Annotated in this window: 101 protein-coding genes, 2 tRNA genes, 10 pseudogenes and 1 riboswitch (1 of these 114 only partly in view); of the genes and pseudogenes, 49 read left to right on the top strand and 64 right to left on the bottom strand. The window is 58.4% G+C overall.

All coding sequences use genetic code 11. The annotated features are described in order from the left end of the window. Positions 1 to 95: the 5' end (the start) of a class I SAM-dependent methyltransferase gene (locus AB4N76_RS21155; protein ID WP_109787413.1), read on the bottom strand. The gene continues 616 nt to the left of window position 1, outside the view; 95 of the gene's 711 nt are visible here — the first part of the coding sequence; its start codon is at positions 93 to 95; its stop codon lies beyond the left edge, outside the window. Positions 96 to 98: 3 nt separating this feature from the next. After that, positions 99 to 1,112, bottom strand: coding sequence for a glycosyltransferase family 2 protein (locus AB4N76_RS21150; protein ID WP_223522403.1), 1,014 nt, complete (start codon positions 1,110 to 1,112; stop codon positions 99 to 101). Positions 1,113 to 1,343: 231 nt separating this feature from the next. Here AB4N76_RS21150 and AB4N76_RS21145 point away from each other — a divergent pair, with 231 nt between their 5' ends. Further along, positions 1,344 to 1,535, top strand: a complete 192-nt coding sequence (locus AB4N76_RS21145) for a YegP family protein (RefSeq protein ID WP_046029596.1) — start codon at positions 1,344 to 1,346, stop codon at positions 1,533 to 1,535. A 185-nt stretch (positions 1,536 to 1,720) separates the two neighbouring features. Here the strand turns inward: AB4N76_RS21145 and AB4N76_RS21140 are convergent, their stop codons facing one another. From AB4N76_RS21140 to AB4N76_RS21075, 14 genes are all read right to left on the bottom strand, one after another. Next, on the bottom strand, positions 1,721 to 2,425 hold the full coding sequence (locus AB4N76_RS21140; protein WP_046029594.1) for an NAD(P)H-dependent oxidoreductase: 705 nt from the start codon (positions 2,423 to 2,425) through the stop codon (positions 1,721 to 1,723). A 65-nt stretch (positions 2,426 to 2,490) separates the two neighbouring features. Then, positions 2,491 to 3,906 carry an aldehyde dehydrogenase family protein gene (locus AB4N76_RS21135; RefSeq protein ID WP_460163478.1) on the bottom strand — a complete coding sequence of 472 codons (1,416 nt, stop codon included), beginning with the start codon at positions 3,904 to 3,906 and terminating at the stop codon, positions 2,491 to 2,493. Continuing rightward, positions 3,899 to 5,089, bottom strand: a complete 1,191-nt coding sequence (locus AB4N76_RS21130) for a pyridoxal phosphate-dependent aminotransferase (protein WP_460163477.1) — start codon at positions 5,087 to 5,089, stop codon at positions 3,899 to 3,901. Before AB4N76_RS21130 ends, AB4N76_RS21135 begins: the two co-directional genes overlap by 8 nt. 27 nt (positions 5,090 to 5,116) lie before the next feature. Beyond that, positions 5,117 to 6,724 carry a 5-guanidino-2-oxopentanoate decarboxylase gene (locus AB4N76_RS21125; protein ID WP_460163476.1) on the bottom strand — a complete coding sequence of 536 codons (1,608 nt, stop codon included), beginning with the start codon at positions 6,722 to 6,724 and terminating at the stop codon, positions 5,117 to 5,119. 10 nt (positions 6,725 to 6,734) lie between these two features. Beyond that, complete coding sequence (locus AB4N76_RS21120) at positions 6,735 to 8,834, bottom strand: acetate--CoA ligase family protein (RefSeq protein WP_077430716.1); 2,100 nt, start codon at positions 8,832 to 8,834, stop codon at positions 6,735 to 6,737. An 18-nt stretch (positions 8,835 to 8,852) separates the two neighbouring features. Beyond that, on the bottom strand, positions 8,853 to 10,013 hold the full coding sequence (locus AB4N76_RS21115) for an acyl-CoA dehydrogenase family protein (protein ID WP_046029583.1): 1,161 nt from the start codon (positions 10,011 to 10,013) through the stop codon (positions 8,853 to 8,855). A 41-nt stretch (positions 10,014 to 10,054) separates the two neighbouring features. Continuing rightward, positions 10,055 to 10,846: an enoyl-CoA hydratase/isomerase family protein gene (locus AB4N76_RS21110; protein WP_046029579.1), complete on the bottom strand. Its 792-nt coding sequence runs from the start codon at positions 10,844 to 10,846 to the stop codon at positions 10,055 to 10,057. A 348-nt stretch (positions 10,847 to 11,194) separates the two neighbouring features. After that, complete coding sequence (locus AB4N76_RS21105) at positions 11,195 to 12,607, bottom strand: amino acid permease (protein WP_460163475.1); 1,413 nt, start codon at positions 12,605 to 12,607, stop codon at positions 11,195 to 11,197. A 193-nt stretch (positions 12,608 to 12,800) separates the two neighbouring features. Continuing rightward, on the bottom strand, positions 12,801 to 15,062 hold the full coding sequence (locus AB4N76_RS21100; RefSeq protein ID WP_460163474.1) for an ATP-binding protein: 2,262 nt from the start codon (positions 15,060 to 15,062) through the stop codon (positions 12,801 to 12,803). Further along, entirely contained in the window at positions 15,059 to 15,832 is a 774-nt protein-coding gene (locus AB4N76_RS21095; RefSeq protein ID WP_077430721.1) for a substrate-binding periplasmic protein, read from the bottom strand. Before AB4N76_RS21095 ends, AB4N76_RS21100 begins: the two co-directional genes overlap by 4 nt. 5 nt (positions 15,833 to 15,837) lie before the next feature. Beyond that, positions 15,838 to 16,554, bottom strand: a complete 717-nt coding sequence (locus AB4N76_RS21090) for a response regulator (protein WP_046029569.1) — start codon at positions 16,552 to 16,554, stop codon at positions 15,838 to 15,840. Positions 16,555 to 16,646: 92 nt separating this feature from the next. Beyond that, the gene (locus tag AB4N76_RS21085; protein WP_046029566.1) at positions 16,647 to 17,294 is read right to left on the bottom strand and encodes a TetR family transcriptional regulator C-terminal domain-containing protein; all 648 of its coding nucleotides are present in this window, start codon (positions 17,292 to 17,294) and stop codon (positions 16,647 to 16,649) included. Between the two features lie 247 nt (positions 17,295 to 17,541). After that, entirely contained in the window at positions 17,542 to 18,324 is a 783-nt protein-coding gene (locus tag AB4N76_RS21080) for a class II aldolase/adducin family protein (RefSeq protein ID WP_046029563.1), read from the bottom strand. Positions 18,325 to 18,397: 73 nt separating this feature from the next. Further along, complete coding sequence (locus AB4N76_RS21075; protein ID WP_460163473.1) at positions 18,398 to 19,447, bottom strand: ABC transporter substrate-binding protein; 1,050 nt, start codon at positions 19,445 to 19,447, stop codon at positions 18,398 to 18,400. Between the two features lie 216 nt (positions 19,448 to 19,663). Here AB4N76_RS21075 and AB4N76_RS21070 point away from each other — a divergent pair, with 216 nt between their 5' ends. Beyond that, positions 19,664 to 21,625 (top strand): oxidoreductase, encoded by a 1,962-nt coding sequence (locus AB4N76_RS21070; RefSeq protein ID WP_046029559.1) that lies wholly within the window; start codon positions 19,664 to 19,666, stop codon positions 21,623 to 21,625. A 66-nt stretch (positions 21,626 to 21,691) separates the two neighbouring features. Beyond that, positions 21,692 to 22,291: a cupin domain-containing protein gene (locus tag AB4N76_RS21065; protein ID WP_109787420.1), complete on the top strand. Its 600-nt coding sequence runs from the start codon at positions 21,692 to 21,694 to the stop codon at positions 22,289 to 22,291. 21 nt (positions 22,292 to 22,312) lie between these two features. Here the strand turns inward: AB4N76_RS21065 and AB4N76_RS21060 are convergent, their stop codons facing one another. From AB4N76_RS21060 to AB4N76_RS21050, 3 genes are all read right to left on the bottom strand, one after another. Continuing rightward, positions 22,313 to 22,519, bottom strand: coding sequence for a hypothetical protein (locus AB4N76_RS21060; RefSeq protein WP_460163472.1), 207 nt, complete (start codon positions 22,517 to 22,519; stop codon positions 22,313 to 22,315). A 507-nt stretch (positions 22,520 to 23,026) separates the two neighbouring features. Further along, entirely contained in the window at positions 23,027 to 24,616 is a 1,590-nt protein-coding gene (locus AB4N76_RS21055; RefSeq protein WP_109787403.1) for a methyl-accepting chemotaxis protein, read from the bottom strand. A 45-nt stretch (positions 24,617 to 24,661) separates the two neighbouring features. Then, the gene (locus AB4N76_RS21050; protein WP_046029547.1) at positions 24,662 to 26,881 is read right to left on the bottom strand and encodes an EAL domain-containing protein; all 2,220 of its coding nucleotides are present in this window, start codon (positions 26,879 to 26,881) and stop codon (positions 24,662 to 24,664) included. 860 nt (positions 26,882 to 27,741) lie between these two features. Here AB4N76_RS21050 and AB4N76_RS21045 point away from each other — a divergent pair. The 4 genes from AB4N76_RS21045 (at position 27,742) to AB4N76_RS21030 (ending at position 31,315) form a co-directional block, all read left to right on the top strand. Beyond that, a complete protein-coding gene (locus AB4N76_RS21045) occupies positions 27,742 to 29,208 on the top strand; it encodes a tyrosine-type recombinase/integrase (RefSeq protein ID WP_460163471.1) in 1,467 nt (488 codons plus the stop codon). 60 nt (positions 29,209 to 29,268) lie between these two features. After that, positions 29,269 to 30,204, top strand: a complete 936-nt coding sequence (locus tag AB4N76_RS21040; RefSeq protein ID WP_460163470.1) for a hypothetical protein — start codon at positions 29,269 to 29,271, stop codon at positions 30,202 to 30,204. A gap of 87 nt (positions 30,205 to 30,291) precedes the next feature. Then, the gene (locus AB4N76_RS21035) at positions 30,292 to 30,684 is read left to right on the top strand and encodes a hypothetical protein (RefSeq protein WP_460163469.1); all 393 of its coding nucleotides are present in this window, start codon (positions 30,292 to 30,294) and stop codon (positions 30,682 to 30,684) included. Positions 30,685 to 30,805: 121 nt separating this feature from the next. Then, positions 30,806 to 31,315 (top strand): hypothetical protein, encoded by a 510-nt coding sequence (locus tag AB4N76_RS21030; protein WP_460163468.1) that lies wholly within the window; start codon positions 30,806 to 30,808, stop codon positions 31,313 to 31,315. A gap of 117 nt (positions 31,316 to 31,432) precedes the next feature. Here AB4N76_RS21030 and AB4N76_RS21025 read toward each other — a convergent pair whose 3' ends face one another. From AB4N76_RS21025 to AB4N76_RS21015, 3 genes are all read right to left on the bottom strand, one after another. Then, entirely contained in the window at positions 31,433 to 32,008 is a 576-nt protein-coding gene (locus AB4N76_RS21025) for a recombinase family protein (protein ID WP_460163467.1), read from the bottom strand. A gap of 129 nt (positions 32,009 to 32,137) precedes the next feature. Beyond that, entirely contained in the window at positions 32,138 to 32,356 is a 219-nt protein-coding gene (locus tag AB4N76_RS21020; protein WP_460163466.1) for a hypothetical protein, read from the bottom strand. 466 nt (positions 32,357 to 32,822) lie between these two features. Next, a complete protein-coding gene (locus tag AB4N76_RS21015; RefSeq protein WP_460163465.1) occupies positions 32,823 to 33,665 on the bottom strand; it encodes a DUF4393 domain-containing protein in 843 nt (280 codons plus the stop codon). Positions 33,666 to 34,081: 416 nt separating this feature from the next. Between AB4N76_RS21015 and AB4N76_RS21010 the strand changes: the two genes are divergently transcribed. Then, complete coding sequence (locus tag AB4N76_RS21010) at positions 34,082 to 34,975, top strand: AbiJ-NTD4 domain-containing protein (RefSeq protein WP_460163464.1); 894 nt, start codon at positions 34,082 to 34,084, stop codon at positions 34,973 to 34,975. 49 nt (positions 34,976 to 35,024) lie between these two features. On the opposite strand, the gene AB4N76_RS21005 is transcribed toward AB4N76_RS21010, so the two are convergent. Next, positions 35,025 to 35,663 (bottom strand): helix-turn-helix domain-containing protein, encoded by a 639-nt coding sequence (locus AB4N76_RS21005; protein WP_460163463.1) that lies wholly within the window; start codon positions 35,661 to 35,663, stop codon positions 35,025 to 35,027. Between the two features lie 20 nt (positions 35,664 to 35,683). Further along, positions 35,684 to 35,851, bottom strand: coding sequence for a hypothetical protein (locus AB4N76_RS21000; RefSeq protein ID WP_408986293.1), 168 nt, complete (start codon positions 35,849 to 35,851; stop codon positions 35,684 to 35,686). Between the two features lie 616 nt (positions 35,852 to 36,467). On the opposite strand from AB4N76_RS21000, the gene AB4N76_RS20995 reads away from it, so the two are divergent. Continuing rightward, positions 36,468 to 37,013: a hypothetical protein gene (locus tag AB4N76_RS20995; protein WP_460163462.1), complete on the top strand. Its 546-nt coding sequence runs from the start codon at positions 36,468 to 36,470 to the stop codon at positions 37,011 to 37,013. A gap of 822 nt (positions 37,014 to 37,835) precedes the next feature. Here AB4N76_RS20995 and AB4N76_RS20990 read toward each other — a convergent pair. From AB4N76_RS20990 to dapA, 7 genes and pseudogenes are all read right to left on the bottom strand, one after another. Then, positions 37,836 to 38,099, bottom strand: a complete 264-nt coding sequence (locus AB4N76_RS20990) for a hypothetical protein (RefSeq protein WP_460163461.1) — start codon at positions 38,097 to 38,099, stop codon at positions 37,836 to 37,838. Continuing rightward, positions 38,096 to 38,614, bottom strand: a complete 519-nt coding sequence (locus AB4N76_RS20985; RefSeq protein WP_460163460.1) for a hypothetical protein — start codon at positions 38,612 to 38,614, stop codon at positions 38,096 to 38,098. Before AB4N76_RS20985 ends, AB4N76_RS20990 begins: the two co-directional genes overlap by 4 nt. Before the next feature lie 1,087 nt (positions 38,615 to 39,701). Further along, positions 39,702 to 39,791 (bottom strand) — tRNA-Ser (locus tag AB4N76_RS20980). Positions 39,792 to 39,874: 83 nt separating this feature from the next. Then, positions 39,875 to 40,588 (bottom strand): phosphoribosylaminoimidazolesuccinocarboxamide synthase, encoded by a 714-nt coding sequence (gene purC, locus AB4N76_RS20975; RefSeq protein WP_007944067.1) that lies wholly within the window; start codon positions 40,586 to 40,588, stop codon positions 39,875 to 39,877. 28 nt (positions 40,589 to 40,616) lie between these two features. Further along, positions 40,617 to 41,375 carry an MBL fold metallo-hydrolase gene (locus AB4N76_RS20970; RefSeq protein ID WP_046029535.1) on the bottom strand — a complete coding sequence of 253 codons (759 nt, stop codon included), beginning with the start codon at positions 41,373 to 41,375 and terminating at the stop codon, positions 40,617 to 40,619. A gap of 4 nt (positions 41,376 to 41,379) precedes the next feature. Then, positions 41,380 to 42,496 (bottom strand): annotated as a pseudogene (bamC, locus tag AB4N76_RS20965) (outer membrane protein assembly factor BamC). A 17-nt stretch (positions 42,497 to 42,513) separates the two neighbouring features. Continuing rightward, entirely contained in the window at positions 42,514 to 43,392 is an 879-nt protein-coding gene (dapA, locus tag AB4N76_RS20960) for a 4-hydroxy-tetrahydrodipicolinate synthase (RefSeq protein ID WP_007979774.1), read from the bottom strand. Positions 43,393 to 43,720: 328 nt separating this feature from the next. Between dapA and AB4N76_RS20955 the strand changes: the two are divergent. Together AB4N76_RS20955 and AB4N76_RS20950 are read left to right on the top strand one after the other, a co-directional pair. Next, positions 43,721 to 44,269: pseudogene (locus AB4N76_RS20955) on the top strand (glycine cleavage system transcriptional repressor); the annotation flags it as partial. Between the two features lie 21 nt (positions 44,270 to 44,290). Then, the gene (locus AB4N76_RS20950) at positions 44,291 to 44,764 is read left to right on the top strand and encodes a peroxiredoxin (RefSeq protein WP_046029517.1); all 474 of its coding nucleotides are present in this window, start codon (positions 44,291 to 44,293) and stop codon (positions 44,762 to 44,764) included. Positions 44,765 to 44,896: 132 nt separating this feature from the next. Here the strand turns inward: AB4N76_RS20950 and AB4N76_RS20945 are convergent. Together AB4N76_RS20945 and AB4N76_RS20940 are read right to left on the bottom strand one after the other, a co-directional pair. Beyond that, a pseudogene (locus AB4N76_RS20945) lies at positions 44,897 to 45,969 on the bottom strand (AI-2E family transporter). Positions 45,970 to 46,000: 31 nt separating this feature from the next. After that, the gene (locus tag AB4N76_RS20940) at positions 46,001 to 46,240 is read right to left on the bottom strand and encodes a sulfurtransferase TusA family protein (RefSeq protein WP_046029515.1); all 240 of its coding nucleotides are present in this window, start codon (positions 46,238 to 46,240) and stop codon (positions 46,001 to 46,003) included. Between the two features lie 98 nt (positions 46,241 to 46,338). Here AB4N76_RS20940 and AB4N76_RS20935 point away from each other — a divergent pair, with 98 nt between their 5' ends. Further along, positions 46,339 to 47,772, top strand: coding sequence for a M48 family metalloprotease (locus tag AB4N76_RS20935; RefSeq protein WP_046029514.1), 1,434 nt, complete (start codon positions 46,339 to 46,341; stop codon positions 47,770 to 47,772). Positions 47,773 to 47,842: 70 nt separating this feature from the next. Here the strand turns inward: AB4N76_RS20935 and AB4N76_RS20930 are convergent, their stop codons facing one another. The 4 genes from AB4N76_RS20930 to rpoE all read right to left on the bottom strand — a co-directional run bounded on the left by AB4N76_RS20930 (position 47,843) and on the right by rpoE (position 51,614). Continuing rightward, entirely contained in the window at positions 47,843 to 49,267 is a 1,425-nt protein-coding gene (locus tag AB4N76_RS20930; protein WP_460163459.1) for a DegQ family serine endoprotease, read from the bottom strand. A 182-nt stretch (positions 49,268 to 49,449) separates the two neighbouring features. After that, positions 49,450 to 50,406, bottom strand: a complete 957-nt coding sequence (locus tag AB4N76_RS20925) for a MucB/RseB C-terminal domain-containing protein (RefSeq protein WP_046029511.1) — start codon at positions 50,404 to 50,406, stop codon at positions 49,450 to 49,452. 8 nt (positions 50,407 to 50,414) lie between these two features. Further along, a complete protein-coding gene (locus AB4N76_RS20920) occupies positions 50,415 to 51,002 on the bottom strand; it encodes a sigma-E factor negative regulatory protein (protein ID WP_046029509.1) in 588 nt (195 codons plus the stop codon). Between the two features lie 30 nt (positions 51,003 to 51,032). Next, a complete protein-coding gene (rpoE, locus tag AB4N76_RS20915) occupies positions 51,033 to 51,614 on the bottom strand; it encodes an RNA polymerase sigma factor RpoE (RefSeq protein ID WP_007944079.1) in 582 nt (193 codons plus the stop codon). Positions 51,615 to 52,175: 561 nt separating this feature from the next. Between rpoE and nadB the strand changes: the two genes are divergently transcribed. Next, entirely contained in the window at positions 52,176 to 53,792 is a 1,617-nt protein-coding gene (gene nadB / locus AB4N76_RS20910; RefSeq protein WP_046029507.1) for an L-aspartate oxidase, read from the top strand. Here nadB and AB4N76_RS20905 read toward each other — a convergent pair. Together AB4N76_RS20905 and AB4N76_RS20900 are read right to left on the bottom strand one after the other, a co-directional pair. Continuing rightward, the gene (locus AB4N76_RS20905) at positions 53,761 to 54,213 is read right to left on the bottom strand and encodes a protein YgfX (protein WP_460163458.1); all 453 of its coding nucleotides are present in this window, start codon (positions 54,211 to 54,213) and stop codon (positions 53,761 to 53,763) included. The genes nadB and AB4N76_RS20905 overlap by 32 nt on opposite strands. Further along, complete coding sequence (locus tag AB4N76_RS20900; protein WP_046029504.1) at positions 54,197 to 54,451, bottom strand: FAD assembly factor SdhE; 255 nt, start codon at positions 54,449 to 54,451, stop codon at positions 54,197 to 54,199. The genes AB4N76_RS20905 and AB4N76_RS20900 overlap by 17 nt, the downstream gene beginning before the upstream one ends. A 148-nt stretch (positions 54,452 to 54,599) precedes the next feature. On the opposite strand from AB4N76_RS20900, the gene ygfZ reads away from it, so the two are divergent. Then, a complete protein-coding gene (ygfZ, locus tag AB4N76_RS20895; RefSeq protein ID WP_046029503.1) occupies positions 54,600 to 55,541 on the top strand; it encodes a CAF17-like 4Fe-4S cluster assembly/insertion protein YgfZ in 942 nt (313 codons plus the stop codon). A 34-nt stretch (positions 55,542 to 55,575) separates the two neighbouring features. Beyond that, positions 55,576 to 56,397: an HDOD domain-containing protein gene (locus AB4N76_RS20890; protein ID WP_046029500.1), complete on the top strand. Its 822-nt coding sequence runs from the start codon at positions 55,576 to 55,578 to the stop codon at positions 56,395 to 56,397. 56 nt (positions 56,398 to 56,453) lie between these two features. On the opposite strand, the gene AB4N76_RS20885 is transcribed toward AB4N76_RS20890, so the two are convergent. Together AB4N76_RS20885 and AB4N76_RS20880 are read right to left on the bottom strand one after the other, a co-directional pair. Continuing rightward, positions 56,454 to 57,842 carry a sensor histidine kinase gene (locus AB4N76_RS20885; protein WP_109787395.1) on the bottom strand — a complete coding sequence of 463 codons (1,389 nt, stop codon included), beginning with the start codon at positions 57,840 to 57,842 and terminating at the stop codon, positions 56,454 to 56,456. Next, complete coding sequence (locus tag AB4N76_RS20880) at positions 57,835 to 58,506, bottom strand: response regulator (RefSeq protein ID WP_007944085.1); 672 nt, start codon at positions 58,504 to 58,506, stop codon at positions 57,835 to 57,837. Before AB4N76_RS20880 ends, AB4N76_RS20885 begins: the two co-directional genes overlap by 8 nt. 237 nt (positions 58,507 to 58,743) lie before the next feature. Here AB4N76_RS20880 and AB4N76_RS20875 point away from each other — a divergent pair, with 237 nt between their 5' ends. The 7 genes from AB4N76_RS20875 to AB4N76_RS20845 all read left to right on the top strand — a co-directional run bounded on the left by AB4N76_RS20875 (position 58,744) and on the right by AB4N76_RS20845 (position 66,415). Then, a complete protein-coding gene (locus AB4N76_RS20875; protein ID WP_460163457.1) occupies positions 58,744 to 60,033 on the top strand; it encodes an OprD family porin in 1,290 nt (429 codons plus the stop codon). 39 nt (positions 60,034 to 60,072) lie between these two features. Continuing rightward, positions 60,073 to 61,050: a Bug family tripartite tricarboxylate transporter substrate binding protein gene (locus AB4N76_RS20870; RefSeq protein WP_046029492.1), complete on the top strand. Its 978-nt coding sequence runs from the start codon at positions 60,073 to 60,075 to the stop codon at positions 61,048 to 61,050. Positions 61,051 to 61,108: 58 nt separating this feature from the next. Further along, complete coding sequence (locus AB4N76_RS20865) at positions 61,109 to 61,567, top strand: tripartite tricarboxylate transporter TctB family protein (RefSeq protein WP_460163456.1); 459 nt, start codon at positions 61,109 to 61,111, stop codon at positions 61,565 to 61,567. 1 nt (position 61,568) lies between these two features. Beyond that, the gene (locus tag AB4N76_RS20860) at positions 61,569 to 63,083 is read left to right on the top strand and encodes a tripartite tricarboxylate transporter permease (protein ID WP_046029488.1); all 1,515 of its coding nucleotides are present in this window, start codon (positions 61,569 to 61,571) and stop codon (positions 63,081 to 63,083) included. Beyond that, the gene (locus AB4N76_RS20855) at positions 63,076 to 64,113 is read left to right on the top strand and encodes an AbrB family transcriptional regulator (protein WP_046029486.1); all 1,038 of its coding nucleotides are present in this window, start codon (positions 63,076 to 63,078) and stop codon (positions 64,111 to 64,113) included. Before AB4N76_RS20860 ends, AB4N76_RS20855 begins: the two co-directional genes overlap by 8 nt. A gap of 65 nt (positions 64,114 to 64,178) precedes the next feature. Continuing rightward, positions 64,179 to 65,555 carry an AAA family ATPase gene (locus AB4N76_RS20850; RefSeq protein ID WP_052961881.1) on the top strand — a complete coding sequence of 459 codons (1,377 nt, stop codon included), beginning with the start codon at positions 64,179 to 64,181 and terminating at the stop codon, positions 65,553 to 65,555. After that, complete coding sequence (locus tag AB4N76_RS20845) at positions 65,552 to 66,415, top strand: hypothetical protein (protein WP_460163455.1); 864 nt, start codon at positions 65,552 to 65,554, stop codon at positions 66,413 to 66,415. The genes AB4N76_RS20850 and AB4N76_RS20845 overlap by 4 nt, the downstream gene beginning before the upstream one ends. A 51-nt stretch (positions 66,416 to 66,466) precedes the next feature. Here AB4N76_RS20845 and ung read toward each other — a convergent pair whose 3' ends face one another. Beyond that, positions 66,467 to 67,159, bottom strand: a complete 693-nt coding sequence (gene ung / locus AB4N76_RS20840) for a uracil-DNA glycosylase (RefSeq protein ID WP_046029483.1) — start codon at positions 67,157 to 67,159, stop codon at positions 66,467 to 66,469. 132 nt (positions 67,160 to 67,291) lie between these two features. Between ung and AB4N76_RS20835 the strand changes: the two genes are divergently transcribed. After that, a complete protein-coding gene (locus AB4N76_RS20835) occupies positions 67,292 to 68,404 on the top strand; it encodes an enoyl-CoA hydratase/isomerase family protein (RefSeq protein WP_077430738.1) in 1,113 nt (370 codons plus the stop codon). Between the two features lie 51 nt (positions 68,405 to 68,455). On the opposite strand, the pseudogene AB4N76_RS20830 reads toward AB4N76_RS20835, so the two are convergent. Beyond that, positions 68,456 to 68,943: pseudogene (locus AB4N76_RS20830) on the bottom strand (hypothetical protein). 168 nt (positions 68,944 to 69,111) lie between these two features. Then, positions 69,112 to 69,378 (bottom strand): hypothetical protein, encoded by a 267-nt coding sequence (locus AB4N76_RS20825; RefSeq protein WP_460163454.1) that lies wholly within the window; start codon positions 69,376 to 69,378, stop codon positions 69,112 to 69,114. Positions 69,379 to 69,661: 283 nt separating this feature from the next. After that, a riboswitch (guanidine-I (ykkC/yxkD leader) is annotated at positions 69,662 to 69,762 on the top strand. 61 nt (positions 69,763 to 69,823) lie between these two features. On the opposite strand from AB4N76_RS20825, the gene AB4N76_RS20820 reads away from it, so the two are divergent. From AB4N76_RS20820 to AB4N76_RS20740, 17 genes and pseudogenes are all read left to right on the top strand, one after another. Then, positions 69,824 to 70,891, top strand: coding sequence for a putative urea ABC transporter substrate-binding protein (locus tag AB4N76_RS20820; RefSeq protein WP_460163453.1), 1,068 nt, complete (start codon positions 69,824 to 69,826; stop codon positions 70,889 to 70,891). 16 nt (positions 70,892 to 70,907) lie between these two features. Then, a complete protein-coding gene (locus tag AB4N76_RS20815; protein ID WP_460163452.1) occupies positions 70,908 to 71,723 on the top strand; it encodes an ABC transporter permease in 816 nt (271 codons plus the stop codon). Then, the gene (locus AB4N76_RS20810; protein WP_460163451.1) at positions 71,720 to 72,508 is read left to right on the top strand and encodes an ABC transporter ATP-binding protein; all 789 of its coding nucleotides are present in this window, start codon (positions 71,720 to 71,722) and stop codon (positions 72,506 to 72,508) included. The genes AB4N76_RS20815 and AB4N76_RS20810 overlap by 4 nt, the downstream gene beginning before the upstream one ends. A gap of 12 nt (positions 72,509 to 72,520) precedes the next feature. Further along, positions 72,521 to 73,246 (top strand): urea amidolyase associated protein UAAP1, encoded by a 726-nt coding sequence (locus AB4N76_RS20805; protein WP_109787387.1) that lies wholly within the window; start codon positions 72,521 to 72,523, stop codon positions 73,244 to 73,246. A gap of 11 nt (positions 73,247 to 73,257) precedes the next feature. Further along, a complete protein-coding gene (locus tag AB4N76_RS20800; RefSeq protein WP_460163450.1) occupies positions 73,258 to 73,899 on the top strand; it encodes an urea amidolyase associated protein UAAP2 in 642 nt (213 codons plus the stop codon). A 302-nt stretch (positions 73,900 to 74,201) separates the two neighbouring features. Next, complete coding sequence (gene uca / locus AB4N76_RS20795; protein ID WP_460163449.1) at positions 74,202 to 77,828, top strand: urea carboxylase; 3,627 nt, start codon at positions 74,202 to 74,204, stop codon at positions 77,826 to 77,828. Between the two features lie 25 nt (positions 77,829 to 77,853). Beyond that, a complete protein-coding gene (gene atzF, locus AB4N76_RS20790) occupies positions 77,854 to 79,626 on the top strand; it encodes an allophanate hydrolase (RefSeq protein WP_460163448.1) in 1,773 nt (590 codons plus the stop codon). Positions 79,627 to 79,839: 213 nt separating this feature from the next. After that, complete coding sequence (locus AB4N76_RS20785; RefSeq protein ID WP_460163447.1) at positions 79,840 to 81,327, top strand: sensor domain-containing diguanylate cyclase; 1,488 nt, start codon at positions 79,840 to 79,842, stop codon at positions 81,325 to 81,327. Between the two features lie 5 nt (positions 81,328 to 81,332). After that, positions 81,333 to 81,527, top strand: coding sequence for a cysteine-rich CWC family protein (locus AB4N76_RS20780; protein WP_046029463.1), 195 nt, complete (start codon positions 81,333 to 81,335; stop codon positions 81,525 to 81,527). A gap of 57 nt (positions 81,528 to 81,584) precedes the next feature. Then, entirely contained in the window at positions 81,585 to 82,277 is a 693-nt protein-coding gene (locus AB4N76_RS20775) for a pseudouridine synthase (protein ID WP_046029461.1), read from the top strand. A gap of 311 nt (positions 82,278 to 82,588) precedes the next feature. Next, positions 82,589 to 83,473 carry an alpha/beta fold hydrolase gene (locus AB4N76_RS20770; RefSeq protein ID WP_046029459.1) on the top strand — a complete coding sequence of 295 codons (885 nt, stop codon included), beginning with the start codon at positions 82,589 to 82,591 and terminating at the stop codon, positions 83,471 to 83,473. A gap of 169 nt (positions 83,474 to 83,642) precedes the next feature. After that, positions 83,643 to 83,716, top strand: a tRNA-Gly gene (locus AB4N76_RS20765). A 293-nt stretch (positions 83,717 to 84,009) separates the two neighbouring features. Continuing rightward, positions 84,010 to 84,556, top strand: a pseudogene (locus tag AB4N76_RS20760) (PAAR domain-containing protein). A 10-nt stretch (positions 84,557 to 84,566) separates the two neighbouring features. Then, positions 84,567 to 85,348: pseudogene (locus tag AB4N76_RS20755) on the top strand (hypothetical protein). Then, positions 85,333 to 85,698, top strand: coding sequence for a DUF7079 family protein (locus tag AB4N76_RS20750; protein WP_046029456.1), 366 nt, complete (start codon positions 85,333 to 85,335; stop codon positions 85,696 to 85,698). Before AB4N76_RS20755 ends, AB4N76_RS20750 begins: the two are co-directional and overlap by 16 nt. Positions 85,699 to 86,239: 541 nt before the next feature. After that, the gene (locus tag AB4N76_RS20745) at positions 86,240 to 86,509 is read left to right on the top strand and encodes a hypothetical protein (RefSeq protein WP_046029454.1); all 270 of its coding nucleotides are present in this window, start codon (positions 86,240 to 86,242) and stop codon (positions 86,507 to 86,509) included. 74 nt (positions 86,510 to 86,583) lie between these two features. After that, positions 86,584 to 86,862, top strand: a pseudogene (locus tag AB4N76_RS20740) (type II toxin-antitoxin system HicB family antitoxin); the annotation flags it as partial. A gap of 91 nt (positions 86,863 to 86,953) precedes the next feature. Here AB4N76_RS20740 and tam read toward each other — a convergent pair. Then, positions 86,954 to 87,724 carry a trans-aconitate 2-methyltransferase gene (gene tam / locus AB4N76_RS20735; RefSeq protein ID WP_046029452.1) on the bottom strand — a complete coding sequence of 257 codons (771 nt, stop codon included), beginning with the start codon at positions 87,722 to 87,724 and terminating at the stop codon, positions 86,954 to 86,956. A 351-nt stretch (positions 87,725 to 88,075) separates the two neighbouring features. On the opposite strand from tam, the gene AB4N76_RS20730 reads away from it, so the two are divergent. Then, positions 88,076 to 88,579, top strand: a complete 504-nt coding sequence (locus AB4N76_RS20730; protein ID WP_046029450.1) for an inclusion body family protein — start codon at positions 88,076 to 88,078, stop codon at positions 88,577 to 88,579. A 125-nt stretch (positions 88,580 to 88,704) separates the two neighbouring features. Next, positions 88,705 to 89,220 carry an AidA/PixA family protein gene (locus tag AB4N76_RS20725; protein WP_046029448.1) on the top strand — a complete coding sequence of 172 codons (516 nt, stop codon included), beginning with the start codon at positions 88,705 to 88,707 and terminating at the stop codon, positions 89,218 to 89,220. Positions 89,221 to 89,449: 229 nt separating this feature from the next. On the opposite strand, the gene AB4N76_RS20720 is transcribed toward AB4N76_RS20725, so the two are convergent. Continuing rightward, the gene (locus tag AB4N76_RS20720) at positions 89,450 to 90,535 is read right to left on the bottom strand and encodes a type I restriction endonuclease (protein ID WP_077430747.1); all 1,086 of its coding nucleotides are present in this window, start codon (positions 90,533 to 90,535) and stop codon (positions 89,450 to 89,452) included. Between the two features lie 239 nt (positions 90,536 to 90,774). On the opposite strand from AB4N76_RS20720, the gene AB4N76_RS20715 reads away from it, so the two are divergent. Beyond that, complete coding sequence (locus AB4N76_RS20715) at positions 90,775 to 91,185, top strand: low affinity iron permease family protein (RefSeq protein ID WP_046029446.1); 411 nt, start codon at positions 90,775 to 90,777, stop codon at positions 91,183 to 91,185. A gap of 66 nt (positions 91,186 to 91,251) precedes the next feature. Here AB4N76_RS20715 and AB4N76_RS20710 read toward each other — a convergent pair whose 3' ends face one another. The 6 genes from AB4N76_RS20710 to AB4N76_RS20685 form a co-directional block, all read right to left on the bottom strand. Beyond that, the gene (locus AB4N76_RS20710) at positions 91,252 to 91,755 is read right to left on the bottom strand and encodes a DUF4142 domain-containing protein (RefSeq protein WP_046029444.1); all 504 of its coding nucleotides are present in this window, start codon (positions 91,753 to 91,755) and stop codon (positions 91,252 to 91,254) included. Between the two features lie 73 nt (positions 91,756 to 91,828). Next, a complete protein-coding gene (locus AB4N76_RS20705; RefSeq protein WP_077430748.1) occupies positions 91,829 to 91,987 on the bottom strand; it encodes a KGG domain-containing protein in 159 nt (52 codons plus the stop codon). Positions 91,988 to 92,104: 117 nt separating this feature from the next. Continuing rightward, positions 92,105 to 93,454, bottom strand: coding sequence for a sensor domain-containing protein (locus AB4N76_RS20700; protein WP_046029647.1), 1,350 nt, complete (start codon positions 93,452 to 93,454; stop codon positions 92,105 to 92,107). Positions 93,455 to 93,472: 18 nt separating this feature from the next. Further along, on the bottom strand, positions 93,473 to 94,111 hold the full coding sequence (locus tag AB4N76_RS20695; protein WP_077430749.1) for a LysE family translocator: 639 nt from the start codon (positions 94,109 to 94,111) through the stop codon (positions 93,473 to 93,475). A gap of 65 nt (positions 94,112 to 94,176) precedes the next feature. Next, positions 94,177 to 94,593 carry a fosfomycin resistance glutathione transferase gene (gene fos, locus AB4N76_RS20690; RefSeq protein WP_046029439.1) on the bottom strand — a complete coding sequence of 139 codons (417 nt, stop codon included), beginning with the start codon at positions 94,591 to 94,593 and terminating at the stop codon, positions 94,177 to 94,179. A 10-nt stretch (positions 94,594 to 94,603) separates the two neighbouring features. After that, positions 94,604 to 95,545 (bottom strand): LysR family transcriptional regulator, encoded by a 942-nt coding sequence (locus AB4N76_RS20685; protein WP_077430751.1) that lies wholly within the window; start codon positions 95,543 to 95,545, stop codon positions 94,604 to 94,606. A 78-nt stretch (positions 95,546 to 95,623) separates the two neighbouring features. Here AB4N76_RS20685 and AB4N76_RS20680 point away from each other — a divergent pair. Continuing rightward, positions 95,624 to 96,113, top strand: a pseudogene (locus tag AB4N76_RS20680) (DMT family transporter). 74 nt (positions 96,114 to 96,187) lie between these two features. On the opposite strand, the pseudogene AB4N76_RS20675 reads toward AB4N76_RS20680, so the two are convergent. From AB4N76_RS20675 to AB4N76_RS20660, 4 genes and pseudogenes are all read right to left on the bottom strand, one after another. Then, positions 96,188 to 97,521 (bottom strand): annotated as a pseudogene (locus tag AB4N76_RS20675) (MFS transporter). A gap of 173 nt (positions 97,522 to 97,694) precedes the next feature. Then, entirely contained in the window at positions 97,695 to 98,621 is a 927-nt protein-coding gene (locus tag AB4N76_RS20670; protein ID WP_046029435.1) for a hydroxymethylglutaryl-CoA lyase, read from the bottom strand. Then, complete coding sequence (locus AB4N76_RS20665; RefSeq protein WP_109787373.1) at positions 98,618 to 99,811, bottom strand: CaiB/BaiF CoA transferase family protein; 1,194 nt, start codon at positions 99,809 to 99,811, stop codon at positions 98,618 to 98,620. Before AB4N76_RS20665 ends, AB4N76_RS20670 begins: the two co-directional genes overlap by 4 nt. Before the next feature lie 239 nt (positions 99,812 to 100,050). After that, entirely contained in the window at positions 100,051 to 100,959 is a 909-nt protein-coding gene (locus AB4N76_RS20660) for a LysR family transcriptional regulator (protein WP_223523960.1), read from the bottom strand. Between the two features lie 200 nt (positions 100,960 to 101,159). Here AB4N76_RS20660 and AB4N76_RS20655 point away from each other — a divergent pair, with 200 nt between their 5' ends. Further along, a complete protein-coding gene (locus AB4N76_RS20655; RefSeq protein ID WP_460163446.1) occupies positions 101,160 to 102,395 on the top strand; it encodes an aminotransferase class I/II-fold pyridoxal phosphate-dependent enzyme in 1,236 nt (411 codons plus the stop codon). A 17-nt stretch (positions 102,396 to 102,412) separates the two neighbouring features. After that, positions 102,413 to 103,579, top strand: coding sequence for an MFS transporter (locus AB4N76_RS20650; RefSeq protein ID WP_046029430.1), 1,167 nt, complete (start codon positions 102,413 to 102,415; stop codon positions 103,577 to 103,579). Here the strand turns inward: AB4N76_RS20650 and yiaY are convergent. Further along, positions 103,576 to 104,724 (bottom strand): L-threonine dehydrogenase, encoded by a 1,149-nt coding sequence (yiaY, locus tag AB4N76_RS20645; protein WP_077430755.1) that lies wholly within the window; start codon positions 104,722 to 104,724, stop codon positions 103,576 to 103,578. The genes AB4N76_RS20650 and yiaY overlap by 4 nt on opposite strands. A 156-nt stretch (positions 104,725 to 104,880) precedes the next feature. On the opposite strand from yiaY, the gene AB4N76_RS20640 reads away from it, so the two are divergent. Then, positions 104,881 to 105,900 carry a DUF4917 family protein gene (locus AB4N76_RS20640; RefSeq protein WP_046029427.1) on the top strand — a complete coding sequence of 340 codons (1,020 nt, stop codon included), beginning with the start codon at positions 104,881 to 104,883 and terminating at the stop codon, positions 105,898 to 105,900. 101 nt (positions 105,901 to 106,001) lie between these two features. Here the strand turns inward: AB4N76_RS20640 and AB4N76_RS20635 are convergent, their stop codons facing one another. The 3 genes from AB4N76_RS20635 to AB4N76_RS20625 form a co-directional block, all read right to left on the bottom strand. Continuing rightward, positions 106,002 to 106,346 (bottom strand): YegP family protein, encoded by a 345-nt coding sequence (locus AB4N76_RS20635; RefSeq protein WP_046029425.1) that lies wholly within the window; start codon positions 106,344 to 106,346, stop codon positions 106,002 to 106,004. A 165-nt stretch (positions 106,347 to 106,511) separates the two neighbouring features. Continuing rightward, a complete protein-coding gene (locus AB4N76_RS20630; protein ID WP_046029423.1) occupies positions 106,512 to 106,817 on the bottom strand; it encodes a ribbon-helix-helix domain-containing protein in 306 nt (101 codons plus the stop codon). A gap of 14 nt (positions 106,818 to 106,831) precedes the next feature. Then, on the bottom strand, positions 106,832 to 107,413 hold the full coding sequence (locus tag AB4N76_RS20625; protein WP_046029422.1) for a DJ-1/PfpI family protein: 582 nt from the start codon (positions 107,411 to 107,413) through the stop codon (positions 106,832 to 106,834). 295 nt (positions 107,414 to 107,708) lie between these two features. Between AB4N76_RS20625 and AB4N76_RS20620 the strand changes: the two genes are divergently transcribed. Beyond that, a complete protein-coding gene (locus AB4N76_RS20620; RefSeq protein ID WP_460163445.1) occupies positions 107,709 to 108,599 on the top strand; it encodes a DMT family transporter in 891 nt (296 codons plus the stop codon). A gap of 83 nt (positions 108,600 to 108,682) precedes the next feature. Here the strand turns inward: AB4N76_RS20620 and AB4N76_RS20615 are convergent, their stop codons facing one another. The 4 genes from AB4N76_RS20615 to AB4N76_RS20600 all read right to left on the bottom strand — a co-directional run bounded on the left by AB4N76_RS20615 (position 108,683) and on the right by AB4N76_RS20600 (position 112,220). Continuing rightward, positions 108,683 to 109,897 (bottom strand): class I SAM-dependent methyltransferase, encoded by a 1,215-nt coding sequence (locus AB4N76_RS20615; RefSeq protein ID WP_460163444.1) that lies wholly within the window; start codon positions 109,895 to 109,897, stop codon positions 108,683 to 108,685. Between the two features lie 262 nt (positions 109,898 to 110,159). Further along, positions 110,160 to 110,777: a TPM domain-containing protein gene (locus tag AB4N76_RS20610; RefSeq protein ID WP_460163443.1), complete on the bottom strand. Its 618-nt coding sequence runs from the start codon at positions 110,775 to 110,777 to the stop codon at positions 110,160 to 110,162. Positions 110,778 to 110,805: 28 nt separating this feature from the next. Beyond that, the gene (locus tag AB4N76_RS20605; RefSeq protein WP_046029415.1) at positions 110,806 to 111,561 is read right to left on the bottom strand and encodes a TPM domain-containing protein; all 756 of its coding nucleotides are present in this window, start codon (positions 111,559 to 111,561) and stop codon (positions 110,806 to 110,808) included. Between the two features lie 50 nt (positions 111,562 to 111,611). Continuing rightward, positions 111,612 to 112,220, bottom strand: coding sequence for a LemA family protein (locus tag AB4N76_RS20600; RefSeq protein ID WP_046029414.1), 609 nt, complete (start codon positions 112,218 to 112,220; stop codon positions 111,612 to 111,614). A 236-nt stretch (positions 112,221 to 112,456) separates the two neighbouring features. Here AB4N76_RS20600 and bglX point away from each other — a divergent pair. Further along, positions 112,457 to 114,747, top strand: a pseudogene (gene bglX, locus AB4N76_RS20595) (beta-glucosidase BglX). Positions 114,748 to 114,783 lie beyond the last annotated feature (36 nt).

Here is a 114,783-nt window from a genome sequence, read left to right as displayed (position 1 = left end):
TTCCCCAACAAGCGCATGGTCGCCGCCGCTTTGGAGGCGTAATACCAATGCTGGTCAATGCTCGAACCGAGGATGTCGGTTTCCTTGAGGTCCATGCTTCAGTCCTTGGGGTCGTAGACACGACGCACCAAGAAAACCGGGCGGCGCTTGGATTCGATGTAGGTCCGGCCCAGGTATTCACCCAGCACGCCGATGCCGATCAATTGCAAGCCACCCAGAAAAGTCACGGCGACCATCAGCGAGGCGTAACCCGGCAGATCAATTCCGGAAATCAAGGTGCGCAGGATGATGAAAATGGCGAACGCGAAAGAAATCAGCGAAACAACCAGACCAAGGTAGGTCCAGACCCGCAGCGGTTCAGTGCTGAAACTGGTGATGCCTTCCAGGGCGAAATTCCACAAGCGCCAGCCGTTGAACTTGGTCGCCCCCGCCACCCGTTCGGGGCGCTCGTAGTTCACGTAAGTGGTGCGAAATCCGACCCAGGCGAACAGGCCTTTCATGAAGCGTCGCGACTCGGGCAGTGTCTGCAAGGCATCGACCACGCAACGGTCCATGAGCCGGAAATCACCGACGTTTTCCGGCAGGTGTTGTTCGGCAATCTTGTTGTGCAGGCGGTAGAACCAGTTGGCCGAGGTCTGTTTGACCCAAGAGTCGGTGTTGCGACTCAGACGATGGCCCAGCACCACTTCATAGCCTTCACGCCAGCGGGCGATCATTTCAAGAATGACTTCAGGCGGGTCCTGCAAATCGACATCGATCGGCACCACGACCTGTCCGGTAGCCGTCTGTAAACCCGCAGTCAGCGCCGCTTCCTTGCCGAAATTACGACTCAGGTCGACGATGCGCAGGCGTGGATCTGTCTGCTGGCGTTCCAGCAGCAGGTCCAGTGTGGCGTCGGTGCTGCCGTCGTTGACGAAAACCAGCTCCAGACCAATCAGCGTCTCTTGGTTGAAGACGTCATTGATCCGCGCGATGAACAAATCGACGGTCGCTGCTTCATTGAACACCGGGATGACGAGCGACAACGCCAGAGGCCCGGTCAGATGCGTTCCGTGCTGATGAGTCAATTGATTGCTCTTTTTTATAGTGGTTTTACGACAATCCGGGGGCATCGACAGGTGCTCGACGCATGAACCGAATCGTATTAAGCAGGACCGAGGAAGGTGATGCAAGGGCGAATCCGAGGGGGAATTGGCCATTCCCACCGGCCCGCTGGCGCCGGCAGAAATATTTTCAAATGCCTGGAAACAAATGCTGGATGGCCAAAAAAGCCAGCTCCGCTAGGCTTGCCCCCGATGCGTCACACAGGTTGTCGCTATAACCCATCGCATGGAGCGAGCAGTATGTATTTCGAGATCTACAGGCAGTCCAAAGGCACCCCGAGCACCGGCAAAGGACAATGGCGCTGGCGGTTGAGGGCGGGGAATCACGAGACGATTGCCAGTGGTGAGTCGTATGTGAACAAAGCCGATTGCCTGCACGTCATCGGGTTGATCAAAGGGGTCGAGGGTGAAACGCCGGTGAAGGAAATCTAGGCCTGGTAGCCAGTGCCCGAGGCAGATAGCTGATTCTTGGGCTGATTTCACTGGCCTCATCGCGGGTAAGCCCGCTCCCACAGTGGATTGCATTCGTTCAGGAAGAATGCGGTCTACTGTGGGAGCGGGCTTGCCCGCGATGGAGCCCGAAAATGCACCATCAAATTCCTGGGTAACAATCCGCGTCAAACAGGCAACGGATTCAGCGCCTCATCAAACTGCGACAAGCGCGGAAACTGCATCGGCAGGTCATCGCTCAAGTGTTCCAGACGCTGCTGATAACCCTGCAGGAACTCCTTGCGCGCTTCATCGCTGATGTACGGCACATGCCAGGCCACGAACGGTTCCAGCACCTCGAAGCCGACATACGCCAGCGTGCCGCGCAGAATCGGTCGCAGCATGTCTTCCAGCGGACCGTGAATCGCGCCGTCACCGAACATGTGCTCGCGCCCGCCCAGGGTAACGGTCACCAGCGCTTTCTTGCCGCTCAAGCCACCCTGGTCGTAAAAGCGTTTGCCGCCGTAGCAGATCCCCGACACCAGCACCCGGTCAATCCAGCCCTTGAGCATGGCCGGGGCCGAGAACCAGAAAATCGGGAAATTGAGGATCAGCAGGTCAGCCCACAGCAGTTTGTCGAGTTCTTGCTGGATGTCCGGCGCCAATGACTGGCTCTTCACCCCAAGACGTTGCTCCAGCGCATACACCAGATACTCCGGATTCTCTCGCGAAGAAAAGTCATCGGCGCTTGCCACCGGGTTCCAGTTCATCGCGTACAAATCGCTGACCTGAACTTCATGCCCCTGGGCTTGCAGGGTTGCGACGGCCTGGTCACGCAACGCGGCGGTGAAGGACTTCGGCTCCGGGTGGGCGTGGACGATCAGTACTTTCATGGCAATTCCTTAAACGTTTACACACGTTGAATTTGAAGGCGGTAACGCGCGGGGTCATTGGACGATTACACCTGAATCGCCTTCACTTCAACGAACTCGTTGAGCCCTTCCTCGCCCCATTCCCGGCCATTGCCCGATTGTTTGTAGCCACCGAACGGCGCCTGATAATTGAAGGCGGCGCCGTTGAGGAAGCACTGCCCGGCACGCAGTTGCCGCCCAAGCTGCAAGGCGCGCTCGGCGCTGCCGGCCCAGACGCCGCTGGACAGGCCGAACGGCGAATCGTTGGCGATCTGGATTGCCTGCGCTTCATCGGCGTAGGGAATCAGGCACAGCACCGGGCCGAAGATTTCTTCCTGAGCGATGCGCATACGGTTGTCGACATTGGCGAACAGCGTCGGGGTGACGTAGAAACCACGCTCGAACTCGCCCGCCGTGTCCCCGCCATACACCAACCGTGCGCCCTCCTGCTGGCCGACCTTAATGTAATCAAGCACGGTACGACGTTGCGCCGCCGAGCACATGGGCCCGAGGAAACTGTTCGGGTCCAGAGGATCGCCCATGCGCAGGTTCCGGGTTTCGGCGATGGCCAGTTCCACGGCTTCAGCGTAACGACTGGCCGGCAGCAACATGCGGGTCAACGCGGTGCAGGTCTGGCCGGAGTTGATCATCACGTCCTGCACGCCGTAACGCACGGCGGCGGCGAGGTCCGCGTCTTCGGCAATCAGCAGCGGCGACTTGCCGCCGAGTTCCAGGCACACGCGCTTCACCGAAGGCGCCGCCGCTTGCGCCACACGAACCCCGGCGCCGGTGGAGCCGGTGAACGACACCATGTCGACGTCCGGGTGTTTGGCCAGGGCTTCACCGACCTTCGAGCCGGGCCCGCTGACCAGGTTGAACACCCCCGGCGGCAAGCCGATGGCTTCGATCATCTGCGCCAGCAAAAAGGCGTGCAGCGGGGTTTCCTGACTTGGCTTGACCACCACCGTACAGCCAGCGGCCAGCGCCGGGGCGAGCTTGCCGATCAGTTGATGCAGCGGGTAATTCCAGGGATTGATGAAGGCGCACACGCCGACCGCTTCACGCATCACCAGCGAGTTGCCGACCTCACGCACTTCGTCCATCAGGCCTGCGAGTTCGACGTAGTGCTCCAGCCCGATGATCGGCCCGTCGACTTGCACCGAGCGGCACCATTGCACCGGCATGCCCAGTTCAGCGGTAATGACCGAAGCCATCTCGTCAGCCCGCGCGCGCAACTGCTCGGCGAGGGCGCGGACGTAACCGGCACGCACGCTCGACGGCGTGCGTGACCATGAATTGAACGCCTTGCGTGCGGCGGCCACCGCGTTGTCGACATCGCGCTCATCGCCCAGCGGCACCGAGCCTGCGACTTCTTCTGTGGCCGGGTTGATCACTTCGGCAATGCCCCGCCCCGACGGGGTTTGCCAGCGACCATCGATAAACAGCGTGGTGTGGTTATGCATGAATGGGGGACTCCAGCAGTTCAATGGCGCAGCGGGTAATGCGCTGGCAGGCGTCACGCAACGGCTCCGCACCCAACACCAGGCCCAGTCGAATGTGCCCTGCGGCGCTCGGACCGAAGGCTTCACCGGCCAAAACTGATACGCCATGGCGGTCGAGCAAGCAGTCGGCAAACGCCTGGGCACTGAGGCCTGTGTCACGAATGTCGACCATCACGAACATGCCGCCATCGGGTTTCAAGGCGCGCACGCCGGGGCAATCAGCCAGGCATTCGCAGACCAGATCACGGCGTTGGCGATAGGCTTCGCGCATCGCGTCCAGTTCCGGCAAATGGCTTTCGAGGGCGACGACGGCGGCGTCCTGCACGAAGTCCGGCAAGCCGTACAGCATGCACAGCGCAAGGTTTTCCAGATGTGCCGCCAGGGCCGGTGGTACGACAGCCCAGCCGATTCGCCAACCGGTCATGGCGTGGGATTTCGACAAACTGTTGAGTGTCGCGGTGCGCTCGGCCATGCCCGGCAAACTGGCCGGGCTCACATGCTCGCCGTCGAACAACAATTCGCTGTAGACCTCATCGGAAATCAGCCACAGGTCGTGGGCGATGCACAGGTCTGCCAGCGCTTGCCAGGTGGCCCGCGATAAACTGGCCCCGGACGGATTGTGCGGGCTGTTCAGTGCCAAGGCCCGAGTGCGCGGCGTGATGCGGGCGGCGACGTCTTCAGGCAACACGCGAAAACCGTTTTCGGAACGCACCGGCACCGGCACCACCACCGCGCCACACGCACCAAACACGGCTTCATACGTCACGTACATCGGTTCGGCGACAATCACTTCATCACCGGGGTTGAGCACGCATTGGGCAACGCTGAACAACGCGCATTGCGCGCCGGCCAGCACGATGACTTGATCGGCCGAAACCTGTTGGCCGCTGCGGCGCCCGTAGTGCCGGGCGATGCTTTCACGCAGGGCACGCTTGCCACGCACGTCGGCGTAGTGAGTATGGCCGGACAACAGGCTGTCGATGGCGGCTTGCACAATCGGCGCCGGCGTATCGAAATCCGGGTCGCCGACCGACAGCAGCAGGATATCTTCACCCTGCTCCTGCAGCGCCAGCGCGCGGTAATGAATGTCCCAGGCGGCAGCGCCGTCTCCGGCGATGCGTTGTGTCAGATCAGAAAAGCGCATGGCGATACCTCTGCCAAAAAATGAAAATCAGTGCGCGCACGCATGCTTGAGTTCGATCAGGGTCACGCCGTTGCGCTTGAAGCCGTGGCGCAAATCGGTTTGCAGCTCGGCCAGGCTTTGCGGCTGGCTCACTGTGCAGCCGAACGCGCGACCGAGGGCGGCGAAGTCCGGGTTGCGCGGCAGTACGCCAATCGGTTCGATGTCGAGCCCGAGCATGTCGTCGCGAATCTGCCCCAGCGCGTCGTTGTTCCACAGCAACACCACCAGCGGGCTGTCGAGTTCTTCGACGGCGGTCGCCAGTTCTTGCGCGGTGTAGAGGAAACCGCCGTCGCCGACCAGCACCAGACCCGGCCGCTGCGGCGCGCCGAACTTGGCGCCGATGCCCGCCGGCAAGCCATACCCCAACGTGCCGTAGCCGGTCGGGTGCAACCAGCTGCGGGTTGCCAGGCTGTTGAAGGCGTAGTTGCCGGTGTAGGCCAGCTGGGTCATGTCGGTGCTGATGAACGCGTCGTCCGGCAGCTCGGCGGCGATACGTTCGAGTATCGCCTGGTGAATCGACTGCAACGGGCCGTGGCCCTGCTTCACCGCTTCACGCATTGCCGCGACGGCGGCAATCGCCGCGCTGGCATCGCGCGTGGCGGGCGACAGGCGTTCCAGCAACGCTGCAAGGGTTTGTTGCGCGTCACCGTGCAACGCCACCGCACAAGGGTAAAAGTCGTTGAACTTGCGCGGGTCGATGTCCACGCGCAGCAGTTCGGCATTCAGCGGCAGACGCTCGCGCCAAAAGTCGGTGTCGGCCATTTCGGTGCCGACCGCCAACACCACGTCGGCCTCGGCGATCAGGTTCCAGCCAGGCTCCACGCACAAGGTCGAGCCCGCATTGAGCGGCGCATCCGGCGGCAACAAGCCTTTGCCGGCGACGCTGGTGAACAGCGGCGCAGCAAGGCGGGTGCTGATGTCGTGCAGTGCTTGCTGCGCATTCAGCGCGCCGCCACCGGCAATGATCATCGGCCGCTTGGCGTTTTGCAGTTTGGCTACGGCCTCCTCCAATGCTGTAGTTGACGCGGCGCCGCGACCCGGACGGCGCACGACGTCGTTGCTCCAGTCACGGCTGATTTTTGCCGAGAGCACGTCCAGCGGCACCGAGATGTGCACCGGGCGCGGACGCTCGCTGTCGAACACCGCGTAGGCGCGGGCGATCAGTTCAGGCAGGTCCTCGGCGCTTAATGCGACCGCCGAGAACGCGGTGATCGGTGCGGTGATCGAGCGTTGGTCCTGGGTTTCGTGCAGGCAACCCCATCCCTTGCCGAGGCTGGCGGTGTGGTTGACGCTGGAAATCACCAACATCGGAATCGAGTCGGCATACGCCTGGCCGATGCCGGTGGCGGCATTGGTCACGCCCGGCCCGGTGATGATGAAGCACACGCCCGGTTTGCCACTGACCCGGGCGTAGCCGTCGGCCATGAAACTGGCGCCTTGCTCGTGGCGGGTCAGCACATGGCGAATGCCACTGCCGGGCAAGCCGCGATACAACTCCAGCGTGTGCACGCCGGGAATCCCGAACACGGTGTCGACGCCGTAGTTGGCCAGCAATCGCACCAGTGCCTGGCCGCCCGTCAATGTTGTGGTTTGCATGTTCACATCCTCACTCGTGGCCAAGGCGAATCAACGCATCGACCGCAGTCGTGCCAGCGGCACCGACCAACAATGGGTTCACATCGAGTTCCAGCAGTTGACCGGCGTTCTCACAGGCGTAATCGGCCACCGCGCGGATCGCCGCGACCAGCGAGTCCAGGTCCGCTGTTTCGCGCCCGCGAAACCCTTGCAGCAATGCAGCACTGCGCAGGCTCGACACGGCCTTGCGAATGGCGCCGTCGGTGGTCGGCAGCAGCAGGCTGCGACTGTCCTTGAGCAACTCCACCAGTATCCCGCCCGCGCCGATGACCAAGGCGAGGCCGAAGTCGTTTTCGCGTTTGATGCCGACGATCAATTCGGCCAACGGTGGCTTGGCCATTGGTTCCAGCAGCACCTGATCGAACGGCACGTGCGGCGCATAATCGGCAATGCTCGCACGCATTTTTTCCAGCGCGGCGCTCAGGGCCGCGGCGTCCTTGAGGTTCAGTGCCACGGCCCCGGCTTCGGTTTTGTGGGGCAGTTGCGCGCTGACCGCTTTGAGCACCAAGGGGTAACCCAGTGCATTGGCATCCGTCAGAGCGTTGGCTGGCGTGCTCAAGACACCGTTGGGCGTCGGCAGGCCAAAGGCGCGCAATGCCGTTTTGGATTCCCACTCGTTGAGCAGGTGACCATCACTTTCTAGCGCCTGTGGGCACAGCGGCACCAGCGCCGATTCACCGAGCGCCAGCAGTGCCTGACGATTGCGCTGATAACCGGCAATGCGCCCCCACGCGGCCAAGCCGTCTTCCACGCCTTGCAACGCTGCCACACCTTGCGCATGCAGGCGTTCACGAGCGTGGGCCGGTAGCAATTCGGGAAACGCCGAGGTGACAAAACCGGTCTTGCCGTGGCGCACCAGTGCGGCGCAAAACAGCTCCAGCAGCAGGTCGCATTCTTTGCGTTCGCCGGTGGATTCAGACGGGTAATCCAGCACCAGCATCGCCGCGTCCGCTTCGGTGCGCAGGGCGCTGTCGAGCATGCGGTTCAACGCTTCGCCGTCACCCCAAATTGCAGTGGTGAAATCCAGCGGATTGACCAGGTTGGCGTAGCTGGGCAGCACCTGCGCCAGTTCGTTGATTTGACCGGCATCGAGCTTGGGCAAGCTCAGGTCATTGCGTTCGGCATAGTCAGCAATCAGCCCGGCATCGCCGCCAGAACAGGCGAGCGCGATCAGGCTGTTGCCTGCTGGTAGCTTGCCGCACGCAGCAGCCTTGAGGGTTTCGACAAAACTCACCGGGCCACTGACGCGGATCACGCCCAGACGCGCAAACAGGCTGTCATACAGCGCATCGGAACCGGACAGCGAACTGGTGTGGCTGAGCGCCAGTTCGGCGCCGATCTGCGACACGCCGGTTTTCAGGGCGATGATCGGAATGCCCTTCTCCAACGCCTTGTGCGCGGCGCGGGCGAAACCCGGCACGTTTTTCAGGCCTTCGAGGTGCAAGCCGATGGCGGTGACGCGCGGTTCATCGAGCAGCACGTCCATCAATTCGGCGATGCCCAATTGCGCCTGATTACCGACCGACGCCATGTAGGCCACCGGCAGCGAGCGGTCGCTCATCGACAGGTTGTAGGCGAAGTTGCCGCTCTGGGTCAGGACGGCGACGCCCTTCTCCACCGGTTTGCCGCCATGGGCCACCGGCCACAACGCGGAGCTGTGCAGGTAATCGAGCAAGCCGTAGCAGTTAGGGCCGAGCAACGCCATGCTGCCGGCCGTTTTCAGCAACTGTTGCTGCAAGGCCTGGCCTTCGGCGCCGGTTTCGGCAAACCCGGAGGCGTAGCAGATCGCGCCGCCCGCGCCTTTGGCGGCCAGTTCGGCCACGCAGGTCAGGGTCAGTTCACGGTTGGTGGCGATGAACACCGCGTCCGGGCCGCACGGCAGTTCGGCGATGCTGCGCACACACGGCACACCTTCAAGGCTTTCATGCTGCGGGTTCACCAGCCACATCTGCCCCTGGTAGCCACCTTCGGCGCAACGCTTGAGCGCGCGGGCCATGCTGCGGCCACCGACAAACGCCAGATGACGCGGCGCGAGCAGGCGTTTGAGGTTGTCACGAATCGTCTGCGACATAGAAATTCTCCGGGGCGATCAGCGCAGCAGCGGCCGCAGTAATTCGCGGGAAATGATGTGCCGCTGGATCTCCGAGGTGCCTTCCCAGACGCGCTCGATCCGGGCGTTACGCCAGATGCGTTCCACCGGGCATTCATCCATCAGGCCCATGCCGCCGAAAATCTGCACCGCTTCATCGGCGACTTTGCCGAGCACCTCACTGGCGAACAGCTTGGCCATGCCGGCCTCGCCATCGGTCATGGTGCCCTGGTCCATTTTCCAGGCGGTGTGCAGGGTCAGCAGTTCGGCCGCGCGGATCTGCGTGACCATGTCCGCGAGCTTGAACGAGATGCCCTGATAGGTGCCGATCGGCTGGCCGAACTGCTTGCGATCCGCCGCCCATTGCAGCGACACATCCAGCGCGCGTTGCGCCTGACCGACGCAGTTGGCGGCGACCATCACCCGCCCGGCGGTGAGCCAGGCGTTGGCCACGTCCCAGCCCTTGCCGACTTCGCCCAACACTTTGGAAGCCGGTACGCGGCAGTCGTCGAAGAACATTTCGTAGGTGTGATATCCGCGGTTGCTCACGCACTTCGGACCACGGCGGATGGTCATGCCCGGCGTGTTGCGATCGACCAGGAACGAGGTCACGGCGTTACGCTTTTTGCCGTTGTGTTCGTAGGTGTCAGTGACGGCGAAGACGATGGCGAAATCGGCGTGGCCGGCGTGGCTGATGAAGTGCTTGCTGCCGTTGAGAATGAAGTCATCGCCCTCGCGCACGGCGCGGGTCTTGATCGCATTGGCGTCGGAGCCGGCGCCCGGTTCGGTCAGTGCGAAGCAATCAATCTTCTCGCCCTGAATGCACGGCAACAGGTAATCGTTGATCTGGTCGCCGGTGCAGGCCATGAGGATTTTCGACGGGCGAGCGACGAACACGTGCAGCGCCCAGGAAACCTTCGACAGCTCACGCTCGATCAGCGCCTGAGACAGGTAATCCAGACCGCCACCGCCCACCTCCTCCGGCATGTTGAAAGCATAGAAACCGGCGGCGATGGCCTTGCCGCGAATCTGTGCCGCCAGCTCTGGGGAGACTTCGTCGGCACGGTCGACCGCTTCCTCATGAGGCAGCAGTTCCTTGGCGACAAAGCTGCGTACCGCGTCCACCAACATTTCTTGTTCTTGGGTCAGTTGGAAATTCATGGGGCTACCTGTTGTTCGTGTGCTGAAGGTGGTGTTCGGGCTTAGCGGCCGATGAAACGGGCCGGGCGTTTTTCAATGGAGGCGCGCAGGGCTTCGTTGCCGTCTTCGCTGCGACCGCACAGCAGGCCGGCAGCCAACTCGGCTTGCAGTTGCTCCGGCAGGTTGCGCTGGGCGCCTTCACGCATGAGTTTTTTGGTCTGGGCAAACGCGAAGGTCGGGCCGTTGGCCAGGCGTGTGGCCAGTTCGGTGGTCACCGCCAGCAGTTGTTCATCGGCGCAGACTTCACCGACGAGGCCTGCGGCCAACGCGCGATCGGCGCCCCACAACTCGTCGAGGAACAACAGGCGTTTGGCTTGTTCAGTGCCGATCAGCCGTGGCAGGTGCCAACTGGCACCGGCGTCCGGCGAGTAGGCCATGCTGGTGTAGCCGGCCTTGAAGCGTGCCGATTGCGCAGCGATACGCAGGTCGCAGCACAGCGTCAGGTCCATCCCGGCGCCGACGGCGGTGCCGTTGATGGCGGCGATGGTGGGTTTTTCCAGGCTGTACAAACGACTCATCAAGGCGTGGGCCGTTTCCGTCCAGCCGTAGGTTTCGAGGGCACCACGGGCTTCAGCGTCGGCCCACTCGGCGAGGTCGGCGCCGGCGCAGAAGCTGCGACCGCTGCCGGTCAGGACCACCACTCGCACGGCGGGGTCGGCGCTGAAATCATCCAGCAACGCGTGGAGGTTTTTCAGGGTCGGGATGTCCAGCGCATTGCGCTGGGCGGTGCGATTGAGGGTGATCCAGGCAACGCCGGCTTCAACCTGACTGAGCAGAGAAGATTGAGTAGTCATGCGAATCCTCGAATTTTTGTGATTGGTCTGAGGTGATGCGACTTGAGGCCATACTAAACGAGTGTTCAGTAAGGCGGCAATTGGCAAGGAAATGAGCTGTAACAGCTTAAAAATGTGTCTATCTATTTGTATTTAAATGATTTATTTGAAAACACCGGCACTATGAGGATAGCGCTGTTACAACTTCGAACAACTGCCTACAGCCCGCCGCAAAACAACTGTGGGAGCGACGGTGCGACGATTCGACTTGCTCGCGAAGAGGGCTTCACATTCAACATCTCTGTTGACTGATCTACCGCTATTGCGAGCAAGCTCGCTCCCACAGGGAATGCGTTTTGAATCAAGGAATTAAACAGTCGGCAAGCTCGGTGCCAGCACCGCTTCGCGCTTGCGATGGATCAGGAAGTACGCGCCATAGCACAGCGCAATAAATCCAAAGCCCCAGTACAACGAAGGCCGTTGCGTTTCATCCAGCGCCAGGAACACGAACAGCGAGCAGCACAACGCAATGCACGTCAGCGGCAGTAGCGGGAACCATGGCGCGCGGTATTTCAGATCGCTGAGCTTGCCGCCATCACGCAGATACGCCTTGCGGAATTTGTACTGCGCCAGCGCAATCACAATCCAGGTCACGGTGCCCGACATGCCGCTCACTGCCATCAACACCATGAACAACGTGTCTGCCGCGACGAAGCTGGTCATCAGCGACACCAGCGCAAAACACAACGTGATGCTCAGTGCCCGCAGCGGTACGCCGCGCTTGCTCAACGGCGACAGGCTTTTCGGTGCCATGCCGGTTTTCGACATCGCCCACAGAATGCGCGTCGAGGCATACAGGCCGGAGTTGCCCACCGACAGAATCGCCGTGAGGATCACGAAGTTCATCAGGTCGGCGGCGTACGGAATGCCGACCATGTCGAACACCTGAACGAACGGACTTTCCATCAACCCGGCCTGCTGCCACGGCACGATCGCCGACAACACCACGATCGCCAGCACATAGAAAATCAACACGCGAAACACCACGTTGCGCACCGCGCGCGGGATGCTTTTTTCCGGCTGATCGGTTTCGCCGGCAGCCACGCCCATGATCTCGCAGCCCTGGAAGGCGTAGACCACGGTCATCATTACCGCGAACACCGCTGACAGGCCGTTGGGGAACAGTGAATCGCCGATCAGGTTGTTCATCATCGGCGCCGGTGCACCGCTGGTCAGCGGGATAGCGCCGAAGATCACCAGCACGCCGACCACGATAAAGCCAAGAATCGCCGCCACCTTGATCCCGGAGAACCAGTATTCGGCCTCACCGAAGGCGCGAGTCGCCAGTGCGTTCAAACCGAACAGCACCACCACAAACAGCGCCGACCAATACCAGATCGGCACCGCCGGAAACCAGCGTGTCATCAACATGCCCGCTGCCGTGAACTCCAGGCCCACGGTGGTCGCCCAGCTCATCCAGTACACCCAGCCGATCATGAACCCGGTGGCCGGGCCGATGAACTTGGTGGCGTGGGTCTGAAACGAGCCGGACACTGGCATTTGCACGGACAGTTCGCCCAGGCAGACCATCACCAGATACATCAAGAAACCAGCGACCAGGTACGCCAGAATCGCGCCCACCGGCCCGCCCTGATTGATCGTTACCCCGGAGCCCATGAACAGCCCGGTGCCGATCACGCCGCCCAGCGACAACATGAAAATGTGCCGGCTTTTCAGGGCGCGGGTGAGTTGGATGCCTTTGGTTTCGGTAGATTCGCTCATGTCCGCACCTCAATAGTCAGCAAGGTGTGCGGCATGGCGCGGGGAAGGATCAGCTTTACGGCAGTTCATTATTATTATCTCCAATAAGCTTCGAAGACCGCGCTGTGGCGGTTGCCTCGATTATTGGAAGACCTTGTAAGGTCCCGTTGACCGTAAAGATCAAAGATGTAAAAAGTCGTAACGAACTTGTACGTCAGCTGCGCAAAAGGTCCGCCAGCGTCTGTTGCGCGTTGTGCAGTTGCGCCTGAACCTTCGGCGCCATGGCGCGCAATGCCGACTCGTCGTTGACCAGCGCGGCCTCCTCCAGGGCCCGCAACACATTGGCCAACGCGCGAAAGCCCAATGAATCGCTGCTGCCGGCCAGTCGATGGGCCAGCTGTGCGACTTCGGTGCAGTCGTCGGCCTCGATGGCTTCGGTGAGGGCTTCGCGATGCTGACTGATCGAGTCGAGCAGCACTCGCAACAAGCCCCGAAGTTTCTGTTCACCCAGCAACGTGCGATGGGTCTCTAGCAACGGCCAATCCATGGCCTCGTCATCCGGCTGTGGCGCGGATACCGGCAACTGCCCGGCCAACGCTTGTCGCAAGTTTTCGAGTTTCAGAGGCTTGGCGAGAATGCCATCCATCCCGGCATCCAGATAACCGCGCATCAAGGCCGGCTGTACGCTGGCGGTCAGGGCGAAGATGCGGGTGTGACGGTTCGGCCCGTTGTTGCGCCGGATCAGTTTGCACAGCTCGACGCCGCTGATACCCGGCAGGTGCACATCGAGCAGGATCAAATCAAAGGTCTGTTCGGCACATTGCACCAGCGCCTGCTCGCCTTCTTCAGCGAGCCAGACCTGATGCCCGTCACGCTGCAACAAGCCGCTGACCACTTCGCGGTTCAGCGCCACATCCTCGACCACCAACACCTTCAACGCCTCACCCGGCGCGCTGCTCAGCGCACTCGCCGCCACGCCGATTGCCGGCTGCAACGTCAACTCGAACCAGAAACAACTGCCGCGCCCGACGTCACTGTCGACGCCAATTTGCCCGCCCAACTGCTCGACCAGATGTTTGCTGATCGCAAGGCCAAGCCCGGTGCCGCCGAAGCGTTGCGCCACTTCTTCGCTGGCCTGGGTGAAGCGCTCGAAGATCTTTGCCTGCATGGCAGGAGCGATGCCGATGCCGTTGTCCGTCACGCTCACGCGCACGTGTTGCCCGGTCTGTTTCGCAGCGTGAGCCAGCAGCGTTATTTCCACATTGACGTCGCCGCCCTCAGTGAACTTGATCGCATTGGCCAGCAAGTTGCTCAGCACCTGACGCAGGAATTGTTCGGCGCCGTGATGGCGCTCGGCGACGTGCGGATCGATTCGACAGCGCAGCGTCGTGTCGTTGCTCAGCGCGCGCGGTTCCAGCAGTGTCAGCACTTCGTCGAGCAGTTGCCGGATTGAAAAGTCCACCGGTTCCGGGTGGCTGACGCCCTCTTCCAGTCGGGCGAAATACAGCACTTCGTTGAGAATCGACAGCAAGCCTTCGCCGGCCTTGTACAGCGCATCCAGACGTTTGCCGTCGCGCTCATCCAGACTCGCGCCGCGCAGCAGTTCGGCCATGCCGAGAATGCCGTTGAGCGGGGTGCGCAACTCGTGGCTCATGGTCGCCAGAAAACGCGACTTGGCAAGGTTGGCGGCCTCGGCTTCATCCTTGGCGCGCATCAGGCTGGCGGTGCGGCGTTCGACCAGCCTGAGCAACTCGTCGCGATTGTCTTGCAGGGCCAGCCGATCGGTTTCGCGACGGTCAATGTCGCTGAGAATCGCCCGGCGCATGTCGTCCAGTGCATGCGCCACGGTGTCGATTTCGTCTTGCTGAGCGTGGCGGCGCTTGTCCAGGTGCAGGGGCTCGTGCCAGTCACCGGCGGCGATGCGCCGGGCAAACTCGGCCATCACTTGCAGGTGCCGCGTGACCAAGCGGTAAAACAGCCCCGACAACGCCACCGCCAGACCGCACAGAAACACACTCATCCACAGCAGGCTGGTCAAACCGGTGGCGAACAGGCGCTGATGCACTGCGCCCAAATCGGTGCTGACTTCCAACTGCCCCAAGTGCCGTGAAGGCCCGGTCGGTGGCTGATAATCCAGTTCAAAACGCTCGATGCGCAACGGCCCGACCGGGTCCGAACTGCCGTGCAGCAGATCGAAATCGGGGCTGATCAGATGAACCCGCGCCACGTCGGAAAAGTCCACCAGCCCTCGCAGTTGAACGTTCAGTTGTTCCTGGTTCAAGTCCCAAAGACTGCGCTCCAGACTGGCCAGGTAACCGGCCCGAATCAGCTCCATGCGCGAATCGATATCGCGCATCTCGCGGCGGTATTCAAAGTACAGCTGCACGGTGCTCGCCAGCACGGTAAAGCACAGGCTGAACAACAGAATGAACAGCAACAGACGCCGTAACAGTCCACCGGGTCGGGCGCGGATCATTTCGAGTTCGCCGGCAGGTTGATCATGTCGCGGTACGTGACCTCGCTTTCGCTGAGTAAACGATCGACCTCCCCGGAATCGACCATGCGCTTCAATTGCGCGTCGATCTGCGGCATGCGCGTGGCCAAGGAGGATTTGCGCGAGACGGCCACTCGCAAATAGTCGACGCTCAAGGCATTGGGTAGCGCGACGATGTCTTGCGCGCCCGGCAGGTTCTCGACGTAAAGCTGCCCGGTGCGGCGTTCCGAGGTGATGAAATCGATGCGCCCGCGAATCAGCTTGCCGAAATTCTGGCCGCTGTCAGACACCCATTCAATGTTCTGATGCTCGGCCACCAAGCGGTCGAAATCCACGCCGTAACTTTCGCCGAACAACAGCCCGCCACGGTAATTTGCCAGGTCTTCCAGGCGCTCGAATTTCACCGGGCGCTGACGGTTGATGAATAACGCCACCTCCTCGCGCAACACCGGCACCGTCGAAAACACCATGCTCTGCTCGCGTTGCGCGGTGCTGTAGGCCAGCACCACATCGACCCGGCCTTCGGCGGCGTCGAGCAGGCAGCGTTTCCAGTTGCCGAGCACGACGATGTCGACGTCGTAACCCAAACGCCCGAAGAGGTTTTTAACGACGCTGGGGGCGAGGCCGCGAACCTGTTTGCCGTCGCTCCAGGAAATCGGCGGGTACACCGGGTAATCGCAGTAGCGAACTGTTTCCGCCGCCATCGCACCGTTCGCGACCAGCGCCAACAGCAGGCCAAACACCCGCCGCATGGTATTCAGGCCGCCACGCTGGCAGTGAACAGGTAACCGGCACCGTGAATGGTAATGATCAGTTGCGGCTCGGCCGGGTCGTCGTGCAGCTTGCGGCGCAAGCGTCCGACCAACACGTCGATGGAGCGATCGTTGGGCACCCATTCGCGATTGCGGATCTGATCCATCAGTTGATCGCGGCTCAAGGTGTGGCCGCTGTTGCGCAGGAACACGCTGAGCAACTGGTACTCGCCGTGGGTGAGCAGGGTTTCGGCGCCGGTCTGGTCGATCAACCGTCGACGGTCAGTGTCCAACGCCCAGGCGGCGAATTTCTTGACCGGTTTGGCGATGGCCGCTGCAGGTTGCGGTGTCTGCGCGTGGCGAACCCGGCGTATCAGATTTTTCGCCCGTGACACCAGTTCGCGTGGGTTGAGCGGTTTGATCACGTAGTCATCGGCGCCGCATTCAAGGCCGACGATGCGGTCGATTTCGTCGTTGCGCCCGGTGATCAGAATGATCCCGACTTCCGAACGGACCCGCAGCTCCCGGGTCAGGGTCAGGCCGTCCTTGCCCGGCAGGCGGATATCGAGCATCACCAGGTCGACCGCCTGGCTCGCCAGGAAGGTTTCGGCCAGCTCCGCCGTGGCGGCGCAATGCACCTCATAACCCTCTTGGGACAAGTAGGCCTGCAGCAGTTCGCGAATCAGCGGATCGTCGTCGACGATCAATACCCGAGGAGTCATCGCATGGTGTCCCGCGTATGCCCGAAGGCGTGTTTCTTATTAGAGTGTTTTACTGCTTTGGCGCCAGAGAGTATCGACAGCTGAACGACCGATCAACAGCCCGTCGTCTGGACGCAAAACCGCTGCCGCCCGCCCGCCTGCAATCCGTCGACCCATGCTTCGCAAATCTGGATGCCCTGTTCCGGGGTGAACGTACCGGGGTTGAGCCCCGACTCCAGCCACAAGCCGTCGAGCAATGCGCTGAGGCTGATGGCGGCTAGATCGGCGTCGAAGTTTTCCCAGCTTTCTTCCTGCGCCAACTCGGTCAGCACCTTGCGCAAAATGCCGCGGTACTCGCCATAGGAATGCTCGTGCGCAAGGTTGATCGACTCCGCCGTGCGTACCGCGCCCCAGAACGCCAGCCAGGCATCGATCAATTGCGGGTCGAGCAATTCGGCGGAAAACGAACCGCGGAAGAATGCCGACAGCCTTTCGCGGGCGTTGGGTGCCGCGTGGGCCATAGCGTCGCGCAACAGGCTCATGACCCGACCGGTAATCGCCCGGTAGGCCTCGGCCACCAGTTCATCCTTGCCGGAATAGTGATGGCTGATCAGCCCGACCGAGACACCGGCTTCGGCGGAAATCTTGCGGATCGAGGCCCCCTGGAATCCGTGGCGCTTGAGGCACACCAGCGTCGCCTCGATCAGATTGGCCTTGCGCAACTCCGGCTCCATGCGGGAAAAACGGGCTTCCTGACTCATGCGCGACACTCTCTGTGGATCAATCGTTGGGGATGCGGCTGGCTAAGCCGCGCGCTGAACGACTGTACAGCAAGAGGGTGGCAAGTCTCTAGTCGGTTGCAGGGTTCTGGGACCGTGTCGCGCCCATCGCGGGCAAGCCACGCTCCCACATTTGATCTGTGTGTTTTCATTGTTTGCGTCCAACACACAACCCTGTGGGAGCGAGCTTGCTCGCGATGGGGCCAGCCGATTAATACATGAACATCGGTCAATCCCGATAACCCGGTGCCACCCGATCAAGCAATCGCAGCATCGCAGCCCAAGCCAATTGCATGGCATCCGGGTCGCTCAACTCGCCTTCGTCCAGTGGTCGGCCAGGGTCGTTGAACTGGCGTTCGGTGTGTTCACAGACCTCGGCAGGCGGCAACAGCAACTCACCGGCAGCTTGTGCGGCGAGCTGGATTTCGCAGGCCTTTTCCAGGTAATACATGCGCAAAAACGCCTGGCTCACGGTGTCACCCACGGTCAGCAAACCATGGTTGCGCAGCATCAACACCGGTTTGTCACCGAGGTCCTGCACCAAGCGCTGTTGCTCGCTCATGTCCAGCGCCACGCCTTCGTAGTCGTGGTAAGCGACCCGGCCATAAAACTCCATGGAAATCTGGTTCACCGGCAACAATCCGCACTTCAACGCGGCCACCGCACAACCGGATTTAGTATGGGTGTGCAGCACGCACTGCGCGTCTTCACGAGCCCCGTGAATCGCGCTGTGAATCACAAACCCCGCCGGGTTGACCGGGTACGGCGACGCCTCGACGGCCCGGCCATCGAGGCCGATTTTCACCAGATTGGACGCGGTAATTTCATCGAACATCAACCCGTACGGATTGATCAGGAAGTGATGCTCAGGCCCCGGTATGCGCACCGAGATGTGAGTGAAGATCAGATCGGTCATGCGAAAGTGCGCGATCAATCGATAACAGGCGGCCAACTCCTCGCGCAGGCGCTGCTCGGTGGCGCTGCGCTGAGAAAACGTGGCGATATCGTTCATTGTTTTAGTCTCCAGGCTGATCGGCTGCGCAGACAGTAAGGCTGGACGCCTTGAGGCGTCCAGCCGCGTGCGATTACTTGCTGGCCCAGGCGTTGAAGCGCTCCTCAAGTTCTTCGCCATGATCGACCCAGAACGCCACGTCCATCGACAGCGCGCCCTTCAGGTTTTGCGGCGCGGTGGGCACCCATTGCGCGAGTTGGCTATCGAGTTTGGCGGCCGCTTCGGTATTGGTCGGGCCGTAAGGAATCTGCTCGACGTACTTGACCTGAGCGTCCGGCTGATTGGCGAAGGCGATAAAGCGCTTGGCCTGATCGACATGTTTGGAGCCCTTGATGATCGCCCAGTAATCCATGCCATACAGGCTGCCCGGCCAGACCAGCCCGAGGTGACTGCCGCTTTGCGCGGCGGCGGCCACCCGTCCGCTGTAGGTTGAAGTCATCACCACATCCCCGGCGGTCAACCATTGCGCCGGTTGCGCGCCGGCCTCCCACCACTGGATGTAAGGCTTGAGTTCTGTGAGTTTGGTGAATGCACGGTCGACGCCTTGCGGAGTGTTCAGCACGGAATACACGTCTTCGACTTTCACGCCGTCGGCCAGCAGGGCGAATTCCAGGTTGTACACCGCGCGTTTGCGCAGCCCGCGCTTGCCGGGGATTTTTTGCACGTTCCAGAAGTCGGCCCACGAGGTCGGCGCCTGCGCCAGTTTCTGCGTGTCGTAGGCAATCGCCACGCTCCACACCAACGCCGCCGAACCGCACGCCTGGGCGGCGTCGGGGATCAACTGTTCGGCGCGACCGAGTTTGGTCCAGTCGAGCTTTTCGTACATGCCTTCGTCGCACCCGCGCATCAGGTCCGGGCCTTCGATCTGCACCACGTCCCAATCGGCATTGCCGGTGTCGACCATCACTTTGATCCGGGCCATCTCGCCGTTGTATTCACTCTGGATCAGCTTGCTGTGATCCGCGACGCTGAACGGCTGGAAAAACGCCACATCCTGGGCTTTCTGGCCGGCGCCGCCGTAACCCACCACGACCATGTCCGGGGCGGCCTGAGCGCTACCGAGCCCCATGGCGAGGGACAGGACCAAAGGATAAAAACCGTGCTTGAGCGTATTCGATTTCATCGGTGGTTCCTCTTGCAGGTGCCACGCGACCCACGCCGCCGTGACCCATTTTTATTGTTGTGAGGTTCGCCCCAGGTGCGGGCGCCAAATGAATCTACTGCGAGCACCAGTAAAAAAACAAGTTGATTTTTTACTGAAGGTAAATTTCTATAGGCAAATAATAACAACGCCGAAAACCCGGCCTTTCGGCTTCAGCCTGCCTGGAGTAACCGCACCATGCCGTCCTCTTCCGCCGCTTTTGCACACCTGTTCGAACCCTTGCAGTTGCGGGGCAAACGCCTGAAAAACCGCATCATGTCCAGCGGTCACGACACCTCGATGCCCACCGACAACCTGGTCAATGAGCAGCTGATCGCCTACCACACCGCACGAGCCGAAGGCGGTGTCGGGCTGATCGTGTTGCAAGTGGCCGGGGTGCATGACAGTGCGCGGTACACCTCGCACGTGCTGATGGCCACTGACGATGCCTGCATCGAGGGATATCGCAAAATCGCTGAGCGTTGCCATGCACATGGCACCGTGGTGCTGTCGCAGATCTTCCATCCGGGTCGGGAAATCATGGAGTCTAGCGATGGTCTGCTGGCGGTCGCCTACTCGGCTTCGGCGGTGCCTAACGAACGATTCCGGGTGATGCCGCGTGCGCTGGATCAGGCGATGATTGACGAGATTGTCGCCGGTTATGCCGCCGCCGCCCGGCGTTTGCATCAGGCCGGGATCGACGGAGTGGAAGTGGTCGCCAGCCATGGTTACCTGCCGGCGCAGTTCATCAACCCGCGGGTCAACCGTCGCACCGATGGCTACAACGGCGACCTGGAGCAGCGCCTGCGCTTTTTGCGCGAAGTGATTGCCGCCGTGCGCGCCAGCACCGATGAACACTTCATTATCGGTCTGCGCATCTCCGCCGATGAGCGCGATCCCGAGGGGCTGACTGAAGACGAGTCCTTGTCGGCCGTGCAATTGCTGCAACCGAGTTTGGATTACGTGCACATCGTCGCGGGCACCTCGGCATCCTTGGGTGGCGCGGTGCATATCGTGCCGCCGATGGCGATCGAGGCCGCGTATCTGGCGAAGGAAGCCGGAACGTTCAAGGCCGGCCTGTCGATTCCGCTGTTCGTGACCGGGCGCATCAACCAGCCGCAGGAGGCCGAGTTGATTCTGTCCCGCGGTCAGGCCGACGTTTGCGGCATGACCCGCGCCCTGATCTGCGACCCGCAAATGCCCAACAAGACCGACACCGGCCACCTCGAAGATGTGCGCGCCTGCATCGCCTGCAATCAGGCCTGCATCGGCCACTTCCACAAAGGCTTGCCGATCTCCTGCATCCAGCACCCGGAAACCGGGCGCGAGCTGATTTTCGGCCAGCGGCAAATGACGGGGCAACGTAAACGCATCATGATCGCCGGCGGCGGCCCAGCCGGGATGAAAGCCGCTGCCGTGGCCGCTCAGCGCGGACACGACGTGACCCTCTACGAGGCCAGCTCACAACTCGGCGGCCAGGTCTTGCTCGCGCAACTTTTACCGAAACGCGCTGAATTCGGCGGCGCCAGCACCAACCTGCAACGTGAAATGGAACTGGCCGGCGTGCGCGTCGTGCGCAACACCCGCGTCGACCGCGCGCTGGTGGAACGCGAACGGCCGGACGTAGTGATCGTCGCCACCGGCGCCGAGCCGTACTGGCCAGCGTTCGAGCGCGGCGGCGAATTGCAGGTGGTCGACGCCTGGCAAGTGCTGCGCGAGGAAGTGCCAATCGGCCGCTCCGTGGTGGTGATCGACTGGCGCTGCGACTGGATCGGCCCCGGCATCGCCGAACGCTTGGTACGCGCCGGGCATCAAGTGCAACTGGCGGTCAACGGCACCCATTGCGGGGAAAACCTGCCGCTGTACGTGCGCGACCAACTGGCCGGCGAACTGCACAAACTTGGCATCCCGATCACCCCCTACGCCCGCCTGTATGGCTGCGACGACAACACCGTCTACCTGCAACACACCGCCAGCGGCGAACCGATGATCTTCGAAAACATCGACACCCTGGTGCTCTGCCAGGGCCATCAACCGGTCGACACCCTCGGCGCAGAACTGCAAGGCCTGGTGGAGTTTCGACGCATCGGCGACTGCCTCGCCCCGCGCACCGCCGAAGAAGCCATTTACGAAGGTTTGAAAGTCGCCTGGGAGCTTTAAGGCTGTTTATACTCCGGGGTTTTGACAGATCCCGGTTTGGAGCACGCCATGAGCAACAGCAGCAAGATGCAGCCTGCCACCGGCGCGTCCACACCGGACAGCGCCAGCGCTGAGCCGCACTTCCTCGGCACGCGAATTCGTGGGTTGCGTAAACGCCGGGGCATGACCCTGGCCGAATTGGCGCAGATGAGCGAATTGACGGCGGGGTACATCAGCCAGCTCGAACGCAACCTCGCCTACCCTTCCATTCCGGCCCTGTTCAACATCGCCCGGAGTCTGGGCGTGACCATTCAATGGTTCTTTGCCAGCGAAACGCAAACGGCGCCGGAGGATGACGGCATCGTGGTGCGTAAAAACTCCCGGATGAGCGTGCATTACGAAGACGGCATCGTTGATCACCTGCTGACACCACAGCCGAATCGACAATTGGAAATGCTGCATTCGCGGTTTCCCCCTGGGACTTATAGCCAGCAGAGTTATAGCCATGAAGGGGAAGAAGCGGGGTATTTGCTGTCGGGGAGTTTTGAGTTGTGGGTCGGGGAGCGGCACTTTTTGCTGGGTGAAGGCGATAGTTTCAGCTTTTCCAGCCAGGAACCGCATCGGTATGGGAACCCTGGAGATGTGGATGCGGTGGTGATTTGGGTGGTGACGCCGCCTACGTTTTGAGAGGGGCTGAATAACACCCTCTCACCGTTGTTTCTGCTGGGTTGAATCACCAGCGGGCAGTATCAACGTTTGTTCCTCAGTCAGCGCCACATCGTTCTCATGCTCCGCTTGAGGCGCGGGCTTGGCAGGGACAAAACGGGCCACTAAACGCTTCACCGTCCTTTCAATCAGTGAAAGGAATCCAAAAATGATGAAGCCGAAGATCAGCCCGGTCACCAGAATGCTCAACGGATGTATTCCCGTGGCGTCAGGGCTGTCCAGCATGTAGTAAAAAAGCCTGGAAACCAGCAGCCGCACAGGCCGCTACGGCTGCAGCCAGCTTCACTCCCAACCAAAACCGTTGCCATTTGTTCATGCACTCCCCCGCTATCCGGTGATTTGCTCTGTGTGCATGATAGCTAATGACGTGGAGGTGTCTTGTTTCTGTTGTCGTCAGGCATGCGCCTCACGATCTGGAACGTCCCGGGTTAGCCCTAGATATAAACGACATCTTCGCTCGGTACCCAATGCAGGATGCGGGCAAGATCATGCCACGGGTAGTGCTGGGGGTCCGCGCGAAGACAACTGCTCTCATGGGGGAATGGCAAGTTGGCTTCACTGGCTTTTTGCCCGCTGCCACAGGACGTACAGCGCAGATAGACACCACTCAAATACCAGTGACGGGAAAACTTCAATACTTGGTTATCTAGCCCTGTCAGTCTTGGCGGTGGGAGCTTTTCAGCCAACTCGAACTCGTCATTCATTGCGTGAACGTCCCCAGAATTGCGCCGCCAGCAGTTGAAGGCGCTCGGCCAGTTTGGCGACATGGGCAGCAGTCGTGTGGCTCTGGCTACTGGCAAGCACGTTACTTTGGGTGGCTTGACTGATACTTTTCAGGTTGCACTGGATACTGTCACCTACCGCGCTCTGCTCCTCCACGGCGGTGGCTATTTGCACACTCATGTCGCTTATTTCACCGACTCGTTGGGTGATCCCATCCAGCGCCCGGGCGGCAAACAGTGCCTGTTCAACACTGGTTTCGGCCTTGCTGTGGCTACGCTGCATCGCGACCACCGCATCCCCCGTGGAGCGCCGTAAGGTATTGATGGTTCCCTGGATTTCTGCGGTGGATTGCTGGGTGCGCGTAGCCAGCCCGCGCACCTCGTCGGCGACCACGGCGAAACCACGCCCAGCCTCGCCGGCGCGAGCGGCCTCGATAGCGGCGTTGAGGGCGAGCAGGTTTGTCTGTTCGGCGATGCTTTGGATGACCTCGACTACACGGTTGATTTCTTGGCTATGTTGTTCCAGTTGATAAATCACTGCGCCGCTCTGTTGCACCTCGCTGGCGAGGCTGTCGATGTGCTGGCGGGTTTGCTCGACCAGTTGTCGACCTCGGTCGGTTTCTTGATTGGCCAGACTCGCGGCGCTGGCGGTGAGCTGAGCGTTGCGCGCCACTTCCTGCACACTGCTGGCCATCTGGGTTATGGCGCTGGACACCTGAGCAGTTTCCCCTTGCTGCTGTAGGGTCGCGCAGTTGTTGTTGTCCACTGCGGCGACGAGCTCTTCGGCTTCTTTGTTCAGCTGACGGGCCGAGTCGGCAATGCGGCCGACGACTGCCAGCGTCTCGGCTTCAAGCATTTTCAGGGTGAAATCGATCTGTCCAAATTGGTCGCTGCGGCCGCTGTAGAGCATTTGGCTTAGTGGGTTATCGGCGATATTTTTAGCTTTTCTGGCAAGGGCGTCCAAGGGGCGCAGGCTGTAGCGCAGCATGCCTGCGAGCAACAAACTAAGTAGTGGCGCAGCGATAACCACCATGTTCCAGGCGAGGGCACCGACCATGCCAAGGACGGTAAAACCGAGTAGGTTCAGCCCAGTGCCGGCGAGTGCTACGCGCATGCCGACAGACAGTCGTGACGGCGTCAGGTAGCGTATTTTTTTACCGTTGCGCAACTGTGCATAGAGATGTTCGGCGGCGACTACCAGTGCTTTCGGCGGGAGCGTTCGAACCGACTGGTACTCTACTATTTCACCATTGCGCTGCATCGGCGTGACGTAGGCGTTGACCCAGTAGTGGTCACCGTTTTTACAACGATTTTTTACAAGGCCCATCCACGAGCGTCCGGCCTTGAGGGTCTGCCACAGGTGTGCGAAGGCTTCTGGCGGCATATCCGGATGACGCACGATGTTGTGATTGACGCCGACCAACTCGGCCTCACTGAAACCGCTGATGTTGATGAAATCCGGATTGACGTATGTGAGGGCGCCCTTGGGGTTGGTAGTTGAAATAATGTTCGCATCGACGCTGAACTCGACAGCACGACCACTGACCGGAAGATTGATTTTCATTATTTGCCTCCTTAGCTGATGGATACCGCTGGGTGCCTGCTGTACTTACTGCAACGGGCACCCAAGCCCCTCGAAACTGTCTTCGCCGCTGAATAACCGTTGCATCTGCGCAGCCGGTCGTGCTCGGCTGAACCAGTAGCCTTGGCCGTAGTGGCAGCCTTCACTGATCACAAAGTCGAGTTGTGCCGGGCTCTCGATGCCCTCAGCCACCACTTCCAGGCCCAGGCTACAGCCGAGGCCGATGATCGCCTGGCTGATCGCGCTCTTTTTGTGGTCGTACGGGATGCCGCCGATGAAGCTTTTATCCAGCTTGAGGATGTGCAGCGGAAAGCGCGTGAGATAGCCAAGCGAGGAGTAACCGGTGCCAAAATCGTCCAGCGCCAACAACACGCCAAGGCTGGCCAATTCGTTCAGACAGGCCAATGTGTCCTCGTCGTCGTGCATCAGTTGGCTTTCAGTAATCTCCAGGATCAGGCTGGCGGGTGGCAGGCCGCTTTCTTGCAAGATGTCGATTAGCCGGAGGGTGAAGTCGACTTGTTGCAATTGGAGGCTGGAGATGTTCACCGAACAACGCAGGCTTTCATGACCGGCCAGTTGCCAGAGGCGGGTCTGCTGACAGGCTTGGCGCAATACCCATTCGCCGACGGGGATGATTTCCCCCGACTCCTCCAGCGCCGGGATGAACTCCAGTGGTGAGATCAAGCGTTCGCCATGGCGCCACCGCAACAGCGCTTCGACCCCAGACACGAGGGGTGCCCCTTGATCAAGACGATAGATCGGCTGGTAGTGCAGTTCGAATTCATTGTGTTTCAGCGCCTGGCCCAGAGCGGACTCCAACTCCAGATGGTGCTGTGCGGTGTCTTGCAACGCCTCGCTGTAGTGGGCGAACCGCGCCTTGCCGGCAGACTTGGCTCTGTAGAGGGCCAGGTCGGCGGCCTGGAGGACATCCAGCGCCTTGCCGTTATCATGTAATGGCGCGATCCCGATGCTGGCACTGACCACCAGGGTCCTACCGTCCATGTGCAGCGGTTGATGCAGGTTGTCGAGAATGCGCTGGGATATTTGCTCGGCGTCGCGGCCGCAAGTGAGTTCATGAAGCAATACGATGAATTCATCTCCACCGAAGCGGAATAGCTGATCACTGGGGCGCAGAGAGTCTCTTAAGCGCTGTGCCACTTCTACCAGCACTCGATCACCGACGTTGTGGCCAAGGCTATCGTTGATCAACTTGAAGCGGTCGAGGTCGATGAACAGCAGCGCCTCCTGGACACCTCCCTTGCGCTGTTTCATGAAGGTTTTCTGCATTTGCTCATCAAGGCGCGTTCGGTTGGCCAAGCCGGTCAGCGGGTCATGGTGGGCGGCATGTTTAAGGCGCTGCTCGGCATCCTTTTTTGCACTGATATCGGTCTGTGAACCGGCCATGCGCAGTTGGCCCGGTGTCGTCGCTTCGGCGACCCCACGCACCAGTACCCAAATATAGCCACCGTTGTTTTGGCGGATGCGGTACTCATGGTGAACAAAGGAAGTCTGCCCCTGTAAATGGGCATCGATGGCTTGGCGAAAATCCGGCAAGTCGTCCGGATGCACACGACCGAACCAACTGGCGCTACTCTCGCCGACGCTGTCGCGGCTGAGGCCGAGCATGTTGGCCCAGCGTTCGGAAACATACAGTCGATCCAGATCGACATGCCAATCCCAGATACCGTCGTTGGCACCGCGTAGCGCTCGGGCGAAGCGAGCCTCACTGTCCTCCAGAGCCTTGTGCTGGGCCGCACTGTAAGTGTCGATGGCCAGAGTCATGTCGAAAAAAACCGCTTTCAACAGACTTGAATAGAGCGTGGTGTTTTGGCAGTCGCCGAACACACTTGCAAGCATGTCGTTGAGGTATAGACGATAGGCGCCCAGATACCACTTCAACTCCAGGCCGACCTGCTGGTGGATCACACCGATGCGCAGACGGCCGTTGACGTACTCGTCATCGTAAGGCCCGCCCCACAAACACTGGTAATACTCGACCTGGCTGTGCTTCAGTCGGGCGGTGACGTCCGGCGCGCGAAGCAGCACAGACGGAGTAGGAAATTTCGCCAAGTGACCGTACAAATGATCAACGAAAGCCTGCTGAGCCGAGGCCATATGCGGGGCTGCTGCGCCGAGACGTTCGCCATCTTCGGCACTCCAGTCGAGAAAGCGGAAACGCTCGACGATCTCCTCGTGATCGAGACGGATGCGCCTGAGCAACTCCGTCAGATCTTTTGTCACCTTCATTCTCACTCCCCGGTGTTTGTACGGATGACTTTTTGCTGACAAAAAAAAACGCCGTGACAACCAGTTCTTAACCAGAACTGGTTGTCACGGCGCTTCGTCTTCCAGGCCCATTGTCCTGCTCGGCAAAGCCGGTCCCCGCCTTGGGCGGAACCTACTAATGGCATATTTACATCATTCTGGGCTGTCTGACAATTTATCTAGCAATGCCTGCAATCGTCGTCGTAGCAACCCCAGTTCGCGAGATTTGAAGGCATGTCTTGTCTGCTCTAAAACCTCTGTAGCTTCGAGCAAAGCGGACTGTATCCGCCCGGTTGGTCCCAATTGCCCTTCACCGAGCCAGCGGCAAAACGGCGCGGCAGTGCAATTACCCGGCGCGCTCAGCACCTCGCAATCTGGCGCTATCTGAACCAAGAGAGGGCGCAATTGATCGGCTAGTTCACGATCATTGCAGATAACTCTGGCTGTCTGGTTGGGCTCGTACATAACACATCATCCCCATAAGGTTGATGTGCTGTTTACAGCACTGTTCTTGTCATTTTATTGACTAAAATCAATGTTATAGCCGTTGCTTTGGATTCTCTATTTACCCTGTGAAACTCATCACTCTTCATTCCATTCAGGGAGCCCGGAGGGGAGTCCGCGAAAGCACAAAGCCATGCGGGTCCAAAGTATGGGCCGGGATTTTTTCAGAAACACAGAAACGAAAAAGCCCTGAATAATCAGGGCTTTTTCGTATATGTAATGGCGGAGAGATAGGGACTCACCATACGTAGACACGAAGCCCAACAAACGCTGCATTTACTGGCTTTAACGGCAATTTTACGTAGAATAGTTACGTAGAATGAGCGGAGAAATCGACCATGCCTAAGGCCAACAATCTTGAACTTCAAGGTGGCACCTACCACGTGCGATTGGACATTCCGAAGGATGTACAAGGAGCCTTTGGCGGTCGCCGTATCCTGTCACAGACGCTCAAGACAGGATCACGCTCAGAAGCCCTACTGAGGCGATTACCCATCCTGCACGCATGGAAGATCCAGATAAAGGCCATTCGCGATGGCCGAGAACTGGCAGACGGCTGGCAGGATGAAGTAGTGGTGGCGCTAGAGAAAATCGATCAAGTAACGCGTGACCAAAAGCGTGCGCTCCTTGGGGAATCTATTCCGCCCTCGCAACCCCTCGCCCCAGAAATGGCGGCAAATTTTCTAAAAGATCTTCAATACGCCGTGAACGTAGCCATTGACTTCAAAGCGCTGCGCGAGAATGGGTTAGCGGGGGAAATACACACGCAAGATGAATATAATCGAGCACTTAAAACATCGATGCAACACCGGCTTTCTACGGATTTCAAGCTTACCAACGAGCAGGGCCAGGAACTGGAAACACTGGTGAAAGATCCTGCCAATTATAAAGCTCGTTCGCCGATTACGAAGCTACGGTTAGCCTCATTCCGCACCTACAGGCTTGAGCATCACGTTGCACTCAAGACAGTCAATCAGCAGGAGTCGAAGCTGTTGAATCTGTCGGAGCATCTGCAAACGACTGGCACCAAGCTCGACTTTGATTCGGTAAATACATGGCTCCACGCCATGACGCTCAGCTCCAAAACCAAGCAACAATATTTGCTTGCTGGTAGTCAGTTTTGGCAGTGGGCGCAGCAGCATGAGCCACAGTGGCGACAGACCTTCAAAGGGCATCCGAACCCTTTCGAGAAACACATCTTACCCACGCTCAAGGGCAAGGCCAAACTCGACGCGAAACGGAAGGCTTTCACCATTGCAGAGGTTGGCACCCTATACGTAGCAGCAAAGGAACAGAACATAGGCGCGCTGCCAGATTTGATACTGTTGGGTGCGTATACCGGCGCTCGAATCGAGGAACTTTGCCAGCTTCGCACGGAGCATTTGATTACCGTTGATGGGGTGCAGATGTTCGATATTGTCGATTCAAAAACCGTAGCAGGGATTCGACAGGTGCCGGTGCATCCCAACCTAACGGTGTCGGTGAATCGTCTCGCCAAAGCGTCCACAGACGGCTATCTGGTGCCTACTGACAGCAACAACAAATACGGGATTCGGTCGGACGCATTGAGCAAGGCTTTTGGCAGGCTGAAAACCAACATGGGGTTTGATCGCACCCGAGTTTTCCACAGCATCAGGGCGACGGTCATAACCTCGTTGGTGAGGGCAGACGTAGCAGATAGGCTGATCAAGGAACTTGTTGGCCATGAAACGGGCACGGTGACGTTTGATGTGTACTCGGATGGTTCATCACCAAAGCAGAAGCTCAAAGCTATATCGAAGCTCCCTACCCTACCGACTGTTTAAACGTCAGCTCCGCTGACAGGAATACACCCTCGACATCACAAGCATGAGCACGGAGCCACCATGAAAGAAACGGTGTACAACTTTTACCTGATCGCTGATGCACAGGAACGAGTCCTTTACTTCGGACACATTTTCTATGACGTGGACGGCACCGACGAAGAGAAGGAAACCTTCTTGCGAACGGCGGCTGAACGAGATTACAAACAAGCGAAGCTAACCAAGGCTCCCATCGGTTTCACCATCGACGCATACAATGCAAGGACTCGTGTAGGCAAAGGATTAGAGCTGTTCGAGTATGCGTTTCAGGAGCATCAACCAGTGGCGCCGCTCGCCATAATCACAATCATTTTGGATGGGAAGCCAGCAATCAACTACAAAACGGATTTCGCACCACTGGATATGGCGGATGTAAACAAACAGCTTGGAGCGGTTGGCGTTATGGATGATTGGCTAGTCGAATACAGCAAAACCGGCACCTTCGACTTTGCAGAACTCGTTAATGACGACTACCTCAAAGCCTACAAGCTCTTGTTCAGCAATCAGTACTACACATCTGCAACCAAGCTTTTTCTGTCGTGCATCGACAGCCTTGCCTATGTCGAGTTTGGCGGCATCAAAGTCGGTAGAGACGAACCAAGCATTTTTTGCCAATGGCTGGACACTTATGTAGATCTAAGCCCCGTAGGCGTCACTGCCGAAGAACTCTGGGAACTGCGAAACGGTCTCCTACACATGTCCAACCTGCACTCCCTCAAGGTGCAGAAGAAAACGGTCCGAAGGATTTCGATATCCATTGGGAGCCTGCCGCCAGAGAAACGCAGCCCAAACGACGACACCCACTATTTCAATCTGGTGGATTTGTACAAGGCTGTAACGGACGGAATAGGGATTTGGCTGGGGACGTACATTGACAACCATGAAAAATTTCTAACGTTCGTTGAGCGATGGGACAAAACGATTTCTGACGCTCGCCTCACGAAATACCACAATGAGTAAACCCTAGAACCTGGCCCAATGCGTGACGTAATGGCACCAGGTCAACTCAGACGGTAAGCTCAGCCATCTAATAAAAGGACTGCACCGATGAAGGCATGGGCGATTGCACTGGCAACAGCGCTTGGGTGTGGTGAAGCCATGGCCGCAACAGACTATCGATGCACCGTTGAACGGACAGACTCAGCAAGCGAAAGCTCTGTAGGTAACTTGTTCATCGGCAAACAGTTCACCGTAGAAAGACGAACCGGAGTGATGGCCGGGGCACTGAAAAACTCCTACGTCACTGCGCCTGAGGTCATTGATCCCGGATCGACAGAAAACAGCTTCAAGGTGGTGACGACCATGCGGCTAGATCAGAGCCTAGGACCCGGGTCGGCGGTGTTCACACTAGTAATCAACGAATACCAAGATGGCCCTAGAAAGAACTTTGTTTTTCTGGAAGGTGACGATGTGTATTTTGGCTGGTGCGAACACTTCTAGGGGCGATTGACGCTCAACTCCTGACCGAGCGCGTGACGATGGCACCCGGCTATACGTGTCGGTTACATTGCCGAATCACACACGCAGATAGAGAGCCATCATGAGAGCAGGGACAGCAGCAGTGGTTGCACTGGTAGCATCGTTGGGGTGTGGTGAAACTATGGCCGCAAGCGGGAATGAGCTGCTTGAGTGGTGCAAAAATGTCGAAAATCCTGCTGTAGAAAATCTAGCCAAAACCGGGTTTTGCTTTGGCACCATGCAAACCGTTCTCGAACTGATGGTGGGACTGGATAACTACCTCCCCTCCAGAGTTGAGGCTCTGCGTGCCACCAAAGATAACAACCGGGCAAGCTGCGAAGATTACCGTCAAGTACATGCAGGAGAATCCAGAATTACTCCACAAGGGCGGCGTTACCCTCACCTTAATGGCGATGCAGCACGCATACCCCTGCAAGAAGTGACAACCGTTAGCAGCGCTGTAGGGGCAATAATATTGGCGAACCCATTTTTCCCGCCAATTTTTTTGACCACTTGCACGAGCGTCTTGGATTCACATCTGGAATTTCCAGAGAACCAGCCACGCTGTCAAACGCCATTGGCACTGGGCACCGCTATAAGCGAATGCCCATGAAATAAGCTACTCAGTTGTTAAAGAGCGGTGTTGCATTGCTGGCCCTGTACGGCGCCAAACGTGAATACGTCATCTACTGCACTCCTAAGGTGCTACACCCACTGATGCCACGCTGCATCAGGCGTTAGTGCGGTTCCAGTGGCGTTTAACTGTCGCAATCCCTATACCCAGCTCAGCAGCCACCTCTGCCTGTGACTTGTTGTTGCTCTTCCAGAAGAGAACCCTCTTCGTGGTGTCCATCGCCTCAGGCCGCCCCAGCTTCTTACCCTCAGCCTTTGCACGCATCAAACCTTGCTGGGTACGCTCAATCAGTAAGTCACGTTCAAATTCCGCTACAGCGCCCAACACTTGCATGGTCATCTTGCCCGCTGGCGAAGTCAGGTCTACCCCACCCAGCGCCAGACAGTGGACGCGGATACCGTTAGCCGCCAAATGCTCAACGGTCTGACGTACATCCATGGCATTGCGGCCTAGGCGGTCGAGCTTGGTAACGAGCAACACGTCTCCACTCTCCATACGATCCAGCAACTTCTGGAAGCCGGGGCGTTCCTTGGCGGCAACACTGCCCGATACGGTTTCCTCGATTACCCGGCTGGCTTGCACATCAAAGCCAGCAGCCTTGACCTCTTGAGTCTGGTTCTCGGTGAACTGCCCCGAGGTCGAGACCCGGGCATACAAGAAGGTACGGGACATGGTGGCTTTCCTTGGTATCGCTTAACGTGGGATCACCATAACTCAGGATCACCTAATCCACAAAGCTATTTTGATGATACCAAGAAGAAGTCCGACAGACGGTATCGTTTAACGGTCGTTTGATGATACCTACGATTGCCGAAGCCGATTGATCGCGTCTGTAATGGCGGATGCATTTGTATCGAGGGTTTGCAGCGCCGTGACGGCGTTGTCATGCGTGTAGGGCGAGCCACTGGATTTAGCCCATAGGGCCACTTCCTCAATAGCAGCCGCTAGGGCGTGTTGGTTGTATAACAGGAGGGTCAGGGCGTCTGCTGTGGCGACGTGGGCGTCTGTATTGGCTGGCATGGTGGTTCGTCCTTGAGGATCGTGAGGGCGTCTCACCCCCACGGTGAAGCTATTTACTTCTTAGGCTTCGTTGGTTTCTTCGGTGGCGGGATTGTTTCCACCGTCGTTGTCCCCGGATTCTTCTTGGCCTTGTCGATAGGGATGAATTGTCCGTTACCAGAGTCTCGGCCACGCTTGTTAACCATATCCTACTCCTTAATAGCCTATCGCCACGTTAGCGACACCATCAAAGCTAGTTCAGGAAGCTCTTTCCGCAAGGGGATGGAAGGCAGAGTGTGCTTTTGCAGAAATCGGTGATTCCAGCTCAAAACTGCCGTTTTGGTGCGGAAAACCCAAGCTGAAGCGGAATCACCGTTTCCAGCTAGGCTACAACTAGCCACACCCCCCGCAAACACTGACTTATAGTCAACCGGACTAACTAGCGATATTTTCATAACCGATGCTAGTTACACCCTTTACATGGCGTTTAACCGGGGTTTTTAGGGGGTTCCTGATGATCATTCACACAGACACTCCCAAACTGCCTGCCGAGGCTGGTAACAACTACCGCCTTCCTATCAAACCTGCAAACACGCTCTTCTTGAACCTGCTCAATGTATTGCTTCATTGCCACTACGCTTTCGCTGCCCTCTAATTCATCGTATACGCCGGGGCCTGTGTAGCTGTAACTCTCTGGAATTTGAATCAGGCCAAGTCGACGAAGATTATCTAAGTAGCTCGGAATCAAGTTCGATATTTCCAAGTTTGCCTCTCGCCCAAACAGAGAAACACTCTTCATGGCATCAAACCCACCCCCATTAGCTTTTGATTCTGAACGCACGGTAATCAATGGAAATGGCTTTGGCTCCATGAAATAAGCTATCAGTCTCGCCTCATCGGGTGTGAGCTGCTTAATGATTTCCACGAAAGCAGGGTGAGCACCATCCGAAGTATTCTTGTCCATGGCAGTGGCAAGAAGATTGGCGTACATGTCGCGAAGCGATTCCTCGTGGCCGGTGAACCGAAGCGCCTCAATTGCTGGGCCAGCCACATTCGGTTTTGGCGTAATGATGTCTTCAGGCGGGACATCTTTCAGGCGGTCTGCAACCTTGGTTGATATGAACTCTTGGCACTTTTCATAGCCCCAGACCAACATGCCAACCGGAGCAAGCGCCACATTGATTGCTTTACCAATTGTCTCTAAAGATTTACCAATCTGTTTGGCTGCTGGCTGCACTGCGTCCTCGTAAACTGGTACAGCTTTCACCAAGCCCGTTACTGCCTCGATTGTCGCCTTGACGTTGTTATCCCCACCAGCCTCTTCGCCCATGCTGCACCCAATCCCTGTAATGAAGTTTTACCGCAGCATGCCATGATCATAGGCTATGAAACAGGGGGAAAACCACGCAGAACTGGTACAACGCCCGGCACTGCCCATTGAGCACCAGCTCAGCGGCAAAGCTGAGAGGCGCTTGCAGGGTTGCCAGCACCCTTGGAGCCTTAGCTTCGTAGTGGATTTCCTTGCACCGCTTGCTGAAGGCTTTCAGTACCGGACGAATCGCGTCTACTGATGCCCCGTGCAACACATCGAAAGCATATAGGCCATATCTATCTAGACAGCTACCCTGATAGGCTAAGTTATCAGCAGGGATTTAGATAGATTTCCGGTAGTTTCAAGAGGTATTTCTGTTTACCAACTGGCGCCCCGCCACCATGTACAATGCAGCCATCAGGACGCGGCCGACCTTGGCCAAAGCAAGCGATCACACGAACGAGGTGGTAATGGATTTTTCGCAGCGTATTGGTCTAACACCAGCGACAAAGGTCATACAAGCTAACGGCATGGATATGGACCTTCGTATATCGTTGTGGAATGCACTTATTGAAACGTATTGGAACAAGTTTCGATCAGGACATAAGGTGTATGATTACGTTAAAGATTCTAACTTTGACACGTTTTCAAAAGTGTTATACTCGCTGCACTATAAAAAATCGATAGACACCATAAATTCTCGATGGCGTGATTTTTTGCCTGTCATCCGCCAAGATTTTTTTAGTTGCACCTGGGATAGAGTTTACGCCTTCATAGAATTTACAGCCAAGCACGGACCAGAGTACAACCTAGGGTCTACAGTAAGAGCGGACTCCTTCATTAAACTCTGTAATTTAGTTTTGGAAAGGGAAAGTTCCGCCTATCGATTTGTTGCAGGCAAGATCACACCTATTACATCAACCGACGAAATTGAAGAAATTGAAAGAGCTATATCAGGATCAGACCAATATGCAGGGGTTAGAACTCACCTGCAAACATCTCTTGGTTTTTTGACCGATAGAAACAACCCAGATTACCGCAACTCGATCAAAGAAAGCATCAGCGCCGTTGAGTCACTTGTAAAGAAACTTGTCGGCGATGACAAGGCTTCTCTTGGCCAAGCATTAAAGGTGCTGGAGAAGAAACACCACCTCCATCCAAGTCTCAAGACAGCATTCTCCGCACTCTACGGTTACACCAACGATGCCGATGGTATACGCCACGCGCTGATGGATAACGAATCCCAGCTAACCAAAGCAGATGCTCGTTTCATGCTCATCTGTTGTTCAGCCTTTATCAACTTCGCTATCGACAGCGTAGAAGACTGAGCCCTCAGTGCTGGCCCTACATCGTAGGGCCAGGAACAAACCACGCTAATCATCCCCATGGATCACTTTCGCCAGAGCTATCAACAAGCCCTCTAGGCAACACAGGAACGCTACACTTAATCTCTTCATCCAATGTATCAGCGAACCCTCTGATCCTCTCACGCACGATCACAGGCGTCTTGTGTGGAGTGTCGATATACGCCTCTAGCGGAACATCTTCAAAGACCGGCACTAGTTGTACAGCTACCTCCTGTGGCGCGATTACAGCCTCGTTACCCTCAAGGACTACTAATGCACCACTTGGAGCTTTAACATCGCTAGAAGACTGCACGGGAGCGCTTGCAGAAGCATGCTTATTATGTAGTTTTAGCGAAGCAACGATCTTGTAACTATTCGAGCTTACAAAGCCACGGAGCCTCTTTCGTTTAACCGTAATATAACCATGCTTAACCAACAGTCTGATGAATGCCTTCACGGTACTAACATCGCATCCAGTGGCAAAGGCAATATCTTCCTGCGAGTCAAACCACTCCTTACCTAGCAAGCGGAAAAAATTGTAACGATCAATCATCTGCACCCAGATAATTTTCTGAACAGCACTGAGTTTTAAATGCTCACCAGTTGTCTTACTGATCCAGTGTGTAGCACGCATCATTTCATGTGTGAATTGGCAAAATTGTTCGGTCATCGTATTCCTCGTATTTTCGATTATAGGTTTTTCATTTGTTCTAGGAACTTGGATTCTTCCATTGCCCCAGTTCGGTAGAGGGCAATCATCTCAATCATCTGTGCAACACGAGCTGCTGCACTAGGGCCACCATTGCCGTTACCGGCCTTTAACCATTCACGACTGTGTTGACGAAATTGAATATTCATTTCAACTCTCCTTGCACGGTAAAATCTCACAAGGGCCAAGATGGCCTGTGAACTCAATACATCTTCTATAGGGTGTGTACACCGCTGATTTATGATCCTTGCACGATCAATCACCATTCCTTACACAGAACAGAAAAGTTCTTCTGCTTTGTAGGGGCAAGAAAACCCAGAGGGTGCACTCGGTGCAGCGAACGCAGTGAGCGAACTCACACAGCATTCAGTCTTACTGCTTTCAGTTTTATTATTATCAGTCTTATTAGCAGTGGAATTTCCACCGTGTACATAGTGGATCCCCCCCCCCTTGCACATAGGGGAAACGCCCCCCTGTGAGATATCCAGCGCACTCGCTAGGATCAAATCCAACACGAACGAAAACCGCCGCCTAACACCACACTAGGTAGGATCGAGATACGTTCGGTGCGAATTGCTTGAGAAGGTGGCGACCATACCCCGACTTCATCCTCTTTTTCAAGCTGTTTAGGGTCATAAGTAGCTATAAAGCATGATGAACAAAGCGAATCTTTAAGGGTTTCACAGCTGCCCCAGTTCCAACTTTTGCTAAAAGAGCGCAAAATACCACTGGATGCATTTTCACTTCTATCGAGACTAGTACTTCATGGAATTAGATATTACCTTTACTTGTGCTTGCGGTGGCTTTCTAGATGAAACATTACCGCATGAGGGGCCAGACTATACTGCAATCACAGATGAAGAAAGCTCACGCGAATACTGGCATACGATCATTTGCACAGATTGTGGAAAAGACTACGACATTCAAATAGTTTCAAAAGTGTCGGAAACAGATGTAATCCTAGGACACGTTCTTGACCTGCACTATGAAAACAGAATAAATACTGACCTTTCAGAAATAAATGCGGAAATTGAAAGCACTCATCAGCTTGAGATATATCAAAAAGTATCAACCGATGTTATATCTCTTCTCAGACACTCGCACCCCGCAGAAGTAAAAGCAACTTTAAATAATATGTTATTCGCCCAAGTCGTTACTGCGATCGAAGCGTACCTATCTAGCAGCTTCATCTCCACCGTAATAAATTCAGAAAATTCAGACGATTATATTAGGCGATTAGTGGAAACCGATCCTGATCTCGCAAAAGGCAGTTTTCACTCAAAGAAATTTTCACTCAATGGGCAGATTTGAAACGTCTGGTTGCACAGCATCTCAAGGATTTAATTTTTCACGACATTAAAAAAATAAAACCCATGTACAGATCGGTTCTGGAAATTGATTTTGGCAATGTTGGTTGGCTTTTCAAAGCCATATTAATTCGGCATGACTGCATACACAGAAACGGCTTCGACAAAGATGGAAACCAGCATCAAATTAATGAAGATGAAATTATCACCCTAGTAAGACAATGCACACATCTTGTGGCCCAGATTGAGGAGCATCTTACGAACAGAACATAGAACCATTTGCACAAAGAATATTAGCGTACATCGTAGGTGTTAAGGCCCGCGAGGGACGGATACTGTCCAATTTCCGCATCGGTCTGCCGCCCTCACCATTACTGCGAATTTCGTCAATCCGCCTAGGTCGGCGATAAAGTTTAGTGTGCCCGTCAAGATAGCTATCTTCTCATGGATATCAGTCATTTGATTTCTCCACGAGCGGAACGGCCATATTTCATTGCAAACAACTTATCGAAAGCACGAGTGAATTTAATTGTGTTACGTCCGTACTGCGTAACGGTTGCACTACTGTAGTAGTCGCCGTGGTTGTTATCCAAGTATGCGGCGAATACATCTTGAACACTGCGAGAGCCTGACAAAGCGAAATACAGACTACCGTCTTCGTGTCGGCACCAACGGTAGCTAAAGCTGACACGGTGGCCGTGATACTTGTGAAGGTGTTGCTTCATTGCGTTAACAAAGTCGCGGATCTTTGGTTGACCACACATCAGTGTTAGGGAGTGGTATTGCTGTGAATCATTTTTCAGATTCTTCGGTGTAGCGCTCTCTGTCATTGTTTTCCTTTGTTCAAATTGGCTTGTTTAACTGCCTCAACAATCTTACGGGCGTGCTCCTTAGCTTCAAGTAATTCTATGGCGGCCTTGAATGCGCTTACAGCCTCTTCGGAGGCTTCTTCATCTTCTGCTTGCACTTGTTTAGTTACGGCCTCTACAGGAGCTTGTAGAGGCTCCGTGACAAGTGTATCTGGACGGCGCTTTTGTCTTAGTAGCAACTCCGTACCTGACAGAGTGCTTGGATTGATTTTATCGGTCATTGTTGTTCTCCAAGATCAAGGGCATGCAATACTTCGGAGTGTACACGGTCATACTCTTCTTGCTCTTTCGCTGCCTGAGCCTCTTGCTCAGCTTGTTTACGTTTACCGCGTTCACGGTCGAGCAACAGTTGCACTTCCTTCGCTACAGCAGCGGATTTCTCAGCTTCCAAACGGGCAAGATAATCAAACTCCACTTGGGCCAGGATTTTGGCGATATCCTTTTCAACTTCGGCGGCTGGACGTTTCAATGAGAGAATCACGAAATCAATGGTGGGCGATGCTACCAGTTTCGGGAGATGAGTAATCTCGCCGGTTGCTGTATATCCAAGACCAACAAGTTCAACGTATCTGTCGAGAGCCTGTTGTAGTCCTTGCACTTCGAAAGTCTCCATCAAGCCTGATTGCTCACGACCTTGGATGTTGCATTGTGTACGGGTGTTGTAGAAGCCCACTTCGATTTCTTGTAGGCGTTTTAGATGCGCGGCATCTGGTTGGAACAATTGCGATGTTTTCATTAACGGTGTTTCCTCTTTCATTATTGTAGGTACTACGGTTTGTTTCTCTTGGCGGTGATGCTGCATTCTGCACTTGGTAGAGCAGAACTTCGCATGTGGTGCTTGGGGTCTTACTGGAAACTTGGTACTACACACAGCGCAGGGCTGGTAGGTAACGGTGACTCTTGCCATATTGGCTCCTTGGTCTTAGATACTGGGTATGTGTTGTTACGCGGATAACTGAGCACGAAAAAGTGGCCAGAATTTTTAGGCTCTGGCCGAAGTTGTTACGCCGTTAAATGTTTTAAGCCCATACCGTCGCTACAGTTAATGCTGAGGGCAGCAGCAATGACAATCAACTCACAAAGGGAGCAAAGTTCATCGTCAATTTTAAGTAGTGCAACTCGTGGCCTATCGGAGTTGCCACAATGCGAAAAAAGCTTCCCTTCCGAGAAGAACGGCCAGTTGACAGAGTTTCGATCAGACTGCCCTGTCACAGTATAAGAGGTAACAAACCCTGATCTTGCAAGTATCAGCCATCGTCTTGCATGAACGACTGGAGAAGCTTGTGGGAGCCTCGGCCTACAACTACACCAAACTCCATGGCAACACAGGTTCGATGTGGATGTTCTGGAAACGACTTTACCGAACTCAGCTTGGCGGCTGGCCCGGTTGGGTGTTGCTGGATTTGGTTTGGTGCTGGTGTTGCGGGTTGAGAATCCGAACAGAGAAGAGTCAACTGTCCTATTCACTACCATTGTAAACGATGAATTCAAACTTGTCACAAAATTTGTGCCAACTCTTAAAACATGTGTAACAAGATGTGTATGACCCTATCCCACCTTGGTCGGCACGAGCTGCACAGGCGTCTCCCATGTCACATCATTGAGCCCCTCTAGTGCGCCTGATGCGATGGCGAAACGACGCTCTACAGCTCTACGGGGACGCTAAGGGAAATCTGTTGGGCGACGGGTACGGACAATAGAGAAAGGCGCTACAGGAGCGCTCAGGAGGGTCTGTGGCGGCAGATATTTTACGTAGAATTACTACGTAGAATCCGAGAATGAAAAAAGCCCCGAGACCAGAGTCTACGGGGCTTTTCAATGTATGGCGGAGAGATAGGGATTCGAACCCTAGGTACCGGTGAAGGTACAACGGATTTCGAATCCGTCCCATTCGGCCACTCTGGCATCTCTCCAACGGCGCGCATCATAACAACACTTTCGCCGGAAGCGAACCCCTTTTGCGATTTTTTTCCGTGCTATCAGATGCTTGCGTCGATTAAAGCGGTACGCCCAGACGATTGGCGACTTCTTCGTAGGCTTCGATGACGTCACCGAGGCCCTGACGGAAGCGGTCCTTGTCCATTTTCTTGCCGGTGGCCTTGTCCCACAGGCGGCAGCCGTCCGGGCTGAATTCGTCGCCCAGGACGATGGAGCCGTCGTGGAACACGCCGAATTCGAGTTTGAAGTCGACCAGCAGCAGGCCGGCGTCGTCGAACAGTTTGCTCAGGACTTCGTTGACCTTGAGCGACAGTTCTTTCATGCGAACCAGTTGCTCGGCGGTGCCCCAACCGAAAGCCACAACGTGGGATTCGTTGATGAACGGGTCGCCCTTGGCGTCGTCCTTCAGGAACAGTTCGAAGGTGTAAGGGTTGAGCTTCATGCCCTCTTCGACGCCCAGGCGCTTGACCAGGCTGCCGGCGGCGTAGTTACGCACGACGCACTCGACCGGGATCATGTCGAGTTTTTTCACCAGGCACTCATTGTCGCCCAGCAGTTTGTCGAACTGGGTCGGCACGCCGGCGGCTTCGAGTTTCTGCATGATGAAGGCGTTGAACTTGTTGTTCACCATACCTTTGCGGTCGAGCTGCTCGATGCGCTTGCCGTCGAACGCCGAGGTGTCGTTGCGAAACAGCAGGATCAAGCGGTTAGCGTCGTCGGTCTTGTAAACCGATTTGGCTTTGCCGCGGTAGAGTTCTTCACGTTTTTCCATGATGGGCTCCGCTTGCTAAGTAGGTGGGCTAGGCGATGTGTCGCCAGTCGAGCCCTGAATCTTGATCGGCCAGTTGCAGCCAGTCCGGATCGCACCCGAGGGTGTCGACAAAACATTGCCGGGCCAGCTGCGGCAGGTTGTTCTTGCTGCTCAGATGGGCCAGGACCAGGTGTTGCAGGCCTTGCCAGCCCAACTCGGCCACCAGGAATGCCGCCTGATGGTTGTTCAAATGTCCCAGTTCACCGCCCACCCGCTGCTTGAGGAAGTACGGGTAGTGACCGCGAGCCAGCATGTCACGGCAATGGTTGGACTCGATCATCAACGCATCGAGGTCACGATAGCCGTCCAGCACCTTGTTGCAATACGAGCCCAGGTCGGTCAACAGGCCGAAGCGCCGCTCACCGTCACTGAAGACGTATTGCGTCGGTTCCTGTGCATCGTGGGCCACGGCAATGACGCCGATGCTCAGTGCGCCGATCTGCAGTTGCTCGCCGCCAGCCAGAAGGCCAGCCGGTTCAATTGGTTTGCGCATCCCGCGCAGGGTCCCGCGACTGAGGTAGACAGGCAGATTGTAGCGCCGAGACAGCAAACCCACGCCATGCACGTGGTCGGCATGTTCGTGGGTCACGAGTATCGCGCTCAACTGCGCCGGATTCACACCCAGGCGCAGCAGGCGTTTTTCGGTTTCTCTCAAGGAAAAACCACAATCCACCAGCACGTACGTGTCATCGCTGGCTACCAGCGTGCCGTTCCCTTGGCTACCGCTGCCGAGAACGGCAAAACGCATGTGATCAGCCCAGTTTGTCCTGAATCTCACTCAACACTTTACGCGCCACGTCTGCCGGCGCCACGGTGTTGATGTTTTTCTCGACGGTGACCTGGACGTTTTCACCGACCTTGCTCAGGCGAACCTGATAACGCTCGGCACGGGCTTCAACTTCTTCCTTGCTCGGCGCGCTGCCGAACAGGCTGGCGAAGAAACCGGGCTTCTCGTCTTTCTTATCGGCTTTCTCGGACAGGTTGATGTAGTACAGGCCCAGGCTGCGGTTGATGTCTTCAACACGCCACTCGCCCTGTTCCAGCGCACGACCGACGCTCGACCAGGCACGATCCAGGTCTTTGCCGACGTTCAGCACCGGGTTACCGCTGCCGTCTTCGCTCAAGCTGACGCGACTTGGTGTATCGAAATCACGCGAAGCCAGCATCGAGACCGAACCGCCCTTCTCCGAAATGCGGCTCATGCTCGCGAGCATGTCGTCGACCAGTGCTGCGTCCAGGCCGGTGTTGACCGAACGGTTGGTGAAGTCCACATCGGCGGTGCTGCCGGCAGGACGCTCCGCGCTGACCACGTAGATTTCACTGGTGTTGCGCTGCACGCCCGGCTCGATCCGCACTCGCACGCGGGTTTCGCTGTCGGTGCTGACGCCGGCTGCACTCAGGCGTTTAGCCATCGCTGCAGACAGTTCGTCGGCATGCTGCCAGGTCGTGGTGAATTCGCCGGTTTGTGGCTTTTGTTCATCCAGACGGAAACCGTTGTCCTGGAAGAACTGCACCGCCACTGGCCAGGCTTCGGCCGGAGGGTTCTGCGCCAGGATCGAACGCGAATCGCCGACTTTCTGCAGGGAGTAGGCACTGGCATCGGCCGAGCGCCGACAACGGCTGCGGACGAGGAACGATGTATTCGCCCTTGACGGTGTCATCGGCCACGTTACGCGGGATCGGCAGCAGCGGATCCAAGCGTTTGGCGTCGGTGATATTCGGTGGCAATTGCATTGGTGCAGTCTGTTGCGCTTCCAGGTAATCGCTACCACGGTCACGGAAATAACCTTCCGGGCCCCAGACCCATCCACAGCCACTGGTGCTGGAGATAATCAAGGCAAGTGCGGAAAGTCCGGCCATTCGCTTCATGCGTTGTACTTCCTCAATTAAACCAGGACGCTGCACTGGCGCAGGGCCGTGCGAAGCGTTTCATGACAAGGTGCGCTCAGCCAGGTCAGCGGCAGGCGAATGCCTTCGTGCATCAGGCCCATCTCCACCAAAGCCCACTTCACCGGAATCGGGTTGGCTTCAATGAACAGGTCCTTGTGCAGCGGCATCAATTTTTCGTTGATAGCCCGTGCGGTTTCGGCGTCGCCCTTGAGCGCGGCCTCGCACAGGTCGGCCATTTCGCGCGGTGCGACGTTGGCGGTGACGGAGATGTTGCCCTTGCCGCCCATCAGGATCAGCTCGACAGCAGTCGGATCATCGCCGGACAGCACGATGAAGTCCTTGCTCACGCCATCAAGGATTGCCTTGGCACGCTTCAGGTCGCCGGTGGCTTCCTTGATACCAATGATATTCGGCACGGTAGACAGGCGAATCACGGTCTCGGCCTGCATGTCGCAGGAGGTGCGGCCTGGAACGTTATAGAGGATCTGTGGAATGTCGACCGCTTCAGCGATGTGCTTGAAGTGCAGGTACAAGCCTTCCTGGGTCGGCTTGTTGTAGTACGGAACGACCAGCAGGCAGGCGTCGGCGCCGGCTTCTTTGGCATTGCGGGTCAGTTCGACGGCTTCGCGGGTCGAATTGGCGCCGGTGCCGGCGATAACCGGAATGCGACCGTTGACCTGCTTGACCACTGCCTTGATGACAGCGATGTGTTCATCGACATCAAGGGTTGCCGACTCGCCGGTCGTACCGACCGCGACAATGGCATGAGTGCCGTTTTCAAGGTGGAAGTCCACGAGTTTGCTGAGGCTGTCCCAGTCAAGACGCCCTTGTGCATCCATGGGTGTGACCAGTGCCACCATACTGCCCGCAATCATGAAACCGCTCCTGCCGGAAAAAGAGAGCCGTAATGGTACTGGCGCCAAGATGCTTGCACAAGCAAAGTACTGCGCTGCCGCCATTCCCCTTGGCGTTGCTTTTCGCTACCCTTCAGACTTTGATCGGTACTGACTAAGGTCGTACGCCAGATTCCAGCCTCCAGTTACGACATCACAAGCCCTGATCCAGCGTTGCCGCCCCGCGCTCCTGCCACACTGGAGCATATTGCAACCTTGGGCCCGGGCCTTTTGAATTCGCATCCGCAGGCTCGTTCCCGGTAAAAACCCTCTTGGACGTATCGACCGCTCATCGCTTTAGGAATGCTGCATGTCCACCCCCACAGTTCGCGAACAATTCCTTGTCATCAGTGCCCTCGGCGCCAACCCCATGGAGCTGACTAACGTCCTGTGCCGCGCCAGCCATGAAAACCGCTGCGCCGTAGTCACGTCCCGCCTGACCCGTCATGGCGAGTGCAGTGCGTTGATCCTCGAGATCTCCGGTAGCTGGGACGCCCTGGCACGCCTGGAAGGCAGTTTGCCGAGCCTCTCCAAAAAGCATGCGTTCACCGTCAACGTGGTGCGCAGCGCTGCCCTGGAGAACCGTCCTCAGGCCTTGCCTTACGTGGCTTATGTCAGCTCGGCCTATCGCTCGGACATCATTAACGAGCTGTGCCAGTTCTTCATGGACCACAACGTCGAGCTGGAAAACCTGACCTGTGACACGTACCAGGCACCGCAAACCGGTGGCACCATGCTCAACGCCACGTTTACCGTAACCTTGCCGGCCGGCGTGCAGATCAGCTGGCTGCGCGATCAGTTCCTGGATTTCGCCGACGCGCTGAACCTGGATGCCCTGATCGAGCCGTGGCGCCCACAAACCCAATGTAAGGAAGCTTTCATGGCCGTTGCCATCGACCAACCGGTTGCCGACTTCGAAGCACCCGCCACCAATGGGCAGACCGTCAGCCTCGCGGGCCTGAAAGGCAAGCAGGTGGTGATTTACTTCTATCCGAAGGACAGCACGCCGGGTTGCACCACTGAAGGCCAGGGCTTTCGCGATCAGCTTGAAGCGTTCAAAACGGCCAACACCGAAGTGTTCGGTGTGTCGCGTGACAGCCTCAAATCCCATGAAAACTTCAAGGCCAAGCAGGCGTTCACCTTCGAGCTGATCAGCGACAAGGAAGAAGCGCTTTGCCAACTGTTTGACGTGATCAAACTGAAAAAGCTGTATGGCAAGGAGTACATGGGCGTTGATCGCAGCACGTTCCTGATCGACAAGGACGGCGTGCTGCGTCAGGAATGGCGCGGCGTGAAGGTGCCGGGGCATGTGGATGCGGTGTTGGCTGCTGCTCAGGCCCTGAACAAGGCCTGATTTCTTCGAAGTCTTTTCGGACGCCTTCGCGAGCAAGCCCGCTCCCACATTAGACCGAGTTTTTCCTGAAGGAATACGATCAAGTGTGGGAGCGGGCTTGCTCGCGAAGAGGCCATCAGCCTCACTAAAGAATTAAAGCAGCGGCGCCACTTCCGGCTCTTTGCGTGGCCACGCATCCAGCACGGCTTTGAACAGCGTCGCCAGCGGAATCGCGAAGAACACACCCCAAAACCCCCACAACCCACCAAACAACAGCACCGCACAAATGATTGCAACCGGGTGCAGGTTGACCGCTTCCGAAAACAGCAACGGCACCAGCACGTTGCCGTCCAGCGTCTGGATAATCCCGTAGACCGCCATCAAGTAGATGAACTGGATCACTCCAGCCCCACTGGAACAGGGCAATCAGCATGACCGGCACGGTCACCACCACGGCACCGACGTACGGCACCACCACCGACACGCCCACCAACAAGGCCAACAGCGCTGCGTAGTTCAGCCCAAGAACCACAAAACCGATGTAGGTCACGCCCCCGCAAATGAAAATCTCGATGACCTTGCCGCGAATGTAATTGGCGATTTGCCGGTTCATTTCGTGAGCGACGCGGGTGATCAGCGCCCGTTCACGGGGCAGGTAGCCCCGCACCCACTGGCCGATCATCTCCCGGTCCTTCAAGAAGAAGAACACCAGGATCGGCACCAGGACGAGGTAGATCATGATGTTGACCAGCAGCGGCAAACTCGACAGAGAGAACGTCAGCGCCCACTGGCCGAATTTGCCGATTTCGCCGCGCGCCACTTCAATGGCCCGCAACACCTGCTCATCGGACACCAGATGCGGATAGCGCTCGGGTAGCAGCAATAACAGCGACTGCCACTCTGACGAGCATGCCGGGCAACTCGTTGAACAGCGTGATCAGTTGATGCCAGAGCAGCGGCACGACGACAACAATGAAAACCAGCAACACCCCCATGAACAGCGCAAAGACCAGCCCCACCGCCACGGCGCCGGGTATACGCAGACGTTCGAGGGTGACCACCAGACCTTGCATGAGATACGACAGCACCATCCCGGCGAGCACCGGCGCGAGCATGCCACCCAAAGTGAGGACCGCCGTGAATGCCAGAACCAGCAGCACGGCCAGCACCACGGCTTCTTCATCGGAAAAGTAGCGCTGAATCCAGTCGCGTAACACCTTGAACATCGATATTCCCTAGAAACGAACGCAGCCGGTTTCAGGCTTTTTTTAACCAGTAGCGGTAAACACCCGCCTCATCTTCTTCGCGAAGCAGCGTATGACCGGCCAATCGGGCAAAGGTGCGAAAATCGCGCTGAGAACCTGCATCCGTGGCGATGACCTTGAGCACCGCGCCGCTGGCCAGGCGATTGAGCTCCATCTTGGCCTTGAGCAGCGGCAATGGACAATTCAGGCCGCTGGCGTCCAGTTCGGCGTCATGGGCTACTGTGTCAGTCATTGCTTCACTCCGGGTCTGGTGGTTGAGTTGCCTAGAATATCTGGTCGCAAGCCAAGTGTCCGGCTACAGTAAGGTCTTTGTCGACTAAGGCTTTGTGCATGACTTTTTTGCGCCCTACCCTGCTGACGCTCGCTTGCCTGCTCGCCTCACCGGGCTTTGCCGACGACCTGCCGTCACTCGGCGACGCCAGTTCTGCCATCGTCTCGCCGCAACAGGAATATCAGTTGGGCCGTGCCTGGCTGGCGCTGTTGCGCAGCCAGGTCGCGCAGCTCAACGACCCACAACTCAAGGATTACGTCGAATCCAGCGTTTACCGACTGGTGGAAACCAGCCAGGTCAATGACCGGCGCCTGGAGTTCATCCTGATCAACAGTCCACAGCTCAACGCCTTCGCGGCGCCCGGCGGGATTGTCGGGGTCAATGGCGGCTTGTTCCTCAATGCGCAGACCGAGGGCGAATACGCGTCAGTACTGGCTCACGAATTGGCTCACTTGTCGCAACGCCACTTTGCCCGTGGCGTTGAAGCCCAAAAGCGTATGCAGGTGCCGATGATGGCCGCCCTGCTGGCCGGGATCGTGATTGCGGCGGCCGGTGCTGGCGATGCGGGGATTGCGACCATTGCCGGTACGCAAGCGGCGGCGATTCAGGAACAGCGGCGTTTCTCGCGTCAGAATGAACAGGAAGCCGACCGGATCGGTATCCTCAATCTGGAAAAAGCCGGTTACGACCCACGCTCAATGCCGAGCATGTTCGAGCGCCTGGGGCGCCAATACCGCTATGACGCCAAGCCACCAGAATTTCTGCTGACTCACCCGGTTACCGAATCGCGGATCGCCGACACCCGCAACCGTGCCGAACAAGCCCCACAGGGCGGCATTGAAGACACGATGCGTTATCAGCTGATTCGTGCGCGGGTCCAGTTGATTTATGAAGAAACCCCTGGCCTGGGCGCCAAGCGCTTCCGTGCCTTGCTTGAGGAAAACCCGAAAAACGATGTCGCGCGCTACGGTTTGGCGATCGCACAAATCAAGGGTGGCCAGCTCAATGAAGCTCGGGAGAACCTCAAGCTGCTACTGGCAAAATCACCGAATGAGATCATCTACAATCTGGCGCAGGTCGATTTGGACATCACCAACAATCGACTGCCCGACGCTCAATCACGCGTCGAGCGGATGCTCACGCAATACCCCGGCAACTACCCGCTGAATCAGATACGTGTCGATTTGCTACTGAAACAGAACCGCACCGCCGATGCTGAGAAGGCCCTGGAAGGCCTGCTCAAGTCGCGTCCGGACGATCCGGATGTTTGGTATCAGGTGGCGGAGACTCGCGGCCTGTCGGGCAACATCATCGGCTTGCATCAGGCTCGTGCAGAATACTTTGCGCTGGTTGGCGACTATCGCCAGGCCATTCAACAGCTCGATTTCGCCAAGCGTAAGGCCGGCAGCAACTTCCCGCTTTCTTCGCGTATCGATGCACGTCAACGCGAGCTGATGGAACAGGAGCGCATGATCAAGGACATGATGGGCTGACGCTCAGCAAAATCCAGGCACAAAAAAACCGCCTCTTTCGAGGCGGTTTTTTATTCAGCCGACAACCGGTTTATTCAGCCAGTTTGAAGGTGATGAAGCTGGCACGACCTTGACGCAGAACCCGCATCGATACCGAACGGTTCTTCGGCAGTGCCTTGGCAATCTCGGTGAACTCCTTACTGGAGCCGATGGCCTGGTTGTTCAGGTGAGTGATGATGTCGCCCGATTGCAAGCCAATCAGGGAGGCAGGGCCTTCCTGCACTTCCTTGATCACCACACCACCTTTGAGGTCGTAGGTTTTCTTCTGCTCATCGGACAGTTCGGCGACGGAAACACCCAAACGATTACTGCTGATTTCAACGCCCGATTTAGGCATTGAATCCAGCTCTTTGCCTTCGTCAGGAATCGCACCAACCGTCAGCTCGACGTTCTTGCGCTTGCCTTCGCGAATGACCTCAAGATTAGCCTTGGCGCCTGCTTTCAGCGCGCCCACCAGGTGTGGCAGATCGGCCGACATGATGATCGGTTGACCGTTCATGCTCAGAATGACGTCGCCGACTTGCAGGCCACCCTTGGCCGCCGGGCCGTCGTCCTGGATTTGAGCCACCAGCGCACCGGCCGGTTTCTCTAGACCAAACGACTCGGCCAGGTCCTTGTTCACTTCCTGAATCACCACACCCAACCAGCCCCGGCTGACTTTGCCGCCGTCTTTCAACTGGTTGGAAACATCCATCGCGACATCGATAGGGATCGCGAACGATACACCCATGAAGCCCCCGGAGCGGGTGTAGATCTGCGAGTTGATCCCGACCACTTCGCCATTCAGGTTGAACAGCGGACCACCGGAGTTACCCGGGTTGATCGGCACGTCAGTCTGGATGAACGGCACATAGTTTTCGTTCGGCAGGCTGCGCCCGATGGCGCTGACGATGCCTTGGGTCACGGTGTGGTCGAAACCAAACGGCGAACCGATGGCGACAACCCACTGACCGGCTTTCAGGTCCTGGGATTTACCGAGTTTAAGAACCGGAAGGTCCTTGCCTTCGATTTTCAGCAGCGCCACGTCGGAGCGCGGATCAGTGCCGACCAGTTTGGCCTTCAGCTCACTGCGATCAGCCAGACGGACGAGGATTTCGTCGGCATCGGCGATCACATGGTTGTTGGTCAGAATGTAGCCATCAGGCGAGATGATGAAACCCGATCCCAGAGACTGCGCCTCACGCTGGCGATCACCGCGAGGGGAGCGCGGCTGAGGCATGCCCCGCTCGAAGAACTCGCGAAGCGCTGGTGGCAGGCCTTCAAGGTCCGGCATTTGCCCGGACACTTTGCGGTCCGGCAGTTTCTGGGTGGTACTGATATTCACCACGGCAGGCGAGGCCTGCTCGACGAGCTGGGTGAAATCAGGCAATTCGACTGCTTGAACAGCAGCCGCCTGACCGAGGACCAACACGGTGGCAAACATGGAAAGATAAGACTTCAAGCGTGGTATCGACATACGGCTCCCGTTACGACGAGCATGGTTAAGCGATATGGAGCAAGGAACACCGGGAACAATACGCCGGTATTTTTGTTCCGGGAACAACAAAACAAGGCCAGAGCCGTGAGGCTCTGACCTATAGAAAAATTCTGGTTTGTTTGCAACTTGAAATGCTCACCAAACATTTCGAAATCGGCTCACTACTTGGTTGCAGTGGCATCGTTGCGCATGGAGAGCGCGATCCGTTCAGCTGTGCCAATCGGGATCTCACCGACCACCGTCACCATCATTTCGCCTTGAGGCGTGGTCAGGCGCCGGGATACAGCAACGGTTGGTCCCAATTGTGTGCGAGTGTCCGTCACAGTTGCGCCATTCAATGGCTCGAGAAATACCGAGAACCGCGCCAGACCGTCGTCATACATCAGGCTATTGACCTGGGTCTTGGTCTGCGGATCCTTTCGAGCACTGCTGCTGGTCAATTCGAAACCCGGCGGTAACCAGTCCGAATGCCAGACCTGAGCGACTTTGACGGCGGAAGCCTTGTCACTGTCAAAAGTGATGGCCTTACATTCGGCGCCGGGCTGTAAATCCTGGTCTGATGGCACTTCCGCGGTGTCCAGTTGTGTGAACTGGAATCGCTCCAGCAACTGCCCTTTGTCATTGAGTAGCAATGACTTGAGCGGCAGGCCGGTCTCTTTATCCAAATGAAGCTCAAAACCGTATCGGTGCTGATCACGTGGCGTCAGTGAAACAATCACCGCGGCACGCCCAGCCACACGCGACTTGCCAATGACGGCAAGGTCATACCAATTCTTTAACTTTTGGGGATCCAGTGCACGAGCAGCGGAGTTGGGAGTATCCCCAAGTCCTGCTATCAGGGTGCCGCTAACGCATTGAGTATGCCCATCAATGCGTACGACTTCCTGTGCGGAGCCGTCAAGCTGGAGTAAACGCTCTCGGACTTTGCCATCCTGGACGCGATGCCAGATGTTATGGGTAGAAAAACTACCGTTACGCTCGTAAACGAATGTGCCGTGAAAGCTTTGCTGTTGCTCGGCCTGACCCAAGCGGGTCAACCAGTCCTGGGCTTCATCAGCGTGGGCTGGAACAACAATCCAGCCTGCGAGCAGAAGCGAAAGTAGAGGTATGGAGCGCATGATCCTCCTTAACGGTTTTCCAGGCTTGCTGCACGAGCATAAGGCAGCGCACTTTCAGTGCCTTTCAATGCAGCCTGTTGAGCATGTTGGCGCAAGTAGCTTGGCAGACGCTGATCGTGCCAGCCTGGCTGACCTTGCAATACACCGTTGGCCATAGGGCCAGTGGCTTCCGAACTCTCATTGTAGCCTGCCAATACAGCTGGCCCCTTGACCTGAGGAACGGCCAGACCCGGTTGATTGGATTGCTGAGCCAGTTCTACACCAGCGATCTCGTCCTGATTGTACAAACGAACGCCAGCCAGCACAGCAAGTGTTACCGATGCAGCGACTGCCAGACGACCCAGGCTGCGCCAAGGACCACGGGAGGCTTTTGCCGGCACGGCTTCATCGGCCAATGCAGCCGATACTGCCGCAGCGATATCCAGGCGTGGAAGCAACAAGTCCTTGTGCATGACTGCCCGAGCGATTTGGTAACGAGCCCAGGTTTCACGGGTTTCAACATCGTCAAAGGCATTCAGTACCCGACGCAATTCCAGTTCGTCCGCTTCGTTATCCATCACTGCGGACAGCGATTCCTGCAGGGCTTCACGACTCATGGCGTTCCTCTCTTGGCTATCGCCGCTGTCTCAGTTTTCCTGCAACAACGGCTGCAGGGCTTTATCGATGGCCTCCCGGGCGCGGAAAATCCGGGAGCGCACGGTACCCACCGGACACTGCATGACTGCCGCAATGTCCTCGTAACTCAGACCATCGAATTCACGTAAAGTTAATGCCGTACGTAAATCTTCTGGCAGTTGCTGAATGGTTCGATGGACGGTGCCTTCGATCTCATCCCGCAGCAACGCGCGTTCTGGCGACTCGAGATCCTTGAGGCCATGATCGCCATCGTAGAACTCTGCATCCTCGGAACTGACATCGCTATCCGGCGGCCGACGGCCGCGTGAAACCAGATAGTTTTTCGCCGTGTTAATGGCGATGCGGTAAAGCCACGTGTAAAACGCGCTGTCCCCGCGAAAATTTCCAAGTGCACGGTATGCCTTGATAAAGGCTTCTTGTGCCACATCCTGGGCTTCATGGGTGTCGTGCACGAAACGCACGATCAACCCGAGAATTTTGTGCTGGTATTTCAGCACTAGCAGATCGAAAGCACGCTTGTCGCCGCGTTGAACGCGTTCGACCAGCTGCTGATCCTCTTCCTGGGTTAGCATGAACACTCCTCGATAAGCTCGGAGGAGGCTTGCATTACTAAACGACCGGACTTGCAAACATAGACTCGGGCTTTTCGCAAAAGTTCTCCCCCTCCAAGCAAGTTTCCTGCGCGCTCTGATTCGGCACGCACGAAAAGCGCAGCGCGAGATTCCCCGGCTGCGCGAATAATCTTGTCATCGGATTCGCCGGCAAGGATCCAACCCGCAGATCCTGCACCTGAAGCCGACACTGTCCCTTGAATCAGGCAACCGTCTATTGATCTTGAGCCTTTGGCAAAAGTTCCAAATATTTATAACCAGACGGCACCGACATTGTGCAACCGTGAATAGAAAAATACTGTTAAATCGACGATACAGTCGTCTTGTCGTCGAACCGTTCAAAAAACCATCCGACGAAGCGTCAGGTTTTTCCCGTCACAGTAGTTTCACAATGCCATGTGCGCACGGGTATTGTGCCGCCCCACCCCTCTATATACTAGTGGGCTGTGTGGCCGCCCTGACTCGCCGTTACAGCAGTCTCGCGCCAACCCCGACCCGGGTCGCTTTGAGCGGAATCCTGAAATGAGCCAACAGTTTCAACACGATGTTCTGGTCATTGGCAGCGGTGCTGCCGGTTTGAGCCTTGCGCTGACCTTGCCTGGTCATTTGCGCATTGCGGTACTGAGCAAAGGCGACCTCGCCAACGGCTCGACATTCTGGGCCCAGGGCGGCGTTGCAGCCGTTCTGGATGACTCCGATACCGTCGAGTCCCACGTCGATGACACCCTCAACGCCGGCGGTGGCCTGTGCCATGAAGACGCTGTGCGTTTTACCGTCGAGCACAGTAAAGAGGCGATCCAATGGTTGATCGACCAAGGCGTGCCCTTTACCCGTGATGAACAATCCGGCACCGAAGACGGCGGCTTCGAGTTTCACCTGACCCGCGAGGGTGGCCACAGCCATCGGCGCATCATTCATGCCGCGGATGCAACGGGCGCCGCGATATTCAGAACGCTACTGGCCCAAGCCAGGCAACGCCCGAATATCGAATTGCTGGAACAGCGGGTCGCGGTGGACCTGATCACCGAAAAACGCCTCGGCCTTGAGGGCGACCGCTGCCTCGGCGCCTACGTCCTCAATCGCGGGACCGGCGAAGTCGATACCTACGGCGCACGCTTCGTCATCCTCGCCTCCGGCGGCGCGGCCAAAGTCTACCTGTATACCAGCAACCCCGACGGAGCCTGCGGCGACGGCATCGCCATGGCCTGGCGCTCTGGCTGCCGGGTGGCGAACCTGGAATTCAACCAGTTTCACCCCACCTGCCTTTACCATCCGCAGGCAAAAAGCTTCTTGGTCACCGAAGCCCTGCGCGGCGAAGGTGCGCACTTGAAGCTGCCCAATGGCGAACGCTTCATGCAACGCTTCGACCCGCGCGCAGAACTGGCACCACGGGACATCGTGGCCCGGGCCATCGACCATGAAATGAAGCGCCTGGGTGTCGATTGTGTCTATCTGGACATCAGCCACAAGCCCGAAGCGTTCATCAAGACCCACTTCCCGACGGTATACGAACGCTGCCTCGAGTTTTCCATCGACATCACCAAGCAACCGATTCCGGTAGTGCCAGCGGCGCACTACACCTGTGGCGGCGTGATGGTTGATCAAAACGGTCGCACCGACGTACCGGGGCTGTATGCCATTGGCGAAACCAGTTTTACCGGACTGCACGGCGCCAACCGCATGGCCAGCAACTCGTTGCTGGAGTGCTTCGTTTATGCCCGTTCGGCGGCAGCGGACATTCTTGAGCAGTTGCCACACGTGTCGATTCCAGCCGCCCTACCCATCTGGGATGCGAGCCAGGTGACCGATTCCGACGAAGACGTGATCATCGCGCACAACTGGGATGAACTGCGGCGATTCATGTGGGACTACGTCGGCATCGTGCGCACCAACAAGCGCTTGCAACGAGCCCAGCACCGCGTGCAGCTATTGCTGGACGAAATTGACGAGTTCTACAGCAACTACAAGGTCAGCCGTGATTTGATCGAATTGCGTAACCTGGCTCAGGTAGCAGAACTGATGATCCAGTCAGCCATGGCGCGCAAGGAAAGCCGGGGCCTGCATTACACCCTCGACTACCCCAACATGCTCCCGGTCGCCCTGGACACTATTCTGGTGCCGCCCACCTACGCCGACTGAACGTGAGGCGAACCCGCAGGCGTCGGTGCACATCCGCCGCCTGCGAGTCGCGGGGTACGCAGATCGACCTGATCCGCCGTTCGCCGCGCAGGCGAAACCGCAGCACCACGATCAATGGCAGCGCCAGGCTGTCCGGGCGCAACTGCACGGCTTGCCAACCCGCGGCCCGATTCCACAATTGCCAGCCATCGGCGTCCCGGCGCAAGCCGCAGAAGGCCTGTGGGTGTTTGAGCAAGATCTGTCTGGGTAACACCCAAAAACCGTGAGCCGCGCACAGCGCAATGCCGAGCAGGCTGGCCCAGGCCGGTATGGATAGAAGAATCAACGAACCCAGCGCGAACAGCTGGGCCACACCATACGCCGCCAGCAACTGCCGAGAGGCATGCCAGCGGCATTCGAACATATTACTTGGGCTGGACACGGTCCAGGATCATGCGAACCATGCGCTGAAGCTCTGGATCTTCCGATTCGGTGCGTTCCATGAACCAGCCGAACATGTCCTGATCTTCGCATTCGAGCAGCCGGACGTAACAGGCACGATCTACTTCGTTGAGGTGCGCATAAACTTCTTTCACAAACGGCACCAGCAACACGTCCAACTCAAGCATGCCGCGGCGGCTGTGCCAGTAGAGGCGATTCAGTTCAACATCTTCGACCATGGAGCGCTCCTCAAATAGGCGGCAAGTATACAGCCCCGGACAGTGTCGAACAGTCGGCTTTGGTCGGGCACCACCTCCTTTTGTGAACTACCCATTTCCAGGGCGCCACCTTATGATGTCCCCCAGACTCTTTACCCTGCGATGACTCATGGCCGATTCTGCTTTTTTCTGCACCCTGTCTCACGAAGGCGTTCTCGCGGTCCGCGGCGTGGATGCTGGTAAATTCCTGCAAGGCCAATTGACCTGCAACCTCAATTACTTGAGCGATACCCAGGCTAGCCTTGGCGCACGCTGCACGCAAAAAGGCCGGATGCAGTCGAGTTTCCGCATCCTGCTGGAAAGCGACGGCGTTGTGCTGGCCATGGCCACCGAACTGCTGGAACCGCAGTTGGCCGACCTGAAAAAGTACGCCGTGTTCTCCAAATCCAAACTGACCGACGAAAGCGCCGCCTGGGTCCGTTTCGGGATCGACCATGGCGATACCGCGCTGAGCAGTCTCGGTCTTGAATTACCGGCAGACACCGACAGTGTCGTGCGTCACGAAGGCCTGATCGCCATCCGCGTCTCGCCGGATCGCGCTGAACTGTGGGTCGCCGCCGATCAAGCCGACGCAATCAAAGGCAAGCTGTCCACCCTGTTGGCCGAAGGCAATCTGAACCAATGGCTGCTGGGCCAGATCCGCGCAGGGATCGGTCAGGTCATGCCGGAAACTCGCGAGCTGTTCATTCCGCAGATGCTCAATCTGCAAGCCGTCGGCGGCGTGAGCTTCAAGAAAGGCTGCTACACCGGCCAGGAAATCGTCGCCCGCATGCAGTACCTGGGCAAACTCAAGCGTCGCTTGTATCGTCTGACCCTGGAGGCCAGCGAACTGCCGGCCCCTGGCACGCCGTTGTTTTCCCCGAGCCACGGCAGTTCCATCGGCGAAGTAGTCCTGGCTGCCAATGCTGAACACACCATTGAACTCCTGGCCGTGCTGCAAGCCGAAGCGGCCGAGGGCGGGGACATTCATCTCGGTGCCCTGGAAGGACCTGCACTGAACTTGCTCGACCTGCCTTACTCACTGGATCGCGATCTAGAAATCCAGCGCTAACCGCAGCATTTGTTGCAACACCTAGAGAAAAGAAATGAGCGATCTGGCGGAAAAGGTCCAACAGGATTTGGTTGAGGCCATCGATAACGATGACCTGGTTCTGCCAACGTTACCGGAAGTGGCCCTGCAGATTCGCAAGGCCGCTGAAGACCCGGAAATCAGTGTCAGCACCCTGAGCAAAGTGATTGGCCGCGATACGGCGCTGTCGGCGCGCCTGATCAAAGTGGTCAACAGCCCGCTGCTGCGCGCCACTCAGGAAGTGAACGACCTGCACACCGCCATCACGCGGCTGGGCATCAATTACAGCAGCAATCTGGCGATCGGCCTGGTGATGGAACAGATTTTCCACGCCCGCTCCGAGGTGGTCGCACAGAAAATGCGCGATGTCTGGCGCAAAAGCCTGGAAATCGCCGGGGTCAGCTATGCGCTGTGCCGCAGTTACACACAACTCAAACCCGACCAGGCGGCACTCGGCGGCCTGGTGCATCAGATTGGCGTGTTGCCGATTTTGACGTACGCCGAAGATCACTATGAACTACTGTCCGACCCGGTCAGCCTCAACCATGTGATCGACCACATTCACCCTTTGATCGGCGTAAAACTGCTCAAGGTCTGGGAGTTTCCGGAATTGCTGGCGAAGCTGCCGGGGATGTACCTGGACTTCAACCGTCAATCCGGGCAGGTCGATTATGTCGATCTGGTGCAAGTGGCCAGCCTGTACTGCCACAAGGACACCGACCATCCACTCGCAAAAATCGATGCGTTCAACGTGCCTTCATTCAAGAAGCTTGGGATTGATCCGCAGAACGAGGCGATGTGCAAGGAACTGGAAGAGTCGCGTTCGATGTTTTACTAGCCTATATAGCGAGGGGGGCTTACCTCCATTGCTCCCCTTCACCACACACGATGCGTTCACTCTCCTGCAATAAAACTCACCCGAACCTTCAATCCTGACGGTTCACCATCGTGCAGGCTGATCTGCGCCAAATGCGCACGGCAGATCTCGCCGACAATCGCCAGGCCCAGCCCCGACCCGGCCACCTGCTGATTGCGCCGGTAAAAGCGCTCGAACACTCGATCCCGCTCATCGACCGGAATCCCCGGGCCATCATCTTCGACCTCCAACACCGCCGGCGTCATGACCCGCAAAATCACATTGCCGCCCGACGGCGTATGAGCCAGGGCGTTATCCAGCAGATTACTCAGCAGCTCGTTCAACAGCGTCGGCTCACCGCGCAGCCACACCGGCTCGTCCGCTTCCAGTGCCAGGGCAACACCGCGCGCGTGGGCCAACGGCGCCATGGCCATGCCCAATTCGCGCGCCAACTGACTCAAATCCAGCAACTGGGCACCGCCCTCGGCAATCGCCCGGGCACCGTTTTCGACCCGAGCCAACGAGAGCAATTGGTTGGCAAGGTGAGTCAGGCGATCCGTGCCCTGGGCGGCGCTTTCCAGGGTGCTGCGCCAGGTTTCGGGTTCATTCGTGCGCAGGCCAAGCTCAAGGCGCGCCTTGAGCGCCGCCAGCGGCGTACGCAGCTCATGGGCGGCATCGGCGATGAACTGGGCCTGGCGCTCAAACTGCTCGCGCAACCGCTCGGTAAAGTGATTGAGCCCGCGCACCAGCGGCCACAACTCGCGCTGCACTTCCACCAACGGCAACGGTCGCAAATCGTCGGGCTGGCGCTCCTCCACGGCCGTGCGCAAGCGCTCCAGCGGACGCAACGCCGCACTCACCGCAAACCAAACCAACAGCAGCGCACCAATCGCCAGCATGCCAAGGCGCAGCAACGTGTCGGCGGCCAGACTGCGCGCCATGCTGACCCGCGCCTCATCGGTTTCCGCCACACGAATTTCCGCCATGCCATTCATGTTCGGCTCGCTGACCGGCTTGAGCAGGCTGACCACCCGCACGTTCTGCCCCCGATACGTGGCGTTGTAAAAACGTGCCAGCGCCGGGTAGTCATCAGTGCGAGGCGTTCCCGGAGGCGGCGCGGGCAGGTTCTCGTAACCGGAAATCAAATTCTGGTGGATGTCATTGACCAGGTAAAAAATGCGCCCGGCACTGTCGTAGGCAAACGTATCCAACGCCACGTAAGGCACGTCGGCGCTAAGCGTTCCATCACGCTGGGAGACACCTGCCGCGATCGTTCGCGCCGACGCCAGCAACGTACGGTCATAGGCGGTGTCGGCCGCTTCGCGACCATTCCAGTACGCACTCAAGCCGCTGGCCAGCATTAACACCACCAGCAACAGCGCAAGGTTCCACAGCAACCGCCAGCGCAGGCTGCTGGGCTTATGCATCGCGGCTTTCCAGCAAGTAGCCAAGACCACGGAAGGTCACGATGGCGACCGGCTGGCCATCGAGTTTCTTGCGCAAGCGATGCACATAGATTTCGATGGCGTCCGGGCTGGCTTCTTCGTCCAGACCAAACACCTGGGAGGCCAACTGCTCTTTGCTCATCACCCGACCCGGCCGGGCAATCAATGCCTCCAGGACAGCCTGTTCGCGCGAGGTCAGGGTCAGCAACTCTTCGCCCAGCGTGAAACGCCGGGTGTCCAGGTCATAGGCCAGCACACCGCAACGCTGCTGACGCTCACCGCCCAGCACACTGCGGCGCAACAGGGCTTTGACCCGCGCTTCGAGCTCGGTCAGTTCAAAGGGTTTGGCGAGGTAATCGTCAGCGCCTAGGTTCAGGCCATGAACCCGATCCTTGACGTCACTGCGAGCGGTCAACATCAGCACCGGCAGGTTTTTCCCCCGCGAACGCAAGCGCGCGAGCACTTCAAAACCATCCATGCGCGGCAGGCCGACATCGAGAATGGCCATGGCGTACTCCTCGCTGCTCAAGGCCAGGTCTGCGGCCACGCCATCGTGCAGCACATCCACGGTCAGCCCTGTGCTCTTGAGCGCCTGGGCGACACTTTCGGCTAACTGCAAATGGTCTTCGACGAGCAGAACACGCATGGATCTTTTCCTCATTCAGGGATGGTCGACGCCATTCTTTGGCGCGGAGTTTACAGCCGCAACCGCTGCTGTGAAGCCCGAAAACCGTGAAAGTCTGCTGAAAGGCTAGCGAAAGGTTAGCCCGTTAGAGTCGAGTCACGGACAGTTTCGACTGCCGTCGCTGCTGCCACACAGCGATCCGAAAAACGCCTCGAAGCGTTTTCGACAAATAAGAACAATAAACGGAGTACGACACCCATGCAGTCCTTGCAGACCCAGGCTCTTGCGCCTGCCCGCCTCTCCCGTTTCAGCCACACCGCGCTTGCCAGTGCCGCCGCTCTTGCCGGCTTTTCGCCGTTGAGCCAGGCTGCCTTCTTCGAAGACAGTACGGCAACACTTGAAACCCGCAACATGTATTTCAACCGCGACTTTCGCGATGGCACCAGCGTCCAGCAATCCAAGCGAGACGAATGGGCACAAGGCTTCATGCTCAATCTGCAATCGGGCTACACCGATGGCACCGTAGGGTTCGGGGTGGATGCATTGGGCATGCTGGGGATCAAGCTCGATTCGAGCCCCGACCGTACCGGCACCGGCCTGCTGCCGACCGATGACGGGCGCGCGGTTGGCGAGTACTCCAAGCTGGGCCTGACCGGCAAAGTGAAAATCTCCGCCACGGAACTGAAAATCGGCAGCCTGATTCCGGAAATGCCGATCCTCAAGCCCAACGACGGGCGCATCCTGCCGCAGACCTTTGAAGGCGGGCTGCTGAACTCCAAAGAGCTGAAGAACCTGAGCTTCACCGGCGGGCGTCTCGACAAAGCCAAGGATCGCGACAGCACTGACTACCAGGACATCGCCCTCAACAACAAGAACAGCCGTTTTGCCGGCACCGTCACCGGCAACCACTTCGACTTTGGCGGCGTGGACTACAAGTTCACCGACAAAATCACCGGCAGTTACTACTTCGCGCAACTCGATAACGTCTACAGCCAGCACTTCCTCGGCATGGTGGCCTCGGAAAAATTCGGCCCCGGCACTTTTGGCACCGACCTGCGCCTGGCCATCAGTGATGATGACGGCGAAGCCCGTGGCGGCAAGATCGACAACACCTCCCTCAATGGCCTGGTGAGCTACGCCTTGAGTGGGCACAAGTTCAGCGCCGGTTATCAGCACATGTCCGGTGACAGCGCGTTCCCTTATGTCGATGGCGCCGACCCTTACCTGGTCAACTTTGTACAGATCAACGACTTTGCCGGTGCCGAAGAACGCTCCTGGCAAGCACGTTATGACTTCGACTTCGTCAGGCTCGGCATTCCCGGCCTGACCTTCATGAGCCGTTACGTGAGCGGTGACAACATCAAGCTCAAGAACGGTGACGAAGGCAAAGAGTGGGAACGCAACTCCGAGATTAAATATGTAGTACAAAGCGGCGCTCTCAAGGATGTCGCCGTGCGCCTGCGTAATGCCACCTACCGCTCCAACTACTCCGCTCGCGATGCCGACGAAGTGCGTCTGCTGGTGAGCTATAGCGTTGCCCTTTGGTAATTCAGCACGTCCATAACAACAACTCCCAAGGAGACTTGAATGAACCTATCAATGCGTAAAGTTGCTCTCGCCGCCAGTTGCATGCTGTTTGCCGGTCAACTGATGGCCGAACCCAAGCGTCCGGAATGCATCGCCCCGGCCTCGCCGGGCGGTGGTTTCGACCTCACGTGCAAACTGGCGCAGAGCGCGCTGGTCAACGAAAAACTGCTGACCAAACCGATGCGCGTGACCTACATGCCCGGCGGTGTCGGCGCGGTAGCGTACAACGCGGTGGTCGCCCAGCGTCCCGCCGATGCCGGCACGCTGGTGGCCTGGTCCAGCGGTTCGTTGCTGAACCTGGCCCAAGGCAAGTTCGGGCGTTTCGATGAAACCAACGTGCGCTGGCTCGCCGCCGTTGGCACCAGCTATGGCGCCATCGCGGTTAAAAGCGATTCGCCTTACAAGACTCTGGACGACCTCGTTCAGGCGCTGAAAAAAGATCCGAGCAAAGTGGTGATCGGTTCCGGCGGCACCGTCGGCAGCCAGGACTGGATGCAAACCGCACTGATCGCCAAGGCCGCCGGAATCAACCCGCGTGACCTGCGTTACGTGGCGCTCGAAGGCGGCGGTGAAATCGCCACCGCCCTGCTCGGCGGCCACATCCAGGTCGGCAGCACCGACATCTCCGACTCCATGCCGCACATCCAGAGCGGCGACATGCGCCTGCTCGCCGTGTTCGCCGAAAAGCGTCTGGACGAGCCGGAAATGAAAGACATCCCGACCGCCAAAGAACAAGGCTACGACATTGTCTGGCCAGTGGTTCGCGGCTTCTACCTCGGGCCAAAAGTCAGCGACGAAGACTACGCCTGGTGGAAAGCTGCCTTCGACAAGCTCCTGGCTTCCGAAGACTTCGCCAAGCTGCGCGATCAGCGTGAACTGTTCCCGTTCGCCATGACCGGCCCGGAACTGGACACCTACGTGAAGAAGCAGGTAGCGGACTACAAAGTGCTGGCCAAAGAGTTCGGCCTGATCCAGTGATCGCCTCTGTCTAGCGGCTGCGGCCCCGTTTCGCGGGGTCGCGGCACAGGAGTTTCCCATGCTCTTACAACGCATTTTTGCTGCGGCGCTGTTGCTGGCCTGCGCTGGCCTGGCGCTGATGGCGTGGCCGTACCAAGCGGCATTTTCCTACGAACCGGTGGGGCCTCGGGCCTTTCCACTGTTGATGCTCGGGCTGATGGGCCTGGCGCTGCTGTACATGGTATTTCGTCCGGCGCCGATCAAACATGACGACGATGCACCACCGATGGACCGCGAAACCTTGACCAAAATCGGTATCTGCGTCGTGTTGCTGTTGGTATTCGCCGGCACCTTCGAACCCTTGGGTTTCATTGTCGCCAGCACCTTGATCGGTATCCCGATGGCGCGCCTGTACGGCGGCCGCTGGTTGCCCAGCATCGTGATCATCACGCTAATGGCCGTCGGCCTTTATCTGCTGTTCGACAAGTTGATGGACGTGCCGCTGCCGCTTGGCGTGCTCGACGTTCTGGAGAACTGATATGGATACTCTTGGCTATTTGGGTCAGGGTTTCGGCGTTGCGCTGAGCCCGTACAACCTGGTGACTGCCCTGTGCGGCACCCTGATCGGCACCGTCGTTGGCCTGTTGCCGGGCCTGGGTCCGATCAACGGCGTGGCGTTGTTGATCCCGATCGCATTCGCCCTCGGCCTGCCACCGGAATCGGCACTGATCCTGCTGGCGGCGGTTTACCTGGGCTGCGAATACGGCGGGCGGATCAGCTCGATCCTGCTGAACATTCCCGGCGAAGCCTCTACCGTCATGACCACCCTCGACGGCTACCCGATGGCCCGCAAAGGCCTGGCCGGTGTCGCACTGTCGTTGTCCGCGTGGAGCTCGTTCATCGGTGCGTTCATCGCCACCTGCGGCATGGTGCTGTTCGCCCCGCTGCTGGCGAAATGGGCGATTGCCTTTGGCCCGGCGGAATACTTCGTGTTGATGGTGTTCGCCATTGTCTGCCTGGGTGGCATGGCCGGTGACCGACCGCTGAAAACCTTTATCGCTGCGTTGATCGGTCTGTTTCTGTCGAGCGTCGGTATCGATGCCAACAGCGGCGTGTACCGGTTCACCGGGGACAACATCCACCTGACTGACGGCATTCAATTCGTGGTGTTGGTGTTGGGGCTGTTCTCTATCAGCGAAATCCTCCTGCTGCTGGAAAAAACCCATCATGGCCAGGAAGCTGTGAAAGCCACCGGCCGCATGATGTTCAACTTCAAGGAAGCCTCGGCAGTGTTCGTGGTGAACCTGCGTTGCGGCGTGCTGGGCTTCATCATGGGTGTGTTGCCGGGGGCCGGCGCAACCTTGGCCAGCGCCGTGGCCTACATGACCGAGAAACGCATCGCCGGGGCCAAAGGCACGTTTGGCCAGGGTGATATGCGTGGCCTCGCGGCACCGGAAACCGCCATCGGTGGCGCAGCATGCGGCGCTCTGGTGCCAATGCTGACCCTCGGCGTTCCGGGGTCGGGCACCACGGCGGTGATGATCGGCGCTCTGTCGCTGTACAACATCACGCCGGGGCCGCTGCTGTTCCAACAGCAACCCGACATCGTCTGGGGCCTGATCGCCTCGTTGTTCGTCGCCAACATCATGCTGGTGATCCTCAACATCCCGATGATCCGCATCTTCACCCGCATCCTCGCCGTGCCGAACTGGGCGCTGGTGCCGGTGATCGCAATCATCACCGGGATTGGCGTCTACGCGGTGCACGCCACCACGTTCGACCTGTTCCTGATGATCGGCATCGGTATCTTCGGCTACATCCTGCGCAAGCTGGATTTCCCGCTGTCGCCGATCCTGCTGGGCTTCATCCTCGGCGGCCTGATGGAACAGAACCTGCGTCGCGCCCTGTCGATTTCCAACGGTGCACTGGAAATCCTCTGGTCCAGCCCGATCACCTTCGGTTGCTGGGTCCTGACCGCGATCATGCTGCTGATGCCACTGCTGCGGATCTGGCGCAAACGTTCGGCCGCTCAGCGCGCGATCGCCGATGTCTGATCGAACACCGCTCAAAGCCTGGTGGGGAACACCGCTGGTCGGTCTGCTGGGCGGTTACCTCGCCAGCCAGATCGGCTGGCCGCTGCCATGGATGGTCGGCTCGTTGCTGGCGATCATCCTGGTGCGCTGCCTGACGCCCTGGCAATTGGCGGAAATCCCTGGCGGCCGCAAGTGCGGCCAGTGGATCGTCGGAATCGGGATCGGCCTGCACTTCACCCCGGTGGTGATGGAGCAGGTACTCAGTCACTTCGGCTTGATCTTCTTCGGTGCGTTGGTCACCAGCCTGTCCGCCGTGGTCGGCGTATGGTTGATGCGGCGTACCGGTGAGGATCGCGCCACCGCATTTTTCTCCAGCATGCCCGGCGGCTCCGGCGAGATGGTCAACCTCGGCGCGCGCAATGGCGCAGTGCTCAGTCGCGTGGCGGCAGGGCAAAGCCTGCGGGTGCTGGTGGTGGTGCTGTGCGTACCGGCAGCCTTCAAATACTTGCTGGGTGACGGCGCGCCGGTGTTGCACGCAACGGCCGTCGACTGGCGGTGGCTGGCCTTTTTATTCCCGGCAGGCGCCCTGGCGGCGTGGCTCTGGGAGCGTTTGCGTCAACCCAACCCATGGTTGTTCGGGCCGTTGCTGGTGAGTGCGGCGGTGAGCATCGGTTGGGATCTGCATATCGGTTTGCCACACGGCGGCAGCCAGATCGGCCAATGGCTGATTGGCAGCGGCCTGGGTTGTCACTTCAACCGTCAGTTTTTCCGGCGCGCGCCTTCCTTCATGGGCCGAACCTTGATCGGCACAGTGCTGACCATGTTGATTGCCACGGCGGCTGCCTTGGGGTTGAGTGCGTTGACTCATCTGGATCTGCGTTCATTGACGTTGGGCATGATGCCCGGCGGGATCGCGGAGATGAGCCTGACGGCAGAGACCCTGCAATTGTCAGTACCGCTGGTAACGGCGATGCAGGTGATGCGGTTGTTGTTTGTGTTGTTTCTGGCCGAGCCGTTGTTCAAATACTGGAACCGCGAGAGCATGCCTTAGCGGAGGCTTGTGATACCCGCCAGGAAAGAGTTTGCTACCATCTCTGCTTCGGGAGAGGTGATTAGATGCACATCAGCAAACTACAGATAGAAAACTTGCGGTCTTTCGAGAAGGCCACCCTTGAATTCAATCTGCCGGGCACCAAAGACCTCCAATACCCTAACGTCAACGTATTGCTGGGGGACAATGGTCTCGGCAAGACCAGCATTCTAAAAGCTGTTGCACTTGCGGTACTCGGACCGTTGCTGAGCGGCAACTCTGGTTTTGTACCTGAAGGCTTGATCCGGCGTGCTCCGGCGAAGATCGCCGGTAAGGTCAACCTCAAGAAAAACACAGCCATTCTGACCGCCGACATCATCTCGACCGTAGAAGAACGACCGCTGAAAGCTGCGACGGACCTCATGCCCGAAACGTTTTCAGTGAGTACCGAAGTCCGCACGGTCAGCTCGGTAGAGCGGATGAGCTGGCATATGTCGCCAAAGAGCGCGGATGAAACGATCGAGGCGATGCAGCTCGATGAAAAAAGCCCGGCCTTTTTCATTGTCGGATATGGAGCTACCCGCCGTGTGGAAGCATCCGCACGGGTGGATGAAAGTGCCCGAACCCGATCCCGTCTACGTCGTTACGAACGCGTTGCAGGCCTTTTCGAAGACCACCTGACGCTCATGCCGCTGTCTTACTGGCTGCCGGCCTTTTCCGTGGAAAACAAGGGCCGTTACAAGCAAGTTATCAATCTGATCAATGAACTGCTGCCACCGGCCTGCCAAATTCAAACGCAACCAACGGGCCGTGAACACTTGTTCGAAATGAACGGCATCGTTCTGCCCTTCCGCGCCTTGTCTGATGGTTACAGGGCCTATATCGGCTGGATCGGCGACATGCTGTTCCACGTCTGTAAAGGTATCGCCAGTGGCTTGAAACTGAGAGAAATGCGCGGCGTGATCATGGTCGATGAAATCGATCTGCACCTGCATCCCGAATGGCAGCGCAGCGTAGTGCCCACACTGGCCAAGGCACTCCCGAATGTTCAGTTCATCCTGACGACCCATAGTCCGTTGGTCGTCGGCTCATTGATGTCGCAAAACCTGTTTGTGCTGGCAGAGGAAAACGGCTCGACCATTGTCAAGCGGCTGCCCGAACATGTGCGTGGGAAAAGCGCCGAGCAAATTCTGCTGTCGCCCTACTTCGGCCTTGATAGCACTCGGGCGGCGCCCGTGGCGGATAAGCTCAACGAACTGGCTCGCCGAGCGGTGTCGGGCAATGTTAAAGCCTCTGTCGACTACCTGAGAGTGCTCGCCGAAGGCATGTCCTTCGAAGACATGGCAAAACCGCAAAAGGTCCAAGTGGCCACTGCTCGTGTTCGACGCCCGCGCGCTGTCAAAGCCAAGCCTGAAGTTGTTGCTCAACCGCAGCGCAGTAAGCAGGCAGAGTCCAAAGAATGATTCGTTACCCCATTTCGGAAGCTGAGCTGATTGCATTAATCAACGGCAAAAAACCGAACTGGTTGGGTCGTGCCCAGCAGCGAACCCAGCACTACGTCGATGCGGGCGGCTATACCGATGACTCGGACTTCTGGGGAGAAATCAAACAGGTCTACATTACGCTGCAGCACGAAAAATGCGCGTACTGCGAGACCAAGCTTCAAGGCGCGGTATTGGCGAGCAAAGTCCATGAAGTGGAACACTATCGCCCCAAAAGCGAAGTCAAGACCTGGCCCAATCACAACGTCGAGCACTGGAAAAAATTCAAACCTGCCTGGACGACTGGTGCAGGCAGCAAAGTCGGGTATTACAAGCTCGCTTACCATCACTTGAACTATGCCATTGCCTGCACCCGCTGCAACTCCACGCTCAAGTCGAGCTACTTTCCGATTCGCGGCAATCGCGACACTCAGAACGGCGATCCGGCGGACATGCAGGATGAGTCGGCGCTGTTGCTCTATCCGGTTTCAATGACCGACGCCGACGACCCTCAAGACATCATCACCTTCAATGGCGTGCTAGCCGTTCCGAAACACAACTCCGGCCCCGCCTATGAACGTGCAGTCACCAACATCGAGTTCTTTCAGCTTAACCATGAGGACCTCACTTCACGCCGGGCCGAAGAAATCAGGACATGTTGGCTAGCACTGCAAATGTCGAGAAACGTCCCGCAAGACAAGCAAATGTATGACGACACAATCGCATTGATGTGCAGCCCTGAAAGTGCATTCAGTTCATGTGTGTCCGCCTTTTTTTACTCAGTCAAACCGATTATCCAGTGGCGGAAACAATGGCCAGATTCATCATCAAGGCGCTGTTAACAAAACAACCGCTGACGCCCTGATTTATTGCCTACGCGAAACCGAAACCTCTCAAACTGGCGGCAACCGCCACTCAATCGGCGTCTCGCCATTCTGCTCAAGAAACTTGTTGGTGCGGCTGAAGTGTCCACATCCGAGAAAACCGCGATAGGCCGACAGCGGTGACGGGTGCACCGAGGTCAGCACCAGATGCTTGGTGGCATCGATCAGCTTCTGTTTGCTCTGGGCATGGGCGCCCCACAGCATGAACACCAGGTGCGGTTGCTGCTGGCTGACCACTTCAATGATCCGGTCCGTGAAAAACTGCCAGCCCTTGTCCTTGTGCGCGTTAGCGTTGGCGCGCTCCACGGTCATGGTGGTGTTGAGCATCAGCACGCCTTGGTCGGCCCAGCTCTGCAAATAGCCATGGTTGGGAATATCGATGTTCAGGTCGCGTTTCAATTCCTTGTAGATGTTTACCAGCGACGGCGGCGCCGGCACACCCGGTTGCACCGAGAAGCACAAGCCGTGCGCCTGGCCCGGGCCGTGATACGGGTCCTGACCGAGGATGACGACCTTGACCTTGTCCAGCGGCGTAGAGTTGAGTGCGTTGAAAATCATCGGGCCCGGTGGATAGATCTCCTTGCCCGCCGCGCGCTCCTGTTGCAGGAAATTACGCAACTCTGCCATGTAGGGCTGGTCGAATTCGGCACGCAGTGCCTCCTTCCAGCTCGGTTCGAGTTTGATACGGTCGTCAGCAGTCATGGTTACATCCGGCAAAAACAATGGGGCGAACCCTAGGAAAGCCCATCACGCTTGTCAATTGATCTGACGCACATCCGGCACTTTCCCACACAGCGATCATACTTAACCCTCAAATTCCCGATCGAGGTCACGATGAATCTGCACTTCGAAGAACTCACTGGCACCGACGGCGCTCGCATCGGCGTCGCCAGCCTCGATGCCGAAAAATCCCTCAACGCCCTGTCCCTGCCGATGATCAACGCCCTGCGCGATCAAATGGACGTCTGGGCCAAAGACCCGCAAGTTGTCTGCGTGTTGATGCGTGGCAACGGCGCCAAGGCATTCTGTGCCGGCGGTGAAGTGCGCAGCCTGGTGGAGGCCTGTCGCGCCCATCCCGGGGAGGTGCCACCGCTGGCCGCGCACTTCTTTGCGGCGGAATATCGCCTGGACTTCAAACTGCACACCTACCCGAAACCGTTGATCTGCTGGGGCCATGGTTATGTGCTCGGTGGCGGGATGGGGTTGTTGCAGGGTGCGAGTATCCGGATTGTCACGCCAAGCAGTCGGCTGGCGATGCCCGAGATCAGCATCGGCTTGTACCCGGACGTCGGCGCCAGTTGGTTCCTGTCGCGGCTGCCCGGCAAGCTCGGATTGTTTCTGGGCCTGACCGGCGCCCATATGAACGGGCGCGATGCAATCGACCTGGACCTGGCCGACCGCTTCCTGCTCGATGAACAACAGGAGGAGCTGATCGAAGGGTTGCTGCAATTGAACTGGCAGGAACAGACGCCGATGCAGCTCAACAGTTTGCTCAAGGCCTTGCAGCAAGAAGCGGTTGCGCAACTGCCCGAAGCCCAGTGGCTACCGCGGCGCCAGCGCATCGACGAACTTTTGGACGTCAGTGATGTGAGTTGCGCCTGGAAAGCCATCAGCCTGCAACGCGACAGCTCCGACCTGCTGCTCAATCGTGCCGCAAAAACCATGAGTGAAGGCTCGCCGCTGACCGCTCATCTGGTCTGGGAGCAAATCGCCCGGGCCCGGCACCTGTCGCTGGCTCAGGTTTTTCAGATGGAATACACCATGAGCCTCAACTGCTGCCGACATCCGGAGTTCAGCGAGGGCGTGCGCGCACGGTTGATCGACAAGGATCAGAAACCGCACTGGCACTGGCCGGACATCAACAACGTGCCGGATGCCGTGGTGCAGGCGCACTTTCATAAAGTCTGGGAAGGACGGCACCCGTTGGCGGATTTGTCGGAATACTGAAATCCGGGCATAAAAAAAGCGGCGCTTGATGCGCCGCTTTTGTTTGAGCGATTACCGGTTGCCGCCTCGGCCCATGTGATCGCCGCGCCCGTCGTGATGGCGTCCACCCCCTCGATTGTCATTATCCCAGCCTCCTCGGCTGCCATTGTTCCAGTTACCTTGGTTACCTTGGTTACCTTGGTGGTCATTATTCCAGCCACTTCGATGATGACCGTCCCAGCCCTGATTCTGATGAGACCGGTAATAGCTCCGGGATTGGTAATAGCGCGGGGCCGGTTGATAGACGCGCGGCTGATAGTAATAACGCGGTGTTGGCTGGTAATACCGCGCGGGGGCGCGTAGTACCGGGGCGGTGGCGAGTAATAACCACCGCCACCTGAATAGTAGGAACTGCCACCAGCGTAATAGGCGGGTGCAGGCGAGGTATAACCATCTGAATAGTAGCTGTCTCCTCCATCGGAATAGGGCACGCACGCACCAAGAGACAATCCCGATAAAGCAATCAGCAGAATTTGGCGGAGCTGTTTTCGACAGAGCATGGCGGCCTCCTGGACCGCGAGTGAGCCGTACCAGCGACGCTGGCAGGCGGCAGTCAATTATTCGGTGACTGTCGAAAGATCAGACCTCCGTTTCCTGAATCTGGTGCGTTCACGAAACAGATTGAAACATCTGTCCGATGAAAGGTTTTTCATCTATTCACACCCTGATTAATGGTGCCCGCCGTGATATCCACCGCCGTAATAACGCGAGCCGTGACCGCCGTGATAGCCGTGGTTGCCGTGGTTGTAGTAGCGATAACCCCCGTAATAACGCGGGCCGTAATAGCCGTGGTAGTAGTAAGGCGAGTAGTAATAAGGCGAGTAATAACCGGGGTAGTAATAAGGTGCGCTGTAGGCATCGTAAGGGTCTGCGTAGTAGTAGCAGCCAGACACCCCCAGACCGAGCAACACATAGAACACGATTCGACGCAGCATGACGGCCTCCGAAAAGACCCGGGACAGCAGCCGACAATGGCCGGCTGACACTGCTTTTGACTGAGAATCCGCCATCAAGTGCTGTGCCGCAAAATCCTTCAGATCAGCGGGCGATGCGTCCCATTGCGGTGCAATCGCGCACCATCACAAGGCAACCGTAAGCCTCTTTTCCGACGCGGCTACGCGCCATCCCCCACGTTAGAGCGCTCAAGACGAGTTGGCACGCCTCTCGCTTTAGCAACTGCGTGCAGGAGTTCATCACAGGTTCGCGGCACCACAATTTGCAATGGCTGACTAGGGTTCCGGCTCGCTTGTGCGAGTGGCTGGTCCGAGAGTTGGCGACCTCCAGTTGAGGTTACACGGCGGGACAAAAGCCCGGGAGACAAGCCACCGTTCGCGGTGCCGCGTTGACTCCTGCCCGCCCCTGATCAACTGGAGAACCACCATGTCCCAGCTTCGTATACCCGCCCTGCTCGCCGCTGCGTTCGCAGCTTTCGTGAGTCTCTCGTCCCAGGCCGCCCAGAAAGACCACTTCAGCGTCTGCTGGACGATTTACGCTGGTTGGATGCCGTGGGAATACGCCGGCAGCCAAGGCATCGTCGACAAATGGGCAAAGAAGTACGGCATCAAGATTGATGTGGTGCAGCTCAACGACTACGTCGAATCGATCAATCAGTACACCGCCGGCCAGTTCGACGGTTGCACCATGACCAACATGGACGCGCTGACCATTCCGGCCGCCGGCGGCGTCGACAGCACCGCGCTGATCGTCAGCGACTTCTCCAACGGCAACGACGGCATCGTGCTCAAGGGTGATGGCAAGAAAATCACCGACCTCAAGGGCATGGACGTCAACCTCGTCGAGCTCTCGGTTTCCCACTACCTGCTGGCCCGCGCGCTGGATTCGGTCGACCTCACCGAGAAAGACCTGAAAGTGGTCAACACCTCCGACGCCGACATCTCGGCCGCCTTCAACACCGAGCAGGTCAACGCCGTCACCACCTGGAACCCGATGCTCTCGGACATCAAGGCCAAGCCTGACGTGACCGAAGTGTTCAACTCCAGCCAGATCCCCGGCGAGATCATGGACATGATGGTGGTCAACAGCGCCACCCTCAAAGACAACCCGGCCCTGGGCAAAGCGCTGACGGGTGCCTGGTTCGAAGTCGTCGAGTTGATGAACGCGAAAAACGCCGCCAGCAAAGCCGCGCTCGAACACATGGCCAAGGCGTCCGGGACCGACTTGCCGGGTTTCCAGGCGCAACTCGACACCACCAAATTGTTCGCCACGCCCAAAGAGGCCCTGGACTTCTCCACCAGCAAGCAACTGCCGGAAACCATGCGCAAAGTCGCCGAGTTTTCGTTCCAGCACGGCTTGCTCGGCGAAGGAGCCAAGGACACCAGTGCTGTGGGCATGGCGTTCGCCAACGGCGTGACCAGCGGCGACAAGTCCAACCTCAAGCTGCGCTTCGACCCGACTTACGTGCAGATGGCTGCTGACGCCAAGCTGTAATCACGAGGAGCTGGCCATGCGCCTGATCAATCGCCACCCGGATCGCCCGAGTCGCCTGTTGCTGGTGATCCTGCCGTTCGCCCTGGTGCTGTTCGCCTACTTCATGGGCTCGGCCGAGCGGCTGATGGACAACCCCAACGACAAGCTGCTGCCGAGCGCCGTGCAGATGACCGATGCAGTGAAGCGCCTGGCCTTCGTGGCCGATGCACGAACCGGCGAATACCTGCTCTGGCAGGACAGCGCCTCCAGCCTGCGTCGGTTGGCCATCGGCCTCGGTATCAGCGCCCTGGCCGGGCTGTGCCTGGGCATGGCGGCCGGGACCCTGCCGCTGTTCGGCGCGCCGTTGTCACCGTTGTTGACGGTGCTGTCGATGGTGCCACCGCTGGCCATCCTGCCGATTCTGTTCATCGTCTTCGGGCTGGGGGAATTGTCGAAAGTGATGCTGATCGTGATCGGCATCACCCCGGCCCTGGCCCGTGATCTGGAACAGCGCGCCCGGGAAATTCCCGTGGAGTTGCTGATCAAGGCCCAGACCCTTGGCGCCTCGACCTGGACCCTGATGCTGCGCGTGGTGCTGCCGCAACTGTTGCCGCGCCTGCTGATCTCGATGCGGCTGATGCTCGGCTCGGCGTGGTTGTTCCTGATCGCCGCCGAAGCCATCGCCTCCACCGACGGCCTCGGCTATCGGATTTTCCTGGTGCGCCGTTACCTGGCGATGGACGTGATCCTGCCTTACGTGGTGTGGATCACCCTCCTCGCCTGGCTGATGGACTGGGGCCTCAAGCGCCTGACCCAGCGTGCGTTCCCTTGGTATGAAGGAGCACGCGCATGAGCTTCATCACGGTGAAAAACGTCTGGCAGCAATACGCCGATCAGGTGGTGCTCGAAGGCCTGCACCTCAACGTCAACGAGGGTGAATTCTGCACCCTCGTGGGCGCCTCCGGTTGCGGCAAATCGACCTTCTTGCGCCTGTTGCTCGGCCAGGAACGCGCCAGTCGCGGCGAGATTCTGCTCGACGGCCAAGCCCTGGCCGGCGAGCCGGATTCGAGCCGTGGCGTGGTGTTCCAGCACTACTCGGTGTTCCCGCATTTAACGGTGCTGGACAACGTCATCCTCGGCCTCGAACTGCCGCGCTCGCCCCTGCTCGGACGCCTGTTTGGCAGCGCCAAACGTGACGCTCGGGAACAGGCCGCGGTGTTGCTGCACAAAGTCGGCCTCGGTCATTCGCTGGACAAATACCCGGCGCAATTGTCCGGAGGCATGCAACAACGGTTGGCCATCGCCCAGGCGCTGATCATGAAACCGCGCGTGTTGCTGCTCGACGAACCCTTCGGCGCACTCGATCCGGGCATCCGCAAAGACATGCACGCCTTGCTGCTGGAGCTGTGGTGCGAGACGCAACTGACGGTGTTCATGGTCACCCACGACCTGTCCGAAGGTTTCAGCCTCGGCACGCGCCTGCTGGTGTTCGACAAGGTTCGTGTCGACCCGCACGCCCCCGGCGCCTATGGCGCACGCATCACCTACGACATCCCTTTGAACAGCGACCGCCGCGCCACCCGCGCCGCCGTCGACGCCCTGCCGATGCCGCTGGCAGGCACGCTTCGTACCGCTTAGAGGAATCTGCAAATGACTGATTCGACCTTGCTGTTCACGCCCTTCGCCGAAGAATTGCTGCCCGGTGGTGGCCACCGTTCGTTCGTGTTGAAACGCGGCCAACTGCTGCGCCTGACCGATCTGCGCGGCGGGGCCAACGTCAGCCTGACGCTGCTCAACGCCAACGAAAAAACCGAACGCCTGAACCTGCCTGACAGCCTCAAATGCCAACACACCGCCAAGCTCACTCGCTGCCATTGCCTGTACTCGGACATGGGCCGCGTACTGGCCGCCATCACTGCCGACACCTGCGGCTGGAGCGACAGCCTCGGCGGTGTGCTCTGCGCTGAAGAAGTCGCCGAAAAATACGGCGCGGGGCGCTATCAGGAACTGCGCAACGGCTTCTTCCGCAACGGCACTGACAACCTGCTGGTGGAACTCGGCAAGTGGGGATTGGGCCTGTCGGATTTGCTGATGACCCTCAACCTGTTCAGCCGCGTCGATGTCGACGAAGCCGGGCGCTTCCACTTCGTCGAGGGCAACTCACGGGCCGGCGACTACATCGAGTTGTACGCGCCGATGGACACATTGGTGGTGCTCACGGCCCTGCAACACCCGATGGACCCATCGCCTGAATACGCGCCAAAACCGCTGAAGCTCAGCTGGATGAACGCCGACGCCAGCGTTGCCGAACACTGCCGCACCTCGCGCCCGGAAAACGAGCGCGGCTTCATCAACACCGACCGTTTGTTCGCCTGAGGATCGCTGCCATGTCACTCGCAATCGCTACCGTTCATAACGAACCCGACACCGCGATCTACCGCGCCACCATCCCCGCCGGCGAACCGTGGCTGATGGAGGTCAAGGCCGGACAGACCTTGCGCATCCTCGACCTGGAAGGCAACCAGGCCGTCGACACCTTGTTCTACAGCGTCGCCAATCCCAAGGAACGCTACGACGTGCAACGCACGCTGCGTCGGCAAAACAGCGTGTACCTGAGCACCGGCAGCTTGCTGTATTCCAACCTCGGCAAACCGATGCTGACCATCGTCGCCGACACCTGCGGCCGTCACGACACCCTCGGCGGCGCCTGCGCGCAAGAGAGCAACACCGTGCGCTACGCCCTGGAAAAACGCTACATGCACAGCTGCCGCGACAACTACCTGCGTGCCTGCGTCCACGACGGGCGACTGGGCAAGGGTGACATCGGGCCGAACATCAACTTCTTCATGAACGTGCCGGTCACGGCGGACGGCGGGCTGACCTTTGAAGACGGCATTTCGGCGCCGGGCAAGTACGTCGACCTGCGGGCCGAGATGGACGTGATCGTGCTGATTTCCAACTGCCCGCAACTGAACAACCCGTGCAACGCCTACAACCCGACCCCTGCGGAGCTGCTGGTATGGAACTGAAATTGTTGAAGCTGCGGCGGTGGCTGTTTGCCCTGTGCCAGGCCCGCTCAGGCCAGTGCCTGAAACAACCCTGACACCGCCGAACCTGTGGGAGCGGGCTTGCCCGCGAAGGGGCCAGCACATTCGATATTGATGTCGACTGACCCACCGCTATCGCGAGCCGGCTCGCTCCTACAGGGGGACGGCGGCGTTTGAGAAATCTGATTTTTCATCCGGGACGGCCCGGATGCATCTCGAAAAACTGCGGGACGGCCCGCATCCCAGGTCGAGGCTGATGCGCTATCGCCTCCGGGGGTTATGCCATGTTCGAAAAAGTCCTGATTGCCAACCGTGGCGCCATCGCCTGCCGCATCCTGCGCACCCTGCGTGAATTGCAGGTTAAAGGCGTCGCCGTTTACTCCGAGGCCGATGCGGCCAGCCTGCACATCCTGCAAGCCGATGAAGCCCACAGCCTCGGTGAAGGCGCGGCGGCCGGCACTTACCTGGCGGTCGACAAGATCCTCGCCATCGCCAAAACCACCGGCGCCACGGCAATTCATCCCGGCTACGGTTTCCTCTCGGAAAACGCCGCGTTTGCCCAGGCCTGTGAAGACGCCAACATTGCCTTCATCGGCCCCACACCCGAACAGCTGCGCGTGTTCGGTCTCAAGCACACCGCTCGCGCCCTGGCCAAACAACACGGCGTGCCGATGCTTGAAGGCACTGAACTGCTCGACAGCCTCGACGCGGCCCTGATCGCAGGCGAACAGGTCGGCTACCCGGTGATGCTCAAAAGCACCGCCGGCGGTGGCGGCATCGGCATGCGCGTGTGCCGCAGCGCTGCGGAACTGAGCGAATCTTTCGAAGCGGTGAAACGCCTCGGCCAGAACAACTTCAGCGATGCCGGCGTGTTCATCGAGAAGTACATCCAGCGTGCGCGGCACCTTGAAGTCCAGGTGTTCGGTGATGGTCGCGGCGAGGTGATTGCCCTCGGCGTGCGCGACTGCTCGGTGCAGCGCCGCAACCAGAAAGTCCTCGAAGAAACCCCGGCGCCGAACCTGCCGGAAGGCATGGCCGACGACCTGTGCGCGGCGGCGATCAAACTGGCCAAAGCGGTGAACTACCGCAGCGCCGGCACCGTGGAGTTTGTCTTCGACAGCGAAGATCAGCGCTTCTACTTCCTTGAAGTGAACACTCGTTTACAGGTTGAACACGGGGTGACCGAGCAAGTATGGAGCGTCGATCTGGTGCGCTGGATGGTGGAACTCGCGGCCGGTGATTTGCCACCGTTGAGTGAGTTGAGCCAAGGTTTGAAAGCCGAAGGGCATGCGATTCAGGCGCGACTGTATGCCGAGGACCCGGGACGCGATTTCCAGCCCAGCCCGGGCTTGCTCACCGCGGTGAATTTCCCGGCCGCCAACGGCATTCAACTGCGCATCGACACCTGGGTCGAGGCCGGTTGCGAGATCCCGCCGTACTTCGACCCGATGATCGCCAAGGTCATCAGTTGGGCGCCGACCCGCGAAGAAGCACGCGCCGATCTGCATCAGGCATTGAGCGACAGCCTGCTGTATGGCGTGGAAACCAACCGCGATTACCTGCGCCAGATTCTGCTGGATGCGCCGTTCGCCAGTGGCCAACCGTGGACGCGTTGCCTGGAAGGCCTGAGCTATCAGGCCAACACTTTTGAAGTGTTGAGCGCCGGGACCCAGACCAGCGTTCAAGACTATCCCGGTCGCCTCGGCTATTGGGCGGTGGGCGTGCCGCCGTCGGGCCCGATGGACAGTCGCGCATTGCGTCTGGGCAATCTCCTATTGGGTAACGAAGAAGGTGCCGCCGCCCTCGAAATCACCATGACCGGGCCGTTGCTGCGCTTCAACTGTGATGCGGTGGTGGCGGTCACCGGCGCGGTTATCCCGCTGACGTTGAACGGCGAAACTGTCGCGATGTACACCGCGCTGTTGATTCCGGCCGGTGCCACGTTGAGCCTCGGCACGATGGCCGGCGCCGGCGCCCGCAGCTATCTGTGCGTGCGCGGTGGCCTGCAGGTTCCGGATTACCTGGGCAGCAAAAGCACCTTCACCCTCGGTCAGTTTGGCGGGCATGGTGGTCGCGCCTTGCGCGCCGGTGACGTGTTGCATGTGCCAACGTTGAGCGACCGTAGTGTCGGTGCGGAACTACCTGAAATCGCAGAGCTGCCCGCGGTGCGGCAAATCCGCGTGATCTACGGCCCGCATGGCGCACCGGAATACTTCACCGAACGCTACATCGGCACGTTCTTCTCGACCCAATGGGAAGTGCACTTCAACTCCAGCCGCACGGGTGTGCGGTTGATCGGGCCGAAGCCTGAATGGGTGCGCGCCGACGGCGGTGAAGCGGGTCTGCATCCGTCGAATATTCATGACAATCCGTATGCCATCGGCGCAGTGGATTTCACTGGGGACATGCCGGTCATCCTCGGCCCGGATGGCCCGAGCCTGGGTGGGTTTGTGTGCCCGGTGACGGTGATCGAGGCGGACCTTTGGCAGTTGGGGCAATTGAAGGCTGGAGACAAGGTTCAGTTCATCCCGGTCGATATCAAAACCGCCCGCAATCTCGCCTGCAAGTGGAATACCTGTGGGAGCTGGCTTGCCAGCGATGGGGCCCGTCCAGACACCGCTTCAACTTCATCGCTGGCAAGCCAGCTCCCACAGAGTCTTATGTCGCCTGTGGTGTTGGATATTGGTCAGGGGGATACGCGGCTGGTGGCGCGTCTTTCTGGGGATACTCATCTACTACTGGAAATCGGCGCCCCCGAACTCGACCTCGTCCTGCGTTTCCGCGCCCACGCCCTCATGCAAGCGCTGGAAAGCAAACACCTGCACGGCGTGATCGACCTCACGCCGGGCATCCGCTCGCTGCAAGTGCACTACCAACCCGAGCAACTGCCGCTGGCCGATTTGCTCGGCATCGTTGCCGGGGAATGGGACGCCGTGTGCGCCGCCAAGGACCTGCAAGTGCCGTCGCGCATTGTCCATCTGCCGCTGTCCTGGGATGACCCGGCCTGTCAGTTGGCGATCGAAAAATACATGACCACCGTGCGCAAGGACGCGCCGTGGTGCCCGAGCAATCTGGAGTTCATCCGCCGCATCAACGACCTGCCCAACCTCGATGAAGTGCAGCGCACGGTGTTCGACGCCAGTTACCTGGTGATGGGCCTGGGCGACGTCTACCTCGGCGCACCGGTCGCCACGCCGCTCGACCCGCGTCATCGCCTGGTGACCACCAAATACAACCCGGCCCGCACCTGGACCGCGGAAAACTCGGTGGGCATCGGGGGCGCCTATATGTGCGTCTACGGCATGGAAGGCCCCGGCGGTTATCAGTTTGTCGGTCGCACGTTGCAGATGTGGAACCGCTACCGCGAAGTCGCCGCGTTCGACGGCAAACCATGGCTGTTGCGCTTCTTCGACCAGATCCGTTTCTACCCGGTGAGCGCCGATGAACTGCTGCGCATCCGCCGGGATTTCCCGCTCGGTCGTTTCGATCTGAACATCGAGCACAGCCAGTTGAACCTCGCGGATTACCAGGCATTCCTGAGCAAAGAAGCCGACACCATTGCTGCGTTTCGTGATCAGCAAAAAGGCGCGTTCAACGCCGAGCGCGAGCGCTGGATCGCCAGCGGCCAGGCGCACTTCGACAGCGAAGAACGGGTCGCCGAAACCACCGAAGATGCGCCACTGGCCAACGGTCAACAGAGCGTCGACAGCCACATCGCCGGCAACCTCTGGCAGGTTCAGGTGCGAACCGGCAGCCGCGTGGCCGTCGGTGACGTGCTGGTGATTCTGGAGTCGATGAAGATGGAAATCCCACTGCTGGCGCCCATGGCCGGCGTGGTGCGCGAGATTCGTTTGCAACCGGGCTCGGCGGTACGTGCCGGGCAGCGCGTCGTGGTGCTGGAACTCGACTGAACCCATTTCGAAAAGGATTAACGCCATGAACATCAATCTGCAACTCGACGCCCTGCGCAGCGCTTACAGCCACGGGACCCTCACGCCCCGGCAATTGCTGCTGAGCCTGCGCGATAAAGCGGCGGCGCTGAACCCGGACTATCACCTGTTCATCCATTTGCTCAGTATTGAAGAACTGGAGCCGTACCTCGCCGCCCTCGACGGCCACAGCATCGACAGCCTGCCGCTGTACGGCGTGCCGTTTGCAATCAAGGACAACATCGACCTGGCGGGCATTCCCACCACGGCGGCGTGCCCGGAGTTTGCTTACGTGCCCGAGCGTTCGGCGACCATCGTCGAACAGTTGTTGGCGCTGGGGGCGATCCCGTTGGGCAAGACCAACCTCGACCAGTTCGCCACCGGCCTCAACGGCAGTCGCTCGCCGTATGGCGCGTGCCCCAACAGTGTGTTGCCGGAGTATCCGTCGGGCGGTTCCAGCGCCGGGTCTTCGCTGGCGGTGGCGCTGGGCGTGGCGAGTTTTTCCTTGGGCACCGACACCGCAGGATCGGGGCGTGTACCGGCAGGTTTGAACAATCTGGTGGGCCTGAAAGCCACCAAAGGTTTGATCTCCACGGCGGGTGTGGTGCCGGCCTGTCGCACGCTCGATTGCGTCACGACCTTCACCGCGACCGCTCGCGAAGCCAGCCAATTGCTCGCGCTCACGGCACACCTCGACCCGCGCGATGAATACAGCCGCAGCAACCCGCAATGGAATGACGGCGCGGCATTCGGCACACCGCGCCCGTTCCGCTTTGGCGTACCCCGTGCGCAAGATCTGGAGTTCTTCGGTTGCCCCGAAGGCCCGCTGTTGTTCGGTGATGCCATCGACCAACTCAAGGCTTTGGGCGGTGAAGCCGTCGAACTGGACCTGTCGCCGTTTCTCGAAGCCGCACGTCTGCTTTACGAAGGGCCGTGGGTGGCCGAGCGTTACAGCGTGGCCGGCGAATTGATGGAACAAAACCCGGAAGCGGTGCTGCCGGTGATCCGTGCGGTGCTGGCCAAGGCTCCGGCGGTGACGGGCGTGCAAACCTTCCGCGCCCAGTATCGCCTGCAAGCCTTGAAGGCGCTGTGCGACACCGCACTGGCAGACCTCGATTGCGTGGTCACACCGACCATCGGCCGCCCGGTGACACGGGCGCAACTGGACGCCGAACCGGTGCTGCGCAATTCGGAGTTGGGTTACTACACCAACTTCATGAACCTGCTCGATTACGCCGCCGTCGCCGTGCCCAGCGGTTTCATGGGCAATGGCCTGCCGTGGGGCGTGACCCTGTTTGGTCGGGCGTTCACCGATCAGTACTTGTTGAGCGTGGCGGACGCTTTCCAGCGTCAGCACGGTGTGACGGCGCCCACGCCAACAACCGTTGCGCGCAATGACCGGGCGCGGTTGGTGGTGTGTGGTGCGCACCTGGACGGGTTGGCGTTGAACTGGCAATTGAAGCGGCGCGGGGCGCGGTTGATCGAGACGACTTACAGTTCGCCGGACTATCAACTGTATGCGCTGGCCGGTGGCCCGCCATTTCGTCCGGGGATGGTTCGCGTAAAGTCCGGTGGCGTGGCGATTGCGGTGGAAGTCTGGGAACTGCCAAGCAGTGAATTGGGCTCGTTTTTGACCGGAATTCCGGCGCCGCTGGGGTTGGGCAAGGTGCAACTGGCGGATGGGCGATGGGAGAGCGGGTTTATCTGTGAGGCGTATGGGTTGGAAGGTGCCACCGATATCAGCCATCTTGGCGGATGGCGAGCTTATCTCGCTCAATGATCGTCCCCATGCTCTGCGTGGGAATGCATGCTGTGACGCTCCGCGTCACGCTCGCAAAGGGACGCAGAGCGTCCGGGCGGCATTCCCACGCAGAGCGTGGGAACGATCATTCCGTTGAGGCCCGTGAGCGATCATTCGCGTTCGACATAGAGCAGTTATTTCCCGGCGGTGCCATTAGAATGCCTGCTTTGGACCATTGCCCACGGAAGTGTCATGTCGCCCCGCTCGCCTCTGTATTCTCAACGTTCGTTGGTCCTCACGCTGATCGCGCTGCTGGGCGCCGGGTTTCTTGCCACGTCCTTCCTCAGTTACTACGCCTCTCGCGCGTCGATTCGCGACAACATCGTCAACACTGAACTGCCGCTGACATCGGACACGGTCTACTCGGAAATCCAGAAAGACCTGGTCAGACCGATCCTGATTTCCTCGATGATGTCCCGCGACACCTTCATGCGGGACTGGGTGGTGAACGGCGAGCACGATCCCGAGAAAATGACTCGTTACCTCAACGAAGTCATGACGCACTACGGCGCCAACACCTCGTTCTTCATTTCCAACAGCACGCTGACCTACTACCACGCCAAAGGCGTGCTCAAACAGATCAAGGCCACCGAACCCCGTGACACTTGGTATTTTCGCGTGCGGGACATGGCCGAGCCTTACGAAATCAATGTCGACCCGGACATGGCCAACAAGGACAACCTGACCTTCTTCATCAACTACAAGGTCTACGACTACAACGACCGTTTCATCGGCGCGGCGGGTGTCGGCCTGACGGTCGATGCGGTGATCAAGCTGATCGACAAGTACCAGCAGCGCTACCAGCGCAGCGTGTATTTCGTCGACAACTTCGGGCGCCTGGTGCTCACTGGCGCCGAGGGTGGCCCACAAGGTGCACACATCGGGCAGAGCCTCAGCGAGCTCGACAGCATGAAAAGCCTGGTCAGCCAATTGCCCAAACCCCACAGCGGCAGCTACGAATATTCCGTTCAGGGCCAGGGACATTTCCTCAATGTGCGCTTCATTCCGGAGCTGAATTGGTACCTGTTCGTCGACAAACGCGAAGACGGCGCCCTCAGTGAAATCCGCCAGTCGCTGTACCTCAACCTGCTGATCTGCCTGCTCGTCACGCTGATTGTGCTGGCCCTGCTGAACCGGGTAATCAAGCGTTTTCAGGGCAAGATCCAGGCCCAGGCCACCCTCGACACACTGACTGAACTGCCAAACCGTCGAGGCTTTGATCTGTTGGCTGCACAGGCCATGCATGAAGCCCAGCGCGAGCCGAAACCGCTAACCGCGCTGCTGCTGGATCTGGACCACTTCAAGGTGTTGAACGACACCTACGGGCATCTGGCCGGCGATCAGGTGCTGATCGGCTTCGCGCGGGATCTGGAGAGCTGTCTGCGCCATTCCGACATCGTCTGCCGCTGGGGCGGTGAAGAATTTATCGTGCTGCTCAAGGACACCGACGGTGAGACCGGCCTGATGATCGCCGAGAAAATTCGCCAGCATGTCGAAACACAACGTTATGCCTACAACGATCAAGCCTTGCAGCTGTCCGTCAGCATCGGCTTGACCACGTTGCAGCCGGATGACACCTTGCACACCCTGCTCTCACGAGCCGATCATGCGATGTATCGCGCCAAGCAATCGGGCCGTAATCGCACATGCGTGGAAATGTCTCACTCCAGCTATGAATGACCTTTATGAACCGGCCTGAACACTGCCCGGCCTGCGGCGCCTCCAACGACTGCAGCCTGGCCGACCCGCGAACCGCTGATCGCGCCTGTTGGTGCTACGGCGTCAGCATCGACCCGGCCGTGCTCGAAGCACTGCCGGCCGAACTGCGCGACGCCTCCTGCCTGTGCCCACGCTGCGCGCAGGTCGAGGCACAGCTGTAAGCAGGCCTCCGGCCGATCACGTAAGATACGCGACCCTTTTCCCACCGATCCCTTGCCATGCGCGTTGACCGTTTCCTCAGCAATCTGCCGTGCTTCAACCGTAAGCAGGTGCGCCTGTTGCTGGTGGAAAAGCGCGTGCGGATCGACGGAAACATCGTCAGCGACCCGCACGCCGACGTCCGCGAATTCAGTCGTGTTGAAGTGGACGACGACGTGCTGCAAGCCGGCAAGCCGCTGCGCCACTTCATGCTGCACAAGCCCGCCGGCTGTGTCAGCGCCACCCGCGACCCGGAACACCGGACAGTCCTCGACCTGATTCACGAGCCCGACAAGGATGAGTTGCACATCGCCGGTCGCCTGGATTTCAACACCACCGGCCTGATGCTGATCACCAATGACGGCAGCTGGTCACGACGCCTGACCCAACCGCAGACCAAACTGCCCAAGGTTTATTACGTCGAGACCGAGCAGGAGATCGGCCCGGAATATGCGTTGAAATTCACAGAAGGGCTGTATTTCGCTTTCGAGGACCTCACCACTCAACCCGCCGGGTTAGAGCTGTTGGGGCCGAAGTCGGCGCGCCTTAGCATTGTTGAAGGTCGCTATCACCAGGTGAAGCGCATGTTTGGCCACTTCGACAACAAGGTGCTACGCCTGCACCGCGAGCGCATGGGCCCGCTGGCGCTGGACAATGCGCTAAAACCGGGCGAGTACCGCCCATTGCGCACCGAAGAGATTCATTTGATCTAAGCAGGCAACCGCTCAGCAGAAGTTGTCGAACAATTTACGAAAGACACTTGCGCGATGCCGCCTCCCCTGCTTGAATCAGGTCGTCAGCCGAAATGTGACTGACGAGTCACAACATACTTCTAAGAAACTTTTTGCCGGTTAGAGAACCCTCAGGTTCCGCCTCAGACCGACAGACTGCCCGCCAATAATAATACCCGTCGACCTGCTGCATGGATCGACATGGGCCTCCAAATTCCAGGCGTATGCCTACCTGTCACAAAGCTCGTGCAATCTCATTTGCGCGCATACCCGCTTGCCAGGAGTCTTATGACATGAGGCCAGAAATCGCTGTGCTGGATATACAAGGTCAGTATCGGGTTTACACGGAGTTCTATCGCGCAGACGCCGCAGAGAAGACCATTATTCTGGTCAACGGCTCGATGGCCACGACTGCGTCGTTTGCACAAACCGTGAAAAACCTGCACCCGCAATTCAACGTGGTTTGCTACGACCAGCCCTACGCGGGCAAGTCCAAGGCCCACAACCTGCACGAGAAATTGCTGACCAAGGAAGTCGAAGGGCAGATCCTCCTGGAGCTGATCGACCACTTCGGCGCCGAACACGTTCTGTCGTTTTCCTGGGGCGGTGCCGCGACCCTGGTCGCCCTCGCCCACCGGCCACGACGGATCGAAAAAGCCGTAATCAGCTCGTTCTCCCCGGAGATCAATGCGCACATGCTCGACTACCTCGAGCGCGGCGTCGATTACCTCGGCAGCCGGGACGGCGACCGGGTCGGCACCCTGGTGAACAGCACCATCGGTAAACACTTGCCGACTCTGTTCAAGCGCTTCAACTATCGGCACGTCAGCAGCCTGGCCGATCATGAATACGGGCAGATGCACTTCCACATCAGCGACCTGCTGCACAGTGATCGCCAGTGCTTTCTGAAGGCCGCGGAGAAAATCAACGTGCCGGTGCTGTTCATGAACGGCGAATGGGACGAATACACCGCCGCCGATGGCGCGCGATTGTTCGCCAACCATGTGCAACACGCCACCTTCACGACCCTGGAAGCGACCGGCCACTTTCTCGACATGGAACACAAAGCCGCCTGCCGAGACAGCCGCAATGCACTGATGGGGTTCCTGAAACCGGCACAGCATGAAAGCCGACCGCGTTACCACTACGTTCAGGACCACCATGCACTGGCTATCTGAAACAGCGTCCTCGCGAGCACGCCCCGCCCTACAGTGTTGAATGCAGTCCTGTAGGCGCGAGGCTTGCCCGCGATAGACCGTGTTGTCGTTTCGTGGGTGCTAAATGCAGCGTGCATAAAGAAAAACTTCAAATCCGTGCGCACATCTGGTACAAAGTCAGCCGCTCTGAGCGGGTGTCGTATAATGGCATTACTCCAGCTTCCCAAGCTGATAACGAGGGTTCGATTCCCTTCACCCGCTCCACTCAGATTTCAGTCTCACGTCGTTTTTTGACGGGGGATAAAAAACCGGCCTTGATGGCCGGTTTTTTTATGTCTGGGGTTTGGTGGACTCGGGTATGTGGTCAACTTGGCCAATCATTGATAAATAGATCAGTCCCCAATTTTCCACAGCTGAATAAGCATGGTTGTGCATCTCTGGCTTATCAACTCCCGCCGCATGCCCCAGGCATGACCTTGCTGACATCTTCGCGAGCCATTTCTCAGAGTAGGTCTGATACAGTCGTCCCCGTTAAATTCGTTGACAGGGAGTCAAGCATGGCAAAGCCAGCTGCACGTATCACCGACCCAACCAGTTGTCCCATGCCGGGGCACGGCTCCAAAGCTATCGCCTCTGGCTCTCCTGATGTGTTCTTCGACGGCCTTGCAGCCGCTCGCAAAGGTGACACCTGCACCTGCGGTAGTGCGTTAGCTTCAGAAGTGTCCGGCACAGTGTTAATCAACGGCAAAAATGCCGCGCTGGTCGGTACTGTCGGCACATCATGGCGATGTCGTGATCGGCGGTTCGGGCACGGTCATCATCGGAAGCTCCCATACCCCTGCCCCCTTTATTCCTCCTATGCCCATGGTCATTCACGGCAACTGGATCGGCTTTAAGATTCCCGCAGAAGAAAGCTACGAAGGGTTTGCTTGCACGGCTCACTTTGACGATGGGTCTTCCATGCCCGGCGTCTTTGACGCAAACAACTCGGTCAAATTTTCCAACCCCACCGGAAAGGCATGCCATACCTTGGCATTTGCCCAACACGAAAACACCTGCACAACCGCAGGTATCGACGGACTGCTGAACGACATTTTGGGATAAGGATATTCTAGTGACGGAACCGAACCTGGTAACCGGAAGTTATGTTGTTAAAAGCGAACATACGCTCGACCGGTCTCCCCTTGAGATGGTGGTTGCAGGCATGGAGGGGGCGGCCAGTCGTTTTTCCATCGATGCCATCAAGGACGAACGCATCCGCGCAAGCTACGAGAGCAATATTCGACGAATGTCACAGCAGATATTCGCTGAGGTGAGAGCTGGCAATATCAGCGTCGAGGACGCGACAAAGTTCAGCAATGAGATGCGCAACAAAATCATGTTCGAACACCGCAAGCTGACCTCTGCACAGGGTTTGGCCATCGTGCAAAAAAAGAAAAGGCCGGCGGAACACACAGCGACATCCTGAACGAAAAATCTCAAACCCAGTTCCACAAGAACTACGAACAACTTTCTAAGGCTCAACAGAAAGAGGTCTTGTACAGAGCTCTGGAGCGGTCCGGCAGTGCCAATGCCAAGTTCACCTCTGGCACAAAAATCATGTCTGTCATGGGCAAGGTTGGCATCATCATGACAGCGGTGCTGGCCACTTACCAAATACTGAACGCAGACGACAAGGCCAAGGAAACCACTCGCCAAGCCACCATCCTGGGTGGTGGTGCGGCGGGTGGATTTCTGGCAGGTTTGGGCATATCCGCTCTTTGTGGTCCTGGAGCTCCGGCCTGCGCCATCGCCGTAGTTCTCATCGGTAGCGTTGTTGGCGGCATCGCCGGCGGGGTCGCGGCTGACACGTTCGACGCAGAGCTAGAGGAGCTGGCCCATTGGGACATATTCTGACGCCTACGGAACGAGCGAACATCCAGATCGCGCTGGCAGAGGCCTTTGTAGACAGCACTGTCGACTACGCCTCTATCGCAGAACGAATTCGAGGCTATGACCCAAAGGACGTTGAAGAAATCTTGTACTCAGAGGTCGCGCCTGTCTGCTTCAGCAACCTTGAAACGCCCGTCCCTCCTGTTTGGAGTGGTTTTAAGGATGAATGGTTACTAGAGGAAATAGCCAAAGAACTCAAAGCGCGAGAACACAGTTGGTTTCGACGTCGCTTCGACCAGTTAAAAGTGGCATGGCTACGCTACAGCTACGGTTACATCTGGAAGGAGCTCATGAAATTTCATCGTTTCCAGTAACTGCCCCCCTAAGAATGAATTACGAATTCCTTATGAGAGTTTGTTCCCTGCTGTTGCCTGACGGGCGACCATAACGAAAAAACCGGTCCTGTGTGGCCGGTTTTTTTGTGGGCGGGATTTAGTGAAACGCTGATTCTTCATCCTGAACAAAGCAGTCAACGTCTGCCCAATCACGCGTCGATCACCCAATTCCCTGATGGCACGAAAGTGGCCAATTTCCGAAAAGGCAACGTCCTACACGACGCTGGGAATTGTCCGTACACTTGCGCATTGCTGTGCCTTTGTCACGAGGCCTATAGTCCGAGCGCGCCCAAATGGCGTATCGGGTTTGGCGACTCGATGCCTTGGTACAGGAGCCTCCGAGAATTTCTCGGAGCGCTTTTGAACGTACGTTGCTACCTCATTTTTGGTGGCTGTGCGTGGGAGACCTTAGGGTCTGCCGGTTTTACCATGGCCCGGTTCGCCAACCCGCGTACAGCTACCACCCTATTGTTTGGCGACGATTGAGTGGTAGGTCTTCCTCCTATCATGGTGATCAATCTTGAAAGAATATATGGCTCTAACCAGCAACGCCGACGATCTGCCCTCCCTCTTCGTCAACACCACCCAACCGCTGCACTCACTGCTCAGCACGGCCAGCTACAGAATACGAGCCGTGACGCAGATCCTCGAAAACCTCGCCATGCGAGGCGACATCACCACCGACGCGGTCATCCTCAGCGACTTTGCATTGCTCTGCTGCGTGCCCTTGCGCGACGGTTGCGATGTGCTGGACGTTATCGCTCGACGCATGGATGCCGAACCGTCCTGAGGTGATACCGGGCGCCTTTCGGGGCGCCCTTTGCCTTTCATGGCCTGACAGCCAGTTAAAGGAGGGCGATGAACATGCTTTATCCAATTGCGATTTCAGCAGGCGATGACCAACACGCGTGGGGCGTAGAAGTGCCTGATGTCCAGGGTTGTTTTTCGGCTGGAGAAGGACTGAACGATGCAATAGCCATGGCGCGCGAAGCCATTGAAGGCCATTTCGAAATTCTCGCGGACCAAGGATCCCCGATTCCACTGGCAAACAATGTCACCCTGCACATATCCAATCCGCAGTACGCGGAATGTGTATGGGCAGTTTTGGACATCGACAGGACTAAATACTCGGGGGAAGCCCGGTAGCATTGATAGTTGACGCCCTTCCGTCAGAATGACCGAAGCACCACTGTGGCGAGGGAGCAAGCTCCCTCACCACAGGTTCAGTGTGCTTTTACCGAGTCGCAACGATAAACAACCGTGGAAACGGCAGCAGCACCGAACCATCGCTCAACGCTGGATAGGCCTGCTCGATCGCGGTTTGATACTGCTTGAGGTACTGAGCCTTTTCCGCATCATCCAGCGGTTCGAGAAACGGCCGCAAACCGCTGCCCTTGAACCACTCGACCACGCCCGAAGCCCCGCCCGCCAGCGGGTGATGGTAGGTGGTGCGCCATACATCGACGCGCGCGCAGTGCGGTCGCACCATCGAGTAGTAATCGCTGGCACTGGCCATTTCGGTGCGCTGCCCGGCTGCGCTCGCCAGTTTGTCGGCCCACGGGCCCTCGGCGGCCACTTCACGCATCAGGCGATGGGACGGTTCGTTGAGGTTGTCAGGCATCTGGATGGCCAGGCTGCCGCCCGGCGTCAGTCTGGCGGCCAGCGAAGGCAGTAACGTCGCGTGATCGGGCAGCCACTGCAAAACCGCATTGGCAAAAATCACGTCGAACGGTCCGCTATCGTTCCAGGTACCGATATCGACGGTGTCGAACTGCACGCTGGGCAAGCGCTTGCGAGCCGCATCGATCATGTCCGGCGAACTGTCCACGCCACGCACCGTGGCGCCGATGAAGCGCTCGACCAGCAGTTCGGTCGAGTTGCCGGGGCCGCAACCGATATCAATGGCCGAGCGCGCCTCCACGGGCGGGATGGCAGCGAGCAAGTCTCGCGCCGGGCGTGTGCGTTCATCTTCAAAAGCGACGTATTGTTTGGCGGACCAACTCATTGCGTTCTCCTGCAGGTGCTGTGTTGTGGCCCGAGGCGCACAACCGGTTCGCTACGATACCTCGACCAACCTTCAAGGCCCTATCCCCGACCTTTGTCCAACCACGACAACTTGACCGCTCGTCGAGCCATACACGAGGTAGTTTTGACAGCCTCAATTTCGCATCTATAGTCCAATCGCGGCCCGTCGGAAGGAACCCGAACCCGTTAGTTTGCACGCAAGGAGCAAGGCCAGCTCATGTTCGTGACAGGTGGGTTCCGCCCGTAGTGTTTGCGCAACGACCGCAAGGCAAGCAAGCGTTGTTGTGCCTGGAAAGATGCCAGGCGTTCACTATGAAGAAGGAGCTTTACTATGTCTCGAGTCACGGACGTACTGGTTTCGATCGACACTGAAACCATCCTGAAAAACTACCCGAACATCAGCAAAAACCCTGCCGCGCCGACGATGATCGACGTCAATCATGTGTACATGGTTACCAACCAGAACAACGTGATTAATGGTCAGGCGGGTGGCGAACTGAACTTGAAAGCACAAGTGGGCGACCTGATCCGCTGGCGGGAAACCAGCCTGTCGCAGAGCTTTGAAACAGCGGTGATTTTCTACAAATTCATCGGCAATGTCGGCAACGAGCTGATCTCCACCCCCACGCCACGCAAGGCCACTGCTTGCGTGGCCGTCCCTAACACCAGTAATCCTTCAGTGCCGAGCTGCCAGAAAGTCGACAACTATTACTGGTCGTCGGAAACACTGGCGTGCGGTAGCGTGACCTACCATTTCAACTTTTTGATCGTGGATCGCGAGTGCAAGATTGTCGGCTGCTGTTCGTGGGATCCGTTCATTACCATCCGTAACTGACGAGGGTCTGGCCCCTTGGCGACAAGGGGCTTGCCGAACACGTTGCCGCCTCGACAGGAACCGGGATGTCTTGCATGAACCGACGCGGCTGCCGTCATGTACCACCATCATGAAAGGAATCCATGATGACTTCCGAACCGATCAACGCCCCCTCCTCCGCGAACAATATATTGCTGATCGTGGATGCCGAATCACTGCTTTCACGTTATCCGCAACCCAGTCTGAAACCGCCATTACCAACGGTGATTGAAGAGGGTTTCATCCTCGTCATCGGTGGAGGCAAAAGTACAATAAATGACAGTAAAATTACGTTACACACGAGTAACGAAACGACATTCCATCTCCGTGGAAGGACCATCAGCCTACTGGCCGAACACAGCGTGGTGTTTTACGAGATATCAGTGGGCGATGCCGGCGTACTGTCAGCGCCCGAATTGGTGGTCCATGGCAACCTGACGGTGCCTGTGCCCGACCCGGCAACGCCGACGGAGCCGGGTAACCACCAGGCCGATGATCATTATTGGAAATGCACTCGACGGTCCTCAGGCGTGGAGACGTGTGAGCTGAATTTCATGCTGATCGACAAAAACTGCGAGGCGCTGGGCTACTTTAGTTGGGCGGTTGAAGTGGAGTTGACGTAGCAAACAGCACTCGCGAGAAATCGGCCGCATAGAGCAATGCCGTTTGATTAATAAAATGGGAGAGCGAAGAAGGGGCCTGTGGCGAGGGAGCTTGCTCCCGCTGGGGAGCGAAGCGTCCCTAAAAATGGGACTGCTGCGCCCGAGCGCGGACCAGTCCAACGGGAGCAAGCTCCCTCACCACAAAATCAATATCACCTGACAGGTTTTTACAGGCATAGAGCAAGAGTCGTTAATCGTAATACCCAACAGTCTTCTTCAAGTGATCCGAATACTCGTAGATGTCATCAATTGAGTTGATCGCATGCCGGGTTTCATTCTTCTCTTCGTCAAATATGCCGATGTATTTCTGTGAACGATTGAAGTGCAGACGGCAGATCGGTTTACGGTTGTTATCGTCCAGCAGAATGCCGAAGTAACTTTGAGTATCGCGCTGAACAATCCGCTTGGCGTCGACAACGGAGCGCACCACAGCCCGGACGATGTGATAACCCTCCAGTTCTTCCAATGTCGTCAGCACCTTGTCCTCTGACTCGTCCCGCACATCCGCCTGCTCAGCACCGCCAGAAGTAACAGGTAAAGAGGCTAAAGCGGGTTGGATTGCACCGCTCATCGCCGACTTGAGCCGTTCGTTGATTTGGTCATTGAGAAATTGCATGACTGCTTTTCTCGTCAGCTCATGAAACTGCTCGCGGACCTTCTGAGTAATCACTCCGTCGTAGACACGCGAAGCGAACACTTTCACAAAGTCGTCATCGGGTTTGCTGACCTGTGCAGCAATGACCTTTTTGATTTGACTGACGTATTTCAACTCACCGGCGGCGCTGATGATCGAGTCCACATCGAAAGCGGATTTAGTGAGCTTCACCAGTTCCGGGACCGAGTACTCGTCGATGTCCAACAGGTCGAGTTCAAGAAATGGTTTCTCATCCATTTTGTTAGGCGCATCCAGGTCGGTGAAAAATTTGTAGACCTGACCGTTAGTGAGGATGGAGATACGAGCGCTCGTGACATGGAAGTAACGAAACAACTGAGATGCATGATTGATGTGCAGTGGCTCGCCTATTTTTTTGCACTCGATAAGGATCTGAACCTCTCCAGCTTTCATGATGGCGTAATCAATTTTTTCTCCCTTTTTCGTTCCGATATCGCAAACGAATTCAGGAGTTACTTCAGTCGGATCGAACACGTCGTAGCCCAACACCGTGCTGATAAAGGGCATGACAAAGGCGTTCTTGGTCGCTTCTTCCGTCTGAATTGCAGCGCTCTGCAAACGAACTTTTGCGGCCAGGCTTGCTAACTTTTCGAAGAATTCCATGAGTGACCTCTTAGCGGGTGTCTATCCGTGTGTTTGGATGCTGGCAAATTGACTGCCTTTGATACTAGACACAAACCGGCACAAAGAAAGATTCCAACCAGGATTGGCGAATTAAAGACGTTTCCTTCATCTGAATCCGACGCAATGCAGGTTTCCAATCAATCCACAAAGCCAATCAGAATTTTCAACCCGCCCGCACTGTCACACCTTCAGGTACTTCCCCAATAAGGAACACGGCCATGAAATTCGCAAAGATTTCGCAGAAACTCGCCCTTTGGGCCGGTAGCCCAAAGACATTCATGGGGGCGCTGATTCTTATTGGCTTGTGGGGCCTGAGCGGGCCGATTTTTGATTTCAACGACACTTGGCAACTGATCATCAACACGTCGACCACCATCATCACGTTCCTGATGGTGTTCCTGATCCAGAACACGCAGAACCGCGATACCGACATCTTGCACTTGAAAATCGATGAGTTGCTGCGGGTGAACAAGGAGGCGCAGAACGCCATGCTGGGGCTGGAGTTGCTCGATCTCAAGCAACTGGAAGCACTGCGCAGACACTATCGCGCCATGGGCGAAAAAGATGTGCATGGCCTGGCAGGGCTGGCGACGTCGAGTCAGCGCAAGCAGGATTTGAACGAGTGCTGAATCCAAACAAAACGGCGCGTGATGTGAATGACGCGCCGTTTGCTTTAAACACCCCCAAACCTGGTGCTAGCGACCGGCTTGCAACGCCTTGGCCATCTGCAGGTGGTTTTGCAGTTTGGGCAGGGTCTCTTCAGCAAACGCCTTGATTTGCGGGATGTCGGTGGTCTGCGCTTCTTGCTGAAGTTGCTCGATGGCTTCCTGCGTGGTTTTCACCTGACTGGCGGCGTACGCCTCATCGAAGGTTTCGCCGTCCATCACTTGCGGCATCAAGGCTTTGGCCTTGTCGACCACCTCTTCGCGCGGGGCTACCGGCAAATCCAGCTGTTTGGCGATTTTCGCCAGGTGCTGGTTGGCGGTGGTGCGGTCGTTGATGACGACAATGGTGTAGTCCTTGACCTCTTTGGATTCGGTTTTCTGATGGGCCAGGCGACTGGTTTCAATATCGGCCATGCCTTGGGCCGAGGCCTCGTTGATGAATTCTGCGGGGGACTGGGCAAAGGCACTGCCGGCACACAGGCCCAGCAACGTAGCAAAACATACATATCGTATTCGGGTGGCCATCCGGATCATGGTCGCGCCCTCCTTCTGAAAAATTCAAGCGGGAGCTTTCGCCCCCGCCTCTCATCAAAACCACCTTCAATCACTACTTGGATTTCTGACCTCCTTTGCGGCCCATTTCGGGCTTCGAAGGGTCTTTGTCGACAGTCGTAGTGGTGGTTTTCCCACCCTTGCGACCGGCTTCAGACGCCTTCGTTCGATCGTTAGCGAAGTTTCCCGAGTTCGAGTTTCTTGAGTTAGGCATGATTCTCTACCTCTTGGTAATGACCCAGGCGAGCAGCAGCCCGCATAGAATCAGAATTGAGGCGCACTGAAAGGTTTAGAAAACCTGATAACGCCGCGACGAACGGCAGCGGATATTTCAGGTGTCGAGCCGCAGGTGATGCCGGCGCTTGGCGGTGTACATAGCTTCGTCGGCATGCCGGAACAGCTGCTTTTCTTCGGTACCGTGCTCGGGGTAATGAGCGACACCGATACTGACCTGGATGTTCAGGCTGTGCCCGTCCAGACGCAGCGGCTGCGCCAGAATCTGAAGGATTTTCCCCGCCACGCTGTCGGCGTCTTCCGCGGCCTGGATGCTGTGCAACAACACCACAAACTCATCCCCGCCGATGCGCGCCACGGTGTCAGTTTCGCGCACGCAACCCTTGAGCCGATTGGCGACCGCTTGCAACAGCATGTCGCCCACCGCATGGCCGTGTGTGTCGTTGACGTTTTTGAAGCGGTCAAGGTCGACGTACAGCAACGCCATGCGCCCGCTATCTGCCCGAGCCAGCGCCAGTGACGCTTTCAGACGATCACGCAGCAGCTCGCGATTGGGCAGTTGCGTCAGTTGGTCGTACTGGGCCATTCGCTGCAACCGGGCATGCAATTGCTTGCGCTCGATGGCAGTCGCGACCTGGGCGCAGACATATTGCAGCAATTCCTTGTCCCGCTCGGTGTAGCGCTCTCCGCCGGGAATGCTTTTGACGATGAGCGCGCCAATCGTTCCGTTTTTCGAGTTCAGCGGAACGCCCAGCCAACACGGCGAATTCGGCCCGGAGACCAACATCTCAAAACCTTCGTGCGAATTTTCCTGGCCCGGGGTCAGCAAAATCGGCAGGCCACTGCGGATCACTTCCGCACACAGACGCCCGGTCATGGTGCCGGGCTGTTCGGGTTGCAGTTCCTGATCGTCGACGTGATACGGAAAATTCAGCTGCGCGCAGTGTTCGTCATACAGCGCCACCGAGAAATTAAGCGCCGGCAGCCATTCGCCAATGATCAAGTGAATGCGCTTGAACAGCGCCAGCAAATCTTCCGCCGCGTGAGCCGCTTCGGAGATCGCGTACAACGCCGCTTGTCGGGACTCGGCCAGCTTGCGTTCGGTGATGTCCCGGGCCACGGCGATGCGTAACTGATCGACTTCCGACCAACGCGCCGACCAGAGGATATGCACCACCTGGCCGTCCTTGCGTACGTAGCGGTTTTCGAAATTGAGTTTGGGCTCACCGCCCATGATCTCCCGCGCGGCGTCGAGGGTGCGCTGGCGATCGGCCGGGTGCACCAGATCAATCATTGGCTGGCCGATCAGTTCGTCGGGGGTGTAACCGAAAATGCGCTCGCAGGCCGCACTGACAAAAACGAAGCGACCTTGCTTGTCGACGGCACACACGGCGTCCAGCAAAAGATCGATGTAGCTCGCCAACGGCGCGGAGTTTCTGGATGCCATGGTGCCCTGCATGTGGCCTCAAGCCTTGTTCGTGACCAGCCCCGGCAACGCGTGCGCCAGGGCATTAATGGCAAAACCGATAAACATTACCCCGCACAACCGGGTGATCGCCAGTTCATGGCGCTGATACAAGGTGCGGACCTGCCGCGCGCCCACGATGCCGATGAGAATAGCGTAGGCGATCAGGCCTCCAACAAAGCTCAGGACGATCAGCCACGGCAGCATCGACCAGTGCAACAGTTCTGCGCGGCTGGACAACAATGCGGTGAAGGTGGCCACCGCCACCGGGTAAGCTTTGGGATTGGTCAAACCGAACATGATGCCGTGCCAGAACGGCTGGCGAGCCGGGCCCTGAGGCGCTTCGGCACTGCTGCGCTTGGCCCGTACTGCGCGTAAACCCAGCCAAAACAAATACAGTCCGCTGAGCACACCCAACACATCAAACGCAGTACTACCGATTTCGCGTGCGCCGACAATCGCAATCAGTGCCGTGCTGCACCAGACCACATCCCCCAGCAAATGCCCGCACAAAAACCCCGCCCCCGCCCGTCGCCCATGCGCCGCACCGATCCCGAATACCGCCAGCACACCCGGCCCGGGGGTGATGCCGTAGATAAAACCCGAGGTAAGAACGGCCATTAGCAGGGATGGGGTCATAGAAAAACTCTTTTGAACCACTTAGTGAATGGACGCCAGTCTATATCAGGTCCAGCAACATCGACTTACAGATCGTCGAAGAACTTCATCCCCGCATACGGCCGCTGCCGGCAGGCCGCCAGGCGCGACGCCAGGTCACCCACATGGGCTTCCAGCTTGTGACCGTCCGGATCAAGGAAGTAGAAGGACGCGCCCTCGCTGCGATTGTCGCGCCATTCCTGCACGTGGGCAGCTCGAAGGCGCTCGACGAAACACGGAAAATCCGCCACCTCGAGGCTGAAGGCGTAATGGGTGTAGTCGGCGGCAGGCTCGGGATGGCGCAGCGGGTCGAGGGATAGACACAACCATAAACCCGGCAGCGACAGGTAGGCACCGGTATCCCAAGTGGCTTCGAGGCGCAGTTGCAGGAGGTTCTGATAGAACGCCACGCTGCGGTTGAGGTCGGTGACGGCGAGGGTCAGGTGGTTGAGGCCTGTGAGCAATTTGATCGCCTCAAGAGTTTGGAGTTGAGTCAGTGGACATGTCACCGCGCACTATCCCCTGCGCAATCCGCCCATTCAACCAATTCAACGCCTGATCCCCACCCCGCCGTTTGTGCCACGCCAACACAAAGGTGAACGACGGAATATCAAACGGTGGCGGCACGACGACCAGCGACTGTTTATCAATATCACGCAGCCCACGGGACGCCACCGTCAGAATCAGATCAGTACCGCTGATGAATACCGGGGCGACGCTCCAGTGCGGCAGGCTGATCGCCACGCGACGGCGTTCGCGCAGTGCGGTCAGGGCCCGTTCGATTTCCGGGGTGCCGCTGCCGCGCATTTCCAGCAGGACGTGCGGTCGCGCGAGGTAGGTTGGCAGGTCGAGGATGCCATTGGCGGGCAGGCTGTAACGGTCGACGAGGCACACGTAGTGCTCTTCGAACAGCGGTGTGCTGCGCAACTCATTCGGCAATTCGGGAAAGACCCCCACCGCGACGTCGATATCACCATTGAGCACGCCCTCGATCATGCCTTCGCGGCTGGCGTGGCTGATTTGCAGGTCAATGCCCGGCGCTTCCCGGCGCAAGGTTCGAATCAGCCCCGGCAAGATAATCGCCGCGCCGTAATCCGACATCGCCAGGCGAAAGGTGCGCTTGGCGGTGGCGGGATCGAAGGTGTTTGGCGCCAGCAGTGATTGCACCTGAGCCAGGGCTTCGGCCAACGGTGCGACCAGTTCCAGCGCACGTGGCGTCGGCACGAGTGTGGCGCCCGCGCGCACCAGCAGCGGATCGCCGAGCATGTCGCGCAGTCGGGCCAGCGCGTGGCTGACCGCCGGCTGGCTCAGGTGCAGGCGCTCGGCAGCCCGGGTCACGTGTTGTTCGCTGAGCAATGCGTCGAGAATCACCAGCAAGTTGAGGTCGATGCGTCGAAGATCATTCATTTGATGCATGTTCTGTATAGCAAACCGGAATTTAAATTTGCGTGACGAATACCCTACAGTCCAGCGAATCCTGTTGGAGAACACATCATGAGTACATTGCACTGGACCGGTCTGTTGCTGCTGGCGCTGATTGCCGGGGCGGTGGTGCCCTTTCAGAGCGCGATCAACGCCAACCTCACGCGAGGCCTGGGCCATCCGTTGTGGGCGACGCTCGCCTCGTTGCTGGTGAGTATTGTGGTGTTGCTGCCGATCATCGTGGCGCTGCGCTTGCCGTTGCCGTCGCTGGCCTTTATCACCCGGGCACCGCTGTGGATGTGGGCAGGAGGCGCGTTTGGGGTGTGCTTTATTTCGTTGGCGTTGATGCTGCTGCCCAAGCTGGGAGCGTCAGGCTTTATTGCGCTGGCGTTGGCGGGGCAAGTGGTGGCGTCGCTGGTGCTGGATCACTTTGGGTGGTTTGGATTGATGGAGCGGCACATGACGTTGCCTCGGGCGTTCGGGGGCCGTCTTGTTAGTGGCGGGGGTGGTGTTGATTCAGTTGGGCGGCATGACGGAAAAAGCCATCGCCGCAACGCCTTGAAAACCTAAAGATCGCACCTCCGGCAGCGCCTGCGTGGATGCGTGGTCCACGTAGGTGCTGCCGGAGGACGATCTTTAAAACTTGTCCAGCGTGCGCAACTTCTGCGGCAACCCCCACAACAGCAGCGCCACCGCGATCAACGCGCAGACACCGATGACATACAGGGCCGGTGTGGTGCTGCCGGTCAGGTCTTTGATCCGCCCGACCATCACCGGGCTGACGATGCCGCCGAACTGGCCCAGGGTGTTGATCACCGCAATCCCGCCGGCGGCCCCTGCGCCGGCACCGGCAAGCAGTTTGGGCGGCAGGGTCCAGAAGCTCGGGATGGACGCGATAATGCCGGCACCGAGCAGGCCCAGCGCGACAATCAGAAAGGTCGTGTGGTTGGCGAAGATCCCGGCGCAGAAGAACCCCACCGCCCCCACCGCCACCAGCCCTGCGACAAACTTGCGCCGCTCGCCGGTCGAGTCAGACAACCGCCCGATCACCACCATGCTGATGGCACCGCAGATGTAAGGAATGGCGGTCAGCAAACCGATCATCACCGGGCTCTCGGTGCCGGCACCTGCGAATCAGTTGCGGGGCCCAGAAATTCAAGCCGTAGGACGCCACCTGGATCAGGAAGTAGATCAGCCCCAGCGTCAGGAAACCCGGAATTCGCAGCGCGGCGAGCAACGAGCCGCCACTCTTGTGCGGTTCATGCTGAGCGATGCGGCTGGCCAGCAGCGTCTTCTCGGACGGCGTCAGCCAATGGGCATCTTCGATGCGGTCCTTGAGCAATGTCAGCACCAGCAAGCCGAGGCCGATGCAAGGTACGCCGCCGAGCAAAAACAGCCAGTGCCAGCCTCGCATATCGAGGAAACCGTCGAGGTGTTGCAACACCAGCCCGGAGAACGGTGCGCCGACCAGGCCGGCAAATGCCGACGATAGAAACAGCATCGACGTGATGCGTCCGCGATAGTGCTGCGGGAACCACAGCGTCAGGTAATACAGCACGCCCGGCGCAAACCCGGCTTCCATTGCGCCAATCACAAAGCGCAGCGCGTAGAACTGCCATTCGCTGTTGACGAAGACCATGGCCGCCGTGGCCAGGCCCCAGGACATCACTGATCCGGGCGATCCAGCGCCGCGCGCCGACCTTGTACAGCATCATGTTGCTGGGCACTTCGAATATCACGTAACCGACCACGAACAACCCGGCACCCAGGCCGTAAGCGGTGTCGCTCAGGCTCAAGTCGGTTTGCAACTGGAACTTGGCGAAGCTGATGTTGATGCGGTCGAAAAACGCGAACAGGTAGCAAACCATGATCAGCGGCATCAGGCGCCAGGCGACCTTGCTGACCAGGGCTTTTTCTTCGTCGTGGCTAACGGACGGGCTCACGCCCGCCTCCAGTACATTGAGGCTCATGATGATTCTCCAGGCGGACTTCCCGTGGGTGTCCGATTGTTTTTGTTGTCTGGTTGAGATGCTTTTTTGCAGGAGCCGAGCTTGCTCGCGATAGCGGTGGTTCAGTCGACATCAATGTTGGATGCGACTCTGTCATCGCGAGCAAGCTCGGCTCCTACAGGGATTAGGTGTGGTCAGGAAGGCACGGGATGCAGGTCGCAATTGCGTCCCGCCTTGGCCAGTTGACCGGGCACTTCGTGACCCAGCAGCGCCGGCAATCCTCGGGACAGTTTCAGCAGCAGAGGCAAGTCGATGCCAGTTGGAATACCGATTTCATCGCACAGGTTGACCAGGTCTTCGGTGCAGATGTTGCCCGACGCACCCGGTGCAAACGGACAACCGCCGAGCCCGCCCAGCGCGGCATCGAAACGTCGGGCGCCGGCCTCGTAGGCGGCCAGCACATTGCACAAGCCAAGGCCGCGAGTGTTGTGGAAATGCAGGGTCAAATCCGCTGGCGAGACCCGTTGCAACACCCGGCGCACCAGCCTGTCGACCTGTCGCGGGTTGGCCATGCCAGTGGTGTCGGCCAACGTGATGCCCTGGATGCCGAGTTCCTGATAGGCCTCGACGATTTGCAGCACCCGGTCCTCATCGATCTTGCCTTCGAACGGGCAGCCGAAGGTGGTGGCGATGCTGGCGTTAAGGCGCACCGGCGTGCCCTGAACGTAGTGCACAATCTCACCGAATGCGGCCAACGAGTCTTCGCAACGCATGCGCATGTTCGCCAGGTTGTGCGTCTGGCTGGCGGACATCACCAGATTCAGCTCATCGGCCCGCGTCGCCAACGCCCGTTGCGCGCCTTTGAGGTTGGGGATCAGCGCAACGTAGATCACGCCCGGTTGGCGGGTGATGCCCTTGAACACCGATTCACCGTCACGCAACGCCGGGATGGCCTTGGGCGACACGAACGAGCCGGCTTCGATCCGGCTGAAGCCGGCCAGCGACAGCTGATCGATCAGGGCAATCTTGTCGACGGTTTCAACCCAGGTTGGCTCAATCTGCAAACCATCGCGCGGGGAGACTTCCTGAACGATCAGGGTCTGGGAGTAATCAGTAATCATTGCACCACTCCTTCAGCTTTCAGGCGTTCGATGTCTGCCCTCGTGAGGCCAAGCGTCCCGAGGATGTCATCGGTGTGCTGGCCCAGGCCAGGTCCCGACCAGTTCACGCCGCCGGGCGTTTCGGACAGTTTGGGCACGATCCCCGGCATTTTCACGGTGGCGCCACCCGGCAGTTCGGCGCTGAGCAACATGTCCCGCGCCTGATAATGCGGATCGGCGACGATATCGGCCACTGAATAGATACGACCGGCCGGGACTTCGGCCGCTTCCAGCGCCGCCAACACGGCATCGATCGGCAGGCTGCTGGTCCAGTGGGTAATGGCGGCGTCGAGCACATTGCTTTTCAATGCACGCCCGTCGTTGTGAGCAAACTCGGGGGCTTCGGCCAGATCATGCCGACCGATGACCTCCATCAGACGCTTGTAAATCGGGTCGCTGTTGCCGGCGATCACCACGTAAGCGCCATCGGCCGTCAGGTACGTATTAGACGGGGCGATGCCCGGCAAGGCGCCTCCACTGCGTTCACGCACATGGCCGAGCATGTCGTATTCCGGCACCAGGCTTTCCATGACGTTGAACACGCTTTCAGCCAGCGACACATCGACCACTTGCCCACCGCCCTGCCCGGTCTTGACCCGCAGCAACGACATCAAGGCGCCGATCACCGCGTGCAGCGAAGCGAGGGAATCGCCGAGGCTGACACCCACCCGCGCCGGTGGTGAACCGGGTGTACCGGTGGTATAGCGAATCCCGCCCATGGCCTCGCCGATGGCGCCGAAGCCCGGGCGATCACGGTACGGGCCGGTCTGGCCGTAACCGGAAATGCGCACCAGCGTCAGGTTGGGATTGAGGGCGTGCAACACGTCCCAGCCCAGGCCGAGTTTTTCCAGGGCACCGGGGCGCAGGTTTTCGATCAGCACGTCGGCACTGGTCGCCAGTTGCTTGACCAGTTCGATGCCTTCAGGGGATTTGAGGTTGAGTGCCAGCGACTTCTTGTTGCGCGATTGCAGGTACCACCACAGCGACGTGCCTTCGTGCAGCTTGCGCCACTTGCGCAGTGGGTCGCCCTGGCCCATGGCTTCGATCTTGATGACTTCGGCGCCGAACTCGGCAAGCATGCGCGCGGCGAATGGCGCGGCGATCAGCGTGCCGATCTCGATCACTTTGATGGCGCTTAAAGGGGCAGACATCGCAAGTTACCTCTTATTCTTGGAATATGTGCCAAGGCTAGAGGAGCGGGGGTCAAGGAATCCAACCTTCAGTTGGCAACGGGCGTTCGTGAAACGCGAACGCTCGGTTGGAGATTGTCGGCAAACTCAGGTCAGTCATCGCGGGCAAGCCCGCTCCCACACTGGATTTATGTCACGCCAGAAAACCCTGTGGGAGCGGGCTTGCCCGCGATGAGGCCCGCCCATTCAACCGAGAATGATCAGACCTGCCCGCGCAACTGTTCAAACAACATCCGGCTCACCGGCGACAACGCCGCTTCGTCCCGCACCACGATGATCAACGCTCGATCCGACCAGTCATCCGTCAACGGCACTGCGTGCAACCCCAGCGCCCGGCCAAACAATTCATAAGCCTTTAGCGGAAGAATGCCGATGCCCATGTTGGCCTGCACCATCCGGCACATGGCGTCGAATCCCGGCACATGAATGCGCAACCGCAGCACTTTGCCGGCCTTGCGAGCGGCGGCATGGGTGCGCATGTTGATCGAACTGGCGGCATGCAAACCCACGTAATCGCTGTCCAGGGTGTCGGCAAACGCCAGGTTCGAACGGCTCGCCAACGGGTGATCGGGCAGCATCAACACCACCAGCTTGTCTTGCCGGTACAGCACGCTGTGCAAACCCTTGGTGTCGCTGTCGATCGAGCAAATGCCCAGGTCCGCCACACCGTCCAGCACCCCTTGAATCACGCCGCTGCTGGGGCGCTCTTCGAGGTCGGTCTTGACCTGCGGATGACGCTCGGAAAAGTCGCGCAAGTCCTCGGGCAAAAACTGAATGATCGCCGACAGGTTGGCGAGCATCCGCACATAGCCGCGAATGCCGTGGCTGTGCTCGCCCAGTTCAAGGCCCATTTTCTCGACGTTGAACAGCATCTGCCGCGCGTGGTGCAGCAAGGTTTCGCCGGCCGGCGTCAGGGTCATCCCCTTCGCCTGGCGCACGAACAGGCTGATGCCCAACGCGTCTTCCAGCTCCACCAGGCGCTTGCTGGCCGCCGACACCGCGATGGCTTCACGCGCGGCGGCACGGGTCAGCGTGCCCTCTTCATGGACGGCGACGAACAGTTGCAGGGTGAGCAGGTCGAGACGGCGGATCAGGCTTCTTTGCAGCATGGAGGGCTCGATGACTTCTGCGCGGCTGAATGGGCAGGATAACCGGGTTTTGCCCCACATCCACACCGCTATCGCCCTACACATAAATCTCTTGTAACACTCGACCGAAGCGGAAACGGCCGATTCAGCGGCAACGTCGCACTCTGTAAAGTCTGGCAACACACACGGACGGCTTCACCACTCAAGGACAGACACTTCAAATGGACCAGACAACGCACGCGGCAAATACCTTCACCAACTATCGAAAACTGGTCGCGCTGGCCGATCACGACTGGGAAACCGCAGAAGCGGGGAAAGTCACGGGACTGAATGTCGACATCAGAAGCAGCAACCGCATGGTTGACCAGCACGGACGTGCGTTTCATCACTTCTGCACCACCTCCTACCTGGGCCTGGATCACCACCCTGATCTGCTCGACGGCGCCATGACCACCTTATGGGAAACCGGCACTCTGCGCGTCGCCAACTCAAAAAACCGCTGCAAACTGACGATCCTCGATCAGTACGAAACCGAGCTATCAGCATTGTTCGGCGCCACCTGTTTGAGCACCTTGTCGTGCAGCGCAGCAAGTGCCGGCATCCTGCCGCTACTGGCCAGCGGCGTGTTCACCGAGAACCGGCCGCCGGTGATGGTGTTTGACCGTTTGGCGCACTACTCGATGAATCACCTCAAAGCCGCCTGCGCCGATGAAACCAGGGTCGTGACCAGTCCGCACAACGACATGGACTTCCTCGAAACCCAGTGCCAGCAAAACAGCAGGGTCGCGTATGTTGCCGACGGTGCGTACAGCATGGGCGGGGTCGCCGACATGGACAGCCTTTTGTATCTGAAGGACCGATATGGGTTGTTTCTCTACCTTGACGACTCCCATGCTCTATCCACCGTTGGTACATTCGGTGCCGGCCTGGCGCGCCCCAGGTTTCAGGCCCTGGAAGATGACGGCCTGATCGTCGCCTCATTGGCCAAGTCATTTGGCGCCAGCGGCGGGCTGGTGATGCTGGGCAATGAACGGCAGAAAAAGCTGATTCAACGCTACGGCGGCCCCAGCAATTGGTCGCAAAGCCTGAACAGCGCGGCCATCGGCGCGGGCAGAGCCTCCATCCAGCTGCATCAAACGCCGGCATTTGCTGCGTTACAGGAAAAACTTCAGGTTAATATCCGCCTCTTTGACAGCCTGATCCGAACCGCACAGCACGGCAGCAACATGGCGATTCGCTTGATCCACTGCGGGGATGCGGCGCCGGCCAACCGCATCGCCATCGAATTGGCCAACCTCGGTTTCTTGACCTCGGCGGTATTTTTCCCTGTGGTTGCACAAGGCAAGGCCGCTCTCAGAATCACTTTGCGGGCGGACATGGAACCGATGCTGATCCGCCACTTTTGTCAGCTCCTCACCGAGCTTTTATGTACACCCGCCGCAGTCCTCGGCGACTGAACACCAGGGAAGATGTCATGAAGAGCCGCACCACCCTCCTCGTCACCTGCAGCACGGTTTTTCTCGCTCAACTGGGCATGAGCATTTACCTGCCGGCGCTGCCGGAGATGGCTCGGCATCTGTCCGCCGACGCCTCGCAAGTATCCTGGGGCCTGGCGGTGTACTTGATCGGGATGGCGCTGCCGATGTTGTTCTGGGGCAGCCTCGGTCAGCGCATCGGTCGTAAACCGGTATTGCTCGCGGCGCTGGGCATTTATGGGTTGGGAAACCTCGCACTGCCGCTGGGCCAAACACTTGAATCGTTTCTGTTTTTTCGGCTGCTTCAAGGCATTGGTGCCAGCGGGATTTCAGTCATGGCACGGGTGTTGATCCGCGACAGTTTCCGCGGCGATCTGTTGGCCAAGGCGTTGTCATGGATTTCGATTTCATTCGTGGTGGCGCTGGGAATCGGCCAGTACCTGGGGTCGGTGATTCAGGTGGCGCTGGGCTGGCCGGCGATTTTCTATCTGCTGGGTGGCGTGAGCCTGCTGATGGCGGCGGTCGTGGCGCGGGTCCCGTTTGCGGTTTTGACCGAGGGTAATGTGCAGTCGTCTGCTTGGCCGAGTTACAGGCGCATTCTGCGCGATCGTGCCTTCTTGCTGCCGGCCCTCACCGGCGGCCTCGGTTATGGGGTGATCGTCGCCTTCAACACTGCCGCGCCGTTGATTCTGCAAGGACCGTTCAACTGGTCGGCGGTGGAATACGGGCTGTTGGGCTGGCCGATCAGCGCGGCGTATTTTTTGGGGGCGTTGGGGGTCAATGCCTTGGTACTGCGCACTGGTCAGCGTCGACTGATGGAAGCCGGCGTGGGGCTGGTGCTGACCGGGAGTGCGGTGATGTTATTGGGCAGCATCGCCGGCACCTCCATTGCCCTGCTGTTCTGGTTGCCCTATTGCGTGGCGGTGTTCGGGCAGTCGCTGACCTACCCGATCAGCCTGTCGCTGGCCAACGACGGCTCACCGGTCGGCGGCGCTTATGCGATGGCGTTGAGCGGTTTCATTCATCAACTGATGGCCGCGTCCATTGGCGCGATTGCCAGCCTGATCGCCAGTGTACAGGCCTGGCCGTTGTCGTTGCTCTGCACCTTGCTGGCGTTGGGCGCGATGCTGTGTGTCATGCTCGCGCCCGGTCGCAAAACGGCCTAAAAGGCGCTACGGAAAATCTCCTCGATCTGGCTCTGATCCGCCGCCCGGGGATTGGTAAAACCGCAGGCGTCTTTCAGCGCATTGGTGGCAAGCATGGGGACGTCGTTGAGGTTGACGCCTAGCTCACGCAACCCGGCAGGGATTTCCACATCACTGGACAGTCGACGGATCGCTGCAATAGCCGATTGAGCACCCTCTTCAGGGCTCAAACCACGAATGTCGGCGCCCATCGCATGAGCCACTTCGGTCAGGCGTGGGGCGCAAACCTGAGCGTTGAAGCCCTGAACGTAGGGCAGCAGTACCGCGTTGCAGACTCCATGAGGCAAGTCATAGAACCCGCCCAGTTGGTGAGCCATGGCGTGGACATAACCCAGAGACGCGTTATTGAACGCCATGCCAGCGAGGAACTGCGCATAGGCCATGTTTTCCCGCGCAGCCATGTCACCGCCGTTGCGTACCGCCAGTCGCAGGTTGTTGCTGATCAACGTGATCGCCTTCAGGGCGCAGGCATCGGTGATCGGGTTGGCTGCGGTGGAGACGTACGCTTCGATGGCGTGGGTCAATGCATCCATACCGGTGGCTGCCGTCAGCCCCTGGGGCATGGCGACCATCAGCGCCGGGTCGTTGACCGACAGCAGCGGCGTGACGTTGCGGTCGACAATGGCCATTTTCACGTGGCGCGATTCGTCGGTGATGATGCAAAAACGTGTCATCTCGCTGGCGGTGCCGGCGGTGGTATTGATTGCGATCAGCGGCAGCTGTGGTTTGCTCGATTGATCGACACCTTCATAGTCGCGAATCTGCCCGCCGTTGGTCGCACATAACGCGATGCCCTTGGCGCAGTCGTGGGGCGAACCACCACCGACAGACACCACAAAATCACAGCGGTTTTCCTTCAACAAGCCCAGCCCGAGCTCGACGTTGGCCATGTTCGGGTTTGGTTTGGCGCCGTCGAAGATCACCGAGTCGATGTCCTGCATCGCCAGTTTTTCCGCAAGCATTTTCGCTACACCGGCCTTGGCCAGCCCAACGTCGGTGACAATCAGCGCTTTACGAAAGCCGTACTTGCCAATGGCGTCCATGGCTTCGTCGAGGCAACCAGTGCCCATGATGTTCACGGAGGGAATGAAAAACGTGCTGCTCATGAGCGATTCTCCTGGCTGGGCCGAATCGGCGACGCCGATCCAGCGGTACGCCCACAGCTTCGACCCTTCGCTCACGCAGTAACTTGATCTGGCTCAAGTCATGGTCGTGATAAAGTCGCCGCCCATCCGACCTTTTGCTTTGAGACATTGACCGCAATGACCGATTTCCAGGATGTTGATGCCCAACTTGAAGACTGGAACGCCTTGCGCGCCACCGCCTCGTTCAGCGGTTTGCTGGTGGGCAACGGCGCCAGCCGCGCCGTGTGGGACGATTTTGGTTACGACTCGCTGTTCGAGAATGCACGCACCGTCGAAGAAAAACCGCTGAGCCAATCGGAGCTGAGCGTGTTCGAGGCGATGCAGACACGCAGTTTCGAGCAAGTGCTGAGCGCGCTGAAAACCACCAGCCGCGTGAATAAGGCGTTGGCTGTCAGCTCCGCCGCACCGCGCAATCGCTATTACGCGATCAAGGAAGCGCTGATCAACACCGTGCATGCGGTCCACATTCCGTGGCGACTGGTGGTGCCTTCGACCCTGGCGGCTATCAACCAGGAACTGGCCAGCTACCGGACGGTGTTCACCACCAACTATGACCTGCTCAACTACTGGGCCATCCAGCATCAACCGGGCGCGATCAACGACCTGTTCCAGGGCACCGAGCCGGGCTTTGACCTGAGTGCCACGGCGACCGATAAAACCCGTTTGCTGTACCTGCACGGCGGCCTGCATCTGGTGCGCAACCAGGACGGCACGGCGCGCAAACTGATGTCGACCGAGGGCACGCTGCTCGGCAGTTTTGCGATCAACAATACGATCAAGACCCTTGATGACGTGCCGCTGTTCGTCAACGAAGGGCCGGCGCAGGACAAGCTCAAGACCATTCGCAGCTCGGACTATTTGTCGTTTTGTTATGAGCAGTTATTGGGGCACGCAGAGGGGTTGTGCCTCTTCGGTCATGCCCTGGGCGAGCAGGACAGCCACATTGTTCATGCGTTGCGCCAGGCGCAGCCGAAGGTGGTGGCGATCTCGATCTACCCGCGCAGCAAGGCGTTTATTGAGCATCAGAAGCGCCATTACGCGAAGGTGTTTGAGGGGACTGGAAGTGAGCTGCGGTTCTTTGATTCTAAAACCCATGCCCTGGGCAGTCCGAAGCTGACGGTTCCGGTTGAGGTTTAGCGTTGACGGGCTCGACGCCTTTGTCGCAACACCGCCCGGAACAAGCCCGCTCCCACAGAGGATGTGAACACCTCAGATCCAGTGTGAGAGCAGGTTGTTGTTTAGAGCACCGGTAACGTCTTGTCCTTGATCACCGTGGTCGGACCGTTGGCCTTCACGCTGGCGATGCCTTTTTCCTGCGCGGCCTCGGAGGAATAGGCTTCGCTGCTGCCGATGATTTCGTGGTTGGCCGCCTTGAGGTTGAAGTAAGGATGGCCATCCTTGGTGGTCTTTTTCTCGTAGCGCTCATCCAGCGGGCTGTTTTTCTGCACCGAGGCAATGCCGTTTTCGGCAGCGCCACGGGTCGTGTAATGCTCGCTGCTCAGAATGGTTTCGGCATTGGCCGCTTTCAATACAAAGCGAAACTGGCCGCTGCTGGTTTTGCTCAATTCGTACCATCCAGACATGCTCTTTCTCCTTGGCAATTGAGAGGTTTGGCGCTTCAGAGTAAAGACCCGCCTGCAGATTCTGTCGCCTGTACCGGCCCCTTCGCGAGCAAGCCCGCTCCCACATTTGAACGCGATCTCCCTGTGGGAGCGGGCTTGCTCGCGAATGAGTCAACACGGTTAGCGCTACTTCGTCACCGCCCGGACCACTGACAACTCCGGCAAAGCCACCCGCCGCTGACTCAGATACCGCATGCAACTCACCCGCAAGAACGACGCAAAGTTCACCACTTCCCCCCGGTAATCCATCACTTCTTCGTACAGCTTGGCGATCAGTTGGTTGGTGCTCATGCCGTCGACCTCGGCGATTTCACTGAGGATGTCCCAGAACTGATTCTCCAGCCGCAGGGTCGTCACCACCCCGCAGATGCGCAGCGAGCGAGAGCGCGACTCGTAGAGGATCGGATCGGCCTTGACGTAGAGCTCGCACATGGACAATTCCCTCGTTACAGCGTGATTTTGGTGCCCAGCAAACCCAGGAAACCCGCGAGCCAGCTCGGGTGTGCCGGCCAGGCCGGGGCTGTGGCCAGATTGCCTTGAACGTGGCCCTGTGTCACCGGGATGTCGATGTACGTACCGCCGGCCAGACGCACTTCCGGAGCACAGGCCGGGTAGGCGCTGCATTCGCGACCTTCGAGTACGCCAGCTGCGGCCAGCAATTGCGCGCCGTGACAAACGGCGGCAATCGGCTTGCCGGCCTTGTCGAACGCTCGCACCAGGCCCAGGACGTTTTCGTTCAAGCGCAGGTACTCCGGCGCACGACCACCCGGTATCAGCAGCGCGTCGTAGTCCGCTTCAGCGACCTTGGCGAAATCGAAGTTCAGGGCAAACAGGTGGCCGGGCTTTTCGCTGTACGTCTGGTCGCCTTCGAAATCGTGGATGGCCGTGCGCACAGTCTGGCCGGCGGTTTTGTCCGGACAGACGGCGTGAACGGTATGACCGACCATCAGCAGTGCCTGGAATGGCACCATTACTTCGTAGTCTTCGACGTAGTCACCGACCAGCATCAGGATTTTTTTAGCCGCCATGGGGAGAACTCCTCTGGGAAATGCTTGGGAGTATTCAAGGTAGTCCCTATCCGGCAGGTCGGGTAATAACCAGCTACTACCTGACGGATCGCGTCATCGTTCATCGCGGGCAAGCCATGCTCCCACAGTTGACCGAGTCTCCCTTTGGAATGCGGTCAACTGTGGGAGCATGGCTTGCCCGCGATAGCGTCCTCAAACTGTACGGATAACTCTGCGCCTAGCTGTAACAGCGCAGCTGGCGCGGTTTGTGGCTAGATGAAGACTCTTCCCGCCACCCTCGATTCTGGTTGCCATCATGTCCTCGCGCGAAAACACCGGCATGGCCCTCGGCCTGCTCGGCGTTGTGACCTTCAGCCTCACCCTGCCCTTCACACGCATCGTCGTGCAGGAACTGCATCCGCTGCTCAACGGCCTGGGCCGGGCGCTGTTTGCGGCGGTGCCGGCGGCGTTGTTGTTGCTGTGGCGGCGGGAGAAATGGCCAACCTGGAAGCAGGTCAAAGGCCTGACGCTGGTGATCGCCGGGGTCATTCTCGGTTTTCCGGTGTTGTCGGCGTGGGCCATGCAAACCTTACCGGCGTCCCACGGGGCATTGGTCAACGGCCTGCAACCGCTGTGCGTGGCGCTGTACGCCGCGTGGTTGTCCCACGAACGACCGTCGAAAGCCTTCTGGGCCTGCGCCGCACTGGGCAGTGCGTTGGTGCTGGGTTATGCGTTGATCAGCGGCGCCGGCAGCATTCAGGCCGGTGATTTGCTGATGCTCGGGGCGATTGCAGTGGGTGGTTTGGGCTACGCCGAGGGCGGTCGGCTGGCCAAGGAAATGGGCGGCTGGCAGGTGATCTGCTGGGCGCTGGTGCTGTCGACGCCGCTGTTGATCGGGCCGGTGGTGTACCTGGCGTTGCAGCATCAGGGCGAGATTTCGGCCAAGACCTGGTGGGCGTTTGGTTACGTCTCGCTGTTCTCGCAGTTCATCGGTTTCTTTGCCTGGTATGCCGGGCTGGCGATGGGCGGTATTGCCCGGGTCAGTCAGATCCAGCTGCTGCAGATCTTCTTCACCATCGCCTTCTCGGCACTGTTCTTCGGCGAGCACATCGAGCCGATCACCTGGCTGTTTGCCGCCGGGGTGATTGTGACGGTGATGTTGGGGCGCAAGACAGCAGTCAAACCGGCGCGTGTGGCCACCGCGTAATCCCGTAGGAGCACAGCTTGCTGGCGATGGCGCCTTTGAAATCGCCATCGCCAGCAAGCTGTGCTCCTACAGGAGTGTCGTGTTTAGAGGAAGCCGTCAGACCGCAGCAGGGTCTCCAGGCAATGCTCGCTGATGTGGTAGAAATCCTTCAGCGCTTCAATCTTCACCAACAGCTGAGTCGGGTCCACCGGCTCGGCGCGTTTGACCGCCAGAATCATCTTGTTCTTGTTGGTGTGGTCCAGCGAGATGAACTCGAACACCTTGGTTTCGTAGCCGCAGGCTTCAAGGTACAGCGCACGCAGGCTGTCAGTGACCATTTCCGCCTGCTGACCCAAATGCAGGCCGTATTGCAGCATCGGCTTGAGTAATGCCGGGCTCTGGATTTGCAGGCGAATCTGTTTATGGCAGCACGGCGAGCACATGATGATCGACGCGCCGGAACGGATGCCAGTGTGAATCGCGTAGTCCGTGGCGATGTCGCAGGCATGCAGCGCGATCATCACGTCCAGCTCGCTCGGCGCCACGCTGCGCACGTCACCGCACTTGAACGCCAACCCTGGATGCTCAAGCTTCGCAGCCGCGGCGTTGCACAGGTTGACCATTTCTTCGCGCAACTCGACGCCCGTCACCATACCTTCGGCGTTCAAGGTGTTGCGCAGGTAGTCATGGATGGCGAACGTCAGGTAACCCTTGCCCGAACCGAAATCCGCCACTTGCACCGGTTTGTCCAGCGCCAGCGGCGAGGTGGTCAGTGCATGGCTGAAGACTTCGATGAACTTGTTGATCTGCTTCCACTTGCGCGACATCGCCAGGATCAGCTCGTGCTTGCTGTTGGTCACGCCAAGGTCGGCGAGGAACGGACGGCTGAGGTCGAGGAAGCGGTTTTTCTCGCGGTTGTGCTCGGCGGACGGTACTTCACGTAATTGCTGAGGTTTGCTCTTGAACAGCGAAGACTTGCCCTTTTTGCTGTATTCGAGCTGGGCTTCGTCCGTCAACGACAACAAATGCGCATTTTTGAACGAGGCCGGCAGCAAAGCGGCAATGGTCGCGACGCCTTCGGCCAGCGCCAGGTTTTTGGTGATATCGCGGGTTTTATAGCGGTAGACGAAGGACAGGCAAGGCTGATCCTTGACCGTGGTTTGCTTGATGATCAGCCGCTGCAAGTCCGCTTCGGTGCCGACGTACTTGGCCAATACCAGTTTGATGAATGCGTTGGCGTCGAGGCTGGTTTGCAGCAGGTCGATGAACTGGGCGTGGTGATCCGGCGCGAGGCTGGCGGGAGTGGCGGTGACGGACATGTAAAAACGGCCTCGGACGGGGCGAATCGGGGAATGGCGGGTATTTTAGGGGGGATGTGGATGCAGGGCACGGGTAATTTCCCGAACGGTGCGATCTGTAGCAGCTGGCGAAGCCTGCGTCCGACTGCACAGCAGTCGTAAACCGGTTAGCACGGTCTACCTGATGCACCGCGTGTGCTGGTTTTACGACTGCTGCGCCCGAGCGCGGACCGGCCGACGCAGGCTTCGCCAGCTGCTACAGGGAATGAGTTGCGGCCTGCATTTAGCCCAACACCACCAACCGGTTCGGCAGTTCATTTCGCACTTGCGTCACCGGCACATGCACTTTGAGCAACTCACCACAGGCCTCGATACAGGTCACAAACCCTTGCAACGTCTGGCCCTGTTTCACTTGCTGGGTGAACGCCGCCACAATCGAATCCCAGTTCTTGTTGTCCAGCCGACTGGAAATCCCTTCGTCCACCAGGATTTCTACATAACGCTCGGCTTCGCAGACAAAAATCAGCATGCCGGTGCTGCCGACCGTGTGGTGCAGGTTTTGCTCCAGGAATTGCCGGCGCGCCAGGTTCGATGCGCGCCAGTGCCGCACCGAGCGCGGGATCAGGTGGGTGGTGACTTTTGGAATGCGGAATACCAGGCACAGCGCGATGAAGAGGATCCATTGCACCAGCAGCAAACTGTGCAGGGTCAACCAGCCGGTCAGGTAATGCACGATTCCCGGCACCATCAGCGCCAGCAGGCTGGCCCACAGCAGCGGGATGTACGCGTAGTCATCGGCGCGGGCCGCGAGGACCGTCACCAGCTCGGCGTCGGTGTCACGCTCGACCCGGGCGATTGCCTCGGCCACCTTGCGTTGTTCGTGTTCAGTCAGTAATGCCATGTTTAAAAGTGCCTGATCATTATTGTTATCACCAGCCGCCCGACGAACCGCCGCCCCCGAAACTGCCCCCGCCGCCGCTGAAGCCCCCGCCTCCACCGCCGCCACCAAAACCACCACCGCCAAAGCCACCGCTGGAACCGCCCGAGCCTCCTCGCCCGACCGGCAGAATCCCGAGCATCTGCAAGACGAAAATCGTCAGGATGAACAGCATTACCAGAAACACGAAGACACCGGGATGGCGCGCAACGAAGTCACTGTCCTCGTCACCTCGCGGCTCGTAAACCGTGGACGGTTCATCCAGCGAGCTACCGCCCAGCACCACCAGCATCGCCGCGACCCCGTCGCTGATGCCTTTGCTGAAGTTGCCGGTCTTGAATGCCGGGGTGATCACCTGGTTGATGATCACCGAACTTTGCGCGTCGGTCAGGCGGTCTTCGAGGCCGTAGCCGACTTCGATGCGCAATTTACGCTCATCGCGCGCGACGATCAGCAGCGCGCCGTTATTTTTATCTTTCTGGCCGATGCCCCAGTAACGCCCCAGTTGATAGCCGAAGTCCGCAATGTCGGTGCCCTGCAAGTCCGGGAGCGTGACCACCACCAGTTGCTCGCCGGTGGCCGATTCATGGGCCTGAAGTTGCTGCGTCAACTGCTCGCGCACCGACGGTTCGATCATCTGGGCGTTATCGACCACACGCCCGGTCAGCGATGGAAATTTCAGTTCAGCCTGGGCCGCCAGGGCAAACACCCAAAACAACAACATCAGGCCCACTTTCAACACGCGCATTGGCAACCTCATCCGTGGTGATGCGTTGAGTCGCTCAGCACTTCAACCGATCAAAATTTCACTTGGGGCGCTTTGTCGGCATCCGGCGTGGTCGCCTCGAAGGTTTCGCGGATCGGCAAATCGCTGTACATCACGCTGTGCCACAGGCGCCCTGGAAAGGTGCGGATTTCAGTGTTGTATTTCTGCACCGCGAGGATGAAATCACGACGCGCCACAGCGATACGGTTCTCGGTGCCTTCCAGTTGCGACTGCAAGGCCAGGAAGTTCTGGTTGGCCTTGAGGTCCGGATAACGCTCAGACACCACCATCAAACGGCTCAAGGCACCGGTCAGTTGATCCTGGGCCTGCTGGAACTGTTTGAGTTTTTCCGGATTGTCGAGGGTCTTGGCATCCACTTGAATGGACGTTGCCTTGGCCCGTGCTTCAATCACCGCGGTCAGGGTTTCCTCTTCATGCTTGGCGTAGCCTTTGACGGTTTCCACCAGGTTTGGAATCAGGTCGGCGCGACGCTGGTACTGGTTCTGAACCTGGCCCCACGCGGCTTTGGCCTGTTCGTCGAGGGTCGGAATCGTATTGATGCCGCAGCCCGTCAACACGCTGGCCAGCAACAACAAGGCGGCCACCTGCAGGCTCGACCGATAGTGGTGTCGTACATTCATTTGGGTCACTCCCTGGCACATTCCGTTGAATAACAACCTGCACCCCTCTGACCGGGCACTTGGGGCATAATCTGCCGCCGCCACTGGATTGCATCGAGCCAATGGGCTAAAAGATGCCCCCAGCGCAAAACGCTGGGCAAGTGTGCATGCATTTACCTGAACAACAATAGTCGCTCCCTAACTTTTGGCTGACCGGCGCGTATTCACAGCCGTTTGGGCTTTTGAGAAAAAAATTCATGAAGAAGCTGTGTTTGCTGGGCCTGTTCGTCGGCCTGGCCAGTCATAACGTATTGGCCGCCACGACGCCCGCACCTCTAGAGAACAAGGACGCTTTCATCAACAATTTGATGAAGCAGATGACCCTCGATGAAAAAATCGGCCAGTTGCGCCTGATCAGCATCGGCCCGGAAATGCCCCGCGAACTGATCCGCAAGGAAATCGCGGCCGGCAACATCGGCGGCACGTTCAACTCGATCACTCGCCCGGAAAACCGTCCGATGCAGGACGCGGCCATGCGCAGCCGGTTGAAGATCCCGATGTTCTTCGCCTACGACGTGATCCACGGCCATCGCACCATTTTCCCGATTCCGCTGGCCCTGGCCTCGAGCTGGGACATGGACGCCATTAGCCTGTCCGGGCGCATCGCCGCCAAGGAAGCCTCATCGGACGGCGTCGACCTCACCTTCGCACCGATGGTCGACATCTCCCGCGACCCGCGTTGGGGCCGTACTTCCGAAGGCTTTGGCGAAGACACCTACCTGGTGTCGCGCATTGCCGGCGTCATGGTCAAGGCGTTCCAGGGCACCGGCGCAAATGCGGCCGACAGCATCATGGCCAGCGTCAAGCACTTTGCCTTGTACGGCGCCGTCGAAGGCGGCCGCGACTACAACGTCGTCGACATGAGCCCGATCAAGATGTACCAGGATTACCTGCCGCCTTACCGCGCCGCGATTGACGCGGGTGCTGGCGGGGTGATGGTTGCACTGAACTCGATCAACGGCGTGCCGGCCACCGCCAACACCTGGCTGATGAATGACCTGTTGCGCAAGGAGTGGGGCTTCAAAGGCCTGGCCGTCAGTGACCATGGGGCGATTTTCGAGCTGATCAAGCACGGCGTTGCCGCCGATGGCCGCCAAGCCGCGAAGCTGGCGATCAAGGCCGGTATCGACATGAGCATGAACGACACCCTCTATGGCAAAGAGCTGCCTGGGCTGTTGAAGGCCGGCGAAATTGAACAAAGCGACATCGACAACGCCGTGCGTGAAGTGCTGGCGGCCAAGTACGACATGGGCCTGTTCAAGGACCCGTACCTGCGCATCGGCAAGGCCGAGGATGATCCGGCCGACACCAATGCCGATAGCCGCCTGCACCGCGCCGAGGCCCGCGACGTCGCGCGCCGCAGTCTGGTGCTGTTGAAAAACCAGGGCGAAATCCTGCCGCTGAAAAAACCGCGAAAATCGCTTTGGTGGGTCCGCTGGCCAAGGCACCGATCGACATGATGGGCAGCTGGGCCGCCAACGGTCGCCCTGCGCAATCGGTCACGCTGTTCGACGGCATGACCACAGCATTGGGTTCGCAATCGACGTTGATCTACGCCCGTGGCGCCAACATCACCAGCGACCCCAAAGTCCTCGGTTACCTCAACTTCCTCAACTTCGATGCCCCGGAAGTGGTAGACGATCCGCGTTCGGCGCAAGTGCTGATCGACGAAGCGGTGAAAGCCGCCAAGGATGCCGATGTGGTGGTCGCAGCGGTGGGCGAGTCCCGCGGCATGTCGCACGAATCATCGAGCCGCACCGATATCAACATCCCGCCCAACCAGCGCGAATTGATCAAAGCCTTGAAAGCCACCGGCAAACCGCTGGTGCTGGTGTTGATGAACGGCCGTCCGCTGTCGATTCTCGAAGAGAAGGAACAGGCTGACGCGATTCTGGAAACCTGGTTCAGCGGCACCGAAGGCGGCAACGCGATTGCCGACGTGCTGTTCGGCGACTACAACCCGTCGGGCAAACTGCCGATCACCATCCCGCGCTCGGTAGGCCAGATTCCGACCTACTACAACCACCTGAGCATTGGCCGACCATTCACACCGGGCAAACCGGGCAACTACACGTCGCAGTATTTCGATGACACCACCGGCCCGCTGTTCCCGTTCGGCTTCGGCTTGAGCTACACCGATTTCAGCCTGAGCGACATGGCCCTGTCGTCGACCACGCTGAACAAGACCGGCAAGCTCGACGCCAGCGTCACGGTGAAAAACACCGGCAAGCGTGACGGCGAAACCGTGGTGCAGTTGTACATTCAGGACGTGACCGGTTCGATGATCCGGCCGCTCAAGGAGTTGAAGAACTTCCAGAAAGTCATGCTCAAGGCCGGCGAACAGAAAGTCGTGCACTTCACCATCACCGAGGACGACCTGAAGTTCTACAACGCACAGCTCAAGTTCGCAGCCGAGCCGGGCAAGTTCAACGTGCAGATCGGCCTGAACTCCGAGGACGTGACGCAGCAGAGCTTTGAATTGCTGTAATCCTGTAGGAAACACATAACAACTGTGGGAGCCGGG

This window comes from Pseudomonas sp. S2_F03 (assembly GCF_054668335.1).
This window is presented reverse-complemented; position numbering and strand designations above follow the sequence as displayed.

Coding starts and splice junctions, on each gene's coding strand:
- AB4N76_RS21150 (WP_223522403.1), bottom strand. CDS start 1,112: ATGCCCCCGGATTGTCGTAAAACCACTATAAAAAAGAGCAATCAATTG.
- AB4N76_RS21145 (WP_046029596.1), top strand. CDS start 1,344: ATGTATTTCGAGATCTACAGGCAGTCCAAAGGCACCCCGAGCACCGGC.
- AB4N76_RS21140 (WP_046029594.1), bottom strand. CDS start 2,425: ATGAAAGTACTGATCGTCCACGCCCACCCGGAGCCGAAGTCCTTCACC.
- AB4N76_RS21135 (WP_460163478.1), bottom strand. CDS start 3,906: ATGCATAACCACACCACGCTGTTTATCGATGGTCGCTGGCAAACCCCG.
- AB4N76_RS21130 (WP_460163477.1), bottom strand. CDS start 5,089: ATGCGCTTTTCTGATCTGACACAACGCATCGCCGGAGACGGCGCTGCC.
- AB4N76_RS21125 (WP_460163476.1), bottom strand. CDS start 6,724: ATGCAAACCACAACATTGACGGGCGGCCAGGCACTGGTGCGATTGCTG.
- AB4N76_RS21120 (WP_077430716.1), bottom strand. CDS start 8,834: ATGTCGCAGACGATTCGTGACAACCTCAAACGCCTGCTCGCGCCGCGT.
- AB4N76_RS21115 (WP_046029583.1), bottom strand. CDS start 10,013: ATGAATTTCCAACTGACCCAAGAACAAGAAATGTTGGTGGACGCGGTA.
- AB4N76_RS21110 (WP_046029579.1), bottom strand. CDS start 10,846: ATGACTACTCAATCTTCTCTGCTCAGTCAGGTTGAAGCCGGCGTTGCC.
- AB4N76_RS21105 (WP_460163475.1), bottom strand. CDS start 12,607: ATGAGCGAATCTACCGAAACCAAAGGCATCCAACTCACCCGCGCCCTG.
- AB4N76_RS21100 (WP_460163474.1), bottom strand. CDS start 15,062: ATGATCCGCGCCCGACCCGGTGGACTGTTACGGCGTCTGTTGCTGTTC.
- AB4N76_RS21095 (WP_077430721.1), bottom strand. CDS start 15,832: ATGCGGCGGGTGTTTGGCCTGCTGTTGGCGCTGGTCGCGAACGGTGCG.
- AB4N76_RS21090 (WP_046029569.1), bottom strand. CDS start 16,554: ATGACTCCTCGGGTATTGATCGTCGACGACGATCCGCTGATTCGCGAA.
- AB4N76_RS21085 (WP_046029566.1), bottom strand. CDS start 17,294: ATGAGTCAGGAAGCCCGTTTTTCCCGCATGGAGCCGGAGTTGCGCAAG.
- AB4N76_RS21080 (WP_046029563.1), bottom strand. CDS start 18,324: ATGAACGATATCGCCACGTTTTCTCAGCGCAGCGCCACCGAGCAGCGC.
- AB4N76_RS21075 (WP_460163473.1), bottom strand. CDS start 19,447: ATGAAATCGAATACGCTCAAGCACGGTTTTTATCCTTTGGTCCTGTCC.
- AB4N76_RS21070 (WP_046029559.1), top strand. CDS start 19,664: ATGCCGTCCTCTTCCGCCGCTTTTGCACACCTGTTCGAACCCTTGCAG.
- AB4N76_RS21065 (WP_109787420.1), top strand. CDS start 21,692: ATGCAGCCTGCCACCGGCGCGTCCACACCGGACAGCGCCAGCGCTGAG.
- AB4N76_RS21055 (WP_109787403.1), bottom strand. CDS start 24,616: ATGAAAATCAATCTTCCGGTCAGTGGTCGTGCTGTCGAGTTCAGCGTC.
- AB4N76_RS21050 (WP_046029547.1), bottom strand. CDS start 26,881: ATGAAGGTGACAAAAGATCTGACGGAGTTGCTCAGGCGCATCCGTCTC.
- AB4N76_RS21045 (WP_460163471.1), top strand. CDS start 27,742: ATGCCTAAGGCCAACAATCTTGAACTTCAAGGTGGCACCTACCACGTG.
- AB4N76_RS21040 (WP_460163470.1), top strand. CDS start 29,269: ATGAAAGAAACGGTGTACAACTTTTACCTGATCGCTGATGCACAGGAA.
- AB4N76_RS21035 (WP_460163469.1), top strand. CDS start 30,292: ATGAAGGCATGGGCGATTGCACTGGCAACAGCGCTTGGGTGTGGTGAA.
- AB4N76_RS21025 (WP_460163467.1), bottom strand. CDS start 32,008: ATGTCCCGTACCTTCTTGTATGCCCGGGTCTCGACCTCGGGGCAGTTC.
- AB4N76_RS21020 (WP_460163466.1), bottom strand. CDS start 32,356: ATGCCAGCCAATACAGACGCCCACGTCGCCACAGCAGACGCCCTGACC.
- AB4N76_RS21015 (WP_460163465.1), bottom strand. CDS start 33,665: ATGGGCGAAGAGGCTGGTGGGGATAACAACGTCAAGGCGACAATCGAG.
- AB4N76_RS21005 (WP_460163463.1), bottom strand. CDS start 35,663: ATGACCGAACAATTTTGCCAATTCACACATGAAATGATGCGTGCTACA.
- AB4N76_RS21000 (WP_408986293.1), bottom strand. CDS start 35,851: ATGAATATTCAATTTCGTCAACACAGTCGTGAATGGTTAAAGGCCGGT.
- AB4N76_RS20995 (WP_460163462.1), top strand. CDS start 36,468: ATGGAATTAGATATTACCTTTACTTGTGCTTGCGGTGGCTTTCTAGAT.
- AB4N76_RS20990 (WP_460163461.1), bottom strand. CDS start 38,099: ATGACCGATAAAATCAATCCAAGCACTCTGTCAGGTACGGAGTTGCTA.
- AB4N76_RS20985 (WP_460163460.1), bottom strand. CDS start 38,614: ATGAAAACATCGCAATTGTTCCAACCAGATGCCGCGCATCTAAAACGC.
- purC (WP_007944067.1), bottom strand. CDS start 40,588: ATGGAAAAACGTGAAGAACTCTACCGCGGCAAAGCCAAATCGGTTTAC.
- AB4N76_RS20970 (WP_046029535.1), bottom strand. CDS start 41,375: ATGCGTTTTGCCGTTCTCGGCAGCGGTAGCCAAGGGAACGGCACGCTG.
- dapA (WP_007979774.1), bottom strand. CDS start 43,392: ATGATTGCGGGCAGTATGGTGGCACTGGTCACACCCATGGATGCACAA.
- AB4N76_RS20950 (WP_046029517.1), top strand. CDS start 44,291: ATGGCCGTTGCCATCGACCAACCGGTTGCCGACTTCGAAGCACCCGCC.
- AB4N76_RS20940 (WP_046029515.1), bottom strand. CDS start 46,240: ATGACTGACACAGTAGCCCATGACGCCGAACTGGACGCCAGCGGCCTG.
- AB4N76_RS20935 (WP_046029514.1), top strand. CDS start 46,339: ATGACTTTTTTGCGCCCTACCCTGCTGACGCTCGCTTGCCTGCTCGCC.
- AB4N76_RS20930 (WP_460163459.1), bottom strand. CDS start 49,267: ATGTCGATACCACGCTTGAAGTCTTATCTTTCCATGTTTGCCACCGTG.
- AB4N76_RS20925 (WP_046029511.1), bottom strand. CDS start 50,406: ATGCGCTCCATACCTCTACTTTCGCTTCTGCTCGCAGGCTGGATTGTT.
- AB4N76_RS20920 (WP_046029509.1), bottom strand. CDS start 51,002: ATGAGTCGTGAAGCCCTGCAGGAATCGCTGTCCGCAGTGATGGATAAC.
- rpoE (WP_007944079.1), bottom strand. CDS start 51,614: ATGCTAACCCAGGAAGAGGATCAGCAGCTGGTCGAACGCGTTCAACGC.
- nadB (WP_046029507.1), top strand. CDS start 52,176: ATGAGCCAACAGTTTCAACACGATGTTCTGGTCATTGGCAGCGGTGCT.
- AB4N76_RS20900 (WP_046029504.1), bottom strand. CDS start 54,451: ATGGTCGAAGATGTTGAACTGAATCGCCTCTACTGGCACAGCCGCCGC.
- ygfZ (WP_046029503.1), top strand. CDS start 54,600: ATGGCCGATTCTGCTTTTTTCTGCACCCTGTCTCACGAAGGCGTTCTC.
- AB4N76_RS20890 (WP_046029500.1), top strand. CDS start 55,576: ATGAGCGATCTGGCGGAAAAGGTCCAACAGGATTTGGTTGAGGCCATC.
- AB4N76_RS20885 (WP_109787395.1), bottom strand. CDS start 57,842: ATGCATAAGCCCAGCAGCCTGCGCTGGCGGTTGCTGTGGAACCTTGCG.
- AB4N76_RS20880 (WP_007944085.1), bottom strand. CDS start 58,506: ATGCGTGTTCTGCTCGTCGAAGACCATTTGCAGTTAGCCGAAAGTGTC.
- AB4N76_RS20875 (WP_460163457.1), top strand. CDS start 58,744: ATGCAGTCCTTGCAGACCCAGGCTCTTGCGCCTGCCCGCCTCTCCCGT.
- AB4N76_RS20870 (WP_046029492.1), top strand. CDS start 60,073: ATGAACCTATCAATGCGTAAAGTTGCTCTCGCCGCCAGTTGCATGCTG.
- AB4N76_RS20865 (WP_460163456.1), top strand. CDS start 61,109: ATGCTCTTACAACGCATTTTTGCTGCGGCGCTGTTGCTGGCCTGCGCT.
- AB4N76_RS20860 (WP_046029488.1), top strand. CDS start 61,569: ATGGATACTCTTGGCTATTTGGGTCAGGGTTTCGGCGTTGCGCTGAGC.
- AB4N76_RS20855 (WP_046029486.1), top strand. CDS start 63,076: ATGTCTGATCGAACACCGCTCAAAGCCTGGTGGGGAACACCGCTGGTC.
- AB4N76_RS20850 (WP_052961881.1), top strand. CDS start 64,179: ATGCACATCAGCAAACTACAGATAGAAAACTTGCGGTCTTTCGAGAAG.
- AB4N76_RS20845 (WP_460163455.1), top strand. CDS start 65,552: ATGATTCGTTACCCCATTTCGGAAGCTGAGCTGATTGCATTAATCAAC.
- ung (WP_046029483.1), bottom strand. CDS start 67,159: ATGACTGCTGACGACCGTATCAAACTCGAACCGAGCTGGAAGGAGGCA.
- AB4N76_RS20835 (WP_077430738.1), top strand. CDS start 67,292: ATGAATCTGCACTTCGAAGAACTCACTGGCACCGACGGCGCTCGCATC.
- AB4N76_RS20825 (WP_460163454.1), bottom strand. CDS start 69,378: ATGCTGCGTCGAATCGTGTTCTATGTGTTGCTCGGTCTGGGGGTGTCT.
- AB4N76_RS20820 (WP_460163453.1), top strand. CDS start 69,824: ATGTCCCAGCTTCGTATACCCGCCCTGCTCGCCGCTGCGTTCGCAGCT.
- AB4N76_RS20815 (WP_460163452.1), top strand. CDS start 70,908: ATGCGCCTGATCAATCGCCACCCGGATCGCCCGAGTCGCCTGTTGCTG.
- AB4N76_RS20810 (WP_460163451.1), top strand. CDS start 71,720: ATGAGCTTCATCACGGTGAAAAACGTCTGGCAGCAATACGCCGATCAG.
- AB4N76_RS20805 (WP_109787387.1), top strand. CDS start 72,521: ATGACTGATTCGACCTTGCTGTTCACGCCCTTCGCCGAAGAATTGCTG.
- AB4N76_RS20800 (WP_460163450.1), top strand. CDS start 73,258: ATGTCACTCGCAATCGCTACCGTTCATAACGAACCCGACACCGCGATC.
- uca (WP_460163449.1), top strand. CDS start 74,202: ATGTTCGAAAAAGTCCTGATTGCCAACCGTGGCGCCATCGCCTGCCGC.
- atzF (WP_460163448.1), top strand. CDS start 77,854: ATGAACATCAATCTGCAACTCGACGCCCTGCGCAGCGCTTACAGCCAC.
- AB4N76_RS20785 (WP_460163447.1), top strand. CDS start 79,840: ATGTCGCCCCGCTCGCCTCTGTATTCTCAACGTTCGTTGGTCCTCACG.
- AB4N76_RS20780 (WP_046029463.1), top strand. CDS start 81,333: ATGAACCGGCCTGAACACTGCCCGGCCTGCGGCGCCTCCAACGACTGC.
- AB4N76_RS20775 (WP_046029461.1), top strand. CDS start 81,585: ATGCGCGTTGACCGTTTCCTCAGCAATCTGCCGTGCTTCAACCGTAAG.
- AB4N76_RS20770 (WP_046029459.1), top strand. CDS start 82,589: ATGAGGCCAGAAATCGCTGTGCTGGATATACAAGGTCAGTATCGGGTT.
- tam (WP_046029452.1), bottom strand. CDS start 87,724: ATGAGTTGGTCCGCCAAACAATACGTCGCTTTTGAAGATGAACGCACA.
- AB4N76_RS20730 (WP_046029450.1), top strand. CDS start 88,076: ATGTCTCGAGTCACGGACGTACTGGTTTCGATCGACACTGAAACCATC.
- AB4N76_RS20725 (WP_046029448.1), top strand. CDS start 88,705: ATGACTTCCGAACCGATCAACGCCCCCTCCTCCGCGAACAATATATTG.
- AB4N76_RS20720 (WP_077430747.1), bottom strand. CDS start 90,535: ATGGAATTCTTCGAAAAGTTAGCAAGCCTGGCCGCAAAAGTTCGTTTG.
- AB4N76_RS20715 (WP_046029446.1), top strand. CDS start 90,775: ATGAAATTCGCAAAGATTTCGCAGAAACTCGCCCTTTGGGCCGGTAGC.
- AB4N76_RS20710 (WP_046029444.1), bottom strand. CDS start 91,755: ATGATCCGGATGGCCACCCGAATACGATATGTATGTTTTGCTACGTTG.
- AB4N76_RS20705 (WP_077430748.1), bottom strand. CDS start 91,987: ATGCCTAACTCAAGAAACTCGAACTCGGGAAACTTCGCTAACGATCGA.
- AB4N76_RS20700 (WP_046029647.1), bottom strand. CDS start 93,454: ATGGCATCCAGAAACTCCGCGCCGTTGGCGAGCTACATCGATCTTTTG.
- AB4N76_RS20695 (WP_077430749.1), bottom strand. CDS start 94,111: ATGACCCCATCCCTGCTAATGGCCGTTCTTACCTCGGGTTTTATCTAC.
- AB4N76_RS20685 (WP_077430751.1), bottom strand. CDS start 95,545: ATGCATCAAATGAATGATCTTCGACGCATCGACCTCAACTTGCTGGTG.
- AB4N76_RS20670 (WP_046029435.1), bottom strand. CDS start 98,621: ATGATTACTGATTACTCCCAGACCCTGATCGTTCAGGAAGTCTCCCCG.
- AB4N76_RS20665 (WP_109787373.1), bottom strand. CDS start 99,811: ATGTCTGCCCCTTTAAGCGCCATCAAAGTGATCGAGATCGGCACGCTG.
- AB4N76_RS20660 (WP_223523960.1), bottom strand. CDS start 100,959: ATGCTGCAAAGAAGCCTGATCCGCCGTCTCGACCTGCTCACCCTGCAA.
- AB4N76_RS20655 (WP_460163446.1), top strand. CDS start 101,160: ATGGACCAGACAACGCACGCGGCAAATACCTTCACCAACTATCGAAAA.
- AB4N76_RS20650 (WP_046029430.1), top strand. CDS start 102,413: ATGAAGAGCCGCACCACCCTCCTCGTCACCTGCAGCACGGTTTTTCTC.
- yiaY (WP_077430755.1), bottom strand. CDS start 104,724: ATGAGCAGCACGTTTTTCATTCCCTCCGTGAACATCATGGGCACTGGT.
- AB4N76_RS20640 (WP_046029427.1), top strand. CDS start 104,881: ATGACCGATTTCCAGGATGTTGATGCCCAACTTGAAGACTGGAACGCC.
- AB4N76_RS20635 (WP_046029425.1), bottom strand. CDS start 106,346: ATGTCTGGATGGTACGAATTGAGCAAAACCAGCAGCGGCCAGTTTCGC.
- AB4N76_RS20630 (WP_046029423.1), bottom strand. CDS start 106,817: ATGTGCGAGCTCTACGTCAAGGCCGATCCGATCCTCTACGAGTCGCGC.
- AB4N76_RS20625 (WP_046029422.1), bottom strand. CDS start 107,413: ATGGCGGCTAAAAAAATCCTGATGCTGGTCGGTGACTACGTCGAAGAC.
- AB4N76_RS20620 (WP_460163445.1), top strand. CDS start 107,709: ATGTCCTCGCGCGAAAACACCGGCATGGCCCTCGGCCTGCTCGGCGTT.
- AB4N76_RS20615 (WP_460163444.1), bottom strand. CDS start 109,897: ATGTCCGTCACCGCCACTCCCGCCAGCCTCGCGCCGGATCACCACGCC.
- AB4N76_RS20610 (WP_460163443.1), bottom strand. CDS start 110,777: ATGGCATTACTGACTGAACACGAACAACGCAAGGTGGCCGAGGCAATC.
- AB4N76_RS20605 (WP_046029415.1), bottom strand. CDS start 111,561: ATGCGCGTGTTGAAAGTGGGCCTGATGTTGTTGTTTTGGGTGTTTGCC.
- AB4N76_RS20600 (WP_046029414.1), bottom strand. CDS start 112,220: ATGAATGTACGACACCACTATCGGTCGAGCCTGCAGGTGGCCGCCTTG.